The sequence below is a fragment of the Bacillus sp. SJS genome, assembly GCF_000732485.2.
Classification (GTDB): domain Bacteria; phylum Bacillota; class Bacilli; order Bacillales; family Bacillaceae; genus Metabacillus_B; species Metabacillus_B sediminis.
This window is the reverse complement of sequence record NZ_JAQV02000004.1, coordinates 115,344-209,400: the sequence shown is the minus strand read 5'-3', so window position 1 is coordinate 209,400 and position 94,057 is coordinate 115,344. Positions and strand designations below refer to the sequence as shown.

Annotated in this window: 88 protein-coding genes and 2 other annotated features (1 of these 90 running past the window's edge); of the genes, 78 read left to right on the top strand and 10 right to left on the bottom strand. The window is 44.0% G+C overall.

From position 1 onward, the window contains the following. Positions 1–420: 420 nt before the first annotated feature. A complete protein-coding gene (locus AS29_RS03165) occupies positions 421–903 on the bottom strand; it encodes a LiaI-LiaF-like domain-containing protein (protein ID WP_051860566.1) in 483 nt (160 codons plus the stop codon). A 247-nt stretch (positions 904–1,150) separates the two neighbouring features. On the opposite strand from AS29_RS03165, the gene hemA reads away from it, so the two are divergent. The 8 genes from hemA (at position 1,151) to ysxE (ending at position 9,781) form a co-directional block, all read left to right on the top strand. Beyond that, positions 1,151–2,503 carry a glutamyl-tRNA reductase gene (gene hemA / locus AS29_RS03160; RefSeq protein ID WP_035405356.1) on the top strand — a complete coding sequence of 451 codons (1,353 nt, stop codon included), beginning with the start codon at positions 1,151–1,153 and terminating at the stop codon, positions 2,501–2,503. 15 nt (positions 2,504–2,518) lie between these two features. Then, positions 2,519–3,349, top strand: a complete 831-nt coding sequence (locus AS29_RS03155; protein WP_035405355.1) for a cytochrome c biogenesis protein — start codon at positions 2,519–2,521, stop codon at positions 3,347–3,349. A gap of 30 nt (positions 3,350–3,379) precedes the next feature. Continuing rightward, positions 3,380–4,315 (top strand): hydroxymethylbilane synthase, encoded by a 936-nt coding sequence (gene hemC / locus AS29_RS03150; RefSeq protein ID WP_035405354.1) that lies wholly within the window; start codon positions 3,380–3,382, stop codon positions 4,313–4,315. Beyond that, entirely contained in the window at positions 4,312–5,085 is a 774-nt protein-coding gene (locus AS29_RS03145; RefSeq protein WP_035405353.1) for a uroporphyrinogen-III synthase, read from the top strand. The genes hemC and AS29_RS03145 overlap by 4 nt, the downstream gene beginning before the upstream one ends. A gap of 1 nt (position 5,086) precedes the next feature. Further along, the gene (gene hemB, locus AS29_RS03140; RefSeq protein WP_035405352.1) at positions 5,087–6,064 is read left to right on the top strand and encodes a porphobilinogen synthase; all 978 of its coding nucleotides are present in this window, start codon (positions 5,087–5,089) and stop codon (positions 6,062–6,064) included. Positions 6,065–6,089: 25 nt separating this feature from the next. Then, on the top strand, positions 6,090–7,376 hold the full coding sequence (gene hemL, locus AS29_RS03135) for a glutamate-1-semialdehyde 2,1-aminomutase (protein ID WP_035405351.1): 1,287 nt from the start codon (positions 6,090–6,092) through the stop codon (positions 7,374–7,376). 307 nt (positions 7,377–7,683) lie between these two features. Next, positions 7,684–8,700 carry a stage VI sporulation protein D gene (gene spoVID / locus AS29_RS03130; RefSeq protein WP_035405349.1) on the top strand — a complete coding sequence of 339 codons (1,017 nt, stop codon included), beginning with the start codon at positions 7,684–7,686 and terminating at the stop codon, positions 8,698–8,700. Between the two features lie 64 nt (positions 8,701–8,764). Next, positions 8,765–9,781: a spore coat protein YsxE gene (gene ysxE, locus AS29_RS03125; protein WP_035405348.1), complete on the top strand. Its 1,017-nt coding sequence runs from the start codon at positions 8,765–8,767 to the stop codon at positions 9,779–9,781. Positions 9,782–9,803: 22 nt separating this feature from the next. Here the strand turns inward: ysxE and AS29_RS21685 are convergent, their stop codons facing one another. Next, a complete protein-coding gene (locus AS29_RS21685; protein ID WP_035405347.1) occupies positions 9,804–9,995 on the bottom strand; it encodes a hypothetical protein in 192 nt (63 codons plus the stop codon). Positions 9,996–10,156: 161 nt separating this feature from the next. Next, positions 10,157–10,390: a binding site (T-box leader), on the top strand. A 45-nt stretch (positions 10,391–10,435) separates the two neighbouring features. Between AS29_RS21685 and AS29_RS03110 the strand changes: the two genes are divergently transcribed. The 4 genes from AS29_RS03110 to AS29_RS03095 all read left to right on the top strand — a co-directional run bounded on the left by AS29_RS03110 (position 10,436) and on the right by AS29_RS03095 (position 18,074). Beyond that, positions 10,436–13,081 (top strand): valine--tRNA ligase, encoded by a 2,646-nt coding sequence (locus AS29_RS03110; RefSeq protein ID WP_035405345.1) that lies wholly within the window; start codon positions 10,436–10,438, stop codon positions 13,079–13,081. 62 nt (positions 13,082–13,143) lie between these two features. After that, positions 13,144–14,463: a bifunctional folylpolyglutamate synthase/dihydrofolate synthase gene (locus AS29_RS03105; protein WP_035405344.1), complete on the top strand. Its 1,320-nt coding sequence runs from the start codon at positions 13,144–13,146 to the stop codon at positions 14,461–14,463. 78 nt (positions 14,464–14,541) lie between these two features. Then, positions 14,542–16,251 (top strand): sensor domain-containing diguanylate cyclase, encoded by a 1,710-nt coding sequence (locus AS29_RS03100; protein WP_051860565.1) that lies wholly within the window; start codon positions 14,542–14,544, stop codon positions 16,249–16,251. A 158-nt stretch (positions 16,252–16,409) separates the two neighbouring features. Next, positions 16,410–18,074, top strand: coding sequence for a VWA domain-containing protein (locus AS29_RS03095; protein WP_035405343.1), 1,665 nt, complete (start codon positions 16,410–16,412; stop codon positions 18,072–18,074). A gap of 46 nt (positions 18,075–18,120) precedes the next feature. Here AS29_RS03095 and AS29_RS03090 read toward each other — a convergent pair whose 3' ends face one another. The 3 genes from AS29_RS03090 to AS29_RS03080 are packed head-to-tail and all read right to left on the bottom strand — an operon-like array spanning position 18,121 to position 21,009. Continuing rightward, positions 18,121–19,866, bottom strand: coding sequence for a hypothetical protein (locus tag AS29_RS03090; protein ID WP_035405342.1), 1,746 nt, complete (start codon positions 19,864–19,866; stop codon positions 18,121–18,123). A gap of 17 nt (positions 19,867–19,883) precedes the next feature. Further along, on the bottom strand, positions 19,884–20,501 hold the full coding sequence (locus AS29_RS03085; protein WP_035405341.1) for a PilW family protein: 618 nt from the start codon (positions 20,499–20,501) through the stop codon (positions 19,884–19,886). Further along, the gene (locus tag AS29_RS03080) at positions 20,485–21,009 is read right to left on the bottom strand and encodes a type IV pilus modification PilV family protein (protein WP_051860564.1); all 525 of its coding nucleotides are present in this window, start codon (positions 21,007–21,009) and stop codon (positions 20,485–20,487) included. Before AS29_RS03080 ends, AS29_RS03085 begins: the two co-directional genes overlap by 17 nt. Positions 21,010–21,146: 137 nt before the next feature. Here AS29_RS03080 and AS29_RS03075 point away from each other — a divergent pair, with 137 nt between their 5' ends. From AS29_RS03075 to pheA, 33 genes are all read left to right on the top strand, one after another. Next, positions 21,147–22,676, top strand: coding sequence for an O-antigen ligase family protein (locus AS29_RS03075; RefSeq protein ID WP_035405340.1), 1,530 nt, complete (start codon positions 21,147–21,149; stop codon positions 22,674–22,676). A 29-nt stretch (positions 22,677–22,705) separates the two neighbouring features. Continuing rightward, positions 22,706–23,530 carry a PRC-barrel domain-containing protein gene (locus AS29_RS03070; RefSeq protein WP_035405400.1) on the top strand — a complete coding sequence of 275 codons (825 nt, stop codon included), beginning with the start codon at positions 22,706–22,708 and terminating at the stop codon, positions 23,528–23,530. Between the two features lie 14 nt (positions 23,531–23,544). Beyond that, the gene (locus AS29_RS03065) at positions 23,545–24,933 is read left to right on the top strand and encodes a VanW family protein (protein WP_035405338.1); all 1,389 of its coding nucleotides are present in this window, start codon (positions 23,545–23,547) and stop codon (positions 24,931–24,933) included. A gap of 23 nt (positions 24,934–24,956) precedes the next feature. Further along, positions 24,957–26,618, top strand: coding sequence for a GspE/PulE family protein (locus AS29_RS03060; protein ID WP_231889896.1), 1,662 nt, complete (start codon positions 24,957–24,959; stop codon positions 26,616–26,618). 15 nt (positions 26,619–26,633) lie between these two features. Then, positions 26,634–27,674 carry a type IV pilus twitching motility protein PilT gene (locus AS29_RS03055; RefSeq protein WP_035405334.1) on the top strand — a complete coding sequence of 347 codons (1,041 nt, stop codon included), beginning with the start codon at positions 26,634–26,636 and terminating at the stop codon, positions 27,672–27,674. Further along, positions 27,674–28,879, top strand: coding sequence for a type II secretion system F family protein (locus AS29_RS03050; protein ID WP_035405332.1), 1,206 nt, complete (start codon positions 27,674–27,676; stop codon positions 28,877–28,879). The genes AS29_RS03055 and AS29_RS03050 overlap by 1 nt, the downstream gene beginning before the upstream one ends. A gap of 104 nt (positions 28,880–28,983) precedes the next feature. Continuing rightward, positions 28,984–29,445: a prepilin-type N-terminal cleavage/methylation domain-containing protein gene (locus AS29_RS03045; RefSeq protein WP_082883715.1), complete on the top strand. Its 462-nt coding sequence runs from the start codon at positions 28,984–28,986 to the stop codon at positions 29,443–29,445. Positions 29,446–29,537: 92 nt separating this feature from the next. Then, a complete protein-coding gene (locus AS29_RS03040) occupies positions 29,538–30,305 on the top strand; it encodes a prepilin peptidase (RefSeq protein ID WP_035405331.1) in 768 nt (255 codons plus the stop codon). 44 nt (positions 30,306–30,349) lie between these two features. Then, entirely contained in the window at positions 30,350–31,357 is a 1,008-nt protein-coding gene (pilM, locus tag AS29_RS03035; protein ID WP_051860562.1) for a type IV pilus biogenesis protein PilM, read from the top strand. 1 nt (position 31,358) lies between these two features. Further along, complete coding sequence (locus tag AS29_RS03030; protein ID WP_035405329.1) at positions 31,359–31,982, top strand: hypothetical protein; 624 nt, start codon at positions 31,359–31,361, stop codon at positions 31,980–31,982. Further along, positions 31,966–32,784 carry a hypothetical protein gene (locus AS29_RS03025; RefSeq protein WP_035405326.1) on the top strand — a complete coding sequence of 273 codons (819 nt, stop codon included), beginning with the start codon at positions 31,966–31,968 and terminating at the stop codon, positions 32,782–32,784. Before AS29_RS03030 ends, AS29_RS03025 begins: the two co-directional genes overlap by 17 nt. A gap of 100 nt (positions 32,785–32,884) precedes the next feature. Continuing rightward, the gene (locus AS29_RS03020) at positions 32,885–33,865 is read left to right on the top strand and encodes a hypothetical protein (RefSeq protein WP_156505848.1); all 981 of its coding nucleotides are present in this window, start codon (positions 32,885–32,887) and stop codon (positions 33,863–33,865) included. Between the two features lie 130 nt (positions 33,866–33,995). Next, positions 33,996–35,519: a spore germination protein gene (locus AS29_RS03015; protein ID WP_051860561.1), complete on the top strand. Its 1,524-nt coding sequence runs from the start codon at positions 33,996–33,998 to the stop codon at positions 35,517–35,519. Then, complete coding sequence (locus AS29_RS03010; RefSeq protein WP_035405323.1) at positions 35,516–36,709, top strand: Ger(x)C family spore germination protein; 1,194 nt, start codon at positions 35,516–35,518, stop codon at positions 36,707–36,709. Before AS29_RS03015 ends, AS29_RS03010 begins: the two co-directional genes overlap by 4 nt. Next, the gene (locus AS29_RS21205; RefSeq protein WP_156505847.1) at positions 36,699–36,857 is read left to right on the top strand and encodes a hypothetical protein; all 159 of its coding nucleotides are present in this window, start codon (positions 36,699–36,701) and stop codon (positions 36,855–36,857) included. Before AS29_RS03010 ends, AS29_RS21205 begins: the two co-directional genes overlap by 11 nt. A gap of 5 nt (positions 36,858–36,862) precedes the next feature. Continuing rightward, a complete protein-coding gene (locus tag AS29_RS03005) occupies positions 36,863–37,963 on the top strand; it encodes a GerAB/ArcD/ProY family transporter (protein WP_035405321.1) in 1,101 nt (366 codons plus the stop codon). 109 nt (positions 37,964–38,072) lie between these two features. Beyond that, positions 38,073–38,654: a Maf family protein gene (locus AS29_RS03000; RefSeq protein ID WP_035405319.1), complete on the top strand. Its 582-nt coding sequence runs from the start codon at positions 38,073–38,075 to the stop codon at positions 38,652–38,654. Between the two features lie 33 nt (positions 38,655–38,687). After that, positions 38,688–39,377, top strand: a complete 690-nt coding sequence (gene radC, locus AS29_RS02995) for a RadC family protein (RefSeq protein WP_035405317.1) — start codon at positions 38,688–38,690, stop codon at positions 39,375–39,377. 115 nt (positions 39,378–39,492) lie between these two features. Continuing rightward, positions 39,493–40,515 (top strand): rod shape-determining protein, encoded by a 1,023-nt coding sequence (locus tag AS29_RS02990; protein ID WP_035405315.1) that lies wholly within the window; start codon positions 39,493–39,495, stop codon positions 40,513–40,515. A 222-nt stretch (positions 40,516–40,737) separates the two neighbouring features. Continuing rightward, a complete protein-coding gene (gene mreC / locus AS29_RS02985) occupies positions 40,738–41,625 on the top strand; it encodes a rod shape-determining protein MreC (protein ID WP_035405313.1) in 888 nt (295 codons plus the stop codon). Continuing rightward, on the top strand, positions 41,622–42,137 hold the full coding sequence (mreD, locus tag AS29_RS02980) for a rod shape-determining protein MreD (protein WP_035405311.1): 516 nt from the start codon (positions 41,622–41,624) through the stop codon (positions 42,135–42,137). Before mreC ends, mreD begins: the two co-directional genes overlap by 4 nt. Before the next feature lie 68 nt (positions 42,138–42,205). Next, complete coding sequence (minC, locus tag AS29_RS02975) at positions 42,206–42,889, top strand: septum site-determining protein MinC (RefSeq protein ID WP_051860560.1); 684 nt, start codon at positions 42,206–42,208, stop codon at positions 42,887–42,889. Positions 42,890–42,891: 2 nt separating this feature from the next. Continuing rightward, the gene (gene minD / locus AS29_RS02970) at positions 42,892–43,695 is read left to right on the top strand and encodes a septum site-determining protein MinD (RefSeq protein ID WP_035405308.1); all 804 of its coding nucleotides are present in this window, start codon (positions 42,892–42,894) and stop codon (positions 43,693–43,695) included. A 621-nt stretch (positions 43,696–44,316) separates the two neighbouring features. Beyond that, positions 44,317–45,102 (top strand): M23 family metallopeptidase, encoded by a 786-nt coding sequence (locus AS29_RS02965; protein ID WP_035405306.1) that lies wholly within the window; start codon positions 44,317–44,319, stop codon positions 45,100–45,102. Beyond that, positions 45,095–45,961 carry a M50 family metallopeptidase gene (locus AS29_RS02960; protein WP_035405304.1) on the top strand — a complete coding sequence of 289 codons (867 nt, stop codon included), beginning with the start codon at positions 45,095–45,097 and terminating at the stop codon, positions 45,959–45,961. Before AS29_RS02965 ends, AS29_RS02960 begins: the two co-directional genes overlap by 8 nt. A gap of 58 nt (positions 45,962–46,019) precedes the next feature. Continuing rightward, positions 46,020–47,480 carry an Rne/Rng family ribonuclease gene (locus AS29_RS02955; protein WP_035405302.1) on the top strand — a complete coding sequence of 487 codons (1,461 nt, stop codon included), beginning with the start codon at positions 46,020–46,022 and terminating at the stop codon, positions 47,478–47,480. 42 nt (positions 47,481–47,522) lie between these two features. Beyond that, positions 47,523–47,613, top strand: a sequence feature (ribosomal protein L21 leader region). 16 nt (positions 47,614–47,629) lie between these two features. Next, the gene (gene rplU, locus AS29_RS02950) at positions 47,630–47,938 is read left to right on the top strand and encodes a 50S ribosomal protein L21 (protein ID WP_035405301.1); all 309 of its coding nucleotides are present in this window, start codon (positions 47,630–47,632) and stop codon (positions 47,936–47,938) included. 11 nt (positions 47,939–47,949) lie between these two features. Next, positions 47,950–48,288 (top strand): ribosomal-processing cysteine protease Prp, encoded by a 339-nt coding sequence (locus tag AS29_RS02945; RefSeq protein WP_035405300.1) that lies wholly within the window; start codon positions 47,950–47,952, stop codon positions 48,286–48,288. 12 nt (positions 48,289–48,300) lie between these two features. Beyond that, positions 48,301–48,594, top strand: coding sequence for a 50S ribosomal protein L27 (rpmA, locus tag AS29_RS02940; protein WP_035405299.1), 294 nt, complete (start codon positions 48,301–48,303; stop codon positions 48,592–48,594). 396 nt (positions 48,595–48,990) lie between these two features. Beyond that, positions 48,991–49,539: a Spo0B C-terminal domain-containing protein gene (locus AS29_RS02935; protein ID WP_035405297.1), complete on the top strand. Its 549-nt coding sequence runs from the start codon at positions 48,991–48,993 to the stop codon at positions 49,537–49,539. Between the two features lie 30 nt (positions 49,540–49,569). After that, complete coding sequence (gene obgE, locus AS29_RS02930) at positions 49,570–50,859, top strand: GTPase ObgE (protein WP_035405296.1); 1,290 nt, start codon at positions 49,570–49,572, stop codon at positions 50,857–50,859. A gap of 160 nt (positions 50,860–51,019) precedes the next feature. After that, positions 51,020–51,463 (top strand): ACT domain-containing protein, encoded by a 444-nt coding sequence (locus AS29_RS02925; protein ID WP_035405295.1) that lies wholly within the window; start codon positions 51,020–51,022, stop codon positions 51,461–51,463. 15 nt (positions 51,464–51,478) lie between these two features. After that, positions 51,479–52,339, top strand: coding sequence for a prephenate dehydratase (gene pheA / locus AS29_RS02920; protein ID WP_035405294.1), 861 nt, complete (start codon positions 51,479–51,481; stop codon positions 52,337–52,339). Positions 52,340–52,595: 256 nt separating this feature from the next. On the opposite strand, the gene AS29_RS02915 is transcribed toward pheA, so the two are convergent. Continuing rightward, a complete protein-coding gene (locus tag AS29_RS02915; protein ID WP_035405293.1) occupies positions 52,596–53,132 on the bottom strand; it encodes a transcription repressor NadR in 537 nt (178 codons plus the stop codon). Further along, positions 53,129–54,280, bottom strand: a complete 1,152-nt coding sequence (locus tag AS29_RS02910) for an IscS subfamily cysteine desulfurase (protein ID WP_051860559.1) — start codon at positions 54,278–54,280, stop codon at positions 53,129–53,131. Before AS29_RS02910 ends, AS29_RS02915 begins: the two co-directional genes overlap by 4 nt. A 91-nt stretch (positions 54,281–54,371) precedes the next feature. Here AS29_RS02910 and nadB point away from each other — a divergent pair, with 91 nt between their 5' ends. From nadB to AS29_RS21200, 13 genes are all read left to right on the top strand, one after another. After that, positions 54,372–55,901 carry an L-aspartate oxidase gene (gene nadB, locus AS29_RS02905; protein ID WP_035405292.1) on the top strand — a complete coding sequence of 510 codons (1,530 nt, stop codon included), beginning with the start codon at positions 54,372–54,374 and terminating at the stop codon, positions 55,899–55,901. After that, positions 55,898–56,743 (top strand): carboxylating nicotinate-nucleotide diphosphorylase, encoded by an 846-nt coding sequence (gene nadC / locus AS29_RS02900; protein WP_035405291.1) that lies wholly within the window; start codon positions 55,898–55,900, stop codon positions 56,741–56,743. Before nadB ends, nadC begins: the two co-directional genes overlap by 4 nt. Further along, on the top strand, positions 56,740–57,840 hold the full coding sequence (gene nadA, locus AS29_RS02895) for a quinolinate synthase NadA (RefSeq protein WP_035405290.1): 1,101 nt from the start codon (positions 56,740–56,742) through the stop codon (positions 57,838–57,840). The genes nadC and nadA overlap by 4 nt, the downstream gene beginning before the upstream one ends. 419 nt (positions 57,841–58,259) lie before the next feature. After that, the gene (gene safA / locus AS29_RS02885) at positions 58,260–59,792 is read left to right on the top strand and encodes a SafA/ExsA family spore coat assembly protein (RefSeq protein ID WP_051860558.1); all 1,533 of its coding nucleotides are present in this window, start codon (positions 58,260–58,262) and stop codon (positions 59,790–59,792) included. Positions 59,793–60,059: 267 nt separating this feature from the next. Next, positions 60,060–60,659, top strand: coding sequence for a YhcN/YlaJ family sporulation lipoprotein (locus tag AS29_RS02880; protein ID WP_035405288.1), 600 nt, complete (start codon positions 60,060–60,062; stop codon positions 60,657–60,659). A gap of 147 nt (positions 60,660–60,806) precedes the next feature. Continuing rightward, entirely contained in the window at positions 60,807–61,337 is a 531-nt protein-coding gene (locus AS29_RS02875; RefSeq protein ID WP_197491568.1) for a BofC C-terminal domain-containing protein, read from the top strand. Between the two features lie 129 nt (positions 61,338–61,466). Then, complete coding sequence (ruvA, locus tag AS29_RS02870; RefSeq protein WP_035405287.1) at positions 61,467–62,069, top strand: Holliday junction branch migration protein RuvA; 603 nt, start codon at positions 61,467–61,469, stop codon at positions 62,067–62,069. A gap of 10 nt (positions 62,070–62,079) precedes the next feature. Next, positions 62,080–63,084: a Holliday junction branch migration DNA helicase RuvB gene (ruvB, locus tag AS29_RS02865; protein WP_035405286.1), complete on the top strand. Its 1,005-nt coding sequence runs from the start codon at positions 62,080–62,082 to the stop codon at positions 63,082–63,084. Further along, positions 63,077–63,277, top strand: coding sequence for a DUF2905 domain-containing protein (locus AS29_RS02860; protein WP_035405285.1), 201 nt, complete (start codon positions 63,077–63,079; stop codon positions 63,275–63,277). Before ruvB ends, AS29_RS02860 begins: the two co-directional genes overlap by 8 nt. 22 nt (positions 63,278–63,299) lie before the next feature. Continuing rightward, entirely contained in the window at positions 63,300–64,328 is a 1,029-nt protein-coding gene (gene queA / locus AS29_RS02855; protein WP_035405284.1) for a tRNA preQ1(34) S-adenosylmethionine ribosyltransferase-isomerase QueA, read from the top strand. 54 nt (positions 64,329–64,382) lie between these two features. Then, the gene (gene tgt, locus AS29_RS02850) at positions 64,383–65,534 is read left to right on the top strand and encodes a tRNA guanosine(34) transglycosylase Tgt (RefSeq protein ID WP_035405282.1); all 1,152 of its coding nucleotides are present in this window, start codon (positions 64,383–64,385) and stop codon (positions 65,532–65,534) included. A gap of 37 nt (positions 65,535–65,571) precedes the next feature. Further along, positions 65,572–65,850 (top strand): preprotein translocase subunit YajC, encoded by a 279-nt coding sequence (gene yajC / locus AS29_RS02845; protein WP_338777345.1) that lies wholly within the window; start codon positions 65,572–65,574, stop codon positions 65,848–65,850. Positions 65,851–65,931: 81 nt separating this feature from the next. Further along, positions 65,932–66,330, top strand: a complete 399-nt coding sequence (locus AS29_RS21200; protein ID WP_156505844.1) for a hypothetical protein — start codon at positions 65,932–65,934, stop codon at positions 66,328–66,330. Positions 66,331–66,450: 120 nt separating this feature from the next. Here AS29_RS21200 and AS29_RS02835 read toward each other — a convergent pair whose 3' ends face one another. Further along, the gene (locus tag AS29_RS02835; RefSeq protein WP_035405276.1) at positions 66,451–66,825 is read right to left on the bottom strand and encodes a TIGR04086 family membrane protein; all 375 of its coding nucleotides are present in this window, start codon (positions 66,823–66,825) and stop codon (positions 66,451–66,453) included. A gap of 165 nt (positions 66,826–66,990) precedes the next feature. Between AS29_RS02835 and AS29_RS02830 the strand changes: the two genes are divergently transcribed. Beyond that, positions 66,991–67,638 (top strand): DUF421 domain-containing protein, encoded by a 648-nt coding sequence (locus tag AS29_RS02830; protein ID WP_035405274.1) that lies wholly within the window; start codon positions 66,991–66,993, stop codon positions 67,636–67,638. Between the two features lie 2 nt (positions 67,639–67,640). Here AS29_RS02830 and spoVB read toward each other — a convergent pair whose 3' ends face one another. Further along, entirely contained in the window at positions 67,641–69,215 is a 1,575-nt protein-coding gene (spoVB, locus tag AS29_RS02825) for a stage V sporulation protein B (RefSeq protein WP_035405273.1), read from the bottom strand. Between the two features lie 142 nt (positions 69,216–69,357). Here spoVB and AS29_RS02820 point away from each other — a divergent pair, with 142 nt between their 5' ends. Both AS29_RS02820 and secDF read left to right on the top strand, forming a co-directional pair. Continuing rightward, on the top strand, positions 69,358–69,651 hold the full coding sequence (locus tag AS29_RS02820) for a post-transcriptional regulator (protein ID WP_035405271.1): 294 nt from the start codon (positions 69,358–69,360) through the stop codon (positions 69,649–69,651). A gap of 36 nt (positions 69,652–69,687) precedes the next feature. Next, positions 69,688–71,934: a protein translocase subunit SecDF gene (gene secDF / locus AS29_RS02815; protein ID WP_035405388.1), complete on the top strand. Its 2,247-nt coding sequence runs from the start codon at positions 69,688–69,690 to the stop codon at positions 71,932–71,934. Positions 71,935–71,970: 36 nt separating this feature from the next. On the opposite strand, the gene AS29_RS02810 is transcribed toward secDF, so the two are convergent. Next, complete coding sequence (locus AS29_RS02810; RefSeq protein ID WP_035405269.1) at positions 71,971–72,096, bottom strand: DUF4023 family protein; 126 nt, start codon at positions 72,094–72,096, stop codon at positions 71,971–71,973. A gap of 153 nt (positions 72,097–72,249) precedes the next feature. Here AS29_RS02810 and AS29_RS02805 point away from each other — a divergent pair, with 153 nt between their 5' ends. From AS29_RS02805 to AS29_RS02725, 17 genes are all read left to right on the top strand, one after another. Then, complete coding sequence (locus AS29_RS02805) at positions 72,250–73,161, top strand: cation diffusion facilitator family transporter (protein WP_035405267.1); 912 nt, start codon at positions 72,250–72,252, stop codon at positions 73,159–73,161. Then, positions 73,158–73,508 carry a LapA family protein gene (locus tag AS29_RS02800; RefSeq protein WP_051860556.1) on the top strand — a complete coding sequence of 117 codons (351 nt, stop codon included), beginning with the start codon at positions 73,158–73,160 and terminating at the stop codon, positions 73,506–73,508. The genes AS29_RS02805 and AS29_RS02800 overlap by 4 nt, the downstream gene beginning before the upstream one ends. Before the next feature lie 170 nt (positions 73,509–73,678). Then, entirely contained in the window at positions 73,679–75,394 is a 1,716-nt protein-coding gene (locus AS29_RS02795) for a hypothetical protein (RefSeq protein WP_035405266.1), read from the top strand. Then, the gene (locus tag AS29_RS02790; RefSeq protein WP_066098941.1) at positions 75,388–76,386 is read left to right on the top strand and encodes an alpha/beta hydrolase family protein; all 999 of its coding nucleotides are present in this window, start codon (positions 75,388–75,390) and stop codon (positions 76,384–76,386) included. The genes AS29_RS02795 and AS29_RS02790 overlap by 7 nt, the downstream gene beginning before the upstream one ends. Positions 76,387–76,397: 11 nt before the next feature. After that, on the top strand, positions 76,398–77,828 hold the full coding sequence (locus tag AS29_RS02785; RefSeq protein WP_035405264.1) for an extracellular solute-binding protein: 1,431 nt from the start codon (positions 76,398–76,400) through the stop codon (positions 77,826–77,828). A 121-nt stretch (positions 77,829–77,949) separates the two neighbouring features. After that, complete coding sequence (locus AS29_RS02780) at positions 77,950–80,847, top strand: Ig-like domain-containing protein (RefSeq protein ID WP_035405263.1); 2,898 nt, start codon at positions 77,950–77,952, stop codon at positions 80,845–80,847. 261 nt (positions 80,848–81,108) lie between these two features. Continuing rightward, the gene (locus AS29_RS02775; RefSeq protein WP_051860554.1) at positions 81,109–83,250 is read left to right on the top strand and encodes a heparinase II/III domain-containing protein; all 2,142 of its coding nucleotides are present in this window, start codon (positions 81,109–81,111) and stop codon (positions 83,248–83,250) included. Between the two features lie 59 nt (positions 83,251–83,309). Further along, on the top strand, positions 83,310–83,924 hold the full coding sequence (locus tag AS29_RS02770; RefSeq protein ID WP_035405261.1) for a YesL family protein: 615 nt from the start codon (positions 83,310–83,312) through the stop codon (positions 83,922–83,924). 56 nt (positions 83,925–83,980) lie between these two features. Continuing rightward, a complete protein-coding gene (locus AS29_RS02765) occupies positions 83,981–84,958 on the top strand; it encodes an ABC transporter permease (protein ID WP_035405259.1) in 978 nt (325 codons plus the stop codon). Positions 84,959–84,980: 22 nt separating this feature from the next. Further along, complete coding sequence (locus tag AS29_RS02760; RefSeq protein ID WP_035405257.1) at positions 84,981–85,856, top strand: carbohydrate ABC transporter permease; 876 nt, start codon at positions 84,981–84,983, stop codon at positions 85,854–85,856. A 58-nt stretch (positions 85,857–85,914) separates the two neighbouring features. Then, positions 85,915–87,468, top strand: coding sequence for an extracellular solute-binding protein (locus tag AS29_RS02755; protein WP_035405255.1), 1,554 nt, complete (start codon positions 85,915–85,917; stop codon positions 87,466–87,468). 134 nt (positions 87,469–87,602) lie between these two features. Further along, the gene (locus tag AS29_RS02750; RefSeq protein WP_035405254.1) at positions 87,603–88,541 is read left to right on the top strand and encodes a Gfo/Idh/MocA family protein; all 939 of its coding nucleotides are present in this window, start codon (positions 87,603–87,605) and stop codon (positions 88,539–88,541) included. Continuing rightward, positions 88,538–90,238, top strand: coding sequence for a hypothetical protein (locus AS29_RS02745; protein ID WP_035405252.1), 1,701 nt, complete (start codon positions 88,538–88,540; stop codon positions 90,236–90,238). The genes AS29_RS02750 and AS29_RS02745 overlap by 4 nt, the downstream gene beginning before the upstream one ends. A 12-nt stretch (positions 90,239–90,250) precedes the next feature. Next, on the top strand, positions 90,251–91,492 hold the full coding sequence (locus tag AS29_RS02740; RefSeq protein ID WP_035405250.1) for a DegT/DnrJ/EryC1/StrS family aminotransferase: 1,242 nt from the start codon (positions 90,251–90,253) through the stop codon (positions 91,490–91,492). A gap of 21 nt (positions 91,493–91,513) precedes the next feature. After that, positions 91,514–92,368 (top strand): class II fructose-bisphosphate aldolase, encoded by an 855-nt coding sequence (locus AS29_RS02735; RefSeq protein WP_197491567.1) that lies wholly within the window; start codon positions 91,514–91,516, stop codon positions 92,366–92,368. Next, complete coding sequence (locus AS29_RS02730; RefSeq protein WP_035405246.1) at positions 92,368–93,309, top strand: 1-phosphofructokinase family hexose kinase; 942 nt, start codon at positions 92,368–92,370, stop codon at positions 93,307–93,309. The genes AS29_RS02735 and AS29_RS02730 overlap by 1 nt, the downstream gene beginning before the upstream one ends. 28 nt (positions 93,310–93,337) lie before the next feature. Further along, positions 93,338–94,057: the 5' portion of an SIS domain-containing protein gene (locus tag AS29_RS02725; protein WP_035405245.1), read on the top strand. The gene runs 315 nt beyond the window's last position; the window shows 720 of its 1,035 coding nt (coding positions 1–720); the start codon lies at positions 93,338–93,340; the stop codon falls past the right edge of the window.

The following is a 94,057-nucleotide window of genomic DNA, read 5'->3' as shown; positions in this document are numbered from 1 at the left end:
GGCAATATTTTCTTTTGATACGTCTAAACCTACGTATTTAATGGTATCCTTCATAATAGCTAGCTCCTTCCGTAATGTAGCTCTGATTTGGTTTTGTTTGACAAAAACAGTCTAACCAAATTAACCTACGATTTTACGAGTAAGGGGCTAGTTTCGTTCATGATAACTCGGCGCAAACGCCTGCGGGGTCTCACCTGTCCCGCTGCTCCCGCAGGAGTCGCGCATCTTCTGCTCCAATCAGCCTAACCATAGTTGTTCTAAATACCTATTATTAAAACAGAACCCCCGGAATGCAACAGCATCCCGGGGGTTTCGATTTCAATCCTTTTCCTCTCAGAAGAACTTTTAGCCAGCCCCTCTTTTTGATTGCTTATTTCACCAATCATTGTAAAAAAGCTTTTCCTTTTAAGGAATATTTTCTTATTTTTTCCTGAATAATAAGAATAGCCCGGCTGCTAAAAACAGGAATGGCCAGAATTTCTCGGCATAGCCAATTCCCTGTTGAAGCTGGCTGAAGGTATCCGCTATCTGCTGGAAATAATGAATAAACAGTCCTGCAAGGAGAACGACCGCTCCAGAAGCATACCCGCTTTTGGCTTTAAAAGAAGCGAGAAGCAGGGACGCTCCGACAATGATGGTGATGCCGGCCGGATGATTAGGCCAAGCTGGATTTTTTCCTGACATCAGAAAATGAATACCTAATCCGGTCATAATCAATCCCGTCACCAAGTATGTATCATCCTTTCCTGCCAGGCTGGTTAGAAGAAAGACGGCTCCGAACAGCAGAATGAGGGTCTGCCAGCTGTTTTGTTCCGGAAAAAGCACAATGTTCAGCTTTTGCAGCAGAAAATAGGCTCCGATCATGATTAAAAAGTAGGCTGGAAATGCTGGTCGCTGTTTCATGGGTCACCTCAATTAAATAGACTCTCTGTTGAAAGAAAGCGCTTTTTTTGGTAATGTACATGGTGGAATACATACGTTTTTAGAATTTCTGTTTCATACTCTGTTCACATTTTAACAGAAGCACACTTTTCTATCATGTTATAATATAAATTAGAGAAGAAGTAAATGATTAGACAAAGAATTATTTTTACTTTAGAATAATTATTGTTATTTAAGTACTAGAGAAGATAGGGGGGTATTGAAGAAAGTGCATATTTTAGTTGTAGGCATAAATCATAAGACTGCCCCTGTTGATATACGTGAAAAGCTCAGTTTTGATCCAGCTGAACTTGGGTCTGCCATGAAAAAATTAAAAACGCAGAAAAGCGTTCTTGAAAATATTATTGTTTCAACGTGCAACCGCACCGAGGTATATGCTGTAGTCGATCAGCTACATACCGGCAGATATTATCTGAAGGCATTTTTAGCAGAGTGGTTTGATCTTGAAATGGAGCAGTTCGCCCCGTTTCTGACTTTTTATGAAAATGATGGGGCTGTAGACCATCTTTTCCGCGTTTCATGCGGCCTTGATTCAATGATTGTAGGAGAAACTCAAATTTTGGGACAGGTGCGCTCAAGCTTTCTCGAAGGGCAGGAACTGCAGACGACAGGCACTGTTTTTAACTATCTGTTTAAGGAAGCGGTCACGCTTGCCAAAAGAGCTCATTCTGAAACAGAAATCGGTACCCATGCCGTGTCCGTAAGCTACGCAGCTGTTCAGCTTGCTAAGAAGATATTTGGAAGTTTATCCGCAAAGCGCGTCCTGATTCTCGGTGCAGGAAAAATGGGCGAACTCGCTGCCCGGAACCTTCACGGAAACGGCGTCAGTGAAGTAACAGTTGTGAACAGGACGTATGAAAAGGCAAGGCAGCTGGCAGATAAATTCAGCGGCAAAGCGAAAAGCTATTCAGAGCTTAGAGCCGCCCTTGAAGAGGCAGACATCGTCATCAGCTCAACAGGAGCAAAGGATTTTGTTGTTACGAAAGAAATGATGGCGGAAGTTGAAAAGCAGCGCAGAGGAAAACCGCTATTTATGGTGGACATTGCTGTTCCCAGGGATATAGATCCTGCAATCAATGAACTGGAAAGTATTTTTCTATACGATATTGACGACCTTGAAGGAATTGTTGAGGCTAACGTGCAAGAGCGGAGAGCAGCTGCTGAACGGGTTGGTTTAATGATTGAATTGGAAATCGTGCAGTTTAAGCAATGGCTTAATACACTTGGAGTCGTTCCGGTCATTACAGCGCTCCGCGACAAAGCTTTGTCAATCCAGTCGGAAACGATGCAAAGTATTGAACGGAAAATGCCGGACCTGTCAGAGCGGGATATTAAGCTTTTAAATAAGCATACAAAAAGCATCATAAACCAGCTGCTCCGCGATCCCATCCTAAAGGCGAAGGAACTTGCGGCGGAACCGGATGGCCATGATGCTCTGGAGCTATTTGCAAATATTTTTAATATTAGTGAACAGGTCAAACTGCAAAAAGAAAAAAATAGTCAATCTGAGCGCGCTATCGAATCTCAAACCGTTCAGCACGTTTCCTATCCATCTTATTAGAAAGGGTATGGCTAAATGATTGGGTTGGACCTGAACCGGCTAAATGAAGCAGCGGTCATTATATATGCTTGCTGTGTACTCTTCTATTTTATTGATTTTGTTCATACGAACCGGAGGGCAAGCAAAATTGCCTTCTGGTTGCTTTCTATTGTTTGGCTGCTGCAAACAATTTTTTTGTTTTATGAAATGGCCGTATTTGGGACGTTTCCGATTTTGAATATAGTAGAAGGCTTATATTTTTATACATGGGTGCTCGTGACGCTCTCACTCGTTTTAAACTGGATGCAAAAGGCTGATTTCATTCCCTTTTTCACAAGTGTTCTCGGATTTATCATGCTTGCCCTGCATACCTTCGCCATTTCTCAAAATCAGCCTGGACAGCTTTCAGAGCAGCTGATTTCAGAACTGTCCATTATCCATATTACGATGGCGATCTTATCGTATGGAGCGTTTTCGCTCAGCTTTGTTTTTTCCATGCTGTACTTGCTCCAATACAGGCTTTTAAAGAAAAAGCAATGGGGGAAAAAGCTCATTCGGATCAACGATTTGTCGACCCTTGATCACATGGCATACCTATTGAATGTAACGGGAGTTCCGATGCTGCTGCTCAGTTTAATCCTAGGTTCAATATGGGCCTTCATCAAGGTGCCGGATTTTCAATGGTATGACCCGAAGGTAACGGGCTCGTTTGGAGTCATTATTGTATACAGCATTTATCTGTATATTAAAATTGTTAAGGATCAGCAGGGAAAACCGATTGCTTTATGGAATGCGGCAGCTTTCCTGGTATTGCTTATTAACTTTTTCTTGTTTGGAAGTTTGTCCCGTTTTCACGTGTATTCATAGATTTCGGGAATGGAGATTGGGAGGATACACATGAGGAAAATCATTATTGGATCCAGAAAAAGCAAGCTCGCACTAACACAGACAAATTGGTTTATTCGGAAGCTTCAAGATTTAGGACTTCCATATGAGTTTGAAGTAAAAGAGATTGTAACAAAAGGCGACCGTATATTAGATGTAACCTTATCGAAAGTGGGCGGCAAAGGGCTGTTTGTAAAAGAAATTGAACAGGCTATGTTGGATGGTGAGATCGATATGGCTGTTCACAGTATGAAGGATATGCCGGCTGAACTACCGGACGGACTGACCATTGGCTGCATCCCTAAGCGGGAGGACGTAAGAGACGCCATTATCTCAAAGGATCACCGCAAGCTTTCTGAGCTTCCTGCAGGGGCTGTTATCGGGACAAGCAGCTTAAGGAGAAGCGCCCAGCTCTTATCCATCAGGCCGGATCTGGAGATTAAATGGATCAGGGGCAATATAGATACACGTCTAACAAAGCTGCAAACGGAAGATTACGATGCCATTATTTTAGCAGCAGCCGGACTTTCCAGGATGGGCTGGAGCAGGGATACCGTTACGGAGTATTTAGATCCTTCCGACTGCTTGCCGGCTGTCGGCCAGGGGGCGCTTGCAATTGAATGCAGAGAGAGCGATTCGGAGCTGCTTGAAATTCTTTCAAAGGTATCCGATGCTGAGACTGTTGAAACAGTGAAAGCGGAAAGAGCTTTTCTGAAAGACATGGAAGGCGGATGCCAGGTTCCAATTGCCGGGTATGCCGTTCTTACCGATAATCAGCAAGTACAGCTGACGGGACTTGTAGCTGATCCTGATGGAAAAATCATTTACCGTGAATCGATGACAGGATCCGAACCGTCAGACCTTGGGAAAAGGCTTGCCCGCAAGCTTGAAGAGCAGGGTGCTAAAGAACTTATTTCCCGGGTAAAGGAGGAGCTGGATCCATCATGAATAAAGAGAAGCCGCTTAGTGGAAAAAAAATCTTGATTACAAGAGAAAAAAACCAGGCGGCTTCTTTTGCGCGTCTAATTGAGGAGAAGGGCGGTTCACCTGTTGTTATTCCTCTGGTTGCTTTTGTTGCCGCTGATGATGAGATACGGATTTTGGAGGAACTGGGCAGGCTTCACACGTACCAGTGGATTGTTTTTACAAGTGTAAACGGAGTCCGGTTTTTTGACTGCTTCATGAAAAAGGGAGGATTTCCTTTACCGCAGAAAATCAGGATTGGCGCTGTAGGGGAAAAAACAGCCCGGTCACTGGAAACAATAGGGATGAAACCGAGTATGATTCCCAAAGTATTTTCGGGAGAAATGCTGGCTGAAGAAATGGCACAGACTGCAGCCTCGGACGACCGCGTTCTTATTATAAGAGGGAGTCTGTCAAATCGGGCTGTTTATAAAAGAATGAAAGAAAAGGGAATTGAAGCTGCAGAATTAATTCTTTATAAAAATCAGCCTGTACCCGGCCGGAACGGGGAACTTCCCCTCCTGCTTGAGGCAGGGAAAATAGATTACGCCACGTTTACGAGCCCGTCCATCGTGCACTCCTACATGCAGAATACGGAAGGGCTGAGCGCACGGGAACCGGTTTTTGTCTGTATTGGAGACGTGACAGCTGAAACACTGAAAGATTACGGGTATGATGGGCTTATAGCAAGTCCTTTTACTATTGAAGGAATAGTAGAAAGAATCATTGCACATGTACATGAGGAGGAATCGTAACATGGATTTACAGTTTGCCAGACATCGCAGACTTCGTTCAAGCGAAGGGATACGGGCGATGATGAGAGAAACGTTTTTAAGACCGGAAGATTTCATTTACCCGATTTTTGTCGTAGAGGGTGAAAACAAGCGGAATGCGGTAGCGTCCATGCCTGGTGTTGAGCAGGTATCGCTTGATCATTTAAATACTGAAATGCAGGAGCTTGTGGATTTGGGAATCCGCTCGGTGATTGTTTTCGGGGTTCCTGATCATAAGGATGCTGTAGGATCCGAAGCATACCATGATCATGGAATCGTTCAAAAAGCAATCCGTCAAATTAAAGAGAGCTTTCCTGATTTAGTTGTTGTAGCGGATACTTGCCTATGTCAATATACGGATCATGGTCATTGCGGAGTCATTGAAGAGGGGAAAATTCTCAATGATCCTTCTCTTGATCTGCTGGCCAGAACAGCGGTCAGCCAGGCTAAAGCGGGTGCTGACATTATTGCCCCTTCCAATATGATGGACGGATTCACAGCAGCGATCCGCAAAGGCCTTGATGAGAATGGTTTTGAAGATGTCCCGGTTATGTCTTATGCCGTTAAATATGCGAGTGCTTTTTACGGTCCTTTCCGCGATGCTGCACACAGTACTCCTCAATTCGGAGACCGCAAAACGTATCAAATGGATCCGGCTAACCGCTCGGAAGCAATGAGAGAAGCAGAATCTGATGTAATGGAAGGTGCGGACTTCCTGATTGTGAAACCGGCTCTCTCCTACCTTGATATTATGCGCGATGTGAAAAATAGCTTTAATCTCCCGATTGTTGCCTATAATGTTAGCGGAGAGTATTCCATGATTAAAGCAGCTGCCCAAAATGGATGGGTAGACGAAAGAGCCATTGTTCTGGAAAAACTGACAAGCATGAAGCGCGCTGGCGCGGACTTGATTATAACGTATCATGCAAAGGATGCAGCCCGCTGGCTGAAGGATCAGTAACGATAAGGAAAGGGGCCCGAATACAATGAGAAGCTTTGAAAAATCCAAGCAGGCATTTAAGGAAGCTCAAGGACTAATGCCAGGCGGTGTAAATAGTCCGGTTCGAGCATTTAAATCAGTGAAACTCGATCCGATTTTTATGGAGCGCGGCAAAGGCTCCAGAATTTACGACATAGACGGCAATGAATACATTGATTACGTTCTGTCATGGGGTCCGCTCATTCATGGACATGCCAATGATCAGGTTGTTGAATCCCTTAAAAAGGTCGTAGAATCAGGAACGAGCTTTGGTGCTCCCACTCTTGTTGAAAACGAACTGGCTAAGCTCGTTAAAGAACGGGTTCCCTCAATTGAAATCGTCCGTATGGTAAGCTCCGGTACTGAGGCAACGATGAGCGCACTCCGTCTCGCACGGGGCTACACGGGACGCAATAAAATCATTAAATTTGAGGGCTGTTACCATGGACATGGAGATTCCCTCCTTATTAAAGCAGGTTCAGGAGTGGCTACTCTTGGTTTGCCGGACAGCCCCGGTGTGCCTGAGGGGGTAGCAAAGAATACCATTACGGTCCCTTACAACGATTTGGAAAGCATCCGCACTGCGTTTAAAGAATTCGGAGATGATATTGCCGGAATCATTGTTGAGCCAGTTGCAGGAAACATGGGCGTTGTGCCTCCGCAGCCCGGGTTCCTTGAGGGACTCAGGGACGTAACGAATGAATATGGAGCGCTCCTTATTTTTGATGAAGTGATGACCGGCTTCAGAGTTGGCTACCACTGTGCACAAGGCTATTTTGGCGTCACACCTGACTTGACTTGCCTTGGAAAAGTAATCGGCGGAGGGCTTCCGGTAGGAGCTTATGGGGGCAAGGCAGAAATTATGGAGCAAATCGCTCCGAGCGGCCCTATTTATCAGGCGGGAACACTTTCAGGCAATCCGCTCGCTATGACAGCGGGACTGGAAACACTGAAGCAGCTTACGCCGGAAAGCTATCAGGAATTTGCACGAAAAGCGGATCTTCTTGAAGAAGGACTGTCGGCAGCAGCAAAAAAATACGGAATACCGCATACCATTAATCGTGCCGGATCCATGATTGGGATTTTCTTTACGAATGAGCAGGTCATCAATTATGATAAAGCGAAAACTTCAAATTTAGAGTTCTTTGCTTCTTATTACAGGGAAATGGCAATGGAAGGCGTATTCCTTCCTCCATCCCAATTTGAAGGGCTGTTCCTGTCAACTGCCCATACAGATGATGATATCAGCAAAACGATTTCAGCTGCAGAGAAAGCATTCAGCAGGCTGAAGTAATATATGAGCTGTCCAGGCTTAGTCTGGACAGCTTTTTTATTATAGTAGGATGCGGATTTTTAACACCTGTTGATTGGAGCAGAAAGCTAACGCCTCCAGCCGGAATCAACAGCCAAATTTCACAGAGCTATTCCTTTAAAGATTGAGTCTTACCTTTGTTCTTTCTTTTAATTGGCGAAACGCTATTTGACAGCTTTTTAAAACCAGCTAGAGGTTACGCCACATTGGGTTCTTTTTTCCTCCCGGCACTCATAAAGTGAAAGTGTCATGATTCTATGTGTTAGTTTCAAGAAGGGAGGAAAACAGCTTGTCACAGGATGCAGCATTGCGATTTTCTGTAGAAGAGTCTGTTTGGTTTCAAAAAGGACAGGAAGTGTTTGAACTTTTATCGATATCCCTGGATCCGAATATAGCGATTGAAGAGCATGATCAGTATGTTTCCATAAGGGGAGCCCTTCAGCTGACGGGAGAATATCGGGCGGTTTTGAATCCTGAGAATGACGATAAGGAATTTGAGTTTTCAGCAGCGCGCTTTGTTAATGAGGTACATGTCAGGGATGACGGCACCCATGAGCTTTTACACCGGTTTCCAGTCGATATCACGATCCCTAAAAACAGAATTGAAAAGATTGAAGATGTTTATGTGTCCATTGATTCGTTTGATTACGATTTGCCTGAAGCGAAATGCTTAAAGCTGTTTGCGGACTTGTCTATAACAGGTATAGGTGAAAATAGCAGGGAATCGGAAGAGGTACAAGCAATTCATGAAGTTCGGGAAGAGCAAGCGGAGCAGTCTCATGAAGCTCTTTACAGGAGTGAAGCTGTCCAGCATGCAGATGAAGAAACGCACGAAGCAGATGTGAGAACGGAAGAGGAAAAAGAAGCGGCTTTCCAGGAGCTTTATGCCTTCAGAAGTGAAGAAGAAGCGCTATTGGATGAACAGGCTGAAGAAGAATACCCGGAGATTGACGTGGAGGTTCGAAAACAGTCCTTTGAATATCAGGAAATTAAGCCATTGTATGAAGAACCTGCAGGTAAAGAAGTGTCAGCTGATCACCGTTCAGAAGCAAGAGAACCGCAAGCATCCTCAGGTGCTCAAAGTGAAAACTCGTTATTGCTGACAAAATTGTTCGGCCGTGAGGAAGATGAAGAACTGACCAGGCTTAAGATTTGCATCGTGCAGCAGGGAGAAACCATTGATTCTATTTGCGAGCGCTACGCTTTATCCGCGCAGCAGTTAATCAGGGTTAACCATCTTCCAGCAGATAAAGAGGTCTATGAAGGGCAGACACTTTACATTCCCCAATACGCCAGCAGCAAGTAAAGGCAGTTTAAAGCTGAGGCTCCTCAGCTTTTTTTCATCATCAAACAAATAAGTGGTGAAACCAATGGAGGACTTACAGGCAATTCTTGATCAGTACCAGGTAAAACTTGAATTTGCGGAACAGCATAGTCCGCGGCTGATTAGAGTGTATTCCCCTCAGGGAACCTTTGCTTTAAAGAAGCTGAGAGCTTCAAGATCCGCCCAGTTTGCGGAGCGGGTCCGTTCTGTTTATGAAGCAGGCTATACGAATCTTATCCCCATCTACCGCAACTTGCATAATCAGCTGGTTACATCCGGAAGAGAGGATTACTATTATCTCATGCCCTGGCTCCCGGATTCACAGTCTGATGAACGCAGTGCAAGACATGATTATTTATTTAAAGAGACAGCAAAGCTTCACAGAAGAACGCTGCAGGAAGTCAAATTAACGGGCGGAGAAGCGGAAGCGAGCTTTGAAGCCACCAAAAAAAACTGGGAAGACCAAAAAAACGCGTATGAAGCGTATGTAGAAAAATGTGAAAAACAATGGTATCTTTCCCCGTTTGAGCTTCAGGCTGTCACGTACTTCGTTGAAGCTGCTAGGGCAACTGATTTTGCAATTGAAAGGCTCGAGGAATGGAATGAAGCCATGAAAGAAAAAGAGACGGCAAGGACTTCATTTATTCATGGGAGCTTGTCCGTTCAGCATGTAGTGTATGATTCCAGTGAGAAAAGCTACTTAATCAATTTTGAAAAAGCCCATCGAGCGGCGCCGATGAATGATCTCCTCCAATTCTATTATAAAACGTTTAATACGTATCCAATCCGCTGTGAGGAATGTGTGGATTGGTTTTATACCTATCAAAAGGATTTTCCGTTTAGGGAGGAAGAGATGCCGCTTTTTATCAGTTACTTATCCTATCCTGAGGCACTATACCGGGCTGTCCTATCGCCTGGGGATCAAAGAGATAAAAGATCCCAGCTTCAGCAAAACAGGGATTTGATAAAAGCGTACTGGTATTTTAAAAATAACGAATACTTTGTGATGAGGCTTGTCGATATTGAAAATAAGAAAAAGGCTGAAGCACAGGCTGAGGGATGATAGCTCCCTCTTTTTTTTGTGCCTATAGCCAGCCCATATGAAAAGCTAACGCGAGGAAAATCAGAGCAGCAAGGAGAAGAACATCAAAGCCGGTGGGGAAAAGAAGAGTCCGTATACCCTGAAAAATCGTAATCGGAATTATAAATTGTACGGCAGTCACCCTCAGCTCTTTAACCCAAGGAGGTACTGTGTAGGAATTAAACCGTTTTCGCATTCGTATTCACCTCCCATTATGAGTTATAATCAGTTTATGTACATATGTCCCGGGTGTGCTTGCCTTGAATCCGAGTATAAAAATATAAAAAAACGGGGAAGATGTTGACGAAAAAAACATTTTTATAATACTATTATGGATAGAACATGAAAAGAATATGTTGAAATGCATGGATAGGGAAGAGTACAGGCATACCGCGCCTAAAGAGAGGGAAATCATCTGCTGAAAGATTTCTCAGGATTGCGGAACTGGAAGGTCGCCCTTGAGCAGTTTTTCTGAATTATTAAGTAGGGAAAGCCGGCGCAGGCCGTTAATTCGTCTAAGAGCATGGGAGCAGGCTTTATTTTCCCATGAAAAAAGGTGGTACCGCGAAATCAGCTCCTTTCGTCCTTTTGGATGGGAGGAGTTTTTATTTTGTCAATTTTTAGGAGGAACCGGAAATGAATGAAAATCAGCAGCCCAATCTGCCAACGAAATACGATCCAAATGCAGTAGAGCAGAACCGCTACCAATTTTGGCTGGACGGAAAATATTTTGAGGCAGAAAATGACCAGGAAAAACAGCCTTACACAATTGTAATCCCTCCACCAAACGTAACTGGAAAGCTCCACCTCGGACATGCCTGGGATACAACCCTTCAGGATATTCTGACTCGGATGAAGCGCATGCAGGGGTATGACGTGCTCTGGCTTCCGGGAATGGATCATGCCGGTATTGCGACACAGGCGAAAGTTGAAGCGAAGCTAAAAGAAGAAGGTAAATCCCGGTACGATCTTGGACGCGAAGCATTTGTTGAAGAAACGTGGAAATGGAAGGAAGAGTATGCTTCCCATATCCGCGAGCAGTGGTCAAAGCTTGGACTAGGGCTGGATTACTCCCGTGAACGCTTTACTCTTGATGAGGGGCTTTCAAAAGCAGTTAGGGAAGTATTTGTCACGCTTTACAACAAAGGACTGATTTACCGCGGCGAATACATTATTAACTGGGATCCGGCAACGAAAACAGCTCTTTCTGATATTGAGGTTATTTATAAAGATGTACAGGGTGCGTTTTATCATATGCGCTATCCTCTTACAGACGGATCCGGGCATATTGAGATTGCAACAACCCGTCCGGAAACGATGCTTGGGGATACAGCAGTAGCGGTTCACCCTGAGGACGAGCGCTATAAGCACCTGATTGGAAAAATGGTTACTCTCCCAATTACCGGCAGAGAAATTCCGATTGTTGCTGATGATTATGTGGATATGGAGTTTGGGTCTGGAGCGGTTAAAATTACACCTGCCCACGATCCGAATGACTTTGAAATTGGAAACCGGCATAATCTGCCTCGCATTCTCGTTATGAACGAAGATGGAACGATGAATGATAAAGCAGGCAAATATGAAGGAATGGACCGTTTTGCCTGCCGCAAGCAAATTGTGAAGGATCTGCAGGAGGATGGTGTCCTTTTCAATATTGAAGATCATCCGCACTCAGTTGGACACAGCGAACGAAGCGGTGCTGTAGTTGAGCCTTATCTTTCTACACAGTGGTTTGTGAAAATGCAGCCGCTGGCTGATGCAGCAGTTAATCTCCAATCCTCTGACGAAAAAGTCAATTTCATTCCGGAGCGGTTTGAAAAAACATACCTGCACTGGATGGAAAATATCCGAGACTGGTGTATATCAAGACAGCTATGGTGGGGACACCGCATTCCAGCCTGGTATCACAATGAAACGGGTGAGGTTCACGTTGGACATGAGCCACCATTTGATTCGGAAAACTGGAAGCAGGATGAAGACGTACTCGATACATGGTTCAGCTCCGCACTTTGGCCGTTCTCGACAATGGGCTGGCCGGACACTGAATCCATTGACTATCAGCGCTTCTACCCGACTGATGTTCTAGTAACCGGCTATGATATTATTTTCTTCTGGGTATCACGGATGATTTTCCAGGGTCTCGAGTTTACAGAGCAGCGTCCATTCCAGGATGTTCTGATTCACGGACTTGTAAGAGATGATCAAGGCCGTAAAATGAGTAAATCTCTAGGAAACGGTGTAGACCCGATGGAAGTAATCGACCAATACGGAGCCGATTCGCTGCGGTACTTCCTTGCAACCGGCAGCTCGCCTGGACAGGATTTGCGCTTCAGCTTTGAAAAGGTTGAGTCCACTTGGAACTTTGCCAATAAAATTTGGAACGCATCCCGTTTTGCTTTGATGAACATGGAAGGATTGACATTCGATCAAATCGATATAACCGGGAAAAAATCAGTAGCGGATCAATGGATTCTAACACGCCTGAACGAAACCATTGAACAAGTAACGAAGCTTGCTGACCGCTATGAATTCGGAGAAGTCGGCCGTGTTCTATACAACTTTATCTGGGATGACTTCTGTGACTGGTACATTGAAATGGCTAAAATCCCATTGTACGGGGAAGACGAGGCGGCAAAGCATACGACTCGATCCATTCTCGCTCACGTACTGGATCAGACTCTGAGACTGCTGCATCCGATTATGCCGTTTATCACAGAGGAAATCTGGCAGAGCCTTCCGCATGAAGGAGAATCCATTACGGTTGCCAAATGGCCTGAAGTAAAACAGGAGCTAAGCAACGATCAGGCGGCAAGCGATATGAAGCTGCTGATGGAAATTATCCGTTCAGTCCGGAACATCCGTGCGGAAGTGAATACGCCGATGAGCAAAAAAATCCAGCTGAAAATCAAAACAAAGCAAGAAGAAATCACACAGCAGCTTGAGAACAACCGCTCTTACCTGGAACGCTTCTGCAACCCAAGCTCGCTTGAAATCGGAACAGATTTGCCATCTGAGGACAAAGCGATGACAGCCGTTGTGACGGGGGCAGAACTCATTCTGCCGCTAGAAGGCCTGATTAATATGGAAGAAGAAATAAAACGCCTTGAAAAAGAACTGGATAAATGGACGAAGGAAGTAGAACGTGTCCAGAAGAAACTGGGGAATGAAGGCTTTGTGAAGAAGGCACCTGAAAAGGTCATTGAAGAAGAGCGTGCGAAGGAAAAAGAATACGTCGAAAAACGGGATTCCGTTTTGGCGAGAATTGCAGAATTGAAAGGCTAAAGCTTTTAAGGTGATCATCATCAGGATGGTCACCTGCTTTTTTATCCTAGTGAGGTGATTAGATGCTGAATACATATGAAGAAGCTTTGGATTGGATTCACTCCCGTTTAAGGTTCGGGATTAAACCAGGCCTTGGCCGAATGGTTGAAATGATGGAGAAACTCGGGAATCCTCATACAAAGATTCCGGTGATCCATGTAGCAGGTACGAACGGCAAAGGTTCAACCGTTTCCTACATGAGGTCCATGTTAAATGAGGCGGGCTATAAGGCAGGTACCTTTACGTCCCCTTACCTGGAGACCTTTAATGAAAGGATCAGCATGGACGGCTATCCAATCAGCGATGATGATCTTCTCAGGCTGGCAAACGCTATTAAACCTGCGGCAGAAAGAGTGGAAGCAGAAACAAACGAAGCACCGACAGAATTTGAAATCATTACGGCTATGGCTTTCCTTTATTTTGGAGAATTCAATCGTCCTGATTATGTCCTGCTTGAAACCGGCCTTGGAGGAAGACTGGATTCTACGAATATAGCAGAACCGATCCTATCCATTATTACAAATACGGGATATGATCATATGCACATCCTTGGGGATACGATAGAGGAGATTGCGTCTGAAAAAGCGGGAATCATTAAAAGGAAGACTCCGGTTGTGACAGGTGTGCAGAAAAGCAAAGGGCTTGAACAGATCCGGAAGAAAGCGGCGGATGAAAATGCGGAAGTGTACGTATTAGGTGATGATTTTCAAACAAGTGAGGTTCAGTCACACACTGAAGGTGAAACATTCTCTTTTACCTCTCCATTTGGAAGCTGGGAGGATCTCCAAATTACCATGTTCGGAGTTCATCAGACCATGAATGCTTCGCTTGCGCTCGCCGCGCTTTCCCTATTAAGAGAAAAAGGGCTCATTCAGCTATCAGATGAACAGATCAGAAAAGGATTATATACTGCCAAATGGAGCGGGAGATATGAAGTAATCAGCCGCGATCCTCTTATCGTTATCGACGGTGCACATAATCTTGAAGGTGTGGAAAGTCTGACGAAAACATTAAAGGGTCACGAGAGCGATAAAACCATTCATATGCTATTTACGGCGCTTGAGGATAAAGAATATGACAGAATGCTGTATGAATTAGAAAAAACGGCGGATTATCTCTATCTTACCGAATTTGAATTTCCCCGGGCTGCTTCCAGCACATCCATTTACAACGCCTGCCGGACAAAAAATAAAAAAATAATAGCAGATTGGAAATCATTTTTAAATGCGTTTCCTAAGAAGCTAAAAAGCGATGAAATGCTGATTATATGCGGATCTTTGTACTTTATTTCTCAGGTTCGACAATATCTGCTGGCAGCTGAAAAGAAAATTTTAGGCGAATAGACCTAAAAAGTTAACACAACCGTCAGAAAATTTGCTAAAATATAGAACAAACAGAGGACGGCTGAAGGAGGGGCTGCGTTGGATAAACGTCTGCAGATCACCTTATGGTTAACATGGGCTATTATTTCGCCAATTATCTTATACTTAACGTATCAAATCTGGCCGCCTGATATAGCAGGAGGATCGGTAAAGGATTTGTTTCTTTTCCTTATCCTGATGTGTGCGGTAGCTTTAATGCCCATTGTAGTAAATGGAACACCCGTCTTTTTTGTAGAAGGTGTTTCACTTGCTGTCTTTTTATACTTTGGATTATTTGCAGAAATGGTCATGATTCAGTTTGCAATGATTGTTCTCCTTTTGAGATTGCGCATTGGCTGGAAGGATCTGTACAGGTATCCTGTTAACTTTCTCATGTTCATGATCATCTCCTTAGTGAGCGGTGCAGTATATGAATGGATGGACGGAGGGCATGGCTCTCAGGAACTGACACTTTGGTTTATTGCAAGTATCCTTATTTACGTCGTGGTATCCCTTTTTGTGAATCACTTAATTTTAAACAACATCATTTGGAGATATATTTACAAAAGAAAAGCCCCTTTCTTTTCAAGGGATTTCCTATGGGAAGCATTTGCCGCAAGCATTGTATCCCCTTTTGGATTTATTCTTTATGTCCTATACGGACAGCTTGGTTCCCTGGCTCTTTTTTATGTAGGACTTCCAATCGTTGTGATTTCCATCATGCTGAATCATTACTATGTCGCGAAGCATATCAATGTCTATTTGCAAAAAGCAAGTGAAGTCGGTTATCAGCTAACAGAACGATTGAAAGTCGATGATGTTCTGGATGTGTTTCTCGAAAAAATAACGGATATGATTCAGGTTGATTATGCTTATATCATCGATGTCATGGACCAGACCTCCCTCAAAATTATTCGTCAAATTGAGGATGGAAAACATAAAAAATCTCCGGAAAAATCCGTTTCATTAAATGTAGGAATCAGCGGGTATGTGTATGCGAGAAAGAAGAGTTTTCTCTTTCATAAACGAACGCAGTGGAACCACCTGAGCAAGTACATCCCTAAAGCAGCCCAAAGTATGATGGCTTTTCCGGTTTTCCGGCATCAGCAAGTTGTAGGCGTTGTCATTCTGGCTTCAAATAAAAGAAGAAAATTTGAAAACCATCAGCTAATGATCGTGAATCTGCTGATTGCTCATTTGGCAGTAGCCATTGAAAATGCCCGGTACCATGAAGAAACAGTTAAGCAGTCCATTCGGTGCTCGTTAACCGGCCTGTATAACTATCGTTTTATGGAAACGGAGCTGGAAAGAGAATTTCAAAGAATTAAAAACGGAACCTTATCTCAGCTGGCTCTGATTCTTCTCGACCTTGATCACTTTAAACAGGTCAATGATATGTACGGACATCAATCCGGAAACGAAGTACTGACCCAGCTGGCAAACCGCATCGAGAAATTTTTCGGAAGCAAGGGAACAGCAGCAAGGTACGGCGGGGAAGAGTTTGTAGTCCTGCTGCCCGAAACGGATAGAAATGCAGCTCTCGCCCTGGCAGAAGGCCTGAGGAATGAAATTGCAGGCAAGCCTTTTCTTATTGAACAGGATTTGGAGGGGCAGTCTAAACAGCAGATCTTTATCACAGCAAGCATCGGTATTGCCCAAGCTCCGTTTGATGCAGATGATGCGTTGTCCCTCGTCCGCCATGCTGACAGGGCCATGTACACAGGGGCCAAGCAAGCAGGCAGGAATAAAGTAGCTGGATACACAAAATAAGCATAGATGAACCGGTCTGAAAAGGGCCGGTTTTTTTGTCGAAAAATTAATATTCAGTTTATAGGAAAAAATGATTATATCATTCAATTAATTTGGTATAATGTGAATGTCAAGACAAAGTTTTACATTTATGATGAGTCTATAGGAGGAGCATTCCGATGATTAAACGGATATTTGCCGCTATTTTACTAATGTCGCTGGTTATTTCGCAATTCATATTACCTAGTCAATTTGCTTCTGCTGAAGCTGGCATATCGATTGAGTCTTCGGTGAGTGCTACTCCGGATAAGACACAAATTGGTTTTGGTGCAAATGCATCTTCTTCTATTCTAATAACAGTAACTCCTAAAGGAGAAGCTCCGAAGACGGAGAGATCGCCTATTGATGTAGTCTTTGTTTTCGATAAGTCCGGTTCGATGAATGAACTTGTTAACGGCAAGTCGAAAATGCTCCATGCAAAAGATGCTATGGCCGCAGCGCTTACTACTTTTAACGAAAATAACCGCAGCAGAACAATCAAAGACCGTTTCGCACTTGTCGCATTTGATTCCGGAGTCAGTGATGCGAACTCCCAATTTGTTTTGAACTCTAACACAGCTGAAATAACGACTAAGGTTACAGCTATGCAAGCGGAAGGTGGAACGAACTACACCAACTCCCTTGAGAAGGCGAGATTGATTTTGGAACAGGGAAAGGATTCCCCAAACCGAAAACAATATATAATATTTATGACGGATGGTAAGCCTACCAATTCAGAAAAAGTGATTCAAACTAATAAATCATATAAAGAATTTATCGAAGTGAATGATTACTACAGCCGATTCGGCTACAGTTCGTTAGCAGGCAAGTATTGGTCAAATCTCGTAACTTATTTTAAAGATGGCACTTACGTCATAGGAGATTCAACCAACCGAAGTCAAAGTATTACAGGTCAGAAAAAGCAGTATTTTGATACAAATCCAGGCAGAAATTACGTAGTCGTAGAGCATAACGGCAAGTATTATATTGAACAAAAAACATCAGGAGCGGTCCAGGCTGATATTACCACTCACATTAATGAACAAGCTCAGCTAATAGCTGACAAGGGTATCATCCTTAATTCCATTGGTTTTGGCGATGCACGGAATGGAGCCCAGATTGATATGGATTTATTGGAAGACATATCAATAAAGAGCAAAGGGGAGGCCATTAATGCTGTCGGTAACGATATTGTGAGTATATTCCAGACAATTTCAAAAAATATCTCTTCTACAAAACCAGTCTTGTCTAACGGATACGTATTGTTCAATTTACCGGAGGGGGCATCGCTGCAGCAAAGCTCTCAAGCAACAAAGCTATCAAATGGCCAGTACAAAATGGCTCTCCCAACAATTGAGTATAATCCGAAGCCTAATCCAAGTCAGCTTAATTACACGCTGCCGCTATCATTTAATAAAAGCGGGACCTATCCGATAGACTTTGAGATTGTCTTCAATGGAGGAGATTATACACTTAACAAGAAAGTTACAATAACCGTATCCGAAATTCCTGTTAAAGGTGTAGTCTTTGCTCCAATTAAAATTAATGTAGGCGAAACAGTGGTACTTAATTCTTACCTTAAATTTGATCCACTTGATGCAACGAACCAATATATTGAAAGCATGAAAAAAGGACCGACAAATGCATTTAAGCTGTCTGTTGAAAATGGTTTGTTCAAGGCAACTGGCATTACACAAGGTTTTGATTCAATTGAAGCGGTTGTTAAAGATGGTCAAACTCAATTGAATGCTGCCGGAACCATCATTGTAGAGGATCCGAATAATTCAAATGGACTCAAATGGTGAAATGATTCAAGATAAAAGGCCTTCCCATCCGGGAAGGCCTTACTTGTTACCTGTTAATTAAAGTATCATCCATAATAACCTGGTACTTATCTACTCTTGGAAGAGCATCCATTTGGTCAATAAGGACACTCGGATCGTGAGTTACGGAAAATCTCGAAGCCTGGTTTTTTTGTATAACTGGATCTTGAATATAATTTTTAAGCACCTGAGCACGGGTGATAGAATTTTGCCTAATGGCATTGATTGTCAGGCTATCCCGAGCGAATATCCCCCCATTAATGTTGAAAATAGAGCCCACTCCGTAAAGCTCGGCGGCGCCATCCGTATATAGGAAAGCATCAAGGGGTTCAATTTGATCACGATCCTTAAATTCGTTAATTCTGGAGACGGATAAGTCTCCATGTGACATAACGACGAGCTGTTTACCCTGTATACCTTTTATGTTTGTATTAGAGATAGAGGTTTTACCAAGTACGTAAACAGTGGAGTCTGCGAGTACCTCATCATCCTCAATTGTTTCTGGCTTTCCTGAAGCATTTGTCTGATTTCCTTTTATCATTAAATTGCCGGTGACGAAAAGATTGCCTGATAGTATTATTGGAGTGTCAGTGCTTGCTAATATTTCTAAGTCTCCGTTTACAATCATCCATTTTTCATCGGCAAGCTCAAAGCTTGTTTGAATCGTTAATGGCACAAGGTTTTTTAAAATGTCGTAGCTTTTAAGTCCCTTTTTCTTTATATCTGTATAAATAATGTTCTGTCCCTGGCTTTTATTAATTATATTAATTTCATTTAGGTTGCTTAGCTGATCATCTATTAGTTTTAAAGAATTGGAGCATGATACTTTAGAAGGTACTGGCAGCGCTGAAGGAAATAGCCATGCAAGTAAATTTGTTTCACAAGGCTTTACTAATTTTGATATAGCAGCTGAAATAGCTTCATCGGATTGAAAGGCGCTTTCTGTAAAATCAGTGACGGAACCGACCTTGTTCAGGATCTGGGCTAGGGTGTTTTCAAAATTTACGGGAATGTAATCCTCTGTATCCTTTTGAAAAACAGTGTTGGAATTCTCCTCAAAATACGTTTTTAAAAGGGTATAATCAGATAGATTTGTTTTTCCGTTAATGCTTGTCCGTATAATTGCTTTGCCATTAACCTTTGGATATCTGGTGTCCTTGGAAGAAGGCACTCCGTTAACGGATGAAGCGTCATAGTATTGGGCTATATTTTTTGTTTGTAATTTATCAGTATAGATATTTCCATTAAATTCAGACGCCCCATTCAAGTACATTTCTCCATTAGGACCGGTGCCGGCAGCGTAATTTAAAAAAGAAGGGGTGGGAGAGAGAAACACTTTTTTTGTAACGGTTTTTTTTCGGTTCCCATCTTTTGCTGTATAGGAAAATTCATAGGCTCTTGTTAAATACTTAGTAGTATTTATTTTATATAGTGTAGTTAAATCCTCTATTTTTAATGGATTATCCTGGCCGGATATTGAAGTGCTCTGCAATAAATCTGATTTTAATGTACCAAGTCTTGCATTAATAGCTGCAATATCCGTTACACTGGTTAGCTTAAATTGCGATTGATCCGTTACTTTATTTCGAAACTGTGCAATGACCTCATTTAAAGCTCTTGAAGCTTTCGCTGTAAGCTCAATGTCCCCCACCCTTATTTCCGTTCGTTTCGTTCCTCCAAGGGACCCCGCTACTATAGTCAGCCCGAGTACGGTGAATACAAGGGAAACAACCATTACAGTTAGTAACGCCTGACCTTTTTGATTTTTTAACATACTCGTTTCCTCCATGCTTAGAATCCAAATTGGCTTTTAAGTGTCATTGGTTTAACCGTCATATTTTTTTCTTCGGTGAAGTTAACATTCTGAATTTGAATGGACATTTCTATTAGTCCGGATTTGCAGGAACCAGATCCGTCTGTTGACTTTTCAATACAGAAGATATTTGCTGATTCTTCCGGCTTGACAGGTACAAGTAATTCGTAGGGAGATTGTGTAAGAATGGCAGTTTCTTTATTTCCATTTTGATCAACTATTTTCTTGACCTCTTTACCAAAAATAAAAGTTGTTGTTGTGATTTCTGAAGAATTCTGCTCAATAAAAATTCCGTCCTTGTTCTCGATTGATTTGTTTTGAACAAAACGCAGGCAGGGGGTACCATTTTGCTCTGAAGAACATAGTTCAGCTTTGTCTATTTTCGACTGATTCACAACATCTAATAGGTCGGACAGCACATAATCAGCCTCATCCCGCAGTTGAACCTCTACACTGGTTTTTTCATAGGTTTTAATACCCATAATAAAGACATTATAAAAAACCGTTATCACAATTCCTGATATCACTAACACGGCTAAAACCTCGATCAGTGTCATCCCACGATCATTGTTCCATTTATCAGCGGTTTTTTTCATTGGCAATGTACCCCTCTAGCTGTGTTTTAGTGTTATCCCATGAAACGATCACGTTGACGGGGATCAATGAATTCCGCAGTTTTTCATCAGTATGTCTTTTAACTTCAACCTTTACCGAAAACTGGCGGTTATTTAATTTTGGAGTAAAATTTAATGCGCATCTTGTTGTTTCTTTTCCGTTAAGCGTAATCTTCTCTGTTTGATTCAGTACCTTTTCTCCATTTGCCAGCGTATCCTTTTCACAAGAAGGGGATTCAATGACCGTTGCCCCGGTCTCCTTCACGTAAAAACTATTTATATTACTAAAGCTTTGCTGTTCCATATAATTAATCATGTTTCGGGCTACATAAATGCCAAGTGTTTTATCTTCATTTTTATTGGAAAAATTTAATGCCTGATTGAAAAATTGCAGCATTCCGATGGTCAGGACACTGAAAATAGTAATGGAAATAAGTACTTCTATTAATGTAAATCCTTTTTGATCGGAAGAAATAATTCTCTCAAACATATGATTCCCTTCTTTCAAATTCAATAAGTTTATTATACAATAAATGATAGTCGAATATTGTCCATTTCAGGGATTTTTTTACACGTTTAATTGATTAATAGTTCTTTATGCATGAATCTTTCGGCTGAGGTGATAAATTGGATTTTATTAGTTGGAATTTTATTTTGTACTTACTTGCAGGTTTGCTGATTTGGGTTCCTGTATTTCTTTTGATCCCTTTCCCATTAAGAGCGGAAGGAAAGTGGCTGATTACAGCCGTTTCATTTTTATTGGCTTTGATGTACTTAGCGGGATCTCAGGTTATGCCTATATGGCAGTCTGTTCTCGTAACAGCATTATTGCTCGGAATGGCAGCCTATTTTATTCATCAAAAAGGAGCAAAATTTCTTGCTGTTGAGGGTTATGATCATACAGATGAAGATCTGTACGAAGAATCTCCTTTCGAAAGGGAAGAAAGCAATCAGTATCCTGAGTATGAGCAATTTCATAATCAGAATGATGATGTAAAAACAAACGAGGATGAAATAATTGATCTTGATTGGTTTGAAGAAAAACCCGATGATCAGGAGCGTAGCCTCGTGGAAGATGAAAATGAAGAAATCCTTGAAACCGACTGGTATATTGAAGAAACTGCTTCAAGCGAGGAAGAATTTGCTGACAAAACGGAAACTTCTGTTCCATCTGACTCTGATCCAGAGTTATTGGAAGAGTGGTTTGAGAGTCATCCAGATGAAGAAGAATCCGGTGTTACAGTGGATGAAGAAGACTTAGATTCATTAAATGGCCGAAGCTTCTTAGAGGAGCTTTCGGAAAATAATTTTGATCAGGAAAAAGAGGAGAGCCTATACGACAACCTCGTTACCGGGGAGGGGACCTCATTAATTTCTATATCAGAAAAAGATGCTGTTTTAATAAAGGAAATTGCTCCAGAAAGTGCTGCTGACGTTTTAATGGAGCTTGCAGGAGAGCCGGAAATAGACTTCACCGAGGAAGAAACAGAGAAAAGAGAAGCAGAAATAACCGACGAAGAAATGAAGGGTTTTGCTTCTTGGTTTGAAGAGGATGCTGTTAAGGACGATCTTCCGGTTTATGATTTGGATTTGGATGTACTTCAACCCATTACGAATGACGCCCTTTCTGACGAAGAAGAACTTTCTGTTGGAAAAGCGGCTGAAGAAGAATCTGTCATGGCATTTGATTCTGATAGTAAATCTGCTGAAGAGGAATTTGAACAAGAGGAGGCTGTTGAAGAAAAAGCAGCTGAACTGCAAATTCCTGAACTGTATGTTCAAGATATCGAAGAAAACACTGACACCGGCGATTCGGGAGATGCTTATGAAGAGCGAGAAGTGGAACAACCTCTTGAAGAAGCTGTATCTATTCAGAAATCGATGCCGGATGAATTTCTAGAAGTTTTATACAATCAGCTTCTTGAGTTAAAAGAAACTTCTCTTGGCTATGAATTTAATGCGATAATGGATAAGGTGCTGACTTCTACTATAGGAATCCGGGAATATTTTGTTTTCGTGCAATTATATTTAACTTATTTAGAGGAAAAGGGACAGGAAATAGAATTTCAAAATGTTTATATGGAAGCAATGGAATATTTGGAATCCTATCCATACTTAAAAGAACAGCTATCCTGGACGAAAAAGCAGCAACAATGAATCTATTAATCTATTGGATGTGGTGAATGATGAAAAAAAGTATTGAAATAGTCGGATTGCCAATCGTTTGTATTACTGAAGGAACAGAGGCTGGAGAAGTGAAATCTTTGGTAATCAATCCGGAAAAGGGAACGGTTGATTTCCTTACGGTTGAGCATGCAGAGTGGCAGGTAAGCGTTAAAGCGATCCCATTTAAGAAGATTGTGGGAATCGGAGAATATGCGGTAACAATTGAATCAGAAAATTCTATTATTGATTTAAACGAAATTCCCATTGCCAACCAGCTTGTGAATAAGCGGATTAAAATAAATGATACTCGTGTTATGACTCGGAAAGGCCAGTTATTAGGAGAAGCAAAGGAATTTTTTGTCGATGAGGATAACGGATTAATTCTTGGACTCCAAATCGGCCATAAGGAAAAACAGGTGACCATTGCATCAAGTGATGTAATGACCTTCGGAAAGGATATTCTTGTCGTAAAAGAGGATGTTCATTTCCATTCGGCACCAGAGGAATTGGCAGGGCAAAACACTGTCGAACCAGAAGAAATTGTTGCAGTAACCATTCCTGTATCGGAAATGCCTGCTCCAGCTCCTGCAGAGCCTGAGATTGTGTCAGAACCTGTATTTACGCATGAGCCTAAGTCTATGGGATATGCGTCCCAGCCGATGAATGATATTAAAGAAAAACAGCTTCAGCTTCTTGAAGGCAAGAGAGTTTTAAAAGATATTTATACGAAATCGGGGCATATTCTGGTGAAAAAAGACAGCCTACTTACAGCGGAAGCGATTCGCCATGCTCAAGAAGAAGGTCCTGGAATAATTGTTGAATTATCAATGAACGTTGAAATGTGAGGAGTAATGTATCGGTGAGAAACTCAAAGCTTTTAAAGGTATTCCTCGCCCTCCTTATTTGTACCGCCTATTTGACCGGGTTTTCCTACGCAGGTGAAGCTGTGTGGGATTACCTGAGTAATGGTGACCGGTTTAAACCTAACACGCAAATTGCCTCCATAGATATATCGGGTCTGCCTCAAAGAGAAGCAGCACAAAAAGTAGAGGACTCCATAAAGGATTGGCGCAGTGCTAATTCAATAAAGCTGACTTTCCTCAAGCGGGAAGAAATTCTTCCGGAAGCAGCCATTCAATTTAAAGTAGATGAAAGTGTTCGCAATGCAGCAGATGGCCAGCCTTCCCAGCTTGAAGTGTCTTTGGACAGCATGCTCGTTGATCGTATTTTAGCTGATTTAGCTTTAAATGACGCCGCTCAAATTGATATGGACCAAATTAAAAAGCAGTTAACAGAATCAGCTGCAAAGCTTGAAGCTGGACTGCACTATCATTTAGAAAAATATGTTGCAGGTGAAGAGCAGATTATTCACGAGGCGAGTTTGCCTGTCCCTGTTGACGATCCGGAAATACTCCAGTTTGTCAAATCCAATCCTTCAATAAAAGTGAAAGCATTATCCCAATGGTCCCTAGTGGAGCAATTCCCCGAAGCGACTAACCAGGATTCGCTCGGAATGATCGCTTCAGCTGTTTTTAAAACGGTGCTTGGAACAAATTTTGTTGTTGTAGAAAGGCACACAGGAGTAGTTGCCCCGCCGTACACCGATCCGGGATTTGAAGCAAAGATTATCCCTAAAGAAATGGATTTAAAAATTTTCAACCCAAATCAGACAGATTACACTCTCGTTTTTGAAATTTCTGGAGAGAACCTGACGGTTAAGATATCCGGGAAACCTCTTTTATACACATATGAACCGGTTATTGCGGAACCTGAGTATTTCCCTTTTAAACAAATTATTCGTTACAATACTTCTCTTTCTGTAGGGGAAGAGAAAAAAATTCGCGATGGTGCGGATGGAATTTTAGTTAAAGTGACAAGACGGGTAACGGACCATCAAGGCTATCCGCAGGGAATTGAAGAAATCGCAGAAGATTTTTATCCTCCGATTCATGAAATCCTTGAAAAACGCTATTATCAGCCGATTGAAGTAGTAGATGAGGTTATTAATAATTTATTAAATCCTGAGACTGGTTTACCTGAAGGGACCACCGTGCCAGCAGGGCCTTTGAACCCTGACAGCCTGCCGGCAGCGGAAGAACAGCAGCCTCCTGCAAGTGAGCAGCCTGCTGAGGAAACAAATCAGACTGAAGAAGAGAAAGCTGTTCCAGCTGAAAATTCGCAGTCTGATAAGCAGCCTGAACCACAAGGTGAAAATACTGCTTCAGAAGAAGAGCCCATTGAAAAATAAAACAAGCGGGGGGGGGAATGAATTTGACCACAACCCGTAAACGGCTAGGCGATCTTCTTGTAGAAGCCGGCCTCATCACGGAAGAACAGCTAAATCAGACTCTTTCAGAAAAGCAAAAAGGCCAGAAGATTGGTGACGCATTAGTAGAGAGAGGATTCATGACGGAACAGCAGCTAATTGAAGTGCTGGAATTTCAGCTTGGTATTCCTCATATCAGTCTCTATAGATATCCATTTGATCAAAAAATTATGAATATTGTTCCTAAAGAAATGGCAAAACGAAACCTGGTTATTCCACTCAAGAAAGATGGAGACAAGCTTTTCGTTGCCATGGCTGACCCAATGGATTTTTATACAGTTGATGATTTGCGCTTAGCGACTGGGTTTCAGATTCAGACGGCGATTGCTTCCAAGGACGATCTCAATAAAGCTATTGCAAAATTTTATGAATCTGATGATAGTATGTCAGACTTTATGGATCAAATATCTGTTGAAGAAAAAGTAGAGGAAGATACGATAACCGGAGATGATTCCCCAATCGTCCGCATGGTCAATCAGATCCTGCAAAGTGCTGTTCAGCAAAAAGCAAGTGATATTCATATTGATCCGCATGAAACGAAAATACTGATCCGCTACCGTGTAGACGGGGTTCTAAAAAATGAACGGACGCTGCCAAAGCACATGCAAAGCGTCCTGACAGCCAGAATAAAAATCATGTCGAATCTTGATATAACCGAGCATCGGGTTCCTCAGGATGGAAGGATAAAAACCGTTATAAACCTGAATCCATTGGATTTGCGTGTTTCTACACTTCCCACTGTTTATGGCGAGAAAATTGTAATGAGGATTTTGGATTTAGGCAGCACACTGAATGATTTGGACAAACTCGGCTTTAACAGTCTGAACCTTCAGCGATTTAATAGTCTAATTGAACAGCCGACCGGCATTGTCTTAATAACGGGGCCAACGGGATCAGGCAAATCATCTACTCTCTATGCGGCCCTTAACAGGCTAAATAGTGAAGCGGTAAATATTATTACGATTGAAGACCCTGTTGAATATCAGCTGGAAGGGATCAACCAGATCCAGGTCAATGCCAATGTGGGAATGACGTTTGCAAAAGGACTTCGATCGATGCTGCGTCAGGATCCGAATATCATTATGGTCGGGGAGATCCGTGATCGCGAAACAGCAGAAATTGCGGTAAGAGCCTCGCTGACCGGGCATCTTGTGCTGAGCACGCTTCATACGAATGATTCGCTTGGTACGGTTACCCGTCTGATTGATATGGGAGTGGAACCTTTTCTAGTGGCGTCCTCCCTGACAGGCGTCGTGTCTCAGCGGCTTGTCAGGAAGGTTTGCCGGGATTGTGCAGAGGAGCAGACTGTGACAAAGCGGGAAGCAGAAATTTTTGCCCGCAGAGGACTCCGTATTGAAAAAACAGCTAGAGGCAAAGGCTGCGGGATGTGCAACATGACTGGCTATAAAGGAAGAATTGCCATCCATGAGCTTTTAATGATTGATGATGAGATGAGACGGCTCATTTTAAACAACGAACCGTTCTCTGTCCTTCGTGATTTAGCAGTGAAAAACAAAACCATCTTTTTGATTGACGACGGCCTATTAAAAGTGAAGCAAGGGCTTACGACAACAGAAGAAATTCTCCGGGTTGCGATGCCGGAATAAAAGGTGAAGGCCTAAATGAAAAGTCAAATTGATTCCATTTTAACAACTGCCTACGAACGCCAGGCGTCTGATATTCATTTATCTGTTGGCGTGCCTCCTGTCCTTCGAATAAACGGAGACTTGATTAAAATGGGGGATAAACCGCTAATGCCGGCTGATACGGAAGGCATGGCCAAAGCGATCATTTCGAAAACAAAATGGGCCCTTTTTGAGGAAAAAGGGGAACTGGACTTCTCTTACGGAATTCCCGGTATTTCAAGATTCCGGATCAATGCCTTCAGACAGAGGTCGTGCATCTCTCTTTCCATCCGAATTGTACCAAGAACCATTCCATCGATAGATTCAATGGAATTGCCTCCGATTCTAAAAGATATGGTGGACAAGCCCCACGGACTCTTGCTCGTAACCGGTCCGACAGGGAGCGGCAAGTCTACTACACTTGCAGCCATGATTGATTATATGAATAAAACAATCCGCAAACATATCATCACACTTGAAGATCCGATTGAGTATTTGCACAAGCATCAAAAATGCGTGGTTGAGCAAAGAGAAGTCGGATTTGACACGACTACATTTGCAACAGGGCTAAAAGCTGCATTGCGGCAGGACCCGGATGTGATTCTGGTCGGGGAGCTTCGCGATTTGGAAACCATTCATACAGCGATTACTGCTGCGGAAACCGGGCATCTGGTGCTGGCCACGCTCCATACATCATCGGCATCTACGACCATTGACCGAATGATCGATGTGTTTCCAGCCAATCAGCAGCCGCAAATCCGGCTTCAGATTGCATCTGTGCTGATCGGTGTAGTTTCTCAAAGGCTTTTTCCGACCGCCGATCGTAAAGGAAGAAGAGCGGTAACTGAAATATTATTGAATAATTCAGCTGTTGCCAATCTGATTCGCAATGAAAAAACACATCAAATTCCAAGTGTAATCCAGACAAGCCGGGCACAGGGAATGCATTCGTTTCAAAGCAAGCTCGAAGAATTTGTGAAAAGCGGAATTATTGAAAGGGAAACCGCATTGCCATACATGCAGGGAGCGGTGGAGTAATGGGAAGATATCAATATGAAGGCCGCGATAAAAAAGGCAAAGTGAGCGGGAAACTGACCGCTCCGTCTAAAAGAGAAGCTGTTTTAAAGCTTGGTGAATCAGGAATCCGGGTTACGAAGCTAAACGAAGTACCGGAAACCTTTTTGACTAAGGACATCAGCATCGGGAACCCGGTTAAGCTTCAGGATTTCGTCATTTTTTTGCGTCAATTCTCCACACTTCTGAAAGCGGGAATATCAGTTGTTGACTCTACAAACATTCTCGCAAAGCAAACCGAAAGCAAGGCGCTTCGAAGAGCGCTTGAGCAGATGGAGGAAGATATGAGGTCAGGAAATCCTCTATCTGCCGCATCGTCCAAGCACAGCAAAATATTCTCGGGTATGTTTGTAAATATGATTCGAGCCGGTGAAGCGAGTGGAAACATGGATGAAACGCTTGAAAGGCTTGCTGAACACTATGAAAAACAAAACAGGACAAAGCAGAAAATCCAATCTGCCCTTGCCTATCCGATGGCCGTTGCTGTGGTTGCAGTTGGAGTAGTCATTTTCCTGCTGTTATCTGTTGTGCCTACGTTTGTTACGATGTTTGAAGGGTTTGGGGCAGAGCTTCCTGTTATTACGCAGGTTGTGCTCAATGCCAGTAATTTTATGCAGGTTTACTGGTGGCTATTGCTCATTATATTCGCCCTTTTAACAGCAGCCTTTGTAGTTATGAGGAAAACCCCAGCAACTCGCTACTATCTGGATTTAGTGGCCTTAAAGCTGCCGATTTTCGGGAAAATGATTCAAAAAGCTGTCCTGGCCCGAATGACAAGAACCTTGAGCTCTCTTTTTTCAAGCTCGGTCCCAATTCTGCAAGCTATGGGCATCGTTGAAAAAGTGGTGGAAAATGAAGTGATTTCCAAAGTGATTTTAGAGTCGAGAAAATCATTGGAAAATGGCTTTTCTATAACAGAACCTATGCGAAAACATTGGGCATTCCCTCCGCTTGTAACGCAAATGATTGCTATAGGAGAAGAGACAGGTTCCTTGGATGCTATGTTAGGAAAGGTAGCAGATTTTTATGAGGAAGAAGTTGAAAACAGTACAGATCGCCTGAAATCTATTATAGAACCTTTAATGATTGTTCTTCTTGCTGGAATAGTTGGTACAATTGTCATAGCGATAATAGTCCCGATGTTTGATATTTTTAATCATGTCCAGTAAAAAAATATGTCAAAAATATCTATCGTAATGCCTAAGGGTGTTGTATAATGAATCTAGTAAATTGGGTTAAATTTACTAATTAAAATTAGGGGGAAACCTGAATCATGTTTAAAAAAATGTTTAAGAATCAGCGCGGTTTGACACTGATTGAATTGTTGGCTGTTGTCGTTATTTTAGGAATTATCGCTGCAATTGCGATTCCTGCAGTAGGTGCAATGATAAGTAATTCTAAGAAAGATGCCCATATTGCCAATGCTGAGCAAATTGCTAATGCTGCAAGGATATACATTGCAACGGAAAATAAGGAGATAGACACCACAGGTACATCTATTCCTCTATCAACATTAATTACTGGTGGACATATGGAAGAAATTAAAGATCCAAGTAATAATAAGGATACTTACAATGAAACAGATACAAAAGTATTAGCGAAAAAAGTAGGTGGCGTAGTAAAATTTTATGTGAAACTTGTGAGTACTACAAATCCAGTGAAAACTTACTCAGATCAAACTGGCACTAGTGGTAAAGATGTTAAAGCTATAAGCAGAGGAGAAATTAATCTTTAAATATTATATAACAGTCCTCCCCCGGGAGGACTTATCCATTCTAATTAACTCCCCACCAAAACCCTAAATCCCAACAAGAAGGTGAACCCATCATGATTCTCCCACTCATCATCCATACATATCTCTTTATCCTTGGAGCGGTTCTTGGTTCCTTCTTTAATGTTGTTGGTCTTCGTGTTCCTGAAGGACAATCCATTGTCCGTCCCCGTTCGGCTTGTCCATGCTGCAGTCATCAGCTGTCTCCGAAGGAATTAGTGCCGATTTTCTCCTATTTATTTCAAAAGGGTGCTTGTGCAAACTGCAGAAAATCGATTTCACCTATTTATCCACTGATGGAACTTTTTACGGCTATTCTTTTCACGATATCACCGCTTTTGGTGGGATGGTCAAAGGAATTGACGGTCGCTATAACTCTTATCTCTCTATGCTCGATTATTATGGTATCTGACATCCGCTATATGATCATACCGGATAAAGTGCTGCTTGTTTTTCTCCCGCTTTTACTGATTGAGCGGATTTTTATTCCTCTCCATCCTTGGTGGGATCCGATTGCCGGTATCCTGTTAGGCGTTTTTATCCCGTTCGTCATTATCCTTGCAAGCCGGGGAGGTATGGGAGCGGGGGATATGAAGCTGCTTGGGGTGCTTGGAGCAGGACTTGGATGGAAGCTCGTTCTTCTCGCATTCTTTCTTTCCACGCTTTTTGGGACTGTTGCCGGTTTGTTCGGTATGGCGGCTGGAAAAGTAAAGAGAGGAAAGCCTTTTCCTTTCGGACCATTTATTGTTCTAGGGGCCCTTGTTTCTTATTTCTGGGGTGAAAGATTGATAGACTGGTATGTATCGGTATTCATATTCTTTTAAATTCTCCCGGATTAACCGGGTAATTTTGACAAAGGAGCTTTTGCATGAAACTCTCTCTATTCCGTCCCAGAGCATCTGTTGCCAATTTGCTTTTTACCGACTATTCTATACAATACCTTGAGCTCAAGTCTTTAGATCCTTTGGAAATCAGCGGATTTGGAGAGCACTTTCTTCCGGAAGGGATCATTAGCAACGGCCGGATTCAGGATTATGATAAGCTTTCCCTGATTCTTGAAGAATGCAAGCAGGAATGGTCGCTTAAACGAAAAAAAATTAGATTTATTGTACCGGACTCATTTGTTGTTGTGAAAAAGGTAGAAGTTCCAGATGATATTCTTGAAGATGAGATGAAGGGATATTTATACACAGAGCTTGGAAATAGCATTCATCTCCCTTTTGAAGATCCCATATTTGACGTGCAGATTATCGACCGCTCCGGTAAAAGCAAGGATGTTTATTTGTTTGCTGCTCCAGAAGCAGCGGTTCAGGATTACGTCAGGTTTTTAGATCAGCATCGATTAATGGCTGCAGTGGCCGATATCTCCCCGCTCTGTTTATTTAGACTTCATAACAAATTGCAGGGAAAGCAGCCTGGTTTAGAAAGCAGTCTTCTTATCCAAACCAATATGAAATCAGTGACGTTCTCGATTTTCGAACAGGATGAACTGCTCATGATGAGAAGTCTTCCGATTGCTGTTCAAATTAAGGATTGGGACTGTCAGTATTTATCCGCATCAGGGGAATATTTTAAACTTACCCATAAAACTCAGACCTATGAGGAAGTCTTATCCGTTTTCGAAGACAGTCTGCGTGAGATTGAACGGGTTATGAATTTTTATCAATATACTCTCCATGAGGGCAACCGTAAAATTGATAGAGTCTTCTTGGCGGGTGACCATCCGTTAATAAAGGAGCTGTCAGAAAAAATTACGGCTGCAGCAGGAATGCCTGTTACCAGTATTTTAAGAGAGTCGATTTACACACCATCAAATGAGGCATTGCCCGGGAAATTTGACGTTTTGCTCGGTCTTGCGCTAAAAGAGGTGGAATAGCATGCTTGCAGAAATTAATTTACTGCCTGAAAGAAAGCGTAAAAACTATGCTTCACTTCTGGTAATGGGGCTGCTGGCACTTACAGCTATTTTGTTATTATTGTTTATGCAAAATCAATTCAGCTCGGAAGAAGCTAAGGTTCAGCGTTTAAAACAGGAGGACTTGGCTCTTCAGGAGCAGCTGGCTGTTACAGCTGAGACTGACGGTGCTGGAAGCGGAAGTGCCTTTACCACGCTGGCGAATGCTGTCACTTGGACAGAAGATTATCCGGTTGAATTTGTTCCTATTATGGAGGACCTGAAAGGGAGACTGCCGAATAGCGGCTACTTTCAATCACTTGGATATACAGAAGCGAATAAATTAACCCTTTCTATTCATTTAGAGGAATCCAGAGAAGCCGCATTTTACTTAAACCGTTTAAAAGAGATACCTTATTTTCAAACAGTGAAGCTGACGGAAATGAGTACACAGGAACAGGTCAGCGCGGCAAATGCAGATGAGGAAGAATCAGCTTCACTGAAAACACAAAAGCCATATCTTGCTACGTTTGAATTGGAACTCAATCGGGCGAAGTGGAAAGAAATACAGGAGAAGGGGGAGAAGCAGGATGATTCAGTTCAATAGGAAGCATCTCATTGCTGCTGTCTTATCCCTTGCGATTCTCGGCGGCGCCTACGCTGCTTTTCAATCTCTGATCCTAAGTCCAATCGCCAAACAACAGGAGTCCTATCAAAAAAACATTGCAACTTCTGAAGAACTTTTGTCTCCAACTAGCACGAGTGGAGGAGCGAATACTATTCTTAATCAGTATTCTCTTGCTGAACTGCAGATGGAGGTACCGAATAATCGCTTTGAAGAACAGTTTCTGCTCGATTTAGAAAAAGCTGAAACACTATCAGGGAGCACCGTTAAATCGGCTTTGTTTTCTGATCAGGATTTTACAGATCAAACAGCAGATCAGAAGAAAGAAGAAGAAACGGCCGCTGCCAGTACAGCCGCAGAGGAAGGGACGTCCGGTGCCCCTGCATCAGAAGCGCCGGCAGCTGACGGCAGTTCCCAGGAAGGTTCGGCTGGTGAGCCTGCAGCCGATCTGCCTGCCCTTCCAGCAGGAATGAAAAAAGTATCCATTACGGTTAATTTGGAATCTGAAGACTACAGCGGAGTAAAACGATTTTTAGAAACATTGGAGTCTTTAAAGAGAATCACTCAAATTGAATCAGTAACAATTACGAACACTGAATCGGCTGGTAAGGAAGAAACGGCCGACGTCCCTCTCAAATACGACGTCATCGTCTCCGCCTACTATATGCCGGACCTTGAAGAACTAAAAGACCAGCTGCCTCCATTTCCAAATTCAGATCCCGGCAGTGTTATTGATCCGTTCAAATCGCCATCGGACGAAAACATTGGCGAAACGACCGAATAGTTGGCGAAAACCTTTTCGAACAAGACGACAAATGTCTTGTTTTTTTTTGATTTCGCTGTGCTAGCATGGAGGAAAGTTGCCATATGGGGACGGTGATGGAATGGACAAGCAGCAGAACAAAGGGCGTACCATTAAGATTAAGTTGAATGGTGAACCTGAACGTGGAAAAGACTCCGTCATTCCCTTCACTTCGTGGGAGGAGAATGCTGCAAGAGAAGCTGCCGCATCGGCAGAGCGGGAGAAGGAGGAGTTTCAGTGGATCCTGCCTGATGATGAGGGAGATGTATATGAAGAAGATCCAAAAGTGATCGTTCAGAAGAAGGAGAAGAAAAAGGGTTTTTCTTTCCCTTCGGATACAAAAGGCGTACAGGATCGGCTTTTTCCGATTAAACAATTTTTGTTTACGGTCATCGTAGCGGTCGTTTTGGGAATTTCATTTGGATTTATTGCACTGAATGTCATTTCCAATGATGATATGCCGGCGGCCGCCATGCCGGCAGATGGCGGGACAGATCCGGGTGTTGAGCCGGCACCTTCTCAGTCCGGAGAAAAGCCATCTCCTGCAGCCATTCCGTCCGAAGCGGGCAAGATCGCAACCTATGTTGTCCAAAACGGGAAATTTTCATCGCGTGTCTCAGCTGAGGAGGTAGCAGGTGAGCTGAAGAACAGCGGGTATGCGGCTGTGGTCAAGGAAGAGGGTGGCGCTTTTTTCGTATACGGCGGTGTTGGTTTTTCTAAGGAAGAAACCAGTGCACTGAGCAAAGTCTTACAGGAGAAACAGGTGGAAGCATGGGGGGGCAAACAGACAGAGTGGCCGGTATCCGGCACAGGGAATTCGTCGGAAGCACTGAAAAAAGCGGCAGGCAGTTTATCAGCTATATCCTTTCAGGTCATTTCGGGAGGAAAACCTGAAGCAGACCAAATTAAGGCGGCATCAGATGGCATTAACCGTGTGAAAGAGGATTCGGCTTTGAAGAAAAATCTGTTATCCGCGGCTAAACAGCTTTCCATGGATTCATCTTCTGCAAGCGGCTGGAAAGCCCAGCAATTTATTTTGGACGGGCTGAATGCGGGGAAATGAATGAAGAGGACACTTCAAATGGGGAGTGTTCTTTTTTTTTTGCCTTCAGCGAGAGGGTGTGAATCGTGAATAAGGAAAAATTTGTGAAGCATACTGAGGACATCAAGCTTTTTGGAGAGGAGCGGTTCCATTGCTGCGTTCTAAAAGTAAAAGAGACCGGATTAAAGAATTGGAAGAAAAGCGATTGGGCTGGGCTGCTCTTCCAATTGCGGAAAGAATGGCTGAAAACGAGGCGGTCATTTCAGGTTTGTTCGGAAAAAGTGATGATCTTGTCATCCAGTCTTATCCCCGGGAATCGTTCTCTTTTATGGTGGTTTACCTTGAAAATATGGCAGATCGCAAGCAAATTGAAGAATTTATCGTGTCTCCTATTTTGAATCAGGTACAGGAAGGCGTTCCTGCAAAGAAAGGCTGGATCCAGAATACGGTAAGCACTTCGGCTGGATTAAAGACCGCTGTTCATTTTGCAGATGTGGCCGATCTCATCATAAGAGGCGGGGTTGCCCTATTTATGGACGGGCAATCCTTTGCATATACAATCCCTTTAACCTCCTGGAAGAGCCGGACCATTGAAGAGCCTCAGTCTCAAACGATGGTTCGCGGACCGCGTGAAGGTTTTGTGGAGATGATTGCGGATAACATCCCCCTTTTGAGAAGAAGGATATCGACCCCGATGCTTTACTTTGAATCATTAAAGGCAGGGAAAATTACGCAAACGAAAATCGTAATAGGGTATATTGAAGGGCTAGTAGATAAAAAGGTTTTGAACCATATCCGTTCAAAATTGTCGATGCTTGAAACGGATAAATTATTTGAAACAGGCATGCTCGAGGAACTGCTTAAAGAAAATAAATTAACCCCTTTTCCTGTTTTTTTATCTACGGAGAGGCCTGACGTGGCAGCCTCTGCTCTTACGGAGGGGAAAGTCATCATTATGATGGAGGGAACCCCATTTTGTATTATTGCCCCCGCTACCTTTTGGGCTTTTTTTCAGGCGGCCGAGGATTATTACCAAAATTATGATATCGCTTCTCTCGTCCGTATTATCAGACTGATTGCCTATGCGATCGGACTCGCTTTTCCTGCTGCTTACATAGCTGTAACTACATTTCATCAAGAGCTCATTCCTTCAGAACTCCTGATTAGTCTTGCTGCTCAACGGGAAGGGGTGCCATTTCCGGCATTTGTAGAAGCCCTGTTAATGGAGGTTATTTTTGAAATTCTCCGTGAGGCTGGAGTCCGGATGCCGAGACCGGTCGGGTCTGCAGTTTCAATCGTTGGAGCAATTGTAATCGGTGAGTCGGCCGTTGCGGCAGGACTAGTTTCACCGGCCATTGTCATCGTGGTTTCTTTAACTGCGATATCCAGCTTCGTGGCTCCATATTATTCTTTCTCAGGAGCAAGCAGGCTGCTGCGCTTTTTATTAATGGTCATTGCTGCGACGCTTGGAATTTATGGAATGATCATTTTTTTTATTGCATTAGTCATTCATTTAGCCTCCCTTACTTCAGCAGGGGTCCCATATTTTCAGCCATTTGCTCCCTTCAGTTTGGATCAGCAGAAGGATGGCTTTTTAAGGATGCCGCTGTGGATGACAAATACAAAACTGTATAAGCGGATTCAAAAGAAACAGGAGAGCGGGGGATCAGCATGAAGAAATGGCCGCTCATTATATCGCTCCTCCTTCTGCTCACCTCCTGCGGAAGGATTGAGCTGAATGAACTGATTATCGTGTCAGGCCTTGGATTTGATGTGAGTCCGGAAGGGATGAGCATGTCGATTCAGCTTGTTAATCCTGGTGCGACCGCTAAATCTAAAGGCGCTACTGAATCCGGAGGCGCAGGCGGAGCTGTTTACACTTACACAATCAGCGGCAGTTCCATAACGGAGATCATGGAGAAGGCACGGAATATGTTTTCGAGAAAAATTTACTTTGCCCATCTTTCCGTTATTTTAATTGGAGAGGAATTTGCGAAAAGCAAAGGATTGCTGCCAATTTTGGATTATTTGGAAAGGTTCTATCAAATAAGAGACAACGTCAATGTTTTTGTAGCGAAGGAGAGTACTGCAAAGGAACTATTCTCTGTTTATATTCCCATTCAAAATATGCCCTCTCTTTCCATAGCCAGAAGAATTGATGTATACGGCGGCAGCATGGGGCTGCAGAAGGGAGTGGAGCTGCAGGATATTATCCGCTGGAATTACGGGGGATATACGGAGCCGGTTATACCGGGAATCAAAAAAAAGATCCCTGAAGCGGATGCGGCTCAAACGGCAGTGCTGGATGACATTGATGGGAACCAGAAGATGTTTGAAATGACCGGATTTGCTTACTTTAATGATGATAAGCTGGCAGGATGGTTTACTCCCGGCGAATCGAGAGGGTGGGCCTTTCTCGGTAATAACGTGGATGGGTTTGAAACGACCGTGGAGTGCCCTGGATATCCTGATGAAATAATCGGCGTCAAATTTAAAGAAACAAAGGGAAAGCTGGAAAATATTTCAGCAGATCCTCTGTCTTATAAAGCTACTTTGTCAGCTGCTGCGGAGGTTCAGGAGGTTACATGTCCGATTGCTCTTGAAAATGGAGCGCAGATTAAGCAAATTGAAAAAAAAGCAGAGGAAAAGCTTCAGCGGGAAATGCAGCAAGCTTTTCAAACAGCAGTAAAAAATAATGTTGATATGCTTGGTCTCCGACAGCTGCTTTATGAAAACCGCTATTCTGAATGGGAAAAAATAAAAGACCAATGGGATAAAAAATTTAAAATGGCCCAGCTTGATACTTCTGCCGATATAACCATTCAGCAAACGGGCCTGAGGTTGAAAAGTGTCTATGAAAAATAAAAGATATACGCTGACACTTACTGGTTTTTGGGTGATTACAGCAAGCTACGGGGTGCTTTCCTTTTTTCATGTTGATGTCTTTCCAATCGATGATTGGATTATTTTTGTCATGGATCCTTTATACAGACTGATGTTTGGAGGGAGCTAATCATTATGAATCATGTTATTTCCAAGCAGCAGCTGTTTTTATTGGTCATCAGCTTTGTAACAGGCAGCTCCATTTTAATGGCTCCCGGTTTAACGGCTACATTTGCAAAAAATGAAGCATGGGTTTCAACCGTCACAGCCAGTGTGATGGGGCTGCTTCTGAATTTCCTGCTTATATGGCTTATGAAGAAATACCATTATGCTTCTATTTTCGAAATTACTGAAAAGATTTTGGGAAAAGTTATGAGCTACTTTGTGAATGGGCTGATTATTTTTTATGCCCTGAATCTGGCCGCGTATATTGTGAGGAATTTAAGTAATTTTATGACAACATCTATCAGCCCGGAGAGCAGTCCAGCTAGTTTTCAGGTGCTAATTCTGCTGATTGTCATATACTCCGTTTTCTTCGGATTGAATAACCTGGCCAGAGTTAATGAATTTATTACACCAATTACGCTGTTTTTGCTTGCAGCTTCTCTTGCTTTGGTTCTTAATCAGTTTGAATTTTCTAATCTCAAACCGTTTTTCTCAAGAGGGGTTATGCCTGTGTGGCACGGCGCATACACGATTCTTGGCTTTCCTTTTATCGAAATTATTATCATGTCTTCCTTTTTTACGTATGTTTCTAATAAAAAAGGGCTGGGCAGAACTTATTTAGCTGCAATGTTAATAGGGGGTGTGGTTCTTGCCTTAACGGTATTAATGAGCATTGCGATACAAGGCTATGACCTGGTAATCCGCCAAACGTATTCTACATTTGAGCTGATGAGGGATATTACAATAGTAAGGCTGTTTGAGCGAGTAGAGGTTTTAATTGGAGTTTTTTGGATTTTTGGGATATTTGTGAAAATTACATGCTGCCTCCAGGCGGCTCTACTTGGTTTTAAAGCGCTGACTAAGCATACTACCTACAGGCCGTTTATTATCCCAGCAGCACTTTTCGTTTGGATTATGTCCAATCAGGTGCATTTAAATATCGTAGATTTTAATAATTTCGTACTGAAATACTGGACTTTATGGTGGTTTGCGTTATATGTGCTTTTTGTCATATTCCTTGCCGCGGGTCTTCTTCTCGGCAAGCATAAGAGCTTTCATAAGAACAGCTGAAAGTGAGTTTTTTAAGAATGAAATCTCTTTTTGAAAAATTGTGCTTCTTCTATCCTTTTGATACGATACACCTGTATCTCCCTATGAATCATGAAAGGATGGACGGCATATGCACGCACATCTCCAACAGCACCTTATATTAGCTTCCGGTTCTCCTAGAAGGAAAGAACTGCTTGAAAGTCTGAACATCCCTTTTAACGTGATGATTACGGATGTAGACGAAACGATAGAGCCTGGACAGTCTCCAGAGGATGCTGTCATGCAATTAGCGCGCAGGAAAGCATGGCATTCGGCAAACTCTTTTCCAGACTCCTTTGTATTGGCTGCGGACACCATTGTCGTCTTGGACGGTCAAATTCTCGGAAAGCCAGAAAACGAGCAGGAAGCAGTAAGAACTCTCGGTCTGCTGTCTGGAAAAAGCCATCACGTATTGACGGGTGTCTCTATTTTTAAAGGCAAAAAGGAAAGAAGCTTCTATGTTTCGACGGAAGTGACCTTCTGGGAATTGTCAGGCGAAGAAATCAAAACGTATGCAGAAACCGGTGAACCGCTCGATAAGGCAGGTTCCTATGGAATTCAGGGTCTCGGAAAGGCCTTTGTTAAAGAGATCAGAGGAGATTATTTTTCTGTGGTGGGTCTGCCGGTTTCAAGAGTTATTAGGGAATTGAGAGAGATAGGATTTACGATTTAGACAGATGAGCGCTTTAGGGGACAGGAGGAACCAATGAATGTACCGCTGCTGAAAATCCGTGATTTCCCCGCAGAAGAAAGACCGAGAGAGAGACTTTTGAATGATGGGCCTGGCAGTCTTTCAAATCAGGAGCTGATCGCCATTCTATTAAGGACAGGCTCGAGCAGTGAGTCTGTTCTTCAGCTATCCTCAAGGCTGCTTTCTCATTTTGAAGGTTTGCGGCTGCTAAAGGATGCATCGATCGAAGAAATGACTGCTATATCCGGAATTGGACAAGCGAAAGCTGTTCAAATAATGGCAGCCATGGAGCTCGGAAGAAGAATTCTGCAGCTTTCAAGCGAGGACCGTTATGTTATTCGATCTCCGCAGGATGGCGCGAATTACGTAATGGAAGAAATGAGATTCCTGACACAGGAGCACTTTGTTTGTCTTTATCTCAACACAAAGAACCACGTCATCCACAAACACACCGTTTTCATCGGAAGTCTGAACGCATCGATTGTTCATCCGAGAGAAGTTTTTAAAGAAGCGTTCAGAAGATCCGCAGCTTCTTTTATCTGTATCCACAACCATCCCTCCGGAGACCCGTCTCCAAGCCGAGAAGACATCGAAGTTACGAAAAGATTATCAGAATGCGGGAAGATGATTGGAATTGAATTACTAGATCATTTAATCATCGGGGACAGAAAATTTATCAGCTTGAAGGAAAAAGGGTATTTGTAAACTGAAATTCACTTTTTTTTTTGACGATTTACGTTATAATAAGGTTTATGAGTTTTTTCGTTAAGGTTCATCCTTATTACAAAAAGTGATTCGTTTCAGAAAGGGAGATACATGAATGTTTGGAATTGGTACTAGAGACCTTGGGATAGATTTGGGTACAGCAAATACCCTGGTGTTCGTGAAAGGCAGAGGAATCGTTCTCCGTGAACCTTCTGTTGTTGCAATGCAAACAGATACCAAGTCCATTGTTGCTGTTGGAAATGATGCTAAAAATATGATCGGACGTACACCTGGAAATGTCGTGGCACTCCGTCCTATGAAAGATGGCGTTATTGCAGATTACGAGACGACTGCTACAATGATGAAATATTACATAAAACAAGCGACGAAAAACAAAAGTCTTTTTTCAAGAAAGCCTTACGTAATGGTTTGTGTGCCATCAGGCATTACGGCTGTTGAAGAACGAGCTGTTATTGATGCAACAAGACAAGCTGGCGCACGTGATGCGTATACGATTGAAGAGCCATTCGCAGCTGCAATCGGTTCAAACCTGCCTGTCTGGGAACCGACAGGAAGCATGGTTGTGGATATCGGCGGGGGAACGACGGAAGTCGCCATTATTTCCCTTGGCGGAATCGTAACAAGCCAATCAATCCGTGTGGCAGGCGATGAAATGGATGATGCGATCATCAACTACATCCGCAAAACGTACAACCTTATGATTGGTGACCGGACAGCGGAAGCGATTAAAATGGAAGTTGGATCTGCCGGTACTCCTGAAGATGTCGAGAATATGGAAATCCGCGGCCGTGACTTGCTTACCGGATTGCCGAAAACAATTGAAATTACAGCTAAAGAGATAGCAGAGGCTCTTCGTGACACGGTTTATACGATCGTTGATACGGTTAAAAACACGCTGGAAAAAACTCCGCCGGAACTTGCTGCAGACATTATGGACCGCGGAATTGTCCTGACCGGGGGCGGAGCACTGCTGCGCAACCTGGATAAAGTAATTAGCGAAGAAACGAATATGCCTGTACTGATTGCTGAAAATCCACTGGACTGTGTGGCAATTGGAACAGGAAAAGCGCTAGAACATATTCACCTATTTAAAGGGAAAACAAAAAACCTCCGTTAATTTTTTTCGGGCGCACTTAAAGCTGAATGCTGATTTAGGCACTGTGCTGATTAAAATGATCGGTGCGGTACAGCAGCTTTGCAGCGATCGCTCATAAGGCAGAAAGTAAAGAAAGTTTAACAGAGCCATTTTAAAAGATTCGGTGCCTCATCAGGGGCGCCGAATGCTTTTAGCCGGGACATTGCGAGGATTAGGAATATCAAACGTTAAGAGGTGTAAATGATGCCGCCTTTTTTTATGAACAAACGGCTTATTCTGCTTCTGGCAAGCGTCATTTTGCTCGTAGCATTGATCGGCTTCTCTATTAAAGGCGACCGTGAATTGTCATGGCCAGAGAAGTTTGTTAAAGATTCTACCGGTTTATTTCAAACAGTTTTTCACAAGCCTGCTCAATTCTTTGGCGGGACTTTTGAAGAAATCGGCAGTTTGAAGGATACATATGAAGAAAATAAATATCTGAAATCAAGAATTGAGCAGTATGCAAGCCTTGACTCAGAGGTTCAGCGTCTTAGAAAAGAAAATGACAGGCTGCGGGCCGATGTTGGTGCGAAAACAGATTTAAGCAAATTCGAACCGATCACTGGTACGCTGATTGCAAGAAATCCTGACCGCTGGTATGAATACATTACGATTGACCGAGGCAAACAGAATGGTGTAACGGAAGACATGGCGGTTATGACATCCAAAGGACTAATCGGGAAAATAAAAAGTGTTGATGCCTTTACTTCAACCGTCCAGCTTTTAAGTGCTCAGGACCGTGTCAATCAGGTTCCGGCAATTGTTAAGGGCAAAGAAAATATATTCGGTTTAATTGCAGGATACGATGAAAAAAGAGAAATGCTTCTATACAGAAACATCAATACGAGCATGGACATAAAAAAAGGCGATAAAGTTGTAACTGCAGGGAATGGCGGAGTGTTCACATCGGAACTTTCGATTGGAACAGTGGAAGATGTCCAGCCTGATTCTTACGGGTTAACGAAAATGGCCTATGTCAAACCGTCCGCTAATTTTTATGATGTTGAAAATGTATTTATCATCAAGCGTGCAGCTTCTGTCCCTCCAGAAGGAGATGTAAGTGACGGCGATGCGGAGGAGGAAGCCAAGTGAGACGTTTTCTCCTCCCTGTCGTTGTCTTGTTTTTTTTCATCATGGAGAGTACCGCAGCTGATTTAATACTCATTCCATCTTTTTCTGAAGACATGTTCTATGTTCCCAGATTTACCCTGCTTCTTTTAATTTTTATATCTGTTTATGTAAGAGACGGACTTGCGATCACGTATGCGATTATATTTGGACTGCTGCACGATATTGTGTATACAGAGATTCTTGGAGTCTATCTATTTGCTTATCCGTTTTTGACCTATCTTTCCGGAAGAGCACTGAAGATTCTTCAGAACAATGCCTTTGTTGTTTTGCTTGTCGGTATGCTGGCAATCAGTATACTCGAATTTTACGTTTACGGGATCCAGCTTATTATTAGTCTGAATCCGCTTAATTTCTATGAATTTGCCAATCGCAGACTCCTGCCGACGCTGGCTGTGAATTCCATCGCAGGTCTTGTGATTATTTATCCGTTAAAATCGTTTCTCACGGGTCTAAAAAGACAGACTGAGGATTAAACGGTTCAGCAAAAAAAAGGAGATTTAGCGGGGTTTGTCGAATTTGTAGTGTTATTGAGGTGAACATCGTGAAAGCCCAAAAACAGCAGTATGTAACAATAAAAGGAACAAAGGACGGCCTCACTCTATATTTGGATGATGCTTGCACCTATGAAACACTCATTCTTGAACTGGAAGAGATGCTTTCCTCTAAACAGTATGTGCAGGAAAACGGACCTTTAATCGGAGTAAGTGTGAAATCCGGTAAACGTCTCCTTTCGGAAGAACAGCAGCAGATGGTGAAAACGACGATCCGCAAAAAGAAGAATCTTGTGGTAGAAAACATTGAATCTGATGTCGTTACGAAAGAAGAGGCAAACAGACTGAAAAAAGAAGCGGAAGTTGTAAAAGCCGCGAGAATTGTCCGGTCTGGACAAGTGCTTCAGGTGGAAGGAGATCTCCTGTTAATTGGGGATGTCAATCCTGGAGGCACAGTGATTGCAAACGGAAGCATCTTTGTTTTAGGTGCTCTTAGAGGTACAGCCCATGCAGGCTATAATGGAAACGGCAGGGCAATCATTGCTGCATCTGTCATGGCGCCAGCCCAGCTTAAAATTTATGATTCTCTTAATCAGTCTCCTGAGCGTATTCATGTAGAGGAACACGGGATGGAGTGTGCGTACATAGATGATGAAGGGCAAATGAAGAGAGACCGATTGCAGAATGTAATGTATGTAAGACCTGATGTAACTACGCTCGAGGGGGGAATGTAGCCGTGGGAGAGGCGATTGTTGTAACCTCTGGTAAAGGTGGAGTTGGCAAAACAACCACCTCCGCCAATTTAGGGACGTCCCTGGCCATTTTAGGCAAAAAGGTTTGTCTAGTTGACACGGATATCGGTTTGCGGAATCTGGATGTAGTCATGGGACTTGAAAACCGTATTATCTATGATCTGGTTGATGTGGTGGAAGGGCGATGCAAAATCCATCAAGCACTTGTTAAAGACAAGCGGTTTGATGAGCTGCTGTATTTGCTTCCTGCAGCCCAGACAAGTGATAAGTCCGCGGTATCACCTGAACAGATGAAAAAGCTTATTGGCGAGCTGAAGCAGGATTATGATTATATTGTGATCGATTGTCCTGCAGGCATAGAACAAGGCTTCAAAAATGCTGTTGCCGGTGCAGATAAAGCAGTTGTGGTCACCACACCTGAAGTATCTGCAGTGAGGGATGCAGACAGAATTATCGGGCTTCTTGAGAAAGAGGACATAGAGCCTCCGAAGCTCGTCATTAACAGGATTCGCACTCATCTCGTGCAAAATGGAGATATGCTTGACGTTGATGAAATTGTCGCCCATCTGTCCATTGACCTGCTGGGCATTGTTGCAGATGACGATCAAGTGATTAAGGCATCAAACAGCGGTGAACCGATTGCATTGGATCCGAACAACCGCGCATCGATTGCGTATCGCAATATTGCAAGAAGAATTCTCGGGGAATCGGTTCCCCTTCAAATTCTTGACCAGCAAAATTTAGGCTTTATGGATAAAATCAAAAAGTTTTTCGGAGCACGCGTTTAGTGTGACGGAAAATAACATGTGCAGAAGCAGGCAGCTCTTAACGGGGCTGCTTTTTTCTTGTGATCAAAAGTGATTCTTTAGCTGAACTGAGTTGTCCAGCCTGAGCAAGCCGCTTCCGCATTTCTTGTTGTCCAGCTCCGGCGGCTAGCCCTTCGGCCGCTTCACCGGTCCAGTCAAAGTCAAAGAGCGACTTTGCCAGTTCCGGTTCCACCGTCTCTCAGGGGCTGAGCAAGCCGCCTCCGCTTTTCTTTGTTGTCCAGCTCCGGGCGCTAGCTGTTCGGCCGCTTCCCTCTCTCGGTCGAGGGCCTTCACGATGAAGGCCCGTTCAGCGTTGCGACAGGACGTCGCGCCTTTAGCTGAACAACCCAACTTGGGCGCCTCTCGGTCGCGAGCTCCACCGTCTCTCACAGCTAAGCAAGCGCCCTCCGCTTTTCTTGTTGTCCAGCTCCAGCGGCTAGCCCTTCGGCCGCTTCACCGGTCCAGTCAAAGTCAAAGAGCGACTTTGCCAGTCCCGGTTCCACCGTCTCTCAGGCCTGAGCAAGCCGCCTCCGCTTTTCTTTTCATATTTCTGCGGGACGAGTCATAGACTTGTACAAACTGACATTAAAAGGGTGGATGAAGATGTCCAGAAGGGCCGACGAAATCAGAAAGCGGATGGCAAAAAGAAAAAAGGCAAAACCTTCTGCGGAAAAAGCAGAAATTCCGGTAACGTGGAATAAAGAGGCTGTGATTGAAGAAGAAGAGAAGTATACAGGTATTATTCATTCGTATGAGGGAGGACCTGACACCCTTAATGAAACGGGACACCCGCTGTTTAAACCCCAGATTTTCCTCTTCAAACTGTTTCTTTCAGCCTGTTTGGTCCTCGCTATGGCAGTGATGTTTAAAGATCACAGTCCAAAGCTAGATTCAATCCGAAGTACGGTTGAAGCTTCTCTCAAGCAAGAATTCCAATTTGCTGCAGTATCCTCCTGGTATCAGAAGCAATTCGGTCATCCGTTAGCCTTGTTTCAGGCAGATGAAATTTCCCCTGATCCTCCTGCTGCCTCAAAGGGGGAATATGCTGTTCCTGCTTCAGGGAAGGTCACTGAAAACTTTCAGGTGAATGGGCAAGGGGTTCTGATTGAGACCGATCGTGCGACCGTGGATGCGATTGATGAAGGGGTCGTCGTTGAAGCGGGAGAAAAACCGGATACAGGTCTTACGGTTGTTCTTCAGCATGCAGATGGAAGCGAATCATGGTATGGAAATTTGGAAAAAGTGGATGTGTCACTTTATGACACAGTGGTCACAGGGAAAGAACTTGGCACCATTAAAGTAAATGAAAATAAAAAAGGGACGTACTATTTTGCGATAAAAAAGGGAGATAATTTTATTGACCCGAAACAGGTGATTCCTTTTGATTAAATACGGATCTCTTTTAAGAAAAATTCACATTCACCCTCTTCTTTGGGTAGTAATGGCCATCAGTGCGGCTACCGCCCAATTTAAAACGCTGGCTATATTGCTTGCCATTGTTCTTGTTCATGAGCTTGGCCATGCTGCATGCGCCCTATATTTTTCATGGAGAGTTAAATCCATCGTGCTTCTTCCATTCGGAGGTGCGGCTGAAATGGAGGAGCATGGGAACCGTTCAATAAAAGAAGAACTGGCGGTTGTGCTTGCCGGACCACTGCAGCATTTTCTCATGCAGGGGGGAGCCTGGCTTCTCTTGAGCGGAGGGCTTTTATCTGCCGGTGATTTCTCCTTGTTTACTTATTATAATCTTTCTATTTTGCTTTTTAATTTGCTTCCTATTTGGCCGCTTGACGGGGGGAAACTATTATTTATAGCTTTTTCGCTGTTTAAGCCGTTCCCTGCAGCCCATAAGTGGATGCTGGCTTTTTCGATATGCGCTCTCGTTTTATATTTGGCCGCGGTCCTGATATTTTTTCCATTTCAGCTGAATTTATGGATGATCACAATCTTTTTATGTTTTAGCCTGTATACAGAATTTAAGCAGCGCCGTTTTGTTCACCTGAGATTTCTAATGGACAGGTATTATGGCAGCCAAAAATCCATACAAAAGTTAGTTCCTCTTGAAGTGGAATCAGAAGAAAATATTTTGTCGGTCATGTCCAGGTTTAAGAGAGGCTGCAAGCATCCAATCATCGTTTACAGGCAGGGGACTAAATGGTCTGAGCTGGATGAGAATGAATTGCTTCACGCTTTTTTTTCTGAGAAAAGAACAAATTCCAAGGTGGAGGAGCTTGTTTATGCGTATTGACTTCCCTTTTGAAACGTGAGTAAATGGGGAAAATGATGATTGTAAAAGAGGGAATCCGTTGAAAACGCTACTTATTCAAGCCAATCTGCCTGAAAAGCGCATTGCTTTATTTGAGAATGGAAAACTGGCAGATTTAAAAATAGTAAAATCCGGTCAAAAAGGGAAAGCGGGCAGCATTTTTTTAGGGAAGGTTGAAAAAGTCGTTAAAGGGATGCAGGCGGCATTTATCGATATTGGACTCGAACGAAACGGGTTTATCCGCATCGAGGATCTGCCTGATTACCGGCTTTCCGATCAGCAAAAGCCAATCTCCTCTTATTTGCATGAAGGCCAGAAGCTATTGGTCCAAATTAAAAAAGAAGGAGACGAGTGGAAGGGGCCAGCCCTTACCGCCAATATAGAATTTCCCGGAAGCTCGCTCATCTACATGCCCTATGGAGGAAAGGTTACGGTATCAAGGAAAATTGATGAAACCGCAGCCGTTAAGCTTAAAGAATGGGGCAGCGAAATACTCGATAATGGAGAAGGTGTATTGCTTCGCACGGCAGCAGCTTCCCTGCCGGCAGATGAACTTAAAGAGGAACTGGACAGGCTGAGAAGGGAATTCAAGGAGCTTCTTCCATCTCATTCTTCTAAAGCTCCTACACCACTAAAGGAAGCTGGCGACTTGCTTGAAACGATTTTAACTGAACGCTCCATTTCTGCCTATTCGGATATACACTGTGATGATGTGTATTTAGCGGAAAACCTGAGGGAGCGCCTTCCAGTTGAGTGTGAGACAAGCGTGCACCATTCAAAAGAAGGTGCTGAGATATTTGACACGCTGGATGCGGAAATACATAAGCTTCAGAAGAAGGCGGTCTGGCTTAAAAATGGAGCCTATCTCCTTATTGAGAAAACCGAAGCGCTTCACGTTATTGATGTGAATTCCGGAAAGTTTACCGGAAAGGACTCGCAGCGCCAGACGATACTTGATACGAATAAGGAAGCCGCTCTTGAAGCGGCAAGGCAAATCCGCCTGAGGAATTTAAATGGGATTATCCTGATTGACTTTATTGATATGAAGGACACGTCTGACCAGGCTCGTATTTTGCAGGTGATGCAAAAGCAGGTTGAGCGGGATCGGATCCAAACCCGCATTATTGGCTTTACCGAGTTAAATCTTCTCCAGATTACGAGGAAGAAAACGAGTGAGGATCTTGATGCTCTGTTAACAGAGCCTTGCCGCGTCTGCAATGGAAAAGGCAGAGTCGATTCTGCAGAAACCGTTGCCTTAAGGCTTGAAAGGGAACTGCGGCAATACCGGTACATGGAAGATGAAGCAATCTGGGTCCATGCGGAGCAGGGAGTAATGGCGATTTTGGATCGCAGCGTCCGGGATCTTGAAAAGGAGCTTCATTTTCGTATATTCATAACTGCCGGTGATTGGGAGAAGCCGGGATATGAGCTTCGGCATATCGGAGATGAAAAAGATATTCGGGAGCGAATCCCACAACAGGAAAAGAACATTGACAAATAGATTAAACTTCTGGTAATATTCTTATGTTACTGTTTGTAGCACCCGTGGCTACAACCGCTCGGATGCAGGTAGTAAGTGATTTCGATGATTTTCATCTTAATTCACCTGTACACTGGCGAGTCTGAGTATCAAATAGGAGGTGCAGTGGAATGTACGCAATTATTGAAACTGGCGGAAAGCAAATTAAAGTAGCAGAAGGCCAAGCAGTCTACATTGAAAAAGTGGCAGGCGAGCTAGGTGAAACTGTTACATTTGACAAAGTTTTATTCGTAGGCGGCGACGACGTTAAAGTTGGAAGCCCTCTAGTATCCGGAGCAACCGTTACAGCTAAAGTTGAAAAACAAGGCCGTGCGAAAAAATTGGTTGTTTTCAAATACAAAGCGAAGAAAAACCAGAAGAAAAAGCAAGGTCATCGTCAGCCATACACAAAAGTTGTTATTGAAAAAATCAACGCGTAAGGCTTGATCCTATGATAAACGTTACGGTAAACCGATCTGCAGGGGGAGCAATTCAGTCCTTCTCTATGTCGGGGCACGCTCAATTTGATGAAACTGGAAAAGATCTTGTATGTGCAGGCGCATCCTGTGTGGTGTTTGGAGCGATTAACGCGGTCCATGAACTCGCAGGCATCGAGCCTATACTGGAAATGGACCAGAAGCAGGGACGTATTATTTTTGAATGGCCAGATGCTGTTTCAGAGGAAGCCATTCAAAAAGGACAGCTGCTCATCGAAGGAATGGTCGTATCCATTAAGACCATAGAAGAACAATACGGAGAATACATCCGTGTGACCATTTTAGAAAAGTAGGAGGTGAACCTCATGTTCTTAAAATTGGATATTCAATTTTTCGCTTCCAAAAAGGGAGTAGGTTCCACAAAAAACGGCCGTGATTCACAATCGAAACGTCTTGGCGCTAAACGTGCTGATGGACAATTCGTAAGTGGCGGATCGATCCTTTACCGTCAGCGCGGTACAAAGATTTATCCGGGTGAAAACGTTGGCCGCGGCGGTGACGACACTCTATTTGCTAAAGTTGACGGCGTAGTTCGTTTCGAACGTTTAGGCCGCGACCGCAAAAAAGTGAGCGTGTACCCTGCAGCTCAAGAAGCTTAATTCAACCGAAACTCTAGCTGAATAAGAGCTAGAGTTTCTTTTTTTTATTGCTTTTTATCAAGTTGACAGAGCCTATTAGCAGGTTCTTTCCTGACAGCATAGCCGCTCGGGCACCTCGGGACTTGCAGCAGGCAAGATCCTCCTGCAGGATCTTGTGAACATAACAGAACACCCTCACCGTGCGCTTGCGCTTTTGTTGTGAAAATTTGATAGATGGGCAGGCAATCCTCTTGAGACCCCCCTAAATCCTTATTTTCTTTAAAACCGTTTCTTTTCCGCGCATAGGTTTGCTATAATTTCATCAGGCAATCTTTTCAGATTAACGAATTTACTTGGTTATACGGAACAAATTGATTAGAATCATGCTCCTAAAAGAATAGAAAGAGTGGAGTGCAAATGACTAAAGGTAGCAAAAACTGGAATATGGTTGATGTCATTAGCCACTACCGGCATGACTGGATGAACCGGCTGCAGCTGATTAAGGGCAACCTGTCTCTTGAAAAATATGAACGAGTAAATGAGATTATGGAAGAAATTATTATTGAAGCCCAGCAGGAGTCCAGGCTCTGCAATCTTAAGGCTCCAGAATTGGCTGGAAATTTAATCAGCTTTGGCTGGGAGCGCCACTTATTTTCAATAGAGTATGAAATTGTCGGGGATACATTTCATCTGGACAGTCTCGATCGAAACTTGAGCGCCTGGTGCAAAGACTTTTTTGCGCTGCTGGATCAGTGTGCTGGTGACAGATGTGAAAATCAGCTCGTGCTTACGATAGAGATGTCGGAAGAATTGGGACAGGTCCGTTTCTTTTTAGATTTTCATGGCATGCTAAATGATATGCAGAGCTTGCATACATACTTCATGAAGCTGCCCGATCATCAACTTTCAGAACTAACGATAACAGCTGAAGAATTTACGGCGGCTGTCATTTTCTATACGAAGTAATCGTGCATCACAGAACGGAGGAAAGACATAATGTTTGTCGATCAGGTCAAGATTTATGTAAAAGGCGGCGACGGAGGCAATGGAATGGTTGCGTATCGCCGTGAAAAATATGTTCCGGACGGAGGCCCCGCCGGCGGTGACGGAGGCAAGGGAGCAAACGTCATTTTTGAGGTGGAAGAAGGCTTAAGAACCCTGATGGATTTCCGTTATCAGCGTCATTTTAAAGCGGAACGCGGGGAGCATGGCATGTCTAAAAACATGCATGGCCGGAATGCGGAGCAAATGATTGTTAAAGTTCCGCCTGGCACCGTGGTTATGGATGATGATACGAAACAGGTCATAGCCGATTTAACTGAGCACGGCCAGCAGGCAATCATTGCAAGAGGAGGAAGAGGCGGACGCGGTAATACCCGCTTTGCTACACCTTCCAATCCGGCACCTGAGATTGCCGAAAACGGAGAGCCGGGTCAGGAGCGCTACATCGTGATGGAGCTAAAACTCCTTGCAGATGTCGGACTTGTCGGTTTCCCGAGTGTTGGTAAATCCACACTTCTATCCGTTGTATCAGCGGCAAAGCCGAAGATTGCCGATTACCATTTCACAACGCTTGCTCCAAACCTTGGAATGGTTGAAACTCAGGATGGACGCAGCTTTGTTATGGCGGATCTTCCAGGCTTAATTGAAGGAGCACATGAAGGAATCGGTTTAGGGCATCAGTTCCTAAGACATATTGAAAGAACAAGAGTCATTGTTCATGTGATTGATATGTCCGGCCTTGAAGGGCGTGATCCCTATGAGGATTACTTGACAATTAATGATGAACTGAAGCAGTACAATCTGCGTTTGACAGAGCGTCCTCAAATTATTGTGGCAAACAAAATGGATATGCCGGATTCAGAAGAAAACCTAAAAATCTTTAAAGAAAAGCTCCAGGATGATTATCCAGTGTTTGCTGTTTCAGCAGCTACAAGAGATGGAATTCGTGATCTGCTGTTTAAAATTGCAGACACACTTGAGAATACACCGGAATTCCCGCTTTACGAGGATGAAGAAGATCCGGGTGTTCACCGTGTAGTTTATACACTCGAGGAAGAAGAAACACCATTTATCATTACAAGAGACAGTGCGGGAATTTTTGACGTTACCGGTGAAAAAGTCGAACGTCTCTTTAAGATGACGGACTTCAGCAGAGAAGAATCTGTCCGCCGCTTTGCGCGCCAGCTGCGTACGATGGGCGTAGATGAGGCACTTCGCAAAAAAGGAGCCAAAGACGGAGATATCGTCAGACTTCTTGAGTTCGAATTTGAATTTGTTGATTAATAAATGCAGTCTATATATGCGGGTTTTTACTGTCCGCTTTTGCGGAATATAGAACGGAATGTCCAGGCAATTTGCCTGGACATTATACATATTTGAAAGTCCGCTAAGGATACAGCGCTATCCTTATCTTCGCCAACTTTTTAATGGAGGAGTGATAGGATTGAAAGAAGAAACTTTTTTTCTTGTCCGTGAGGATGTTCTTCCTGAAGCTATGAAAAAGACACTTGATGTGAAGAAGATGATGGAGAGAGGAAAGGCAGGATCGGTAGCGGAAGCCGTTCAGCGGGTCGATCTTAGCCGAAGTGCATTCTATAAATACAGAGATGCTGTTTTTCCGTTTCACACCGTTGTAAAAGAAAAGATCATTACGCTCTTTTTTCAGCTTGAGGATCGATCCGGAACATTGTCAGAGCTTCTGGGACTGGTGGCTAATGCGGGGTGCAACATCTTAACGATTCATCAAACCATTCCTCTTCAAGGCAGAGCCAACGTAACGCTTTCTTTGAATATTAATGGAATGAACGAAGATATCAATCGTTTAATTTCTCGATTTAAGAAAATGGAGTTTGTCGATAAGGTAGAAATACTTGGATCAGGGGCTTAAGGAGAGTTGGTAGCATTGAGTTATCGTATTGGATTTTTAGGACCTAAGGCAACATTTACCCATTTGGCCGTTTCGAAGTTTTTTCATGAACAGATTGAGCAGATTCCATATGCCACCATTCCGGCTTGTATGGATGCCGTGGCTGCGGGAGATGTGGACTTCTCGATTGTTCCTCTTGAAAATGCAATTGAAGGCTCCGTGAATTTAACGGTCGACTACCTCGTTCATGAACAGCCGCTTCATATTGTAGGGGAATTGGTCGTCCCTATAAATCAGCATTTTATGGTGCATCCTGACCGTGAATCTTCATGGCAGCAGGTAGACAAGATTGTATCTCATTCTCATGCAATTGCGCAATGTCACCGGTATTTGCATAGCGAATTTCCGCTGGCAGAGCATTCTTATGCAGCTTCGACAGGGGCGGCTGCTCAATTTGTAAGCACACATCCTGGAGAAAATGCAGGAGTTATTGCGAATGAAATGGCGGCAGAGGTTTATGGACTGTCCATTGTGAAGCGGGACATCCATGATTATCATTACAACCATACGTTGTTCGCTATTTTGCATCCATCGGCGTCCGAGAAGCCTCCAACCTTGCCTGGTTATGAAGGTAAGGATAAAACCACCATTATGGTCACGCTTCCTTCAAACCAGTCAGGTACGCTTCACCAGGTGCTCTCCGCGTTTGCGTGGAGAAAACTGAATATGTCCAAAATTGAATCAAGGCCGATGAAGACCGGACTAGGAAACTATTTTTTCCTTATCGATTTGGAGCACGCCATGGACAGTGTTTTAATTCCCGGTGCTGTAAATGAGCTGGAGGCGCTTGGCTGCGGTGTGAAAGTTCTTGGCAGCTATAAAGCGTTTTATGCCTGAACTGAAAGAGACAGGCCAGAATGCAGTTTTTAAAGCTGCTTTCGCTGTTTGAAATTAGATTGGTTTTGGCTCATTTCCGCTGCCAGGATCCTCGGCGTCAGGCGGATGCAGGGTCTCATCTGTCCCGCTGCTCTTAGCAAATGTCTCGCACCTTCCGTCCAATCAGCTAACCCTTAAAAATACGAAACCCCCGGAATGCTCACTGCGTCCCGGGGTATTTCAATTTCAATCATTTTCTCTACAGACAGCCTCTTTGTTACTCATCCTTTATTAAAAACCCCTTATCATTTAAAGCCTGGCAAACATCATCCAATACAGATTCCGAATCCGCAGCGATCGTATGCATATGCACGCCTTCTGTTAGCTGGGAGAGATAGAAGGACTGGCTGGATGTTATTTTTTCAATAAACTCTGCTACTTCCTTACGATTGTGAACCATGATCGAAGCTGTAAGATCCCCGTATACGGGATGCTCTACCGACACATCCTTTATTGCTGCTCCATGATCCACGATGACCCTCATCTCTTCGGCAGTTTGTTCTGGGCTATGCAAGCAGGCAATTAAACGCTCTGCATTTTTAGCAGGGGTTTGCGATTGCATATAAATATACCCTTGGCTTGTTGCGATAATTGGTTCAGACTTTGCCTTCAATAATGAAATATCCTGAACAATCACCTGCCGGCTAACATTCATTTTTTTGGCTAGGTCGCTTCCTGTCTGAGGGACAGGACTTGTTTTCAGCAGCTGCAGGATCTGCTGTCTTCTTTCTTCTCCATAAACTTTAGAGGTCAATAGTACTCCATCCTTTCTGCTGCTCCCTTACAATACTTCTCTAAGATCGATTCCAGCCGTTCAAAGTGGGAATCTTCCGTTCCTCTGCCCGGAGAAATTCGAATAAAGCAATGAGCTTGTTCCTCTGATATGCCAAGAGCGAGCAGAGCTTGAGAAGGCTTCGTCATTCCCGAGTGACAGGCACTGCCTGTTGATAGTGCCACACCGTTTTGGCTGCATGCAAGCATGGCATATTGGCCTTCTGTATGGGATAACAGGCACCCGATAATTGCCGGGAGCTGAAATTTCTCATCCATTGCATCAATCGTCATTCCAATATTTTTCTCCTCTATAAAGGATACTAAACGCTTCCTGTATTCTCTCATTTTCATCTGTTCTCTGTCCATTTCTTTTACCGTTTCCATTGCTGCAACGGCAAAAGAAACAGCACCCGGAACATCAACAGTGCCTGGACGGAATCCATTTTCGTGGGCCGTTCCATTAATGGCTGGCTTCCACGCCACTTTTGGCGAAATATACGCTGCACCCATTCCTTTTGGTCCGTGAATTTTATGGGCTGAAACGGTTACCGAGCTGATTCCCCATTCCTCGGCCGGAATCGGTACCTTTCCAAATGTCTGGACGCAGTCGGAGTGAAATAAAATCTCATTTTTTTGTGCATGCCCCGCAATTTCTTTTATATTGTGTATGATCCCTGTTTCAGAATTTGCATGCTGGACCGTAATCAATGCTGTCCGTTCTGAAACAAGCGGTTCGACCTCGCTCCATCCAATCATTCCCCCGGTGCCGGGCTCAGCCTCTTTAATCACATAGCCTTTATTTGTTAAGTCATGAAGGTATGTTCTTATAGAGGCGTGCTCCATACCTCCCATAACGATTTCCTTTTTATTTGGGTCCGCTCCATTAAGGAGGGACGTTAATGCCAGTACGTTGGCTTCGCTTCCGCTTCCGGTAAAATAAAGGCCTTCTTCTGTCCCGCCAAGCAAAAAAGCAATTTTCTTCCTTGATGCTGAGAGCCACTCAGCTGCCCGTCCGCCTTCTTCATGGAGACTTTGGCTGTTTCCGTAAACCGTTTGAGCAGCTTTCATATAGGCTTCAAGCGCTTGCTCGCTCATTGGGGCAGTGGCTGCATAATCGAAATAAATCAAGATGGTTCCTCCAGTCAAAAAAACTCTTGTGCTTATTTTAAAGTTATGTAAAGATAGGTGTCAAGACACATGTAAAGCAAGGTGGGGAAATATGCGGCAGACAGACGTGCTGATTATTGGCAGCGGGATAGCAGCTTTGGCCGTTGCTTATTATATTTGTGAAGGATTGAACGTAACGATTGTTACGAAAGGATCTGTAACAGATGGGAATTCGTCCTTAGCCCAGGGCGGGATTGCCGCTGCACTTTCTGAAAAAGATTCCACGAAACTCCATTATGAGGATACAATTCAAGCCGGTGACGGACATACAAACCCTTTTGCAGCGAAACAGCTTACAGAAGAAGGGAACAAGATTCTTTTAAACCTCCTTCGTGAAGGATTGCCAGCAGATAGAGCTGGGGACGGTTCCCTGAAGCTTGGGATGGAAGGAGCTCACAGATTAAACCGGATTGTGCATGCAGGCGGCGACGAAACAGGAAAAGCAATGGTCCAGTTTCTTGCCGGGCGTATAAATGGAAAGGTGAGCCTCGCGGAACAAACGATGGTTACAGAACTGCTTGTTAAAGAAAACACCTGCTATGGTGTGCACGTCCTTAATCCGGATGGAAGCACAGAAGTTATTTACGCTTCTGCTGTTGTTCTGGCAGCTGGAGGCTGCGGAACCCTCTACCGGCATACTTCCAATCATAAAAATTGTACTGCGGATGGAATCGCCCTTGCCTATAGAGCAGGGGCCATACTTGCAGATATGGAGTTTGTCCAGTTTCATCCTACGATGCTCTATTTAGAGGGAGCGGTAAAAGGGCTTGTTTCGGAAGCTGTTCGCGGAGAGGGCGCCTTTCTGCAAAATTCTGCCGGAGACAGAATCATGGAGAACGTACATCCGCTGGCAGATCTTGCACCGAGAGACGTAGTTTCCAGAGAAATTTTCAGAAGAATCCAGCAGGGAGAATCCATATTTCTAAACATTAAAAGCATTCCTCAATTCGAAAAAAGGTTTCCAGGTATATCGAAAATGTGCAAGAAGCATGGCGTACGACTGCAGGACGGACTAATCCCTGTCATGCCTGGGATGCATTTTTTTATGGGCGGTATTAAGACGGATCTGAATGGCAGAACAAGCATCCTTAGGCTGTATGCAGCAGGTGAAGCGGCTTGCACAGGCGTTCATGGCGCAAACAGACTTGCAAGCAATTCCCTTCTTGAAGGCCTGGTGTTTGGCAAAAAAATAGCAGAGGATGTAAGAACAGTCCAATCACCCAATTCTTTTCCAATCTTCAACCCGGAACTGCCTCCCAAGTACACGGTTACAAAAAAGGATGCAGCTGATATGATGGACCGATTCGCCGGAATTGAACGAAATGAAGAGGGGCTAAGGGAGCTAATTAACTGGTTTAAAGCTGCTAAAGAAAAGAGCGAGCAGGCGGATGAGCTTTCACCAGATGTCTTTGAATTGGCGAACATGATGACGGCCGGTGAATTAATTGCCAAGGCTGCCTTGCAGCGGACAGAAAGCAGGGGCTGTCATTTCAGGTCAGACTTTCCATTAAAAGAAGCGAATTGGAAACGAAAAGAACTGCTATGGAAAACGAATAAAACAGCTTTAGGGGTGATGGTGTGAATGCATTAAAAGTGAAGGAAAGCATTCGTCATTTTTTATTGGAGGATCTTGGTGACCGGGATCTTTCTGCGAGCGGAATATTCTCTGAAAGTGATCGGGGAGAGGCTGTCATTCTTGCAAAGGAAAAAGGCATTTTTTCAGGGGAAGCCGTCTTAAAAACTGCTTTTTCACTGCTTGATGATCAAATAGACGTCCAAATCCTTAAAAAGGACGGGGAAGCGGTAGAACCAGGAGAACCTGTTGCAGAAATTGAGGGAAAAATTATTTCAATCCTCAGTGCAGAACGGGTAGCATTAAATCTCATTCAAAGGATGAGCGGGATTGCGACAGCAACCAGGGAAGCCATCATGCTTTTGGATAGTCCGGATACACAGATATGCGATACAAGAAAAACGGCACCCGGACTGCGGATGTTCGATAAATATGCCGTTAGATGCGGAGGCGGACGAAATCACCGCTATGGCCTCTATGATGCGGTCATGATTAAGGATAATCACATTTCGTTTGCAGGAAGCATCAGGGAAGCCGTAATAAGAGCCAAAGATGCTATCGGCCATACGGTGAAAATTGAAGTGGAAATAGAGAATGAAAATCAGCTTTTGGAGGCGATTGAGGCAAAGGCGGATATCATCATGTTTGATAACCGTTCTCCTGAGGAAGTCAAACAATTTGCTGAAATAACGCCTGATTCAATCATTACAGAAGCATCCGGCGGCATAACTCCAGAGAACCTCCACACCTATCGAAACACGGGTGTCAGCTACCTATCACTTGGGTACCTCACCCATTCTGTTAAAGCGCTGGATTTTAGTTTATTAATGAAGCAGGGGGAAGAAAAATGAGTCTTATGGATGTGCTAACCGAAGAAGCCGTTTCACTGATTCCTGAAAAGTACAGAACATGGTCAACGGAGGAAATTGAGAAAAGAATTTGGGAGATTAAAAAAGAATTCGGCAGCAGGCTATTTATTCCGGGTCATCATTATCAAAAGGATGAAGTCATTCAATTCGCAGATTGCACCGGTGATTCCCTTCAGCTTGCCCAGGCGGCCGCAGACAACAAGGAAGCAGAGCACATCGTTTTTTGCGGTGTTCATTTTATGGCCGAGACGGCAGACATGCTGACTGGTGATCATCAATATGTGTATTTGCCTGATATGAGAGCAGGCTGCTCCATGGCTGATATGGCAAATATCAAGCAGACGGAGCGTGCATGGGGAAATTTGACGGCTCTCTATGGAGATACCATCATTCCGCTTACTTACGTCAACTCCACAGCAGCCATTAAAGCCTTTGTAGGAAGGAATGGGGGAGCATCCGTGACTTCCTCCAATGCGAAAGAAATTGTGAAATGGGCATTACAGCAAAAAAAACGCATCCTTTTTTTGCCCGATCAGCATTTAGGAAGAAACACAGCCTTTGATCTTGGAATTCCCTTGGACCATATGGCAGTTTGGAACCCGATTTCAGAAACATTGGAGGGTCCTGCCGAGCAGGCAACAATCCTTCTTTGGAAAGGGCATTGCTCTGTTCATGAGAAGTTTACAGAAAAAAATATTGCTCATATCAGGAAGACAAAACCCGATATGAAAATCATTGTTCACCCTGAATGTACACACGAAGTCGTTCAGCTAGCTGATCTGGCCGGATCCACTAAATACATCATTGAACAGATTTCGGCGGCAGAGCCTGGCACGAAATGGGCGGTCGGCACGGAAATGAACCTCGTTAACAGACTGATCTCATCTAATCCGGATAAGGAAATTGTTTCACTGAATCCTTATATGTGCCCGTGTTTAACGATGAACAGAATTGACCTGCCGCATTTGCTGTGGTCCTTGGAAGCTATTGCAGAAGGTAAAGGAGTAAACAGAATCATCGTGGAAAAAGAGGAAGCAAAACAGGCAGTGCTTGCCCTGAACAGAATGCTCTCTATATAATTTGATTGCCACAAAAGCCCATGCGCCGCATGGGGTTTTTGAATTCTGCTTCATGATTTTTTTGTATAAGTTGATTTGTCCAGCTCCAGCGCCTTGCCCCTCGAGACTTGCCGGGGGCCCGCAGGATGCGGGTCAGTTCTGCGCTGCGGAAGGACGTCGCGCACTTAGCAGATCTTCATCCCTTGCGCTTTTCTTTGTGCCACGGACAAATGTGGAATTTATTCAAAAAAAGTGGCACATTTATCACGGTTTTTGCGTTTTATAATAGGGAAGTTTCAGTGGGGAAAACAAGGACTTACGGCTGGGCATTTTTCAAAGAAGGCATATTCGCTCCTTTTTCCGCATAACTTGTGGTGAAGAATAACGGCAATTAGCCTGTATGCTTTTACTATACAGTTAATGCATAGGAGGGGGAACTTTTGAAAATCCATATCGTTCAAAAAGGGGATACATTGTGGAACATCGCTAAAAAATATGGAGCAGATTTCGAAGAACTGAAAAAAATGAACTCTCAACTAAGCAATCCCGATTCCATAATGCCTGGAATGAAAATTAAGGTACCTACAGGAAGCGTTCCAGTAAAGAATGAAACTCAAATTAATTTCAATTCGAAAAAAGAAACACAAAAGCCTATAAAAGAGCAGCCTGTTCAGCAGCCTGCAAAGGAAAAACCAAAAGAAGTTCAAGCAGCAGAAGAACCTAAAAAAGAAAAACCAATTACTCCATTTATGCCTAAAATGCCAAACATACCTCAGCCTGTTTACCCTGAAATGGATATTAATAATTATTATATGGTGAATATGTCAATGCCGCCGAAGCAGCCGCAGCTGCCTCAAAAGCCGGCGAATGTTATGCCGGAAATGAAAAAGCCGGCAAATGTCATGCCGGAAATGAAGAAGCCGGCTGAAAAGCCAAAAGAGAAGACAGCTGCACAAGGGGCACAAAAGGCAGTTTCACCAGCCAAGAAAGAGGAGGCAACCAAGAAAATGGAGAAAATGCCGAACATGCCTAATATGCCTTATTCTGCTCCAACAGGAGTAATGGGAGCAACGCAGCCATCCATGCAGCAGCCAATGTACGGCGGACCGCAGCCTGGATATGGAATGCAGGCCCCAATGTATGGAGCTCCATACGGATATGGCCATCATGGCCACCATCATCACCATCATCCAATGCCGTATTGGTGTGTGCCATCTCCAATGCCTTATGGCGTCGGTGGGGCAATGGATGAAAACATGCCAAATGTGATGGGTGCCATGGATGAAAACATGCCGAACGTGATGGGGGCCATGTCCCCGAATATGCCAAATGTGATGGGTGCGATGTCCCCGAATATGCCGAACGTAATGGGGGCCATGTCTCCGAATATGCCGAACGTGATGGGTGCAATGGATGAAAACATGCCGAATGTGATGGGCGCGATGTCTCCCAATATGCCAAATGTAATGGGCGCTCAAAGCATGCCTCAAATGATGCCGCAAATGGCTCCGCAAGGATATTCGCCATATCCTCCTGGATGCACACCGGCCTCTCCTGTAATGCCCGGTTCAGGGTTTGGCCCGGGTGTAATGGGTGCTTATGATCATAATATGCCGAACGTGATGGGTGCCATGGATGAAAATATGCCGAATGTGATGGGCGCGATGTCGCCTAACATGCCCAACGTGATGGGTGCGATGAATGAAAATATGCCGAACGTAATGGGTGCTATGTCGCCTAACATGCCGAACGTAATGGGTGCGCAAGAAGGCAAGAATAAACAGCCGCAGACTGGCGGTGCATACGGCCAAATGCCACCGCATGATTGTGGATGCGGCGGTTCTCAAGGGTATGGAATGCAGCCGGGCTACGGAATGCAGCCAGGATATGGAATGCAGCCGGGGTACGGAATGCAGCCAGGATATGGCCAAATGTTTGGACGCCCTGATTTTTACAATGTGGATGAGGATTAATTTTAATGGTTCGAGACGATTCCAATCGTCTCTTTTTTTTTTACATATTAAAAAAGCAGGCGCTGTTCAAGCATGGTGTGGATTGGTAACACCTGTTGATTAGAGTGAACGCCTGCTAGCTGCAATCAACAGCCAGGTTTAAAGGAGCTAAAAAATACAAGGCCTTTGATTAATGGAGGGAACTGTCAAGATTAAAACTTTCTGTTCAGAGCAACCTAACCAAGAGCACATTACGCTCAATTGGTATAAAAACAGGGGGTAGTCATCTTGATAAGAAAGACCATCCAATACGGATCTCTGGCTCTTCTAGCAGGTGTGCTTACAGCATGCAGCAATGGTAAAGACAATGCAATGGATTACAATGACAACACACAGCCAATCGGCATGTACTCAAACGAACATGATGGAAAAAACAAGGATCATGCTGACAACGATGGCCCGATCACTGAAATGATGGACGGAGATCGCAATGATCGCCCGACCAGAGTGTCAAATACCCGTAAAGAAAATGGATATTATAACGAGAGTGATCAGAAAATAGCCGAAAATGTTTCAAATAAAATTTCCAAAATGAAAAATGTTGATGAGGCCAGAACAGTTGTGACAGAAGATAATGTGATTGTAGCTGTTGATACAAACGATAAAAACGATAAAAATGTGAAAAACGCCATCTTAAAAGAAACAGAAAAATTGGCACACGGCAAAAATGTGGATGTCTTTACAGACGAAGGGTCCTTCAACAGAGTTAAGCAAATTGATACGAATATTAAAAATAACAAACCGCGAAAAACCATTGATGCCGATATTAAAGATTTTATGAAAAATACCGGCAAAACCATTCAGCGCACGCTTAATCCGAATCGCTAAAACCAGGGGCATCCCTGGTTTTTCTTATGACTAAAACTTCCATGAATGGTCACACTATGAATGTGGCAATCATGGAAGTTTTTTATTAGCATTGTTTCCTTTATGGTGGGAACCCGTTTAAATCTGATTAATAGTGAGGTGGACTTGTTGCTGACACGCAAGCCGTTTGTATATGTTCAATTGTCGCTCATCACCTTGATCACCTTATTTTGTACAGTTAACGTTCAAGCATTGGAACGGCACACAGCGGATGAAAAAGCTGTAAATTCCATTACTTTATACCTGGAAAGAGCTTATCTTGATGGAGAAGTGAGCGTAGAGATAAAAAGGGAACCGAATGGCTCCCTGTCCCATTTGCTCGACCGCTATCCGGGATGGATGCCAGTGGAGAAAATCGGAATGAAAATTGTCCTGAGAAAGAATATGAATGATATATCTCCTCTTATGAAAACGAACGGATATTTTGGCCTGAATAACAAAGGGATACTATCTATATTTGATGGCAAACCGAGCGAGGAAGGAAAAGTCATCCAGTCATTTTTCCAGATAGATGTAGGTAAGCTTGAAACAAAAAGACATATAGAGCTGGAAAATGGAATCAGAGTAGCGAGCAGGAAGGATTATCTGCACGTTATCGAAACATTTAAACAATACGGAACGCGTTCTGCAAAAAAATAGCGTATTCGAATTTGCCTGCCATTTCGCAGGCTTTTCATTTTGCACTGTGAGAACATATGTTAACGTTTCTAGTTCTTGGCCGCGCCTTTTTGTGATACAATGAAGTACAGTTGTAAAGAGGTGAAAAAGGTGATTGATTTTGTCCGCGGGAAGATTGATTACATATCTCCCGAGTATATTGTGATAGACCATACTGGCATCGGCTATAAAATATTTGCTCCCAATCCGTTCGTCTATACAATGGGAACAGAAACAACCATATATACATACCAGCATGTCAGAGAAGACATCCTTGCTTTATACGGATTTAGAACAAGAGAGGAAAAAGCCCTTTTCACGAAGCTGCTGAACGTAACAGGAATTGGCCCTAAGGGAGCGCTTGCGATCCTGGCATCAGGAGATCCGTCTCAAGTGGTGCAGGCAATCGAAGCAGAGGATGAGGTCTTCCTTGTTAAATTTCCTGGAGTGGGAAAGAAAACGGCAAGACAGATTATTCTTGATTTAAAAGGCAAGTTAGGCGATGTTGCCCCCGAATTTGCTCCTTCCTTATTCAATCATACCGTGTTTGCAGAAAAAGATGAGGCTTCAAAAGCTCTCGCTGAGACCATTGAGGCTCTCAAAGTTCTCGGATATGCAGAGCGGGAAATTAATAAGGTTGTTCCAGCTTTGAAAGACGAAGCACTGTCAACCGATCAGCTGGTGAAAAAAGCGCTGCAAAAGCTGTTAAAGTAAGGTGATGACAATGAATGACCGGCTTGTGTCCGGAAGTGCCGAAAATGAAGAACAATACTTGGAGCTTAGTCTGCGCCCGCAAAGGCTCAGTCAATACATAGGACAGGATAAGGTAAAAGAAAATCTGGATATCTTTATCCAGGCTGCCAAAATGCGCGGAGAAACTCTTGACCACGTCCTCCTATACGGTCCGCCGGGTCTCGGTAAGACGACTTTGGCTGCCATTATTGCAAATGAGATGGGCGTAAATCTCAGAACGACTTCAGGACCGGCTATTGAAAGACCCGGCGACCTGGCAGCGATTCTAACTGCGCTCGAGCCTGGAGATGTCCTTTTTATTGATGAAATCCACCGTCTGCACCGTTCCATTGAAGAAGTCCTTTATCCTGCAATGGAGGATTTCTGCCTGGATATTGTCATCGGCAAAGGACCGGAAGCAAGATCTGTCAGGCTCGATCTCCCCCCGTTTACATTAGTGGGAGCTACAACAAGGGTGGGGCTTTTGACTGCTCCGTTAAGAGACCGGTTCGGTGTCCTGAGCAGGCTTGATTACTATAGGGAGTCAGAGCTCTCAGAGATTGTAGAACGGACAGCGGATATCCTCCAAATTGGCATTGATCCTCATTCTTCCGCTGAAATCTCAAGAAGATCGAGAGGAACACCAAGAATTGCGAACCGGCTATTACGCAGAGTCCGTGATTTTGCACAGGTGCTCGGTAAAGAAGCCATTTCAGAGGAGCTTGCATCTGAAGCACTTGAAAGGCTTCAAGTAGATAGATTGGGCCTGGATCATATTGACCACAAGCTGCTGACGGGGATTATTGAAAAGTATAGAGGAGGTCCAGTCGGACTGGACACAATTTCTGCGACAATTGGAGAAGAATCACATACGATTGAAGACGTTTATGAACCCTATCTTTTACAGATCGGGTTTTTGCAAAGAACATCCAGGGGCAGAATGGTAACCGATGCGGTTTACAGACATTTTAACCTGGAGGTTCCGGAACATGACTGAAATGCCTAAACTGCTGATGATTATTGGGGCCGTTTTGTTTTTGGCCGGCCTGTTTATGCAGGCAATTGGGAAACTGCCTGGAGACCTAGTCTTCAAAAAAGGGAATACAACCTTTTTTTTCCCGATTGCAACCTCCATTATCATCAGCATTTTGCTAACCGTTCTTTTTTCTATTTTTGGACGATTTAAATGACAAGAGAAAAACAGGTGATAACATGAAAGTAGAATTATTCGATTTTGACCTTCCCGAAGAACTCATTGCGCAGGTTCCTCTTGAAAAAAGAGATGCTTCCAGGCTGATGCATCTAAACAAAGAAACCGGCGAAATCAGCCATGGGCAATTTCCCGATATTACCCGTCATCTTCAGCCCGGAGACTGCCTCGTCCTGAACGACACCCGTGTTTTGCCGGCAAGACTTTTCGGAATGAAGGAAGACACAGGAGCAAAAATTGAAGTGCTTCTGCTGAAGCAATCTGAGGGTGATACATGGGAGACCCTGATTAAACCAGCTAAACGTGTAAAGGAAGGCACGATTATTACATTTGGAGACGGAAAGCTGACAGCCAAATGTGTAGAAGAACAAGAGCACGGCGGCAGAACGCTGCATTTTTCCTATGAAGGAATTTTTTATGAGGTTTTGGAGTCGCTTGGAGAAATGCCTCTGCCTCCATATATAAAAGAGCAGCTTGATGATAGGGAACGCTATCAAACCGTCTACTCAAGAGAAGCCGGCTCCGCTGCTGCACCTACAGCAGGCCTGCATTTTACAGATCAAATTCTTTCTGAACTTCAGGAAAAAGGGGTATCTGTTGCGTACATCACGCTTCATGTAGGACTTGGAACCTTCCGGCCGGTGAGCGCTGAAACTGTAGAAGAGCACGAAATGCATGCCGAATTCTATCAGATGACAGAGGGAACGGCCCGGCTGCTTAATGAGACAAGAGCAAACGGGGGACGGATTATTACGGTTGGGACCACTTCAACCCGCACCCTAGAAACGATTGCTTCTGCTGGAGACGGCAAATTCCAGGAAGAAAGCGGCTGGACAAGCATCTTTATCTATCCCGGTTATGAGTTCAAAGGAATTGACGGCATGCTGACCAACTTCCATTTGCCAAAGTCCTCTCTTATTATGCTGGTCAGCTCACTAGCCGGCAGAGAGAATGTAATGAACGCTTATGAGACGGCAGTTCGTGAAAAATACCGATTCTTCAGTTTCGGAGACGCAATGCTCATTTTATAAAAAGAAAATTTAGGCTACACTGAATAAAAGGCTACACATAGAGGAGGAGAGACGGTGACAGCTTCATTATCACCGATACGGTACGAATTTATCAAAACATGCAAGCAGACAGGTGCGAGGCTGGGAAAAGTTCATACTCCCCACGGCTCCTTTGATACACCAGCATTTATGCCGGTTGGCACACTTGCAACTGTAAAAACGATGTCTCCCGAGGATCTAAAAGGGATGGGCTCCAATATTATTTTAAGCAACACCTATCACCTGTGGCTCCGTCCGGGAAATGAAATTGTTAAAGAAGCCGGCGGTTTGCACAAATTCATGAACTGGGATCGAGCGATTTTAACGGATTCAGGCGGATTTCAAGTATTTTCCCTTAGTGAATTCCGGAAAATTGAAGAAGAAGGGGTTCATTTCCGCAACCACTTGAACGGAGACAAGCTGTTCCTTTCCCCTGAGAAAGCGATGCAGATTCAAAATGACCTGGGCTCAGATATTATGATGGCGTTCGATGAATGCCCTCCATATCCTGCTGAGTATGAGTACATGAAAAAATCTGTCGAACGGACCAGCCGCTGGGCTGAAAGATGTCTCAATGCTCATGGGCGTCCAAACGATCAAGGCTTATTCGGTATCATTCAAGGCGGAGAGTACGAAGAGCTTCGCAAGCAAAGTGCAAAAGACCTTGTATCCATGGACTTCCCTGGATATGCAGTCGGAGGATTATCTGTAGGTGAACCGAAGGACGTTATGAACAGGGTCCTTGAATTTACAACCCCTTGGATGCCTGATAACAAACCCCGATACTTAATGGGAGTTGGATCTCCTGATTCACTCATTGACGGAGCAATCAGAGGAATCGACATGTTTGACTGTGTCCTGCCTACGCGAATTGCCCGCAACGGAACCTTAATGACAAGCACAGGCCGTCTCGTCGTAAAAAATGCGAAATACGCAAAAGACTTCGGTCCAATCGATGAAAACTGCGACTGCTACACGTGTAAAAATTACTCACGTGCCTATATTCGACACTTAATAAAGTGCGAAGAGACTTTTGGTATCAGACTTACGTCTTATCATAATCTTCATTTTCTGTTAAAATTAATGGAGCAAGTTAGACAAGCGATTCGAGAAGACCGTCTTGGCGACTTCAGAGACGAGTTCTTTGAACAATATGGATTCAACAAACCGAACGCTCGCAACTTCTAAACTTTGAAAGGGGTGAAAGAAAATGGGTGGTAATTCCATGACAACGATTTTATCGTTAGTTTTAATGTTCGCGATTTTTTATTTCCTTTTGATCCGTCCGCAGCAAAAACAGCAAAAGACCTTCCGCCAAATGCAAAGCAGTTTGCAAAAAGGGGACAAGGTTGTGACAATTGGAGGGCTTCACGCGACGATTGAATCAATCGATGAAGAAAAAGCTGTACTAAAGGCTGGCGACGGCTCCCGTTTAACATTCGAACGCAGAGCAATCCGCGAAGTAAAAGAGAAATCCGTACTGGCAAAAACAGAGGAAGCTTAATGCTTTCTCTTTTTTTATTGTTTTTTGACTGTTCGTTTTACGTGAACCAAGAAATGCCAGGCAACGGACCGATAAAGCGGATTGCCAGGAAAGAATGCCAGGCAACGAGCTGGAGAAGCGGATTGCCAGGCAAGAATGCTGGGCAACGAGCTGAAAAAGCGGATTGCCAGGCAAGAATGCCAGGCAACGGCAAAACGGATTGCCAGGCAAGAATGCCAGGCAACGGACCAAGAAAGCGGATTGCCAGGCAAGAATGCCAGGCAATGGACCAAGAAAGCGGATTGCCAGGCAAGAGTGCCAGGAAACGAACCAAGAAAGCGGATTGCCAGGCAAGAATGCCAGGCAACGGACCAAGAAAGCGGATTGCCAGGCAAGAATGCCAGGCAACGATCCGAAAAAGCAGGATGCCAGGCAAGAATGCCAGGCAAAGTCCTCGAAAAGAGTGATGCCAGGCAAGAATGCCAGGCAACGGCCCGATAAAGCGGACTGCCAGGCAAGAATGCCAGGCAACGATCCGGAAAAACAGAATGCCAGGCAACGATTCTCCCCCCACCATAAAAACACCAAAAAACCCGGCATCCGCCGGGTCTCCCACTTCCATTAATCCGATGACATATTAACTCCGATCATTCCGCCCAGCATAGCCATTGCTAAAAATCCTGCGTGGTATAAAAATTGCATAGGTTTTAGCGTTGATCCGAATCCAAGGAATTGGAAGAGCAAAATAATGAGTGTAAAACAAAGTGCCGTGATGCCTCCGAGTATCCAGCCGCGTTCTTTACCTTTGCCTCCGGCGATAAATCCCCCAATGAACAGGGTGATGAAGGAGAGGGCCAGGAGAATCCACCGTATTGAGCTTTCCGTCATGCCTGTGAATTTAAGGAGCAGTGAGAAGATAAGGCTGATTGCCAGAGCGGCAGCAAAAATAGCAACAAGTCCGCTTAGTATAGCTTTTCCCCATTTTTTTGTTTCCATAGTAAGCATCTCTCCCTTTTGGCGCATGCTTGTTTATGCTCGTCTTTTCTTAAGGTATTCAGAAGAAAGGGTGATTAGAATCATTCATTGGAAGAAACTTTGCCGCATGGATTGAAAAAGGCCTGTACAAACTAGAGAAAGCATTGTAAGAAGGGAGAAGCATGGATGGAGATTTATTTAATTATTATCGCCCGGACGGTTTTGCTGTATTTTTTGATTATCATTATTTTCCGTATGATGGGGAAGCGGGAAATAGGCGAGTTAAGTATTTTGGATCTGGTGGTTTTTATTATGATTGCGGAGCTGGCAGTTATGGCGATCGAAAGTCCAAAGGATCCCCTTATGCATTCCGTCATATCCATGCTGCTGCTTTTAGGGATTCAGTACGGTTTGGCTCTTTTGTCTTTGAAGAGTGAAAAAGTCCGTCAGCTTATCGATGGCAAGCCTACAATCATTATCAGCAAAGGGAAGATAGATGAGAGGGCGATGAGGTCCCAGCGGTACAATTTTGATGATTTAATGACTCAGCTTCGTGAGAAAAACGTACGAAACCTCGGGGATGTAGAGTTTGCGATTTTAGAAACATCAGGAAAGCTGAATGTTTTCACAAAGCAGGAAGGAAAGCCTATGCAGAACATTGATTTGGCGCTCATCATTGATGGAGCGATTCAGCCTGCCCACCTTGAAAAAATAGGGAAGACGGAGCTGTGGCTTAGACAGGAACTCCGCAAGCTGGGCTATCAGGAGCTGCAGAACATCTCTTTTTGTACGTATTCCAACGGTGTGTTTTACGTAGATGTGTCAAATGTCTAGATTCAGCGAGGATTTGGAATAAGCTTTGCCAGGGCGGGGCCAAATAGCGGTACCCGCTTCAGTTCTTCCTTTAAAACAAGCTTGAATTGAATTAAAAGGATTACATATATTCCTGTACAGATGGCTATTGCCGCTAGAAGGCCAATGACGCTTCCGAAATTTTTCAGCCAGCTGTAGTAAGCATAATAGCCTGCAGCTCCGGTGATGACCATTGCTGCAAAACTATACAAATATTCTCTTACATAAATGGTCAGTGAAACGACTTTAATAACGGTTGCTAAATGCAGCAGGGTCACAGTCATGATGCCAATGACAATAGCAAGCGCGGCTCCTTTAATGCCCATTTCGGGCCGGGCTGAGAGGACAAAAATCAGAGCCGTTTTAATTAATGCCCCGATTAGACTGTTAATCATAGCGGCGCGTGCAAGGTTTAAGGCTTGGAGGACTGCCTGCAATGGCCCCTGGATGTAATTGAAAATGAAAAATGGGGCCATTAATTTAACAAAAATGGCGGCATCTGCATTTCCGTACATTAAGTTCATCAGGGGATCAGCATAAATATACAGCACAACAGCTGCAAGCCCGCCCGTTACCAGGGACAGTCTTAATGCTTGACGGAGCCTGTGTTCGACCAGCTTCTTCTTGTTTTGAGCCATTGCTTCACTAATGGCCGGTACGAGAGAGGTGGAAAGGGAAAACGTGATAAAGGAAGGAAGCATGAGCAGCGGCAGGGCATAGCCTGCCAGCTCTCCGTATTGCCTTGTTGCCATGGCCGTGCCTATACCTGCAAGTGCCAGACTTTGAGAAACGACGATGGGTTCGAAAAACCATGAAACCGAGCCGATCATCCTGCTTCCAGTCGTTGGAACCGCTATTTCCATTAAATTTTTAAATGTATCTTTGCCGGATTTAATAGACTGAAAAAAATTTTTCCGGACTCTGATTTTCTTTTTAAGCTTAAACATAAAAAAGAGATAAATAAGAGAAACAAGCTCTCCGACTACAGCTGAAAACATAGCTCCTGCAGCGGCATATTCTATTCCGTATGGGAGAAAAGCCGTAGTGAAAACCGCAATGAGCGATATCCGGATAATTTGTTCCAGGACCTGTGAATAGGCAGCTGGCTTCATGTTCTGTTTTCCCTGGAAGTACCCTCTCAATACCGAAGAAACGGCAACGATCGGGACGACCGGTGCAACCGCCATAAGGGGATAGAGTGTTCTTGGATCTGTAAAAAGATGCTCCGATAAATAGGGTGCGGAAAGTAATATGACCGGAGTGAAAAAAATGCTCAAGCTTCCTGTAACTGCAAGGGATACAGCGAGTATTTTTTTTATGCGTTTTTGATCTCCCTGTGCATCAGCTTCAGCAACAAGTTTGGATATGGCAACAGGAAGTCCGAATTGGGTGATGGTAATAATCAGCACAAGTGTAGGGACTGCCATCATGTAGAGGCCGACCCCTTCCTGGCCTACAAATCTTGCGAGAACAATTCTGTTAATGAAACCAAGAACTCGGGTAATGAGTCCTGCCGCAATTAATATGATCGTTCCTTTTAAAAATGTTTGCTTGGACATGCCCTTCCCTGCCTTCTCAAATAGCTTGTTTTCATATACAATTACTATATGACTGTGAGATGGCCAAGCATGACAAGTTTTAGAAGCATAGGTCTATCGTATGGCATACAGCTTATAAGGATTGTTAAAGGAGCGTGCGCAAATGGAGAAACATCCTGCGGAACTGTACAGACATCATGTCAGGCCTTTTATGAAAAGCAAGCTGGAAGAGTTTATGATATTAGGCTATGATCATGTCTCAGAGCAGGAATTGTGGACATACTTGTTGAAAAAGAAGTGGAAGTCTAAAGAAAAATTAATGATTTATAAAATGGTGAGTGACATCATGTCTGTTAGAGCAGGAGAATTCATGAATTTTGCGGCCGTAGAATCGTATAAAGCACCTAATTGGTTCGGAAGCGAAGAAGGCACCAAAATGCTTGAAGAATTGCTGTAACGGACGGGTTCAAGTAGCTAAGGAGGATACATAATGATCAAGCGGGGGCGCATCCTTGCGTTTTTTCTCATTACTGTTTTAGTTGGAGTTATTATTGGATTCAGAACACCGGAAGTAACAGGAAACATTCCAAGGGGACTTGATCTGCAGGGCGGATTTGAAGTGCTTTATGATGTATCGCCAGCAAACAAAGGGGATGTCATTGACAGGGAAGCTCTTGTCAGTACGGTGCGTGCCCTTGAAAACCGTGCAAATGTACTCGGTGTAAGCGAGCCGAATATTCAGATCGAAGGAAAAAGGATCCGTGTTCAGCTTGCTGGTGTTAAAGATCAGAACAAAGCACGCGAGATTCTGTCCACGCAGGCAAAGCTTACATTCAGGGACGTGAATGACAAGGAATATTTGAATGGTTCCGATCTTGTCCAGGGTGCAGCAAAGCAAACCTTTGATCCTCAGTCCAATCAGCCTGTCGTTTCTGTCAAGCTGAAGGATAAATCGAAATTCAAGGATGCTACAAGCAAGATTGTAGCTATGCAGCCGGAAAATCAACTGGTCATTTGGCTGGATTATCAGCCGGGAGACAAATATAAAGAAGAAAGAGGAAAGGCCAAACCGAAATTCCTTTCCGATCCAAACGTTAATGAAGTTTTCGACACAACCGATGTTGTCATTACAGGGCAATTTTCCATAAAAGAAGCACAGGAGCTTGCAAACCTGCTGAATGCCGGGTCTCTTCCGGTCCAGCTTGATGAAACGTATTCAACCTCCGTAGGAGCTAAATTCGGGGAGGAAGCGCTTCAGTCAACTGTGCTCGCAGGAATCATCGGAGTAGCAGTAATCTTCCTGTTTATGCTTTTCTATTATCGTCTTCCAGGAGCGATTGCGGTCATCACATTAAGTGCATATATATTCGTTATTCTCCAGATTTTTGATTGGATGAATGCAGTTCTGACATTGCCTGGTATTGCCGCCCTTATTCTAGGGGTTGGGATGGCTGTCGATGCGAACATTATTACGTATGAACGGATTAAAGAAGAGCTGAAGCTTGGTAAATCCGTGCGCTCTGCCTTTAAGTCTGGAAACAGACGCTCATTCATGACGATTTTTGATGCAAACTTAACCACCATGCTTGCCGGAGCAGTCCTGTTCTTTTTCGGAACAAGTGCCGTTAAAGGCTTTGCAACGATGCTTCTTGTCAGTATTATTGCAAGCTTTGTAACTGCTGTATTCCTTTCAAGAATTCTGCTTTCCCTGCTGGTGGAAAGCCGCTGGCTCGATAAGAAAAAGTCATGGTTCGGCGTGAAAAAGAGTCAAATGCTTGAGATTTACGAAACGGATAAATTTACGGATCCGCCGACACGCTTTGATAAAGTGGATTTCCTAAAATACCGTAATGGCTTTTTCGCTTTCTCAGGAATTACGGTGGCAGCCGGACTTATCATCATTCTGATATTCAAGCTGAATCTTGGGATCGATTTTACAAGCGGTACGCGGGTTGAAATTGGTTCTGAAAAGCCAATCACAGCTGAACAGGTTGAAACAGAACTGAAGTCCATTGATATGGAAGCCGATGAAATTGTCTTAGCCGGTGCAAACAATGACACGGCTGTAGCAAGATTTGTCGGAGTTTTGAGCAAAGAGGAAATTGCAAAACTGAAGGATCAGTTTGCGAAATATGGCAAAGAACCGACAGTAAGTACCGTTTCTCCTGAGGTTGGGAAGGAACTCGCTCAGAATGCTTTCTACGGTATTTTGCTTGCCTCTCTCGGAATTGTTATTTATGTAGCCATCCGCTATGAGTGGAGAATGGGACTATCAGCCATCGTCGCTTTGCTGTATGATGCATTCTTTATCGTTGCTTTCTTCAGTCTTACACGCCTCGAAGTTGATATCACCTTCATTGCGGCAATTCTGACGATCGTTGGTTATTCGATTAACGATACCATTGTAACCTTTGACCGGATTCGCGAGCTTCAAAGAAAAACAAAGGTAAAAACGATCGAGGATTTAAGTATGATTGTAAACAAGAGTTTGCAGCAGACGTTTACACGTTCAATCAATACGGTCCTGACCGTTGTGATTACAACAGTGGCACTCATGATTTTCGGAAGTGACTCGATCCGCAATTTCTCGATTGCCTTGCTTGTCGGGTTAATCTCGGGGGCATATTCTTCTATCTTTATCGCCGCACAGCTATGGCTGATTTTGAAGAAGAAAGAGTTTGTCAAAAAGAAAGACGATCAAACGAAGGAATTGCATTCGAATCAGCACCCGGAAGTGTAACAAAAGCGAGGACCGCCAACTATGCGGTCCTCTTTTTTATTCTTTATGCGTTTTGCTCGGAGAGTCTTTGCCAGCGTTCCCTTTTCCCTGATGTTTCCGATTTGCTTCATCTTTTTCCTGACGTTCGTGCAGGTTATTTACAAATTCATTTGTTTTTTCCATCATCTATCGCTCCTTTCTATGACAGGCAGATTCAATCATAATATGTCCCATTATGTAAAAAATACGATGGAACCCAGTTCATGCTCATTCATTCCTCTTATAAAGGATAAGATAAGAAGAGATGAAATTGACCGGCATAAGAGGAGGGACTTAATGAATAAGGATAATCGGTTTAAACAGGTGCAGATCGCAGCTGTCACTGGTATTGCCGCAAACCTGCTCCTCGCCGTATTAAAAGGGGTAATCGGTTTTATTTCAGGTAGTAAAGCCTTGATTGCCGATGCGGCAATGTCCGTCACGGATGTAGCTGGATCTGTAGTCGTGCTGTTCGGAATCAGGCTTGCCAAGAAGCCTCCAGATGAAGATCATCCTTACGGACATGGAAAAGCTGAGTCGATTGCGGCAGTCGTTGTAGCGGTTCTGCTCACGCTTGTTGGATTTGAAATCGGCAAAACCTCATTTGAGGCGTTTTTTAAACCGGCTAAAGCTCCCTCACCAATTGCGATTGCGGCAGTCGCGGCAGCTATTGTCATTAAGGAAGTGATGTTTCAATATAACTACAGACTGGGTAAAAGATTGAAGAGCGATGCTTTAATTGCCAATGCCTATGATCATCGCTCAGACGTATTTGCTTCACTCGCCGCTCTTGTTGGGATTCTGGGAGCAATCGCTGGTTCCTGGCTTAAGATTGATTGGCTTTTGTATGCCGACCCTTTTGCGGGAGTAGCTGTTTCCATTTTAGTGCTTTTTACTGCCTGGAAGGTAGGAAGTGAAGCGATTCATGCTTCCCTGGATCATGTTATGCACGATGAGGATACAGCTGATATGAAGGAAACCATATTAAATATTGAAGGATTAAAACGGATTGATGAGCTTTTTGCCAGAGAGCATGGTCACTATGCGATCGTCGATGTGAAAATTTCCGTCATTGCGACGCTTTCGGTTTTGGAAGGACATGAAATCGCTAAGCGTGTGAGTGCCGCACTAATGGAATATGAAGAGGTGCAAAAAGTTTTTGTTCATGTTAATCCGTTTATCCCCATAGAGAGAGAGGAATTACGTTGAAAAAACAATGGAGTTTATTGCTAGTCATCTTTTTTGCACTAATCGTAGCTGTTTTTGCGGTGATTAATGTGGAGCCTGTGGAAGTGGATTATTTGTTTGGCCAATCCCAATGGCCGCTCATATTAATCGTTCTTGGTTCTGTTCTCATGGGCGCATTAATGGCAGGATATTCAGGTATGAACCGGGTCCGTTCTCTGAAAAAAGAGAACAAGGCATTAAAGAGGGAATTGGATGAAGTAAAAACTCAGCCAGCTCATAAAGAACCGCTGCCAGCAGTAGACCCTGTTCATGATGAATCGCTCCCGAGCCGCACGGAAAGAAATCATATGACAGATAACAGCCGATAAGATCGGCTGTTTTTATTTTTATCTTGACAAAAGTTTTGAATTTTTAGAATATAAATCTATACATGTATACAACCTGTTTGCAAAAGAGGTGAAAGATTATCCTTTTAAAAAATTGGGGAGCTCCCGTTCAGCTAAGTGAAACAAGAACTGCGGCGGTGTGCAGAAATTCATTGGGGGAAGAAAGAATTGTAATTGCGGCTAAAGGCTTTATCCTTATCACGAATCCGAAAACAGGCAAAACACAGCAGCTTCAATTGGATAACAGGGAGTATCCGTATGTTTCTTTTGCCACGTCAGCCGGGCTGTTCTGTTCAGGAGCAGGTCATCTCTTTTACTGTCTCAATCCTTTTTCAGGAAAGTGGGTTTTTAAAGGCAGGGTGCAGGACAAAGCAGCAGTCTTTGCGATAACCGAGGGATGCAATGGATTTATTTATTTTGTTTCCTACCCCAATTTATTAGTGAGAGAATTTAATCCCGCCAAACCGAAGCTGAGGACTCTCCCTTCTTTACATGCTGAATCGGGCTACGCAGGAACCATGGCTTCTGGAAATGATGGATGGATTTACGCTGGAATTGGTACGGAAATCCCCTCCATCTCAGCCTTTCATCCTAAAACCGGTAAGCAAACAAGCATTTCTCAGCACACAGATGGAATTGGAACAGGCTATGTGAGGAAAGGAAACGACGGGAGAGTATACGCTCAGTATAAAAGCGCTGCTCTCAGATCCTGTGATCCATCCGAGCCTTGGATTGAGCTTAGCGGCGGAAATGTGCTGGGCCCCACCGTGGAGCCATTGGAAGGGCACGAATATTGGGGAGCGGGATTTCATACATGCCATGGCCAGCTTGCCGGTGCAGAAAAGTTAGAGTCGTTTGATCTGACAGAAAAAAAGCTTAAGCTTACGAATAAAATCATACAGGTTTCCTACGAGACACCTGGAGCTGAGCTCAGTACGCTCACGGCTGGTCCTGATGGCAAACTGTACGGAACAAGCATGCACCCTTTGATGCTTTTCAGAGCAGATCAAAAGGGAACAGAGCTATTAGGTAGCTTAGAACAGGGCGGAGGCGGAAATATTTGCACGTATGCCGTTCTTAATCAAGATACGATGTTTGGCAGTGCTTATGCGGGAGGGAAAGTGTATGAGTTCTCATTCAATAAGCCATATGCATTTAATGAAAACCCAAGGCTGATCCTGAAAGCGGATGCCGTCCACCGGCCGCGTGCTTCAGCTATTCACCCTTTCGAAAAGCAGCTGATTTTTTCCGGGTTCCCGGGCTATGGGAAAAGGGGTGGATCTGTTTGTGTGTATGATCCAGCCACGCGTGAGCTAACGACTATTTCACCTGAAGCGCTTTTACCTGATCAAAGCACGGTGAGCCTGGCGTTCGATGCTTCTGGAAACCTGTTTGGGTCAACAAGTGTCAGGACTCCCGGCGGCGCAGCGGAGCTTGCGGAGAGCGCTTCGTTGTACAAGATAAATTGGATGGCCAAAAAATTGGATAGAATGATTGTGCCTTTCCGCTATGAAAAGGAAATTCCGCATATATGTGTGTTTGGTAATGCCGGGCTGGGCATGACTCAGTCATCCATTCTGTTTCAGTTTGATTGTGACTCACTTGCTTCAGCAAAAGTACTAGACTGGTTACCATATGGCCAGCCAGTCAGAGGCGGCTGTATTCAAAGGGGGAAAGAAGTATTCTTTTTGCTTGAACATGCTGTGGTCAAGGCGGATATCTCTTCAGCAGCAGCAGTTTATCTCAGCGTGAACGAGAGGATTACAAGCGGAGGAGCGATTATTGGTGACAGTCTTTATTTTTGTTCAGGAAATACGCTTTTATCGCTGGACCTTAACGGAGGTGAATGGAGCTGGGAAACATGTTGAGCGATTTGAAGGTGGCAAAGATTTTATCCACTCCATCATTAGAAGAGTGGGAGAGTAAGAAGCGTTCCATCATGTCCAGGTGGCTTCAAATCATTAATGAGAATAGCCAACTTTGCAAACCGCTATATGAAATCACAGACATGGCACAAGAGGATGGGTATGTAAGAAAGCATTTGAAATATGCCACAGCTGATGGAGAGGAAGTACCCGCTCTATTATTACTGCCTGATGCTCCGGCGGAGAAACTGCCTGGAATTCTTGCTCTGCATCCCACAAACGCGAATGGAAAAAATGACATAGCCCATCCATCAGGACGCAAGGACCGGCAATATGGAATTGAGCTTGTAAAGAAAGGCTATGCAGTCCTGGCTCCGGACACGATTACAGCTGGAGAACGTATAGAAAAAGGGGATGAAGCTTTTCAAACGAAAAATTTCTATAGCCGTTATCCGGAACGGACAGCAGTTGGGAAAATGCTGGCTGATCACAGACAGGGAGCAGAGGTGCTGGCTTCTCTGAAGGAAGTGGATCAAGACAGAATAGGGGTAATCGGACACTCTCTCGGCGGCTATAATGCGTATTTTTTGGCTACTCTTGATCAGCGGATTAAAGCAGCAGTTTGCAGCTGCGGGTTTAGTATGTTTGCGGGGGACCCTGAACTTCACAGATGGGGAAAACGTGATTGGTTCAGCCATTTTCCTGTTATCAGTGAATGGATGGAACGGAGCGAGGTCCCATTTGATTTTCATGAAATTTTAAGCCTGTGCGCGCCTATGCCTTTATTTCTGTGGATGGGCACGAATGATCCTGTTTTTCCTCATTGGAAAGAGGGTTTAAAAGGGATTATTGAGGTGCAAAAGGTTTATGATGTATTGGGACAAAACGATTCATTTGAATGGGTGATCGGCAGCAGCGGCCATGAATTTCCACCCGCGATCCGGGAGCACTCCTTTCAATTTTTAGACCGGCATTTAAAGTTTACGATCCACTAGGAGAGGTGCTCATGCAATTACGCAGAGAAAATGATTTTGAGAAAAAATATAATCAGTTCATCACTGAACTAAAGGATGAAATTGTCAGTACCCGAATCCGTAAAGGGGAATACCTTCTCCCTGAACATCAGCTTAGCCATAAATATGAGATCAGCAGGGTGTCAATCCGCAAAGGACTTGCCCAGCTCGTCGAGGAGGGGCTAATCGAAAAGATTCCCGGCAAAGGAAACCGTGTTATTCTGGATTCTGCCGTCAATACGACGGTAATCAGCCTTGCCTGGTATTCTACTTCCTATGAAGTGCCAAGCGCTAAGAAAATTATAAAGGAATTTGAGAATGCCCACCCTCATATAAAAGTGAATTTGAAAATTATGCCCGAAACGGAATATGTACCCCAGCTAATCCATTCACTTGAGCAAGGAGAAGGCCCGGATGCTTTTATCGTCTCGGATTCCCAATTCCGTGAGTTCGCTGAAGCCAATAAAATTCAGCTGATGGATGCATATCAGTCACCAAACATGACAGAGAAAAACAGCTATCGCCAGGTTTTCGAGATGTTTTCTCATAATGGCAGTGTGTTTGCTACGCCTTTCCTATTTACTCCAGTCGTTATTTGCTATAACAAGTCTATTTTTAAAAATGCAGGTTTATCCGGTCTTAAAGAGATCGCTGACTGGGAAGAACTGCTGGATGCAGCTCAGAAAGCCACGAAAATATTGGAAGACCAGTCTCTCGTAAAACATTACGGATTTTGTTTTTCCTCTTCTTTTCACCGCTGGCCCGTGTTCGTCCTTCAAAACGGTGGCAAGCTAATGACTTCCAACCGCAGCCGCTTTACTTTAGCAGATGATGCCAATATAGAAGCGCTGCAATATTGTGTTGATTTGATGTACAAGCACCGGGTATCGCCGATTTTTACTCATGGGAGCAACCAGCTGGCAGAGGATATTTTCAATAAGGAAAAAGTGGCAATGATTCTCACGACTTATTATTATTTGAATGAGTTCAGAGATCAGCGCATCAAATGGGACATTCTTCCGCTTCCGAAAAAGGAGAGGAAAGCGACTCTTCTGCTGGGAGCCGGGATCGCGGTAAGTGCAAATTCTGCTGCAAAAGGGGCCTCTCAAGCTCTTGCCGACTTCATGGCAGGAGAAAAGGCTCAAAGGATTTTAAAAGAGAATGGCTGTACCATTCCTGCATTAAAAAAGGCAGCAGAGGACGATACCCTCCTGAACCCGGAGATCCATCCTGATAATTACAATGCTTTTAAGGAAGTCATGCCGTATGCTGTTCCTGTGAGCGAACTCAATTTAAATACGAGGGAAATGACCCTTCTCCAAAATGAATTAAATCTTTCATGGGCCTCTATGGAGAGTCCGAAAGATGCATGTGAACGAATTGAAAAGCTGCTGAATAGTCAATTAGCCGGATGTGACCAATGATCCGGTTTTCTTATTTTCACCATTTTTCTGAAAATTCAGCCAAAAGAATTGACGAAGCCTTTCCAGTTCATTACATTTGAAAGAGTGCACGAGGAAAATACAGGAAGATTGGGAGGATACTATGTTGAAAGTCCGAAAGCTTCTTGACATTACATGCGTTGTTTTATTCTTTATTGCAGCGGGGGGGATTCTTTTCCCGCATCATGCAAATGCGGCCAATGATGATATAGAGTCCATACAAATCATTCCCGCGAAGATTAAGGTGAAGACAGGAGAGAGAAAGCTAGTAACGGTTTTAGCAAAAAAAGAAAATGGAAGCGTCACCATGGTCAGCGGCAGCTCTCTGAAGATAAAAGACAAGGAAGTTGCTATACTTGATGGACAGGCAGTGAAGGGAATCAGCCCTGGTAACACAGTGCTGACTGCCGAGTTCAAAGGGTTTAAAGCCGAGGCGGTGGTGGAAGTGATAAAAGATCAAAATCAGTCTGTCTATCAGACGGTTCTCGATTTGCCTGAACAGGTATCAACAGGAGCATATACACCTGCTCCACTCTCTATTTCCGCATCAGACATAAAGAAGCGGGGAGCTGATAATATTGATGTGCAAATCACGAAATTGTCCGGACCTGGCGATCTGATTGCCATAAATCGGGGAGAAAGAATAACCGCGATTAAGAATAAAGGCGACTTGTTAACCGAATTGGACTTAAAGAAGGATCACAGTGAAACATTAAAGACTGAATTCAGGTTTTCTAAAGCGGGATCTTACACATTTACAGTTCAGCTTACCAATCCTTATGGAGATGTGATTGCAGAAACAGTTAAGACAGCGGAGGTGCTCCCAGCTTTTCAAGATCTGGGTACCCAGATTGAAAAACTGATGGCGATGAAAGGTGCCTTCGGAAAGGATGAGAATGGGCGGTCCGTTGCTTACACGGTCCTTGCAGGAAGGCCTGCCCAGCTAGCAGTGACGGATGTTGAAACCGAAGAAATTAAACGGATTATTCCGCTTCCGGAAGCGGAGGCAGCATGGGCTGTGACCGTTGCTTCAGATGGAACGGTATATGCAGGCTCTACTCCGAATGGTACTCTCTATAAATATGTTCCGGGAAGAAGCGAAGCAGAGGTTCTCGGCAAACCGGTTCCGAAGCAAACCGTAATCTGGGATTTGACAGCGGGAGAAAACGGGAAAATTTACGGCGGGACGTATTTTGACGGCCATGTTTTTGAATATGACCCGGCAAAAGGATTTACAGACTTTGGAGAAATGGTACCAGGTGAAGAGTATGTGCGCAGTGTGGCTTACGATCCAGAGGAGAACGCCGTTTATGCTGGAGTCGGGGCACATGCCCATTTAATAAAATATGATATCAAATCCGGCAAAAAGACGAATGTTTTACCTGCTAAATACAAATCTTACATATCCGTTTATGACCTTCAGGTTCAGGGAGGGAAGCTGTTTATAAAGCTTGAGCCTGAATTTAAGCTGGTTGTAGCAGATAAAAAAACAATGGAAATCGATTATGAAACAACCGCACAGTCCAGAGGGGTTTCTCCACTTTCTCCAGATGGAAAAAGTGTATTCTATACCTCCTCAGGAATTCTCTATCGATACAATCTTGAATCGAAGACAGCAGAGCCCGTGACCTCAGGCGGTGCACAGGTGAATCTGGAACAGCCTGTAATCGGTTTCGGGTTCCAGCCCCTGTCAGAGGCTTCGTTCAGCGGGACCGCACTTGTAGGGTTTGTTGGTAATTATGAAGGACGCTTCTTTAAATACGGGTTAACAGACGGTGCTTTAAAGAAGACCGTACTCTCTTTGCCGCCTCAGCCGACAAATATTTATAATATCCTCGGTGGGCCGGACGGTAAAATTTACAGCAGCGGATTCATTGGCGGTGACGTGGGAGTTTTTAATCCTCTTACCGGACTCACCAAGCAGGAAACAGGTCTTGGTCAAGTCGAAGGGATGACCTCCATCGGCAGTAAAATGTATTTCGGCGTTTATCCTGCTGCCAGAATTTACGAATACGACTCTTCCCTGCCGTGGAATCGCAGGACCAATATGAAGCTGCTATTTGACCTGCATGGGCCAAATGAACAAAATCGGCCAGTTTCCATGGATTCAATACCTGAGAGGAATGAAATTTATATAGGCTCGGTTCCGGATTACGGAAAGAACGGAGGTACCCTATCCATCTATAATCGCTCCTCCGGCCAGCTCAACGTAAACCGGAATATTGTACCGAATCAAAGTATTGTCTCAGTGAAGGCATCAAAAGGCCTCGTCTATGCCGGATCCAGTATTTTTGGAGGAACGGGGGCCGATCCCGTTGAAAAAGAAGCAAAGCTGATTACATGGGATCCGGCCTCGTCCAAAAAGACGAATGAAATCGTGCCGGTTCCAGGAAAAGTGTCAGTGAGCTACCTTCATGATGATGAACAGGGCAACATTTGGGGAATTGCACAGGATACTCTTTTTATTTACAATCCCGATGAGAAAAAGACGATTTATCAGGAAGTGAAATTCCCCGGTGTGCGCAGCTACCGTGTCGGCGGCATCATGAAGGAAGGGAAAGACGGTAACTTCTATGTAACGGTTGATCAGACATTTTATAGAATCAATAAGTCCACTAAAGAAGTGGTTCCTCTTAAACAGCAGGCAAAAAAATTAGCGGAGGATGCTATGGGGAACTTCTATTTCGCAGAAGGTGACGATTTGTCTACCGGAAACAATATTTGGCGCTATACGATCGAGGATCCTGTCATTCGTGCTGAGGCAGTTGATATTAAAGACAAAGGCGCTGTTCTTTCGCGTGGAGAATCGATCAAGCTGCAGACTTCAGTCGTCCCTGAATTTGCTGTCAATAAAGAAATTCAATGGTATTCAAGCAATAGCGGAGTGGCAAACGTAGAGCAGGATGGCACAGTGACCGCCTTGTCTGAGGGTGAAGCCGTTATTACAGCTGTCCTCCAAAATGGAAATAAAAGTGATGCTGTAACGGTTCAAGTTAAATAATGATGAGGGCGTGGAAATCGCCCTCCCTCTGCTTTTCAAAAGGGCCATTTCTAAAAGATCGTATATATTTATATGTTGATCAGGAAAGTAAACGGCATAGGTTGATTGGCTGCAGTCCTGAAACATACTTCCAAAAATATGAAAAAGTCATTGAAGTTATCTGTAAATTGTGATAATTTATGGGTAGATACATAGATGGCAAGTCTTTTCATAGGATATTAAATACAAGTGAAATACATGTATGCAAAAGGAGGGATCGTCTTGAGTACAGGGAGATTCGAAGTGCTGGATATTAGCACGCTGGCAGTTGGAGAAAAAGCAGAGGTCAAATGTTTTTACTGTCCGGAAGGAATGACTCCTGAAATCGACACAGATGCACCTGAACTTCTTTCAGTCTCAGACGGTCACCTCATTGCTCAAAAAGAAGGGGAAACGTTCTTTACGGTTAAAGGAAACGGGGAAACAGTAAGAAAAAAATTAAAAATTATCCCTTCAATCAAAAGTAATGTAAGCGCTTTAAATAAAAAGCTCCTTTCGCTATCCCCTGAATTAATGACTGACGGCTTTTCAGCGGAAGCTTGTCAAAAAGCTATATCTATAGCAGAAGAATATTTAGAGGAAAGGGAGCTTTTAATTACATACGGCAAAGCATCACATACAATGACCGTTTCGATCCCTCTGCTTCAGCCGAATCAGCTGGAGGACCCTCCCGGATATAAGGAATATCCTTATTGGACGATGTTTTCCAGGAGGATTGAGGAAAGGATTAAAGGTTTGAGCATGGCCTATTGCTTAACGGAGCGAAAAGAGTTTGCTGAAAAAATTAAAGAATATTTATTAGGGCTTGCAGGTTTTACCAGATGGTACGAATTTCCCCACCGCGGTTCAGAAGGAAATTTGAGCAACGCCCATTTCCTGATGGGGGCTGCGATCGGATATGATACCATCCGCCACTTGCTGACCGAAAGGGATGCGCGTTTAATTCGAAACGCAATTCTTACCCATGGAATTCGGCCGCTGGCTGCTGACTTTGACAACTTTGATAGACATAACATCGTTTGCTCCAAACAATGCGCACTTTTAATCGGTGCTCTCGTCATTTGGGAAGAAATCCCTCAAACAGAGACATATATAGAATTCGCCAAAAAATATTTGCAGGTTTATTTGAACGAAAAATCAGTTTCGGAGGAAACAGAGGGCCTTTTATATACAGCAGTAGCGGTGCATCACCTATTATTCGCATCAGATGCATACCGGAAAAAAACAGGCGACAAAAGCTTAAGCAGTCACATGTATTTCAGCCGTGTACTCCCAGATCAATTTTTCTGGCTGATGGGTGCAGGAAATACTCCGGAACACAGCAACTTTTCGGATTCCTTCCATAAACTTGAACTTTCCGCCTTAATGTATTTCCTGGCAAGCCGCAACCATAACCCGGCAGCAAAATGGTATATTCAAAATTTTTGCAAAGATTCGCTTGAACAGCTTCACTATCCGGTTCCTTCCTTCCAGCCCCTTACTCCTGAAAAGTACTACACTAGACCGTATGTCAAAGTCTTTGAACCTATTGGACTCGCTGCACTGAGAACGGGCTGGGGCAAAGAGGATAGTGTTCTTTCCTTTACCTCAAGCCGTTCAGCCAGGGATCACAATCACTTTGATCAAAATAGTGTCATCCTGAATGCAGGGGGTGAATGGCTGCTGACAGATCCGGGTTATCAGGATTACGTTCCGGGGCCGGGAAATGAGTTTACAACCGGAACTATCGGACACAATTCCCTTTTGATAAACGGAAAAGGGCAAAGTCTGAGAGGCGGGGGAGCGATTGTATCACATGCTGCAAGAGATGGCTGGGGAAGGGTTTCAGGAGAAGCAGCTAAAAGCTATGGCGGGCGGATTAATGGATTCCGGAGAACCATCATTTTTTCAGAAAAGTATGGGATTTATCTTATTTGGGATCAGGTTAAAAAAAAGAACAGACATGATCGAATATCATACTTGTTTCATACAAAATCCACAATTCAATCAGGCGGCAAACAAATTATTACAGGAGAATCATTGCCTGGGAAATCCTTGACCATTGAGGGGGATCATCATGCTGCAGAAGTGCTTTGGCCTAAGGAAAGGGTTAAGGCGGTTCATAAAGTATACCGTGGGGCAGAACAATATGGAACTTATCTCGAGGCTGAAAGCAGTGAGGAAACCATGTTAACTGTCATTATTCCGAGGTTTTATGGCAAAAACAGTGGCTGCAGCTTCAGCTGGCTGAAGAACGAAAATGAACTGAAGATTACGAAAGAAGGACTTTTTGAAGCATGCTTTGTTTCACTGCCGGACAAAGAATCGGATTCGTTGAAAATACGAATTGCCGGACATTCAAATTCTGAAAATATCATTCTATAAAATCATTTCTATGATATATCAGCAGAAACCAGCATGGTCAGGAAAGGAGGAGATGGAACTTGGAAGGAATAAGCGGAAGGGTAATGGAGCTTTGTGATTGGGGCGTAAAATTGGCCTGGCTAAATGTGCTCTGGATCATGTATACGCTGGCCGGGCTTGTGGTACTTGGGATTTTCCCTGCTACAGCAGCTGCCCACCATACAGTCAGGACTTTAATCAAAGGCGAAGATCAGAAGGCAGGCAAGGTGTTCAGGGAATATTACAGGAGAGAATGGAAGAATACAAACAAGCTGGGATACCTCTTTTTTTCAATAGGAGCCATTCTTTATATTGATTATAGTTTTTTTCGGTCATTTCCCTCCATTTACGCACTGCTAGCCTCATATTTATGCTTTATCCTGCTTGCTGTCTGGCTCTTTGGATTCATTACTGTTTTTTCACTTTATGTTCATTATGATATGAAAAGCTTTGGATACGTAAAAAATTCCATCTATCTTTTGTTAGGGTACCCCGCTACTTTCTTTCTGCTGGCAGCCGGACTTTTATTAATAGCGGTTATCTTGTTCTATATCCCTGGACTTTTGCCATTCTTCGCTATATCCGGACCGATTTTCTTTATTGAATGGGCTTGCAGCAGAAGGTTTCATAAGCTGCATCCGTCAAGAGCAGGGTAAGACCCTCTCTGAATAATAAAATACAAGTTCTATACAGGTATATAAGGAGGGATCACATGGAAAATCAGCCCGTACAAACCCCAGTCGTGCCTAAATTGAATGAAAAACTGCCGGTGCAAAAAATATCACTGGCTGCTAAGGCGAAACGATCATTTCTCAGACAGCGTTATTTATACCTGCTTCTGCTTCCGGGATTTCTCTACTTCCTGATTTATAAATACATTCCGATGCTTGGTTTGGTGCTTGCGTTCAAGGATTATAATCCGTTTCAGGGGATTATCGAAAGTCCATGGGTCGGCTTCGCACACTTTGAGAAAATTTTCTCAAACAGTGATGTTCTGCAAGTAATCTGGAATACATTAAGTCTCTCATTTCTCCAGATCGTATTCGCTTTTCCAGTTCCGATTATTTTAGCCATTATGCTTAATGAGGTAAGAAGCCAAACGTTTAAACGAATTGTTCAATCAGTCATTTATCTGCCTCACTTTTTATCCTGGGTGGTGGTTGTCGGCATTACCGTTATTTTCTTGAGAAGTGAAGGCCTCATCAACAGTATGCTGATGGCGGCAGGTCTTGATTCGATTCCTTTCCTGACCAATCCTGCCTTTTTTCAGCCGCTTATCGTCCTTCAGGTGATTTGGAAAGAGGCCGGTTGGGGAACGATTATTTTCCTTGCAGCGCTGTCTGGAATTAATCCGCAGCTATATGAAGCGGCGATTATGGATGGTGCCGGACGTTTAAAGCAAATATGGTATATTACGCTGCCTGCTCTAAAGAGCACGATTTTGATCTTGCTGATTTTGAGACTGGGAAACGTTCTGGACAGCGGTTTTGAGCAGATTTTCCTCATGCTGAATCCATTTAATATGGATGTTGGAAATGTTTTGGATACGTTTGTGTATTTTAAAGGCATTCAGCAGGCGGACTACGGTTTTGCCACTGCCGTCGGACTGTTTAAAGGAGTGGTCGGATTGATCCTTGTGGTCACTGCCAATCGGCTTGCGAAGAGATTTGGTCAGGAAGGCCTCTATTAAACCATGAATGGATGTGAACGATATGCACCATCGCTCAATACCTGACCGGATTCTGGAAGGGTTCAATATGCTCGCACTGCTCCTGATAGGATTTGTGATGATTTTTCCTTTTCTTTATATTTTTACAGTCTCCTTTTCTTCCTTATCCGATTTTTTAAACAATGACTTTCTGCTTTGGCCAAAGCAATGGGTAACAGATGCTTATGAATACATCCTCAGCTCCCAAAACTTTTTAAGGTCGCTTGGAGTGACGGTTTTTATAACGGTCGCAGGGACAATCGTGAATTTATTTTTTACAGCCACTATGGCATATGCTCTTGCCCGTCCGATTGCCGGTCAAAGATTCTTCATTCTGTTCGTGCTCTTTACCATTCTATTCAGTGCCGGAATGATTCCAACTTACCTTGTGGTCAAAGCTACCGGCCTTCTGAATTCGATTTGGTCGCTGATTATTCCGGTTGCAATCAGTCCTTTTTATTTAATTGTCATGAGACAGTTTTTCCTGAACATCCCTGAAGAGCTTCACGATGCGGCTTTAATTGATGGAGCGAATGAAGGGCAGGTGTTCTGGAAAATTGTCCTTCCGCTATCCAAACCTGCTCTTGCTGCGTTTGGCTTGTTTTATGCAGTGATGCATTGGAACAACTACTTTACTGGAATTCTTTACTTGAATGATCCGTCGCTTTGGCCGATTCAAGTGGTTTTGCGGCAGATTGTTGTCATCAATGAACCGAACTCGGCGCTTGGAAGTACAGCGGCAATGCTTGAAAGTCCCCCGCCTCCTGAAACCATACAAATGGCGGCAATCCTGCTTGCCACATTGCCAATTTTGCTTGTGTATCCATTTCTTCAAAAACATTTTGCTAAAGGGGTGATGCTTGGATCTGTTAAAGGGTGAAGAAAGGCTGCATTCAAGTTGATTTCATGGGTCAATTACCGTAAACGGAGGGATTGGGATGAAGAGAGCGAAAGGGTTAAGTCTTATATTAGCAGGCATTCTTCTGGCAGGAGGCTGTACGTCAAATGATACCGCTTCTAAACCGGCAGAGAACGAAAAGGATCCGAATAAAAAATATACGGTAACCGCCATTGATTTTCGTTTTGGGGATCCGCCTCCAAAAGATGGCGCCGGACTGAAAATGATTAATGAAAAATTCAATGTGGATTATCAGGTTCAATTCGTTCCGCAGGCTGATTATCAGGAAAAGCTTTCTGCAGTGGTAGCTTCTGGGGATGTACCGGACATGGTTGGATTTGAAGCTGTGGACACAAGATTTGCAAAATGGGCCGGACAAGGTGCATTTTTGCCTCTTGATGAATACATCGGGAAATATGAGACCCTGAAAAATGTTCCAGATCACATTTGGGAATCCATGAAGGTAAACGGAAAAATCTACGGGATTCCTACTTATTACCCTGAAGCGGACCTGACTCCGATTATCCGTAAGGATTGGTTGGATAAACTTGGGCTTGAAATGCCGAAAAACTATGAAGAGCTAAAAGCAGTAGCGTTAGCTTTCACCAAAAATGATCCAGACGGAAATGGAAAAAATGATACGTACGGATTTGCAATGGGAGAGAAAATCAACCCGGACTTTGACATGGGGGCTTATTGGAATGCAGAGTCCTGGCTGCACAAAGATAAAGACGGCAAATATATTCCGGGAATGATCTCTGATGCACGCAAAGAAATGATTCAGTTTTTTGCCGATCTTTACAAAGAAAAAGCCATCACGCAGGATTATGCGGTTCTAACATGGCCAGATACGAATAAGGAGTTCTTCTCAGGCAAAGCGGGAATTTTCGTTGGGGCGCCGAGAGGAATGTCCGAACCTTATTATGCCGGATTATTGGAGCTTCAGCCGAATGCAGAATTCGCTCCGCTATACCCATTTGCTGATCCTGATGGAAACACGGGATATACAGCCACTTCAGGCTACGGCGGTATTACTGCCATTTCAGCTGACCTGGCAAAGGATCCGGGCAAAATTAAAAAAATCCTTGAAATGATGGAATTTGGGCGCACCTTCTATCCGCGTGAACAACGGACACCTGAGAATAAAGAGTTTGACTGGTGGTGGGGAAATGAAGGAAAAGGATACACAATGCAGGATGGAACAGCGGTACTTGACCCGAATTTTGCCACAGAAGGAAAAACGCCTTCTACGTACTATGTAGATAATGCAATGTGGCCTCCAAATGAAGATGTGAATGAGTTCTACAAAGATTATAAAAATGAAAAAGTCTCCAAGCTTGCGAAAGAGCTTGAAGAAATGCACAAGTCTACAAAGCATTACATGAATCCTGTAAATGGTCTTGTCTCTGAAACGGCACAGCAGAAAAAAGAAGAATTTGATCAGTTCCTTTTTGATGAACAGGCAAAAATGATTGCAGGTCAGCGTCCTGTTTCTGAATGGGATAAGATGGTTGAGGAATTTTTGAATATGGGCGGACAGAAAATGATTGAGGAGTACAATTCTCAAATTAAAGATGGGGAGCACTGGAAGTAAGAGCAAAGGGGGCTGGGTTTTTATGAATCCCGAGCCCCTTTTTCTTCCTATACATGCAATTGACATGTAAGCCTCTCTGGAACATGAAACAAAAAAGCTGTGGAAAGTTGATTTTTGCTGGAAGGGGTGAGGGGATGCTGAACATTGCGATGATCGGACTTGATACGTCCCACGCAGAAATTTTTACTGATCTTGTTATGAATCCTGAAAATCCTCACTTTATTGAACGTGTTTTAATTAAGGCGGCCTATCCGGGAGGCACAGGTGATTTTCCATTAAGTATAAATAGGGTGGAGCGTTATACATCGTTATTAAGAGATAGATATCACATTGAAATGACAGAAACACCGGAAGAAGCGGCAGGCAAATGTGATGCGGTTTGGATAACGTCGGTTGACGGGCGAATGCACGAGGAGCTGTTCCGTAAAATTTGTCCTTATGGAATTCCTGTATTTATTGATAAACCTTTTTCAGTCAGCTCCAATTCTGCCAAAAGAATAATCGATCTTGCAAAGAAATGGAACGTTCCGCTGATGAGCAGCTCTTCACTGAGGTTTGGCGAAAACCTTCAGACGTTTTTATCTGCATACAAGGGGCGCATTGACCATGCGGAATGCATCGGTCCGCTAACTTTTGAGATGACACAGCCTGGTTATTTCTGGTATGGAATTCATCTGGCTGAAATGCTCTTTTCCATTTTAGGAAAAGGGTGTGAGAGCGTTCAGGCAGCCGTAAGAGATGAGATGGAAATGGTCATGTGCGAGTGGAGCGGGGGCAGGACAGGAACTCTTTTCGGCATGAAAACCGAACAGGCTGATTTTGAAGCGGTTATTACGATGAAAGACAGTGAGAAGCATTTGAATTTGAGCAGGACTCAAAAACCGTATTATGCTTCCCTTCTCGACCAAGTCGTGAATTTTTCAAAAACAGGAAGACCAGTTCCGGAGAATGAAGAGACGCTTGAAATTATACACTTTATTGAAGCGGTAAATCTGAGCAGGAACCGCGGTGGCGAAAAAGTCGTTATTCAAACAAAGAAAGAGAGAACCGGCATGGGCAGGTGTGAGACATGAGGATGGCAAAAATCGGATTGCTGCTTGATGAGCAAGCCGCAGCGGATAAATGGACAAAACAGGAAAATGTTTTCGCTTTCTATATTAGAGAAGTACTGGACCATTTAGGAATTCCCTATCAGGTTCTATCAAATCAAACCGATTCGTTAAAAGAGATGGATCTATTAATAGCGGGATTGCTGAATGAATCACGGCAGTCACTTGATGGCCTCCTCTCATTTGTGGAGGCAGGGGGAACGGTGATTCATTTATCGGATTCTCCTAAACTTGCAAGCTGGGCTGGATACAAGACGGAGTCCGGGGGAAATGGATACGGCTACACGCCAAAAGGTCTGGGGCATCCAAAGCCTCTCCGGTTTTTAAAAACAAATACTTGGTATAAAGGGGCTCCATCGGGATGGAACGCGAAATCAGGATTTTTAGTGAGCGGATCCCCTAAAGGGCCTGTGCTGTCAGAGCTCTGGACGGTCATACACTCAGGGAGTGGAAAAATTGTTCACTGCCAGGCTGACATTCCGTACTCCATCGTGGGAATACAGCAGGGGATTGAACCGATTTGGAAAGATGGGGAGCCGGCTCCGGACGGAACGGCCGGTATTGATGATGGCCAGCTGAAGGCGGACGATAGCTTTACTTTGGACTGGAGCTTTGACAGGGCAGAGACCGAAACAGGGATGAACTATTTTTCTGAAGCTCATGCGGATAAATGGAGAGAAGTGCTCGTTCATAAGCTTGCCGAAATGGCTTTGGAAAAAGGGCTGACAGTCCCTTTCGCGGGAAGATGGCCTGAAGGAATTGAGCATATTGCGACCATTTCTCATGACAGTGATTTTAATTTGGAAGAATCGGCTGACATCACACTTTCTCTGTTAAAAGAATGCGAAGTTCATTCTACTTGGTGCATGATCGAGCCCGGGTATGAGAGGCCCTTATATGAAAGGATTAAGCAGGAGGGCCATGAGCTTGCCTTCCATTACAACGCGCTTGAGCTTGAGAATGGCCTGTGGAGCGAGAAAGAGTTTAAGCGGCAGCTGCAGGACTTGAAAAGCAAGGCAGATTTGAAAACGGTTTATACAAATAAAAATCACTATACCCGCTTTGAAGGCTGGGGAGAGCTGTTTGAGTGGTGTGAAAACGAGGGCATTCAAGTTGATCAGTCCAGAGGACCAAGCAAAAAGGGAAACATCGGCTTTTTATTTGGAACGTGCCTCCCTTATTACCCGATTGCCTGGCATACCGAAAATAACCGGCAGTATAACGTTCTCGAGCTCGGCTTTTTAACACAGGACCTTAATCATCATGCCCTTGCAGATACATCCGTGATTGATCCTTTTTTGGAAGAAGTGAAACGAATCGGCGGGGTTGCCCATTTTCTTTTTCATCAGCTTCATTTCCTCGAGCAGCCAAAGGTGTCGGAGGCTTTCAGAAAATTAGTGAAAACGGCCCGTGACCGCCGATTTGAATTTTGGACATCCAAACAAATTGCGATTTGGGAACGGGAAAGAAGAAAGATGAAAATTGAAGGAATTTCGGATTCAGGTGAACCGGCCGTATCTGGGGCGGTGACCGGAGCAGATACAGTCATATGGGTACCGGTGCCAAAGGAGGCACATTGGGAGAAAGAGGCAGCCGAGATCCGCTACGGTCACTTATGCCTGAAGAAAATCTTCTCGCATACACAAGCACAAACGTCCTGAAAGGAGAATTCAATGGGCATTCAAACGGATTTCCTTGCCATTCATGGAGGAAAAAAAACAAAAACGGCACCCTTTGGCACAGGCAAGCGCTTTGGTCTTGAAGAGGCAAAGGAATTGCTTGAAGCGCTGGAACAGGATACCCTTTTTTATCACTTCGGTACAAAGGTGAAAACCTTTTTGCAGCATTTTAATGCTCTGTATGGAATACAGCATAGCGTTGCGGCTTCCTCTGGCACAGCAGCCATTCATGTAGCTCTGGGAGCTGCTGGAATTACCGCAGGAGATGAAGTGATTACAAGCCCGATTACCGACCAGGGGACGGTCGTTGGAATTCTTTATCAAAACGCAATACCCGTCTTCGCAGATTTAGAGCCTTATAGCTTTAATCTGGATCCGGCTTCCATTGAGCGTATGATCACCGCTAAAACGAAAGCTATTATAGCGGTCCATCTCGCTGGAACTCCATGCCGGATGGATCAGATTATGGCGATCGCCAATAAGCATGGTCTGATCGTGATTGAAGACTGTGCACAAAGCTATCTGGCAAAGCAAAACGGCAGGCTGACGGGAACAATCGGCCATTTTGGGTGCTTTAGTACGAACGATTTCAAGCATATATCAACGGGCGACGGCGGGATGGTCGCTGTCAATCATCAGGGTGAGGAAGTATTCATGCGCGCGCATGCGTTTGCCGATAAAAATTACTCCCGTTTTGATTCATCTGTTACCCGGAAAATCAGCTCGCTTGCTCCGAACTATCGAATGTCAGAGCTGCAGGGGGCAGTAGGAATCGCACAGCTGAAAAAACTTCCCGGCTTATGCGCAAGAAGGACGGAGCTCGGGGAGATGCTCACGAAAATGATCGGGGGAATCCAAGGAATCTTTCCTCCCGAAGTCCCGGCAAATAGCGTGTCGACCTACTGGTTTTACATGTTCAGGCTTGACCTGGATTTGCTGACCTGCTCGAGGGAAGAATTCTCTGAAGCTTTAAGGGAAGAAGGAATTCCCAATCAGGCTGGTTATATAGCAGAAGTCCTTTACAAGCAGCCTCTTTTTTCATATCGGTCAGCCTATCCGGGAACCGAGTACCCATTCAGCTTAACGGAGCAAACGTATGAGGCCGGAAGCTGTCCTGAGGCGGAAAAAATCCTGGAAACGGCTATTAAGCTGCCGATGAGCGAATTTTTCACAAATCAGGATATGGAGGAAACAGGAAGAGCCATTGTAAAAGTAGCTGCGTATTACAAAAAATAATGGGCAACAGGAGGAATGAACGTGTCTTTTGTGACGCCAAAAGAAATCGTAATGGATGCTTTTGAAAATGGGTATGCGATTGGGGCCTTTGCTGTTCATAACCTTGAAATCATGAAGGCTGTTATTCATGGTGCAGAGCGTATGAATTCACCTGTGATCCTTCAGACAACACCTGATACGGTCCGTTATATGGGTCTTGATTACACAGTTGCGGCAGTTAAAAATTTAGCTGAAAAGGCGAAGATCCCTGTAGCTCTTCATCTTGACCACGGGGATACCTTTCACATCGCGATGCAGTGCCTCCGGGCGGGCTATACGTCTATCATGATTGACGGTTCATCCCTTGATTTTGAAGAAAATGTCCACCTGGTAAAGAAAGTAACCGAGGCTTCCCACGCGATGGGCATTCCGGTTGAAGCAGAGCTTGGGTCCATTGCGAGAAACGAAGGGAACGGAGAAAAAACAGACCGGCTAATGTACACAGATCCTTCCTTGGCGGGAGAGTTTGCAAAGCGTACGGGAATCGACTTCCTCGCCCCATCCTTTGGCACGGTACACGGTGTATATGCAGACGAACCTGATTTGGATTTCCAGCTGCTTGAGGCCATTAAGGATGCCTCAGGAATTCCGCTGGTGATGCACGGTGCATCAGGTGTAAGTAATGAGGACATTAGGAAAGCAATAAACTGCGGAATTGCAAAAATTAATTATTCAACCGAGTTAAAGCTTGCGTTTGCAGCCGAGCTTAGACACTATTTGCAAAGTCATCCAACTGCATCGGATCCTAGAAAATATTTTATGTCAGCAAGGGAAAATGTCGAGGAGCTGGTGAAAGAAAAAATCTCGGTATTGATAGAAAAACAGCGGGTTTTATAATGATCACAACGATTACGCTGAATGCAGCTGCCGATCTGACCTATCTCATTCCGGGGTTCAGGAAAAATGAGATTAACCGGATTCAGCAGGTTTTCAAAGAGCCTGGCGGTAAAGGAGTAAATGCTGCCAAAGTACTCCACGCACTTCAAATTCCCGTTACAGCTGCAGGCTTTGCAGGGGGAGAAAATGGCCGGTTTATCGTAGATTCCCTGCTTCGGCGCTCTATTGATAGCCGCTTCACAGAAATAGAAGATGAAAGCAGGGCCTGTCACTCCATCGCTGATCCAGGCTGTGCCGGCATCCAAACGGAACTGCTGGAAAAGGGTCCCGAAATAACCCCTGCTGAATGGCATCGGTTTTTAGAAAAAGATTTAACGGAGCTTGCAGCTGAAAGTCAGTATGTTCTATTTTCCGGAAGTCTTCCTGGCGGCCTCAATGAGGACTCGTACATCGAAGCTGCAGAAAGAGCTGCTGCCAAGGGAGCCAGGATTATTTTTGATACGGGCGGGAAGACACTGGAAAAAGCACTCCAGACAAAGCCTTTTCTAATAAAACCAAATCTCGGGGAGCTGGGCAGTTTATTTGGCAGGGATTATGACGCGATTGATGTGAAAGAGATTGCAAAGGATGTTAAAGCGGCATCCGATGGTGGTGCAAATGCGGTCGCTCTTACGCTTGGCAGCAGGGGCTCAATTTTTCACAGCAAGGGAATCACTCTATTTGCAACGGCCCCAAAGGTTCATGCCGTTAATCCGACCGGATGCGGTGATGCATTTCTGGCAGGGTTTACAGCGGCGCTTTACAAAGGGCGCTGCTGGAAAGAAGCCATAATCAGCGGGACAGCCGCGGGTGCTGCAAATGCGATGGAATGGACAGCCGGTACGGTCCGGATTGAAAACTATGAACATATTAAACATACGGTTCAGGTTTATAACCTGTAATTCACCCATTTATTTAGGAGGGGTTAGCATGAATAGCTATACGCTGGATGAAATAAACGATCAGCCGGAAATAATGGAAAAAACCTTTCATTCTGTCAGCGACAGGTCCCTTAAAGAATTAAAACCCGGAACGATTCTTCTTTTTACAGGGTGCGGAACCTCTTTTTATTTAGCCCACAGTGCAGCTAAATATTATCAGAAAATAACAGGCCGACCTGCAGCAGCAGTTCCGGCTTCTGAGCTGATTCTCTGTCCAGACGAAGCATTAGCCAACGATTCAGACTATCAGATTGCGGTCATATCAAGATCCGGCACCACATCTGAGGCAGTAGAAGCTGTGAAAACGGTACGCGGCAGGAAAAATATATCGACTATAGCGGTAACGTGCAATGAGGATTCTCCCCTTTGCATAAGCTGTGATGAAGCGATTATTCTCTCTCACGTGAATGAAAAGAGTGTAGTGATGACCCAAAGCTTTTCTGCCATGCTGTATTCTCTTCAGCTTTATGCTGCACATATCGCCGGTGACCCTGCTGCATGGAACGAATTAAAAACTCTTCCTGAAAAAATGAAAGAGGCTTTAAGCCTTTCAGAAAAGGTGAAGAAATTTTCTGAGAGTAATGAATGGGAGAATGTAATCTACTTAGGCAGCGGAATGTACAACGGCCTGGCCAAGGAAGCCACTCTAAAGCTGAAGGAAATGACACAAACGGTATGTGAAAGCTATTGTTCTCTAGAATTCCGGCAC

Coding starts and splice junctions, on each gene's coding strand:
- AS29_RS03050 (WP_035405332.1), top strand. CDS start 27,674: ATGGGAAGATATCAATATGAAGGCCGCGATAAAAAAGGCAAAGTGAGC.
- nadB (WP_035405292.1), top strand. CDS start 54,372: ATGCGGCAGACAGACGTGCTGATTATTGGCAGCGGGATAGCAGCTTTG.
- AS29_RS02820 (WP_035405271.1), top strand. CDS start 69,358: ATGGAGAAACATCCTGCGGAACTGTACAGACATCATGTCAGGCCTTTT.
- hemL (WP_035405351.1), top strand. CDS start 6,090: ATGAGAAGCTTTGAAAAATCCAAGCAGGCATTTAAGGAAGCTCAAGGA.
- AS29_RS02830 (WP_035405274.1), top strand. CDS start 66,991: ATGGAGATTTATTTAATTATTATCGCCCGGACGGTTTTGCTGTATTTT.
- AS29_RS03020 (WP_156505848.1), top strand. CDS start 32,885: ATGGACAAGCAGCAGAACAAAGGGCGTACCATTAAGATTAAGTTGAAT.
- AS29_RS02965 (WP_035405306.1), top strand. CDS start 44,317: ATGTCCAGAAGGGCCGACGAAATCAGAAAGCGGATGGCAAAAAGAAAA.
- AS29_RS21685 (WP_035405347.1), bottom strand. CDS start 9,995: ATGCGAAAACGGTTTAATTCCTACACAGTACCTCCTTGGGTTAAAGAG.
- AS29_RS03165 (WP_051860566.1), bottom strand. CDS start 903: ATGAAACAGCGACCAGCATTTCCAGCCTACTTTTTAATCATGATCGGA.
- radC (WP_035405317.1), top strand. CDS start 38,688: ATGAATGTACCGCTGCTGAAAATCCGTGATTTCCCCGCAGAAGAAAGA.
- AS29_RS03045 (WP_082883715.1), top strand. CDS start 28,984: ATGTTTAAAAAAATGTTTAAGAATCAGCGCGGTTTGACACTGATTGAA.
- rplU (WP_035405301.1), top strand. CDS start 47,630: ATGTACGCAATTATTGAAACTGGCGGAAAGCAAATTAAAGTAGCAGAA.
- rpmA (WP_035405299.1), top strand. CDS start 48,301: ATGTTCTTAAAATTGGATATTCAATTTTTCGCTTCCAAAAAGGGAGTA.
- yajC (WP_338777345.1), top strand. CDS start 65,572: ATGACAACGATTTTATCGTTAGTTTTAATGTTCGCGATTTTTTATTTC.
- AS29_RS02780 (WP_035405263.1), top strand. CDS start 77,950: ATGTTGAAAGTCCGAAAGCTTCTTGACATTACATGCGTTGTTTTATTC.
- AS29_RS03080 (WP_051860564.1), bottom strand. CDS start 21,009: ATGTTTGAGAGAATTATTTCTTCCGATCAAAAAGGATTTACATTAATA.
- AS29_RS03000 (WP_035405319.1), top strand. CDS start 38,073: ATGCACGCACATCTCCAACAGCACCTTATATTAGCTTCCGGTTCTCCT.
- AS29_RS03005 (WP_035405321.1), top strand. CDS start 36,863: ATGAATCATGTTATTTCCAAGCAGCAGCTGTTTTTATTGGTCATCAGC.
- AS29_RS03110 (WP_035405345.1), top strand. CDS start 10,436: ATGAATGAAAATCAGCAGCCCAATCTGCCAACGAAATACGATCCAAAT.
- AS29_RS03095 (WP_035405343.1), top strand. CDS start 16,410: ATGATTAAACGGATATTTGCCGCTATTTTACTAATGTCGCTGGTTATT.
- hemC (WP_035405354.1), top strand. CDS start 3,380: ATGAGGAAAATCATTATTGGATCCAGAAAAAGCAAGCTCGCACTAACA.
- AS29_RS02990 (WP_035405315.1), top strand. CDS start 39,493: ATGTTTGGAATTGGTACTAGAGACCTTGGGATAGATTTGGGTACAGCA.
- nadA (WP_035405290.1), top strand. CDS start 56,740: ATGAGTCTTATGGATGTGCTAACCGAAGAAGCCGTTTCACTGATTCCT.
- AS29_RS02750 (WP_035405254.1), top strand. CDS start 87,603: ATGCTGAACATTGCGATGATCGGACTTGATACGTCCCACGCAGAAATT.
- AS29_RS03090 (WP_035405342.1), bottom strand. CDS start 19,866: ATGTTAAAAAATCAAAAAGGTCAGGCGTTACTAACTGTAATGGTTGTT.
- AS29_RS03070 (WP_035405400.1), top strand. CDS start 22,706: ATGAAAAAAAGTATTGAAATAGTCGGATTGCCAATCGTTTGTATTACT.
- mreC (WP_035405313.1), top strand. CDS start 40,738: ATGCCGCCTTTTTTTATGAACAAACGGCTTATTCTGCTTCTGGCAAGC.
- ysxE (WP_035405348.1), top strand. CDS start 8,765: ATGGAGGACTTACAGGCAATTCTTGATCAGTACCAGGTAAAACTTGAA.
- AS29_RS02945 (WP_035405300.1), top strand. CDS start 47,950: ATGATAAACGTTACGGTAAACCGATCTGCAGGGGGAGCAATTCAGTCC.
- AS29_RS02785 (WP_035405264.1), top strand. CDS start 76,398: ATGCAATTACGCAGAGAAAATGATTTTGAGAAAAAATATAATCAGTTC.
- AS29_RS02805 (WP_035405267.1), top strand. CDS start 72,250: ATGAATAAGGATAATCGGTTTAAACAGGTGCAGATCGCAGCTGTCACT.
- AS29_RS02935 (WP_035405297.1), top strand. CDS start 48,991: ATGACTAAAGGTAGCAAAAACTGGAATATGGTTGATGTCATTAGCCAC.
- AS29_RS02745 (WP_035405252.1), top strand. CDS start 88,538: ATGAGGATGGCAAAAATCGGATTGCTGCTTGATGAGCAAGCCGCAGCG.
- queA (WP_035405284.1), top strand. CDS start 63,300: ATGAAAGTAGAATTATTCGATTTTGACCTTCCCGAAGAACTCATTGCG.
- spoVB (WP_035405273.1), bottom strand. CDS start 69,215: ATGTCCAAGCAAACATTTTTAAAAGGAACGATCATATTAATTGCGGCA.
- AS29_RS03010 (WP_035405323.1), top strand. CDS start 35,516: ATGAAGAAATGGCCGCTCATTATATCGCTCCTCCTTCTGCTCACCTCC.
- AS29_RS02760 (WP_035405257.1), top strand. CDS start 84,981: ATGCACCATCGCTCAATACCTGACCGGATTCTGGAAGGGTTCAATATG.
- AS29_RS02835 (WP_035405276.1), bottom strand. CDS start 66,825: ATGGAAACAAAAAAATGGGGAAAAGCTATACTAAGCGGACTTGTTGCT.
- AS29_RS03085 (WP_035405341.1), bottom strand. CDS start 20,501: ATGAAAAAAACCGCTGATAAATGGAACAATGATCGTGGGATGACACTG.
- obgE (WP_035405296.1), top strand. CDS start 49,570: ATGTTTGTCGATCAGGTCAAGATTTATGTAAAAGGCGGCGACGGAGGC.
- AS29_RS03145 (WP_035405353.1), top strand. CDS start 4,312: ATGAATAAAGAGAAGCCGCTTAGTGGAAAAAAAATCTTGATTACAAGA.
- hemB (WP_035405352.1), top strand. CDS start 5,087: ATGGATTTACAGTTTGCCAGACATCGCAGACTTCGTTCAAGCGAAGGG.
- AS29_RS02730 (WP_035405246.1), top strand. CDS start 92,368: ATGATCACAACGATTACGCTGAATGCAGCTGCCGATCTGACCTATCTC.
- AS29_RS02765 (WP_035405259.1), top strand. CDS start 83,981: ATGGAAAATCAGCCCGTACAAACCCCAGTCGTGCCTAAATTGAATGAA.
- AS29_RS02740 (WP_035405250.1), top strand. CDS start 90,251: ATGGGCATTCAAACGGATTTCCTTGCCATTCATGGAGGAAAAAAAACA.
- AS29_RS02810 (WP_035405269.1), bottom strand. CDS start 72,096: ATGGAAAAAACAAATGAATTTGTAAATAACCTGCACGAACGTCAGGAA.
- AS29_RS03155 (WP_035405355.1), top strand. CDS start 2,519: ATGATTGGGTTGGACCTGAACCGGCTAAATGAAGCAGCGGTCATTATA.
- AS29_RS02790 (WP_066098941.1), top strand. CDS start 75,388: ATGTTGAGCGATTTGAAGGTGGCAAAGATTTTATCCACTCCATCATTA.
- AS29_RS03030 (WP_035405329.1), top strand. CDS start 31,359: ATGCTTGCAGAAATTAATTTACTGCCTGAAAGAAAGCGTAAAAACTAT.
- pilM (WP_051860562.1), top strand. CDS start 30,350: ATGAAACTCTCTCTATTCCGTCCCAGAGCATCTGTTGCCAATTTGCTT.
- AS29_RS21205 (WP_156505847.1), top strand. CDS start 36,699: ATGAAAAATAAAAGATATACGCTGACACTTACTGGTTTTTGGGTGATT.
- ruvB (WP_035405286.1), top strand. CDS start 62,080: ATGAATGACCGGCTTGTGTCCGGAAGTGCCGAAAATGAAGAACAATAC.
- AS29_RS03055 (WP_035405334.1), top strand. CDS start 26,634: ATGAAAAGTCAAATTGATTCCATTTTAACAACTGCCTACGAACGCCAG.
- AS29_RS03025 (WP_035405326.1), top strand. CDS start 31,966: ATGATTCAGTTCAATAGGAAGCATCTCATTGCTGCTGTCTTATCCCTT.
- AS29_RS02755 (WP_035405255.1), top strand. CDS start 85,915: ATGAAGAGAGCGAAAGGGTTAAGTCTTATATTAGCAGGCATTCTTCTG.
- AS29_RS02860 (WP_035405285.1), top strand. CDS start 63,077: ATGACTGAAATGCCTAAACTGCTGATGATTATTGGGGCCGTTTTGTTT.
- AS29_RS03040 (WP_035405331.1), top strand. CDS start 29,538: ATGATTCTCCCACTCATCATCCATACATATCTCTTTATCCTTGGAGCG.
- AS29_RS03105 (WP_035405344.1), top strand. CDS start 13,144: ATGCTGAATACATATGAAGAAGCTTTGGATTGGATTCACTCCCGTTTA.